This window comes from Streptomyces sp. NPDC050423 (assembly GCF_040655445.1).
Classification (GTDB): Bacteria; Actinomycetota; Actinomycetes; order Streptomycetales; family Streptomycetaceae; genus Streptomyces.
The window spans coordinates 1-81,490 of sequence record NZ_JBFAJY010000038.1 but is presented as its reverse complement, the minus strand read 5'-3'; the positions used below and the strand labels follow the sequence as shown (position 1 = coordinate 81,490).

Genomic DNA, 81,490 nt, shown 5'->3' with positions numbered 1-81,490 from the left:
GACGCCGTCAAGGACACCAGCGCCGAAGCCATCACGAAGCTCCGCGCACTCGGCCTCACACCCATCCTGCTCACCGGCGACAACCGCGCCGTGGCGGAGTCGGTGGCGGCCGAGGTCGGCATCGACGAGGTGTACGCGGAGGTCATGCCGCAGGACAAGGTCGACGTCGTCAAGCGCCTCCAGGCGGAAGGCCGTTCCGTCGCCATGGTCGGTGACGGGGTGAACGACGCGGCCGCCCTCGCCCAGGCCGACCTGGGCCTCGCGATGGGCACCGGCACGGACGCGGCGATCGAGGCGGGGGACCTGACCCTGGTCCGGGGGGACCTGCGGGCCGCCGCCGACGCGATCCGGCTGTCGCGGAAGACCCTCGGCACCATCCGTACGAACCTGTTCTGGGCCTTCGCCTACAACGTGGCCGCCCTGCCGCTGGCCGCGGCGGGTCTGCTGAACCCGATGATCGCGGGTGCGGCGATGGCGTTCTCGTCGGTGTTCGTGGTCGGCAACTCGCTGCGGCTGCGGGGGTTCCGGGCCGGGGTGTGACCGACCGCGCGTCCCCGCCCGCGGGCGGCCGGACTCAGCTCCCTCCGGGAGCCGGGCCTCCGGCCGCCCGCCCGGTACCGGGCGCGGGTACCGGACGCGATTCCGTGCCGAAGCGTTCCAGAGGCTCCGCCTCGTGGCGCCCGCATATGAGCGGCCGGCCCGGCGGATCACCCCGGATCGCCCCGGATCACTCCGGGTCGCCCCGGATCACCTCCCGGTGAGCACGAACCGTACCGGCGTCCCCGGCGTCACCCGCGCCGCCGCCGCCAGCGCGGGTTCCGGGACGACGCCCACCACCGGGTAGCCGCCCGTCGTCGGATGGTCGTTCAGGAACACCACGGGGCGGCCGTCCGGAGGGACCTGGACCGCGCCCAGCACCATCCCCTCGCTGGGCAGTTCGCCCTGCCGGGCGCGGACCAGCGCGGGGCCCTCGGTGCGCAGGCCGATGCGGTTGCTCTGCGGCGAGACGTGGTACTCCGCCGTGGTGAGCGTGCGCAGGGCGGCGGGCGTGAACCAGGTGTGGCGGGGGCCGAAGAGCACCGGGAGCACCAATTCGGCGGGCACCCCCGGCCACGGCACCGCCGCGGCGGGCGGGGTACCGGCCTGCGGGGGCGGCCCCAGTGGCAGCACGTCGCCGTCGCTCAGGGGCGCCGGGCCCAGCCCGGAGAGCAGGTCGGCGGACCGGCTGCCGAGCACCGGCTCCGGTTCCAGGCCGCCCGCGAACGCCAGGTAGCCGCGCAGCCCGTACGCCGCGGGACCGGCGTCCAGCACCGCGCCCGCCGGTACGTGCACCGCGGCACCCCACGCCACCGGCCGCCCGTCCACCGTCACCCGGCAGGGCGCACCGCCGACGACCACCCGCACCGCGCGGCTCGGGCGGACCGCGCAGCCGGTGGCGGTCGTCTCCAGCAGTGCGGCGCTGACGGGGTTGCCGGCCAGCCGGTTGGCGAGCCGGGCGGACGGCGCGTCCAGGGCGCCCGCCCGCCCCACCCCCAGGTGCGCGTGGCCGAAGCGCCCCTCGTCCTGCACGGTGGTCAGGGCCCCGGCGCGGACGACCTCGATCCCCGCGCTCACGCCCCCGCCCCCGTGCCCGCGTCGACGAAGCGGACGTGCGCGCCGGGCGTCAGCAGTGCGGGCGGTTCGCGGTCCGGGTTCCACAGGGCGGCCGGGTCCGGCGTCCGGCCGATCAGCTGCCAGCCGCCGGGGGACGGGCGCGGGTACACCCCGGTGTAGGGGCCCGCCAAGGCCACCGCACCGGCCGGGACCCGGGTCCGCGGAGTCGCCCGGCGTGGCAGGTGGAGGTGGTCGGGCAGGCCCGTCAGGTAGCCGAAGCCCGGGGCGAACCCGCAGAAGGCGACCCGGAATTCGGTCCCGGTGTGGAGGGCGGCGACCTCGGCGGCGGCGACCCCCCACGCCTCGGCGACATCGGCCAGGTCCGGGCCGTCGTACACGACGGGGATCTCCACCGGTTGCCCGGTGGCGCGTCGCAGCGGCGGTACCCGCCAGGACGCCAGCTCACGGGCGAGCCCGGCCGTGTCCCGCGCGATGCCGTCGAGCAGGACCGTCCGCGCACCGGGCACGACCTCGCGCACGCCGGGCAGTTCGCCGGCCGCGCGGCGCCGCAGCACCTCCGCGTGGAAGGCTTCCGTCTCCTCCCCGGAGCCCAGCTCGACCAGCAGCGCGTCCGCCCCCGCGGTCAGCACGACCGGCGCCGGCCCGCGGTCCTCCCCGTCCGGCGGTGGCGTACTCACGTGAACGCCCGGACCACGACGCCCGCCCCTTCCAGCGCCGCCCGCACCCGCCGGGCGATCGCCGCCGCTCCCGGGGTGTCGCCGTGGACGCACAGGGACCGCGCCACGACCGCGATCCGTCCGCCGCCGGCCGCGATCACGCTCCGGTCCACCGCGAGACCGACGCCGCGGCGCACGACCTCGTCCGCGTCGTGCACGACCGCGTCCGGCTCGGTGCGCGGCACGAGTGTGCCCCGCGAGGTGTACGCGCGGTCGGCGAAGGCCTCCTCGACCGCGGGCAGCCCCGCCTCGGCGGCCCGTACGAGCAGCCGGGAACCGGGCAGTCCGAGAACCGCCAGGTCCCCGCCCGCCAGCCGGACACCCTCGATCACCGCCGCCGCCTGCTCGTCGTCGCGGACCGCGCGGTTGTAGAGGGCGCCGTGCGGTTTGACGTACGAGACGGTGGCACCGGCCGCCTCGGCGAACACCCGCAACGCACCGATCTGGTACGCCACCTCGGCGGTCAGCTCACCGGCCGGCACGTCCATGGAGCGGCGCCCGAAGCCCGCCAGGTCGCGGTAGGAGACCTGCGCGCCGATCCGCACGCCCCGGGCGGCCGCGCTGTCGCAGACCCGGCGCATCACCGAGGGGTCCCCCGCGTGGAAGCCGCACGCCACGTTGGCGCTGGTCACGCACGCGAGGAGGGCCTCGTCGTCGGTGAGCGACCAGCGTCCGAACCCCTCGCCGAGGTCCGCGTTGAGGTCCATGGGAGCGGCGGCGGCCGGCTCGTCCCCCCGGTCCGCCGGATTCATCGGATTCGTCACGAAGCGCACGTTAGCGCGTCCGCGTACTCAGAACACGAGCCCGGGAAGCCCGCCGGCGCCTGTCGTCGGACTGCCGTCATTGCCCGCACGGCAGACGGCAGTCCGACGACAGGCCCTGGTCCCGGGCCTCAGAAGACGGACAGCTCGCTCTCCTTCACGCCCTCCAGCTCGTACCGCGTCCCCACCAGCGGCCGGCCCGCGTACAGCCGGATCAGCGTCGCCCCGTCCCCCCGGTACCGTCCGGGGGCCCGGCCCTCCCGCTCGGTCCCGATGGTCAGCTCCTCGTCGCTGTCCTCCAGCCGCGCGACCAGCAGCGGCGCCTTCCGGCGGGCGAACGGGGCCAGGAGCCGGAGCGCGTGCGTCAGCCCGGGGCCCTGGTACGCCCCTTCGAGCCCCCATGCCTCGCGCACGTCCCCCGCGTGGATCCACTCCCCCAGCGCCACCCCGTCCAGCACCCCGCCCGCCTTGGCGATGGCGGCACCGGCCTCGGCCATCCCCCGCTCCAGTTCGTCCACCACCTGCGCGTCCGTCCAGTCGGCGCGCTCGGCGATGTCGCGGTCGTTGCACTCGGGGCTGAACACGTCCGGCCCGAACCGGCTCTCCACCACCCGGTTCAGCACGGAACCGCAGTGCGCGAGGACATCCCGCACCGTCCAGCCGGGGCACGCGGTGCGCAGAGCGAAATCGCTCCTGCCGGCGGACCGCAGCAGCGGGAGGAGTTCGTCCCGCTCGGTGCGCAGGAGGAGACCGGGCAGTCCGGGATCGCGTTCGTCAGCCATGCCCCAAGCCAACCATCCCGCTCCCCGGCGGACTTGGGTATTCGGCGAACGCGCGGGGCAGTCGTCACCTCGGAGGTCGTAACCTCGCAGGCATGGACGACGACACCGCCCGGCCGCGCCGCCACGGCACCGACGACGCACTCCGCGACCGGTGGCGCGACTGCCTGGTCGCGGCCCGGCGCGGCACCGAAGGCCCCGATCCGCTGCCGTACGCCGACAACCTCCTGGCGCGCTGGGCCGAACCCCAGCGCAAGTACCACACCACCGCCCACCTGGCGGCGGTCCTGGACCGCGTCGACACGCTCGCCTCCCACGCCGCCGACGCGGACGCCGTACGGCTCGCCGCCTGGTTCCACGACGCGGTCTACCGCCCCGACCGCTCGGAGAACGAGGAGCGCAGCGCCGTCCTCGCCGAGCGCGCGCTGCCCGAGGCCGGGGTGCCCGCCGGGACCACCGCCGAGGTCGCCCGGCTGGTCCGGCTCACGGTCACGCACGATCCGGCCGGCGGCGACAGCAACGGCGAGGTGCTGTGCGACGCGGACCTGGCGATCCTGGCGTCGCCGCCGAAGGAGTACGCCGCGTACGCGGCCCAGGTGCGCGAGGAGTACGGCTTCGTCCCCGACGAGACGTTCCGGGAGGGCCGGGCGGCCGTGCTGCGGCAGCTTCTGGAGCTGCCGCGGCTGTTCCGTACGCCGTACGGGGCGGCCGAGTGGGAGCCGAGGGCCCGGCACAACCTGCTGACCGAGCTGGAGCTGCTCGCACGCTGAGCTGACGGGCCGCCGGGCCGCCGGGGCGGGAATGTAACGGGCAATCGCGCTGTTGGCACCTGTCATGCCCGACTCTGCCCCCCGCCGCTCACCTATGCCCCTGGCCGTATACATCCTCGGCCTCTCCGTCTTCGCCCTCGGCACCAGCGAGTTCATGCTCTCCGGACTGCTGCCGCCCATCGCCGACGACATGAACGTGTCGATCCCGCGCGCGGGGCTCCTCATATCCGCGTTCGCGATCGGCATGGTGGTGGGCGCCCCGCTGCTCGCCGTCGCCACGCTGCGGCTGCCGCGCCGCACCACGCTCATCGCGCTGATCTCGGTCTTCGGCCTCGGCCAGGTCGCGGGCGCGCTCGCTCCGACGTACGAGATCCTCTTCGCCTCCCGGGTGATCAGCGCCTTCGCGTGCGCCGGGTTCTGGGCCGTGGGTTCCGCCGTCGCCATCGCGATGGTCCGGGTGGACCAGCGGGCCCGCGCCATGGCCGTGATGATCGGCGGGCTGTCCATCGCCAACGTGCTGGGGGTGCCGCTGGGCGCCTTCCTCGGGGAGAGCCTCGGCTGGCGGTCGGCGTTCTGGGCGGTCGGCGTGGCCTCCGCCATCGCCCTCGTCGGGGTGGCGACGCTGATCCCCCGTATCCCCGTCCCGGACGAGAAGCCGCAGCTGAAGCGGGAGATGGGCATCTACCGCGACCGGCAGGTGTGGCTGTCCATCGCGATCACCGCGCTCGCGGCCGGTGGGGTGTTCTGCGCGTTCAGCTATCTCGCGCCGGTGCTGACGGACGTCGCCGGGCTGGACTCCGGCTGGGTACCGGCCGTGCTCGCGCTGTTCGGGGTCGGCGCGCTCATCGGTACGACGATCGGCGGCCGGGTCGCGGACGCGCACCTCTTCGGGGTGCTGCTGAGCGGTATCACCGCGTCGACGGTCTTCCTGGCCGCGCTGGCGCTGTTCGCCTCCAACCAGGTCGCGGTGATCGTGCTCTCGTTCCTGCTGGGCCTGTCGGCGTTCTACACCGCCCCGGCGCTGAACGCCCGGATGTTCAACGTGGCGGGGGCCGCCCCCACCCTGGCCGGTGCGACGACCACCGCCGCGTTCAACAGCGGCAACACCGGCGGCCCCTGGCTGGGCGGCACGGTGATCGACGCGGACTTCGGGTATGCGGCGACCGCGTGGGCGGGGGCGGCGATGACCGTACTGGCGCTGGTGACGGTGGTGTTCTCGTTGCGGCTCCAGCGCAGCCGCAACGCGTCCTCCCTGCTCGTGACGGGCGCGCCGGCCGCCAGGCCGGACGGCGTGGCGCTGGAGTCCGCGCCCTCGACGACCGTCTGAGCGCGCTCAGCCCGGTGCCGGACGGCCCTTCGGGCGGCGCAGGCCCGCCTCGGTGATCCGGCGGACCAGTTCCTTGGAGCCGATCTGCCGGGCCCCGGCCCGTACCGCGTCCTCGTACCGGGTCTCCGGCAGGTCGTAGTGGTCCCGCTCGAAGGCCCGTTCCGGGCAGCCGATGGACGCGGCGAAGCCGTGCAGCTCGTCGAACGACTCGTCGCTGACCAGATGCGACCAGAGCCGCCCGTGCCCCGGCCAGTCCGGCGGATCGACATAGACCGTCACGGGCGCAGTATCCCGCCGAGCGAGCCGACCGGGGCGACCGCCACGGCGGCCTTCGTGCAGACCCAGTGCGGGTCCGGGCCCAGTTCCGGTTCCACGTCGAGCGCGTGCGGGTCGCCCGCGTCGCAGACCGGGCACAGCGGCCAGCGGCCGTACTCCTCCAGCAGCGCGTCCTGGACGTCCTGGGCGACGAGGCCGACCACGAACTCCGCCCCTTCCGGCCACTGCTCGACCCACCAGCGCCGGTGCGTCACCGCGTCCTCGACCATCGAGACGATCTGCGCGTGCGCGACGTCTCCGGCCGCGAGGTCGGCCATGACACGTGCGCGGGCGGTGTGCAGCGCCTGCTCCAGGGGATTCAGCTCCATACCGCCATTCTCCACCTCAGCCGTTGCCCACCTGCCATCCCGGCCGCCGCCGCCAGAGGTCAGGACCAAAGGGGGGTTGACGGACATGCGCGTTGAAAATATCTTTCAAATGTGACCAATCACGTGAAGGAAAGTTTCAGCGCTGATTCGCCGCCCGCCCCGGCAGCCCTCGCCGCCAAGGTGCGCACGCTCGCGCCGTCCATGACCCGCTCGATGCAGCGGGTCGCCGAGGCGGTCGCGGGCGACCCTGCGGGCTGCGCCGCGCTGACGGTCACCGGTCTCGCGGAGCTCACCGGCACCAGCGAGGCCACCGTGGTCCGCACCGCCCGCCTCCTCGGCTACCCCGGCTACCGCGACCTGCGCCTCGCGCTCGCCGGTCTCGCCGCCCACCAGCAGTCCGGCCGGGCCCCCGCCGTCACCGCCGACATAGCGGTCGACGACCCGATCGCCGACGTGGTCGCCAAGCTCGCCTACGACGAACAGCAGACCCTCGCCGACACCGCCGCCGGGCTCGACACCGTGCAGCTCGGTGCCGCGGTGGCCGCCGCCGCCACCGCTCGCCGGATCGACATCTACGGGGTCGGCGCCTCCTCGCTCGTCGGCCAGGACCTGGCCCAGAAGCTGGCCCGGATCGGCCTGATCGCGCACGCCAACATGGACCCCCACCTCGCGGTCACCAACGCCGTGCAGCTCCGCGCCGGTGACGTGGCCATCGCGATCACCCACTCCGGTTCGACCGGTGACGTCATCGAGCCGCTGCGGGTCGCCTTCGACCGCGGCGCGACGACGATCGCGATCACCGGACGCCCCGACGGGCCGGTCACCCAGTACGCCGACCACGTACTGACCACGTCCACGGCCCGCGAGAGCGAGCTGCGCCCCGCCGCCATGTCGAGCCGTACGAGCCAGCTCCTGGTCGTCGACTGCCTGTTCATCGGAGTCGCGCAGCGTACGTACGAGACGGCGGCCCCGGCCCTCGCCGCCTCCTACGAGGCGCTGGCCCACCGCCACAACCCACGCACCCGCTGACACCCGCGTAGAGAACCCCGCACCCGCAGAGCCGTACGAGTTCGAGAAAGCAGAGCCGCTCTCCATGACCTCCATCACCGACGCCGACGCCACCGCCCCCGACGGATACGGGGAGCTGCGCGCCCAGCTCGCGACGCTCACCACCGAGGCCTTCCGCCCCGAGCTCGCCGACATCGACCAGCTGGCCACCGCGGAAATCGCCCGGATCATGAACGGCGAGGACCAGACCGTCCCCGCCGCCGTCGCCGCCCGGCTGCCCGAGATATCCGCCGCGATCGACGCCACCGCGGCGCGCATGGCCCGCGGCGGCCGGCTGATCTACGCGGGCGCCGGCACCGCGGGCCGCCTCGGTGTGCTGGACGCCAGCGAGTGCCCGCCCACCTTCAACACCGACCCGGCGGACGTCGTCGGCCTCATCGCGGGCGGCCCGTCCGCGATGATCACCGCCGTCGAGGGCGCCGAGGACAGCAAGGAGCTGGCCGCCGCCGACCTCGACGCGCTGGGCCTCACCGCCGACGACACGGTGGTCGGCATCTCCGCCTCCGGCCGTACGCCGTACGCGATCGGTGCCGTCGAGCACGCCCGTACCAAGGGCGCGCTGACCATCGGCCTGTCCTGCAACGCGGACTCCGCGCTGGGCGGCGCGGCCGAGCACCCCCTCGAAGTCGTCGTCGGCCCGGAGCTGCTCACCGGCTCCACCCGGCTCAAGGCGGGCACGGCCCAGAAGCTCGTCCTCAACATGCTCTCGACGATCACGATGATCCGGCTCGGCAAGACGTACGGAAACCTCATGGTCGACGTCCGCGCCTCCAACGAGAAGCTGCGCGCCCGCTCCCGGCGGATCGTCTCGCTGGCCACCGGAGCGTCGGACGCCGAGATCGAGGCCGCGCTCGCCGCCACCGACGGTGAGGTGAAGAACGCCATCCTCACCATCCTCGGCCAGGTCGACGGCCCCACCGCCGCCACGCTCCTGACCGCGTCGGACGGCCACCTCCGCGCCGCGCTCGCCGCCGCGCCCCGCACCGCCTAGGTCCTCTCGTTCGGATCAGGCCGGGCGCGCGGGGCCTGGCACCCGCAGCCTGGTCCGGCCTCATCCGAACGAGAGGCCCTGCCCTTCTGCCCCACCCCCCGCACAGCAAGGCACCACGCACCATGGCTACAGAAGACAAGAACCGCGCCGCTGCCGCCGCGATCCTTCCGCTCGTCGGTGGCGCCGCGAACGTCCGCTCCATCGCCCACTGCATGACCCGGCTCCGGCTCGGTCTGCACGACCGCCTCCTCGTCCAGGACGACGCGCTGAAGGCCCTCCCCGCCGTCATGGGCGTGGTCGACGACGACACGTACCAGATCGTTCTCGGTCCCGGTACGGTCGCCCGCGTCACGCCGGAGTTCGAGAAGCTCGTCGAGGAGGGCCGGGCGTCCGCGCCGGAGCCCGCCGGCGTCCCGGTCACGGCCGATGAACTCGCCGCGCAGGGCGCCGGGATGAAGGCGGCGCGGAAGGCGAAGAACGCGACGCCGTTCAAGCTCTTCCTGCGCAGGATCGCCAACATCTTCGTCCCGCTGATCCCGGCCCTGATCGGCTGCGGCATCATCGCGGGCCTGAACGGTCTGCTGGTGAACCTCGGCCGGCTGCCGTCCGTCACCCCCGCCCTGGCGGCGATGGCGTCCGGCTTCATGGCCCTGATCGCGGTCTTCGTCGGCTACAACACGGCGAAGGAGTTCGGCGGTACGCCGATCCTCGGCGGTGCGGTCGCGGCCATCATCGTCTTCCCGGGCGTCGCGAACATCGAGGCGTTCGGCCAGAAGCTCTCCCCCGGCCAGGGCGGCGTCCTCGGCGCCCTGGGCGCGGCGGTGCTCGCGGTGTACGTGGAGAAGTGGTGCCGGCGCTGGGTCCCGGAGGCGCTGGACGTCCTGGTCACCCCGACCCTGACGGTCCTGATCTCCGGACTGGTGACGATCTTCGGCCTGATGTACGTGGCGGGTGAGGTCTCCACCGCGATCGGTACGTTCGCGGACTGGCTGCTGTCCAACGGCGGTGCGGGCGCGGGCCTGGTCCTCGGCGGTTTCTTCCTCCCGCTGGTCATGCTGGGCCTGCACCAGGCGCTGATCCCGATCCACACCACGCTGATCGAGCAGCAGGGCTACACGGTCCTGCTCCCGATCCTCGCCATGGCCGGCGCGGGCCAGGTCGGTGCGGCCATCGCGGTCTACTTCCGCCTCCCCCGCAATGAGTCGATCCGCAAGACCATCAAGTCCGCCCTGCCCGCGGGCTTCCTGGGCGTCGGCGAACCCCTGATCTACGGTGTGTCGCTGCCGCTGGGCCGCCCGTTCGTCACGGCGTGCGTGGGCGGCGCGTTCGGCGGCGCGTTCGTCGGCTTCTTCAACCAGCTCGGTGACGCGGTCGGCTCCACCGCGATCGGCCCGTCCGGCTGGGCCCTGTTCCCGCTGCTGGACGGCAACCACGGCCTGGGCGCGACGATCGCGATCTACGCGGGCGGTCTGGTGGTCGGCTACCTGGCCGGCTTCGTCGCCACGTACTTCTTCGGCTTCAGCAAGGACCTGCTGACGGAGTTCAACGTGTCGCAGGAACCGGCCGCCGCCTCCCCGGTGGCCGCCGCGCCCCCGACTGGGGCAAGCGCCGGCCCGGACGCCCTGGCGAAGGAACCCGCGGGGGTCTGACGGCCACACCGCGCGGCGGCGCCCCTCGGGGCGCCGCCGTTTCGCCGTTCCGCCTCAGACCGGGAAGGCGTCCGTGGCCAGCGTGACGTCGAAAGGCGCGGGCAGGCCGAGCGGCTTGCCGAACGGCACCGCGTCGTAGCGCTTGTACGTGCCGTCCTCGTTCGGCTCCGTGAACAGGGTGCTCATGGCGCCACGCGTGTCGAACCGGTCGATCAGCAGGTACATGGGGACACCCGCGCGCGCATAGGCGCGGTACTTCTTCGTCCGGTCCTCCCGCGCGTTCCCCTTCGACGTGATCTCGACGACGAGGAGCGCTTCGGAGGCGTCCATGGGATCGCTGGCCTCGGGGTCGGCGGCATCGATCAGCTCGGCCGGCATGACGACGAGATCGGGAACGTACAGCTTGTCGAGGGGTGCCACGTGCACCCCCAAGGTCTGATAAATCTCCAGCTCGTCGGGCAGATTCACGTAGAGGCGTCGTTGCACCTTGGCGGCAATCCCGTTGTGATGCGCATGCGGCGGCGGTACCAAGACGATCCGCCCTTCGTCGATCTCGGCGCGCCACCCCTCGGGCACGTCCAGTTCCTGCCAGGTATGAAGCAGGTAGTCCCACGGGCGGCCTTCAGAGTCCTGCTGGTGCTCGACCATCGCGGCGGTCATCGCGGGTCCCTTCTCCTGAAGCCTGTCTGGGGAGCGTAGATCGACGGTTCTGCGACGCGAGGCCGCTTTCCTCAGCGTCCCACGATCGTGTGACGGGCGCACTGAACCACCCGCTCTGTTCAGCCTTCGGAGGCGACCGGCTCGGACGAGCGGACCGGCCGGACGGTGACCAGAGCGATCCCCGCACAGCACACCGCCAGCAACAGCAGTTCGGCGGGCGAGGGGGCGGGTGCGGTGTCCAGGGCCCAGTCCCCGAGCCGGACCGTGAAGGGCACGGCCAGTTGGACGGCGGCCGTGAAGACCGGGCCGCGGAGCAGGATGAGGCGGTGCTGCACGAGGTAGGCGGGGGCGTAGACGACCGCGCCGAGCACCACGATCCCGCCCGTCGCGGCGAGCGTCGGGGGGTGGGCGATCAGCGCGGGCAGCGACATCGGGAGCAGCAGACAGGTGGCCGCCGCGAGCAGCACGGGCAGGACGGCCGGCGGCGGCAGCCCGGACAGCCGGTTCCGGTAAAGGAACCCGTACACCGCGAACGCCACCGTCGCGGCCGCCACCAGCAGCAGCCCGATCGCGTCCAGGTCCCCGGCGTCCGCGCCCAGCGCCGCGTATCCGGCGGCCGCCGCGCAGGCCAGGGCGGCGCCCGCCGCCTTGCGGGCCCCGGACCGTTCGCCGAAGAACAACGCGCCGACGGCCACCGAGGCGCACGGCATCAGCGCGACGACGAGGTTCGTCAGGGAGGTGCCGACGCGGGGGATGGCGAGCAGGGTGCCCGCCGCGTACCCGGCGAAGCCGAGCAGGCCCAGCAGCCAGACGGTCCCCGGCCGGGCGGCGGCCCGCCGCAGGTCCGCCCGGCCGCTGGTGCTCGACGCGGCGACGGCGGTGAGCACCAGGCAGCACACGGCGGTACGGCCCACCGCGACGATCAGCGGATCGGTCCCGGTGACGAGGGCGCCGGAGAGCAGCCAGGTGCCGGAGAGCAGCAGGACGAGAACGGCCGGCATCAGGCGTCCTTTCCACGAACGAGGACCACGGGCGAGGACCACGGGCCGGGAGACCGCAGGCCAGGACCGCGGGCGGCGCCTCATGGCCTAGGGGCCGCCCGAACGCTACGGCAGCCACGGTGGCTCCTCCCCAGCGAGGTGGCTATGCGGACGGCGCCGAGCGCGAGGAGGGCGGCGGTGACGGTGAGCGCGGGTGAGAAGCCTTCCGTCGCGGCGTGCGGGGGGGCGTCCCGAGCATCGGGACACGGACGCGCCCGGCGACTGACCGCTCAGTGGTTGTTCAGCGGCCGGCCGGGACCTGGTTCCTGATCATCTCCAGCAGCAGGGCGTGCGTCTCCCGGTCGGCCGCCACCACCAGGCCGCCCGCGCCGGTGTGCGGCGGCCGGCCGTGAATGCCGGTCACCACGCAGCCCGCCGCTTCGCACAGGGCGATACCGGCGGCGAAGTGCACGCTGTCGCGCAGCCGACCGTCCGTGACGTACGCGGCCCGCCGCCCTGCCGCCACCCAGGCCACGGCAAGGGTGCTGGAGACGACGCGCGGCCGGAAGTGCTCCGCGAACTCCGGTGCGGCCAGCAGGCCGACCGCCCGGAAGTCCGGTGCGTTGGGGAACGGCGGGTCGAGGTTGACGTCCACCAGCCGGGACCCGGACGAGGGCGCCAACTCCTCGTCCGCACCGCCCCTTCGAAGGCGAGCGTGCTCGCCGTCGGTCCAGAACACCTCGTCGCCGAACGGGTCGGCCGCCGCTGCCGCCGTGATGGCGGACCCGTCGCGCAGGGCAACGTTCACCGCGACCACCATGGTGTTCACGGCGTAGTTCAACGTGCCGCACAAGGGGTCGACCAGCCACCGGCGTTCAGCACCCTCCGACCCGGTGCGACCGCTCTCCTCGCCCGTCACCGCGTCATCGGGCCGGGCGGTCCGCAGGACGTCGAGAATGGCCTTCTCGGCCGCGAGGTCGGCGGCCGTCGCGAAGTCACCGCCGGACTTCTCGAAGCGTTCCGGCGATGTCCCGTACATGTCCCGGACCACCGCCGATCCCGCCTGGGCCGCCCTGACAGCCAGTTGTGCGTCGCTTTCCGTGCTCATGCTCAGCATGAGGGGCAGGCTATCCGCGCCCGTTCCCGCCGCGGCCCGGCACTCCTTCGCATCCTCACCTCGGCAGCTGCCCCTCCCGGTTGACCTCCGTCACCCGCGCCCGCAGCACCAGCCCCGGCGGGGCCGCCCGGACGGCATCGGGCGGGCAGTCCCACTCCGGGCCCCCACCGGGCGGCCGCAGCTGCACGTACGGCCCGACGCGCCCCATCACCCGGCCCACCCGCCCGTCCCGCACATCCATGGCGAACGACCCCGGCTCCGGCGTACACGCCTCCGGCTCACCGCTCTCACCCGCCATGACCGGCCGCCTTCCCGTCCAGCACACTGCTCAGCCGCCGCACCGTGTCGAGGTTGCAGCGCCCCAGGTCGACGAGCACGGCAGGCCCGCTGCCCGCGCACGAGACCGGGTCCACCCGCAGCGAAGGCAACGTGATCCCGACCCCCGCGAACCCTTCTCTCAACCGCTCCACCGCCTCCTCTGCCTCCTGCACTCTTCCCGCCGTCACCCTGCGCCGCTCCGTAGTCGTCATGATCCATTCCTTCCACGCTGAGTAATGACAATGCATACCCAGCGTGGCCAATCTCTCGTTAGCCTGGAAGAGGTGCAATCCCAACAACCGCACGTGTGCCACAGGGAGTTGTCATGCCAGGTCCCAGAAAGCTCGATCCCTCCTCCTCGCCCCGCGCTCTCCTGGGCGCCGAACTCCGCCACCGAAGAGAAGAAGCCGGCCTCTCGCAGTCGGACCTGGGCGCCCCGCTCTTCCTCAGCGGCTCCTTCATCGGACAGCTGGAGTCCGGGGTGCGGCGCATGCAGATGGACCAGGCGGAGAAGTTCGACGAGATCCTGGGCGCGGACGGCTTCTTCGTACGGAACTGCGCGGCGCTCAAGGAGTCGAAGTACCCGGAACACTTCGCGGAGGCCGCCGAGGCGGAAGCCCGCGCGGAGGCCATCCGGGAGTACGCGCCCCAGCTCATCCCGGGGCTGCTGCAGACGGAGGCGTACGCGCGGGCGGTGTTCCGGGCGTACCAGCCGACGGCGGTCGAGAGCGTGATCGATGAGCTGGTGTCAGCCCGTTTGGAACGTGCGCAACTCCTCGCCGATCCAACACAGCCGATGTTGTGGGTCACACTGGACGAGTCGGTATTACGTCGAACGGTCGGCGGGCCTGCGGCCATGTCAGGAGCACTCCGCCACGTCGCCTCACTGGTCCAACAACATCGGATCATCGTGCAGGTCTTGCCCTTTTCGGCAGGGGGGCACGCGGCGATGGGTGGCGGCCTGAAGCTCATGGCTTTTGCCGATGCACCGCCGCTCGCCTACCTGGACGGACTCGGAGCAGGCCAACTCCTGGACGACCCAGGCACGGTGAGCAGATACGAACTGACCTACGATTTGGTGGTGGCCAGCGCGATCTCACCGGATACGTCCCTGGCCTTGATCGAATCGGTGGCGGAGGATTACGACCATGAAGCTCAGCGGTTCTGACTACGACCTGTTCACGGCGACCTGGAAGAAGTCCTCGCACGGCGGGGGAAGCGGTGGTGACTGCGTAGAGGTCGCCATCTGGCGCAAGTCCACCTACAGCGACGGCAGCGGCGGCAACTGCCTCGAAGTCCTCGACGGGATCGCCGAGGTCGTCCCCGTCCGTGACTCCAAGGTGACTGATGGCCCCGCGCTGATGTTCCGGGCGGATGCCTGGGCGTCGTTCGTCACCGACCTCAAGCGCGGCTGACCGGACGCCTGGTGCCGCGTGCCGGCACCGTCAGATGAACCGGTACGGAACATGCCGATGCAGGCCGCGCGGACATCGCACAGCCTGCATCGACGATCCGGTACAGGTGAATTCAGCCCCAGCCAGAATTCAACTCTGCCCCGATGCTCCACGAAGATCCAGTAAGGCGGCTGCGCCTGGCAATCGTTCGCGACCCATCGGTCCGGAATGAACCCATAAATGTCCAGATCGAGACGGTAGGAAGGTTTTCGCACCTTTACCTCTCTCGGTGACCGGCAGGGCCCCGGACGACCGACCACAGTGCGCCCGCGCGAGACCCTCGGCCGCTCGTGTGCTTTTGCTCCCTTGCGGTCACGACCTGCCGAAGGTTTGCTGGTATTTGTCCTGCACTGTGGGGACGTTCACCATGCCGAAGGGGGACAGATGGCCGAGTCGGTGTTCTGCTGGGAGGAACTGCCCGAGGCGGATCGGTTCCCGTGCTGGCGGGACATGGCATGCGACAGCCACGCACCCAACGAGGTCGATTCGGAGCAAGCCGACGACTTCCGGGCGTCGTTACGGGTGCTGGGCCTGGGGTCGGTGAGTGTGTCCGCCCTCGACTGCCCGCCTCTGCGCTCGAACCGCACCCCGAGACTGATCCGGCAGTCCGATCCGGAGCTGTACAACCTCACCTTCACCCAGCGCGGGAGTGCCGGCGCCGTCCACGCCGACCGGGAGATCCGGCTGGGCGCGGGCGATCTGATGCTGTCCAGCACCTCGCTGCCCCTGCGCACCAGGATGGCCACCGACCACGCGTCGGTGGCCATGATCGACGTGCTCTTCCCGCAGACGCTGTTACCCCTGCCCAGAGGGGCCGCGGACCGGCTGCTCACGCTGCCCTTCTCCGGGCAGACGGGGCTCGGCGTTCTCCTCGCTCAGTTCCTCACCCGCCTGACCGCCGAATCCGCCTCGTACCGGCCGGCCGACGCCGAGCGGCTCGGGGCGGTGACCATCGACCTGGCGGCAGCGCTGCTCGCCCACCACCTCGACGACACGACCCCGCCCGAGGCTCACCCCGAGGCGCTCGCCACACGTATCCACAGCTTCGTCCGTCAGAACCTGCGCGATCCCGAGCTGACTCCCCGCCAGATCGCCGCCGCCCACCACATCTCGCTGCGCACCCTGCACCGGGTCTTCCAGCGCCAGGGCGCCACGGTCACCGCCTGGATCCGTCAGCAGCGACTCGACGGTGCCCGGCGCGACCTCACCAACCCCGCGCTGGCCGCGCGCCCCATTCACGCCATCGCGACCGCGTGGGGCTTCCCTCGCGCCGCCGACTTCACCCACGTCTTCCGCGCCACGTACGGCATGCCACCCAGCGAATACCGCCACCTGGGCACGCCCCGGCGGACGTGAGAGGCGGATGAGAACCTCGGCCTCCCGCGGTGGCCTGGCGGCCGCCGTATGCGGCTCAGCGGCGTTTGCGGACCGCAGTCCGCAACGACACGGACGTCGGTCGATCCGCCTGTCAGTCACCCCGCGGGCGCCAGCGGCGAGCCTGCCGCACCGCCACAGTGCTCGCCCATATCCACATCAGAACGCCGATGGCCAGGACGGTACTCGCAGCCCATGTGGTCAGCGCACGGGTAAGGAAGGCATCGTCGGTCTCGGAGACCGGGTCCGCCAGGCCGGCCGCGACAGCGCTCCCTGCCAGCCCTGCCAGGAGGAGCGGCATGAAGACAGACCACGCGGCACTTGCACGGAACACGCGAAGTCCACCGGTCAGCACGGACAGGGGTGCGAGGGCACGCCCATGGCGCAGGAACTCCGCCATGGCACTGAGGCCTGCTGTGACTGTGAGCACAGCGACGCCGATGAGGCCGAGCAAGGTACTCCAACGCCCCTGGTCCCGGTTGGGAATTCCGGCAGTCAGCTCGTCCTCCCCCGGAGCACTGGCTCGGGCTCCGCGCGGAAGCACTTCGTGGCTCAGTCGCTTGACAGCGGCGACGGGAACGGCACCTTGGTCGCGTCGCACAAGGACGACGGAGGCCTCCTCTGTGGAGGCCGCTGCGCGGCGGGCGAGTGCACGGAGGTCGGTACGGTGGATCTCCGTCACCAGCGCGTTATGCGGGGTCCATCTGATCAGTTCCTGCAGTCTGGGATCTTGTGGTGCCCCTTTGATGCGGGCTGTGGGTGCGGGGCACTGCAGGTGCAAGACCGCCAGGGCTGGGCAGTCGCCGTAGAGCCTCATAGGGCCCGTGCCACCGGCGCCATCGGCCGGCCCCGCGAGGAGCAGGGCTTCGGTGTTGTCCGGGCGGTGGTTCAAGAACGTGGTCATGTCCGCGTCTGAGACCTTGCCCCGGGCTCCGACCGTGAGAGCACTGTTGCCGATTCGGTCAAGTGTGCGCTGCGCGTCCTCGCTCTGTGCGCCGAACAGTCCCTGCCAGGCGACCGCTTGCAGGAAAACGATCAGCGCGATCGTGATGCCGGTGACCAGCCGGGCGGTGCTGCCCGGGTAGGTGCTCGTGCGGCGCCCTGCCACGAGGGTCCCGGCCAGACCGCGTGACCGCCCCCAGCGGGTGAGGACTCGGCCGGCAGCTGCGGTGGCGACCGCCATTGCCGCCGGCAGGGTCAGCATGGTGCCTGCAATACCTGCCCAGCCGATGAGGGTGCGTTGTCCGGAGTCGGGTCCGACGAAGTCAGGGCCGCGCACCGCGAGAAGGAGCGTGACGGGGAACAGCGCGGCAACGCGGGGCAGCCAGGCAGAGACGACCGGGCTGTAGGGGCGTGTTCCCGTAGATCCCCGACGCGGGACGAGCTCGGCCGCGATGACAGCCGCCACAACCACCAAGAGGGCCATGACGAGTGCGAGTACGACCCACCAGCCGTACTGACGCAGGTACCCGGAAGACAGGACGTACCCTGTGAAGGGGATGCGAAGATCCTCGGCCATGGCCCATGCGAGAGCCGCCGCGCCGAGCAACGCGCCGCCGAGTACCGGTAGCCCTGCTTCGCCCAGGGCCACTAGGGCACGATCCGCCCGCCGGCCGCCGAGCGCGCCGACCAAGGCGGTCCTGCGGTCGCGGGTGTGAGCTCCGGTACGCACGGCGATCAGCAACAACGCCAGGCTCGGCAGGCCGAGCATGCCGGCCACGGCAGCCAGAAACATCCACTCGGATTTGTCGTCCACGCGCACTGAGCCCGGCTCAAGGCCGTCCGCGAAAAGCCCACTGGCCGCCGGTCCGAAACCGGTGACGACAGAACTCGGCGACTTGGCGCTGAGGCCATCGCGTGGGCGGACATAGGCGAGCCATTCTGTCGGCTCGTCCAGACCGGACGGCTGAATGATGCCCGCCAGTTCGCCGTAGCGGTGGTCGATGTCCTCGGCCGCACCCGCCTTCCTCAAAGCTGGTGACAGCACCGCCTGGCCGGGCGCCGGCCAGCTTTCCACTCCCGGAGGCAGCGGGGCGTCACCCGTGTGCGGGGCCAGGAACACGACGCTGAACCGTCTCTTGCCCACCAGCGAGTCGGAGCCCACCAGCCAGGTGGTGGAAGCATGACGGCCCGCGTTCTCCTGGACCACTGGGGTTCTCGCAACTCGGCTCGCTGTCTTGCCCGCATAGACCGCATGGACCGCCGCAAGACCTGCCAACGTGACAGACAGGACCGCCGTGGCAAGAAGGAGGGCGACTACGCGCACGCCACCCGCCTCCGCCCGTCGGCCGGCAACCCGCCCGACCGCCAGGAGACGCCGAGTCAGCCCGACCGTGCTCGCGTCGGCCATCACTGCGCCCCCCGGGCAGCAGACGACTCAAGGACTCCCGCCGAGAGATGCAGCGCTCGGTCGGCACGTGCGGCGATGCCTGGGTCGTGAGTGACCACCAGCAGCCCGCACGAATACTGCCGCGGCAAGTTGAACAGCAATTCCGCAGTCTTGTCCCGCGCCCCGGAGTCCAGCGCACCGGTCGGCTCGTCTGCCAGTAGCAGCGCCGGCTGGTTGATGAGGGCACGGGCCACCGCCGTACGCTGCCGCTCGCCGCCGGAGAGCTCCTGACTCGTCTGAGCCCGCGGAACCCCCAGCTCGTCGAGAAGCCGCTGCGCCCGTTCTCGTACTTCACCACCCCGGCCGTTACGGGCCAGCAGAGCAGCCAGGTACACGTTGTCCAATGGGCTGAGTTCTGGGAGAAGTTCACCGAACTGGAAGACCATCCCGATCGACTGTGCACGCAATCGGGCCAGCCGCGCGTGGCGAAGGCCGGTAACGGACGTACCGGTCACAGCCACCGTTCCGCCATCAGGCTTGACCAGACCGAGCACGCACGACAGGAGCGTGCTCTTCCCGGAGCCGCTCGGCCCGGTTACGGCGATCGACTCACCCGCTCCCAGCGACAGTGAGAGGCCGTCGAACAGAGTCCGCCCACCGATCACATAGCTGAGGCCTGCTATCTCCAGTACCGGCCGCGCTTCCGTCACGTCGTCCTGTGCCGTACCCACTTGTCCCATCCTCACCGTGCGGTGTCCCCCGACATGCGGTAGCGGTGGGGCGCTCCGGAGCGCCCCACCGCATCATGACATTCTCAGCGTCCGTCGCCGCGTCGGACCGGGGGAAGAAGGCGTCGCCGAAGTACAGCGCGGCAGCGGTGCCGAACCCGATGAAGTCGTACACCTCGATCGCGGCACCGACACCGGCCCCCGCGGCCACTCGCTTGGCCTCCGGCGTACCGGTCGGCCTCCCCCCGCTCCCGCACGAGCTCTTCCATGGCGCCCGCCCTTCGCGTCGCGGTCCGATCCGGACCGACGGTGGCACCGACCACCTGGGGTGGCCGATGGGGAACGGGGACACCTGGCCGGAGTGTTCCGCATAATGCTCCTGAATCTTGAGGATTGACTCGAATCCATCGCAGGGTGTGGCTGTCTCGCCGGTTGCGAAAGAGAAGCGGCTCCTAAGCCTCCTCGCGCTCCTCCGCCGGGGCGTGCTGGGGCATGAGGCGCAGGGCGGGGAGGCACGCCGCGGTGACGGCGAGCACCGTGATGAGGCTGACCGTCATGGCGTGGGCGGGGGCGCCGGAGTGGAAGTAGACCGTGGTGACGGTGGCGGAGCCGATGCCCGCGGCGAGCTGCTGGACGGCGCTGAGGGAGCCGCTGGCGCTGCCCGCCTCGTCGGGGTCGATGCCGCCGAGTGCGATGTCGAAGATCGTCCCGAAGCAGGCGCCCATGCCCATACCTGTGAGGAGGACGGCCGGGGTGAGGGTCCACAGGGTGAGGTCGGTGCCCTGGGTGAGGACGAGGGCGAGCATCCAGCCGCCGCCGGCGAGGGTGATCAGCATGCCGATGAGGATGAGGGTGCGGCCCAGCCGCTTGATCAGGGCCATCCCCGCACCGGCGGAGATGATGATGCCGATGGTCAGGGGCAGCAGCCCGAGGGCGGTGTCGCCGGGCGACGCTTGCAGCGCCTGCTGCATGAACAGCGACATGACGTAGACCAGTCCGCTGGTGACGGCGAAGTACAGCAGGCCGACGACCAGGCCGGACGTGAAGCCTCGGTTCCTCAGCAGTGACGGCTTGATCAGCGGGTTCGCGGCCGACTTCTGGCGGCGCGCGAACAGGACGAAGAACACCGCGCCCGCGATCAGACTGCCGATGGGCACCACGCCCCAGCCGCTGCCGGAGCCCTCGATGAGGCCGAAGAGCAGGCCGAACATCGTCAGGGCGAGCAGGGTGGCACCGGTGCCGTCGACCGTGACCGACGCGTCGCGGTCGCTGCGGGGCAGCATCCGCGCGGCCACGAACGTGCCGACGGTGCCCAGCAGGATGTTGATCAGGAAGATCGGGCGCCAGGACAGCCCCGCGACGTCCGCGTCGATGACGAATCCCGCCAGGATCGGGCCGCCGACCGTCGCCAGACCCAGCAGGGGCCCGAAGAGGCTGAACGCCTTGCGGAGCATGTCGCGCGGGAAGGTCTTGGTCATGATCGCCATGCCCTGCGGGATGAGCAGGGCACCGAAGGCTCCCTGCACCACACGGGCGACGATCATGAGTGCCGGATCGGGCGAGAGGCCGCAGACGGCGGAGGCGAGCGTGAAGCCCGTCATGCCGATCAGGAACAGCCGCCGCTGGCCGAACTTGTCGCCGAGGCGTCCGCCGATGACGAGCAGGACGCCCATGGCCAGGGCGTAGGACGAGCCGAGCCACTTGATCAGGGACTCACCCCCTCCGATGTCGTGCTCGATGGTGGGGGCGGCGATGTTGGTGACGGTGGAGTCGATCATGTCGAGCGCGTCGGCGACGAGAACCAGCGCGAGGATCAGCCACAGGGCGAACCGGGTCGGGGACGTACCGGTCGACGCGGGTGTTGACGCCGGCGTTGACGTGGATACGGGTGCGGATGCGGATGCGGACATGGCGGCCATCTCCTTCGTACGGAGTCGAGGGGTGGTGCGGAGTCGAGGCGTGCGGGGTGGGGCGCTTCAGGGCACCTCCGGCACCGCCGGCACCTCTTCACCGTAACGAACATGTTCGTGACGAACAAGTTCGTCACGAATGCGTTTGGCGCGAACTTGTTCGCCCCCTGCCCGTTCGTTACGGTGGGCCGCATGGGATCTGACACCGACCAGCCACGACGCAGCCGCCGGGAACGCCCGGCCAAACCCGCACTGTCGCGGGACGGAATCGTGGCCACGGCGGTCGGGATCATGCGGTCCGAAGGGCTGGGCAAGGTGACCATGCGCCGCCTGGCGCAGGAGCTGGACACGGGTCCGGCCTCGCTCTACGTGTACGTCGCCAACACGGCCGAGCTGCACGCGGCGATCCTCGACGAGCTGCTGGGCACACTGCATGTCGAGGACGGCGGCGACTGGCGCGAACGCCTGGAGGGACTGCTCACCTCGTACACGGACACCCTCTTCACGCACCCCGGCCTGTCGCGCGCCGCACTGGTGATCCGCCCCAGCGGCACGCACTACCTCCGGCTGGTCGAGTCACTGCTCGCCCTGCTCGACGAGGGCGGCATCCCGCCCGGCCAGGCGGCCTGGGGCGTGGACGTACTGCTTCAGTACGCGACCGCGACAGCGGCTGAGCAGGCGACGCGGGACCAGTCCACCGACACGCAGGCCGAGTGGGACTCCCTCACGGGCGCCCTGCACGGAACATCGGAGCGCACCCACCCGCACATCGCGGGCCTGGCCGCGCAGCTGGTCTCCGGCACGGCTGAGCAGCGCATGTCCTGGGGCATCGCGACCCTGATCAACGGCATCAGCACCACCCCCCTGCCCGCAGAGGACGTCTCGGCCGAGGGCGCACAGATCTGACGGTTCCGGGTCCGATTCCAGGTCCGATTCCAGGTCCGATTCCAGGTCCAGTTCCAAGGTCCGGCTCCCCGTCAGACCCCGGAGCTCACCCGTCACACCCCGGAGCTCAAGCGTCGAGATCCGAGCGCTCTTTCAGCGGAATGGGTGGAGGGATTGAATACCCACCCGCCCACCCTGACCGGCCCGTTGACCATTTGTGACCGACTTGCGACGGATGGTAGCGACGCTCTAGCGTCAGCCGAACCAAGACGGCCCCCGCCGGTGCGATAACACCGAACAGGGGCCTGACCACTTCGATCGTCAGGAGCGATCCCATGGCTGTCAGCCAGCTTAGTGCCGCCCTCCCCTCCGCGCCCGTACCGCCGCCCACGCTCGACCACCCGATGGCCAATGCCGGGTACGGCAAGCGTTCGGCGCCGGGCCAACGCCCGCGCACCGGACATGACTTCACCCACCTCCTCCCCCGCGACGCCGCCATCGCCGCGTACATCGACGGGCTGTGCGACGGTGCCGACATCTCCGTGAAGACTCTGGCCAAGGCGCTCCCGTACGGACAGTGCGCCCTGCGGACCACGCTGAACCGGCTCCAGGAGGCGGGCCACCTGCGCCGGGGCAGCGAGTGCGTCGCGACCGAGGAGGCGCTGCTCTGGGTCACGCGGACGTTCTTCTCCCGTACCTGGCGCGACGACGCGTGGTGGGATGCGTTCACTCGGGGCGACGTACCACCGGAGCAGCCCCAACGCCCCACCCGATCCCGCTCGTTCATCCTCCTCGCCGCCCTCGGCCGCACCACCCCCGCACTGAGCCTGTCCCAGGCGGACTGCCTCGCACTGGAACCACAGGTCAGCCAATGGTTCGAGCGCGGCGCCACCGAGCCGGAACTCCTGCACGCCCTGACCGAGGGCCTGCCGACCCCCGTCCACCACGCCGCCGCACTCCTCCGCCGACGCCTGCGCGACAAGCTCCCGCCCGTACGCGAGGCTTCCCCCGCCCGCCGCGTCGTCCTGCGGACCCTGGAATGCGGCGAGTGCCGCGCCCCCGGCAGCCCGGAAGCCATGCCGGGCGGCCTCTGCGGCACCTGCCGGGGCAACCCCGACCCCGCCCCCACCGCCCCCACCGGCCCCGCAGACGCCGTACCCGTCCACGGCGTACGCGCCAGGATGAGCGAGGTACGGGCGGGACTCGTCCCCCGCACGGAGCGCAACCACCGGTAAGGGGCGGCAGAGGGTGCCAGGAGACGGCAGAGTACGGCAGCGACGGCAGGGGCCGGACTGCCGGTTGCTCTCCTTACCCGTCTGATCATGGCCGGAAGACACTGGCGCCCGGCGGACTTCGGCGGGAAACAGCGGGGGAGACAAAGCGATGGCCATGAAGAGAACCGGCACCGCTCAGGGGAAGGACGTACCCCCGCCGCCCCGGTCGAGGATCGGCGGGACCCTGCTGACCGGTGGGGCGCTGCTCGTTCTTTCCGTGCTCGCCGCGCTGACCTGCTATTCCGCCTTCACCAGCTGGCTGCCCGACAGTCGCGGCCGGCTCCACGAGTACAGGACGGCCGAGACGTGCCCCGCCCGGACGGTGATACCGAGGTCTGAGGACTGTCTGCGCAAGCTCGCCTTCACCGTCGAGAGCACCCGGAACACCCCCAAGCACATCGAGGCGACCCTGCTCGGCCCGGATCCCTACCCGAGGACGGCCATATCGTTCGGCGACTCGGGGCCGGTGCTGAGCGAGCTCGAGCCGAAGGACCGGATCACCGGCACCGTCTGGCGCGGCCACGTCGTGGAGATCGCCAAGGGGGACAGCCGCCAGGTTTCCGCCGACGCGCCTCGCGACGAACCCCAGATGATCGTCGCCGCCGGGACCTTCGCGGGGCTGATGGCCGCGTTGACCCTGATGTTCGGCGGGGTGCGTCTGGTCAGACCGCGCCACCTCGGATTCCTCACCTGGAGCCCGTACGGCAAGTGGCTGCTCACCGTCACGGGGGTGAGCTGCGCCGTCGTGGGCCTGCTGACCGTGTGGACCGGCCTCCCGTGGCTGATCGTTCCCACGGTCTGCGGGACGGTCGTCGCGCTCACGGCGTGGTTCCTCCACCAGGACCTGCGAAAGGTCGGACAGGGTGAGTGACGGCCCCGCGCCGCAAAGCAGTGGCGGGCGCGGGCCCTCACCGACGACCATGGCCGCCATGAGCGATCAACCCGCACGATGGAGCCAGGCAACCGTCTACCCCGACATGTGGGCCGACCCCGACGACGACCCCCGCAACAGCGAAGGGGTCAGCCCGGCCGGCGAACTCCCCACTCTCCAGGAATTTCTGACGGACTACCGACACACCCTGCGGATGAAGTGCGAGGGCCTGGACGCGGAGCAGCTCGCCCGGCGCCCGGTTCCGCCGTCGACCATGTCACTGCTCGGTCTGATCCGGCACCTCGCAGAGGTGGAGCGGGACTGGCTCAACTGGATCAGCGACGGTGAGCCGCGCCCGAAGCTGTACGGCAAGCGGGACGCGGACTTCGACGGGGCCGTCGCGGACCAGGCCGTGGTCGACGCCGCCCACGCCGACCTGGCCCGCGAACAGGCCGCGACCGACGCCGCACTGGCCGAACACCCGGATCTGGGCACGCGCCTGGGCAAGGACGGCATCGCGGTACGGGAGCTGATGGTGCACCGGATCGAGGAGTACGCCCGCCACTGCGGCCACGCCGATCTGCTGCGCGAGTGCATCGACGGGCGGGTGGGGCAGTAAACGGCTGGGCCGCCACGGGGGGCGGCCCAGCCGACTGTCGGCACGGCACGGCACGGCACGGCACGGCACGCTAGGACGTACCGCAGCCGGGATGTTCCTGCCTGCCGTCCGGTGTCACCAGCTCCCGGGCGCCGGCGGCGGGACGACCTCCGGGCGGTCGTCGCAGGTGATCGTGTTGGGGAGCAGCCAGGGGGCCAGCCAGCCGCCGTCGTTGCCGCCGAGGTCCGTGAGGGCGAACTCCGAGCCGGTCGCGGGGAAGTTGAACGAGCCGCAGTTGTTGACGCCGACCGCGCCCACGTCGCGCGCGTCGACGTTCTCGAACGTGGCGCCGCCCGCCGCGCGGGCGCTCAGCACGGACGTACCGGTGCCGTCGACCTTGATGTCCTTGAAGTGGACGCCCTTGATGGCGTACTGGTCCTTCACGCCCCAGTCGGAGACCAGCATGATCGCGTTGTAGGTGCTGTCGAGGAAGTTGTTGCCGGTGACCCGGATGTCCGCGTCGATGCTCTTGTCGAGGGCGAAGATCCAGAGGGCACCGAGGCCGATGTTCCAGTTGAGTTCGTACGTACCGGAGCGGACCGTGGTGTTGGCCGTGAGGTTCAGCTTTCCGGCGAAGGGCTCGGCGCCGAACCGGGAGCCGATGTGCAGCGCACTGCCCTCCCGGATCGGGTCCGCGACCAGGTTGTTCGAGACCGTGTTGTCGGTGCCGCCGTAGATCGCGATGCCGTTGGCGAGGACCGGGGTCTGGACGGTGTTGTGGTCAAAGGTGTTGCGGGCGTTCGCGGTCTTCTCGGACCACATGGCGAGGCCGTCGTCGCCGGAGTTGCGTACGAAGGTGTGGGCGACGCGTGAATCGGTCACGCCCGTGTGGAGGTTGAGGGCGTCGGCGATCTGGTCGACGATGATGTTGCCGGTGATCCGCAGGTTCGACATCGGGCCGTCGAACCACATGCCGACCTTGGTGTGGCTGATGTGCAGGCCCTCGATGGTCGAGTCGCTCAGCGCCCCGCCGACGCCGTTGACCTGGTCGGTGTCGACGCGTTCGCGTACGTCGCCCTCGATGGCGAAGCCGGACAGATGGACGTTGCGGCTGCCGCCGTCCGCCGCGTCCTTGCCGTAGAAGCCGACGCCGGTGTGGACCGAGCCGTCGGGGGCCGGGCGGTCGAGCGCGACCTCGCGGCCCTTGATCTTGGTGTACCAGTTGCCCGCGCCGACGATGGTGACGTCGTCGACGACGATGTGCCGGTTGACCTGGTACGTGCCCGGCGGGATGTACACCTTGAGGTGGGTGCGCCGCGCGAAGGCGACGGCCTTGTCGATCGCGGCCGCCGAGTCGCGCCGGCCGGTCGGATCGGCCCCGAACGCGAGGACGTTGGCCGCGAGCAGCTCGATGCGCGGGAGGCCGACCAGCTCCGAGTCCAGCAGGTCGATGGCCGTCCACGCGGCCCGGCTGCCGGCCGGGACGGTGAGCCGTACGGTGTCGCCCGCGCGGTACGTACGGCCGAGCAGGAGGCGCTGCTCGTCGTAGAAGTGGCTGGGCCGGTACGGCTTGGCGATGACCGGGGCCGGGGTCGTCTCACTGGGTACGCAGGAGCACTCGGTGATCCACCAGTCGGGGTGGAGCAGCCCGGCGCCCGGATCGTTGGAGAACGGGTACTGGTTGTACAGCCAGGCGTACTGCGAGGTGAGCGTCATCGTGGAGCGCTTCTTGCCGTTCACCGCGACGTCCAGCGGTGCGGTGATCCCGCCGCCGTTCGGGGCGTCCGGGATGCTGTAGCGCACGGTGATCGCGTTGGCGGCGCGCGGCAGCGTGAACTCGACGTGCTCGCCCGGCTCCAGGCTGACCGCCTTGCGGCCGGACGCCTCGGCGGGGAGCGTGTAGGCGCTGCGGTCGGGGCCGATGACCGTGCCGTTCGTCGCGGCGTTCTCGGCCTCCTGCTCGACGAACGCCACGTCCGCGCCCCGCCCGGCCACGAGCGCCGGATCGAGGGCGGCCCGGGTCACGGCGGAGGTAGTGACAGAGGGCGCGGCGGGGGACGTGGCGGGGGCGCGCTGACCGGCCAGCGCGGGCGTGCCCGCCAGCACGCCGAGGCCGACGGCCGCCGCGGTCATCGAGGCAACCGCAGCCGCGCACAGGGCCGTTCGCCGCGGTCTTCGCGAACTCACTTCAGTACCGGTGATCTTCCGTGACATCGCAGGCCCGTTTCTCTGAGGAGGAGTGCACAACTGGGACGACAGGGGTCTTCGGGCGGGACGTTCGGGGAGGGTCGGCCGCCGTGGAGGTGAGGCGACAGTAGGACCCGTACGTCCCGGCCCACAAGACTTCTGTCACAGGATTCCGCCAGATTGCTGTTCAAGTGCACAGTCTCGTAGCATTTTTGCGCGGAGAGGGCAGCACATTGCGGGATCTCACATGGTGCCGCTCGGCGTCCCTGGCGGAGCGCCCCGAGCACGGGACAAACCCGCAGCTCAGGAGTTTCCGCAGGTCAGATTAGGTGGCGTAACTTCGGCGTAACGTCCTGGGGCGCGACGGCGGGATAGCGTGAGGCCCGCGAGGAAGTGACGCAACACCTCATGCGTGACGACCAGTCCCCGGGCCGGGAGCGGCAGCCGCTGCCCCGCGCCGAACGGGCGCGACGGATCGCGGACACGCTGCGCCAGCGGATCACCTCCGGTCTCTACGAGGACGGCATGCTGCCCGACGAACGCGCCCTCGGCCACGTCCTCGGCACCACCCGCAACACCGTCAGGGAGGCCCTCGGGCTGCTGCGCGACGAGGGGCTGATCACCCGCAGGCGCGGCATCGGCACCCGGATCGTGACGGTCGCCGTCGCGGCGGGGCTCTTCGGCCTGGGCGGACCGATGCTGAGCGTGCCCCTCCTGGTCGTCTGCGGTCTCCCGGTGCTGTCCGCGCCGGCCGCCGCGCAGGCGCAGTCCGTGGTGATCGCGAGCGTGGGCACCATCGGCTACGTGCAGCACGGCTCCGTCGACTGGACCCTGGCCGCCGTGGTCGGCGTGCCGGAACTGGTGGGGGTGATCGTGGGCTGGCGCATCGCCCGGTCGGTCCCGGACCGCCGCCTCAAGTACGCCCTCGTCGGCATGCTCCTGGCGCCGGCCCCCTATCTCGCGTTCCACTCCTGAGGCGGGATACGCGGGCTGGACGGCCTCTCGGACCGCTTCCCGGAGATGGTGTTCACGCCGTGGCCGGGGCGCGTACGAACGACGACGAGCGAGTGCGGACGAGTGCGGACGCGTACGAACGCGTACGAACGACGCCGGCCCCCGGGGAGTGATCCCCGGGGGCCGGCGTTCGTACAGCTGTGCAGGAGCTACCGATCCGTCAGGATCAGAAGTCCATGTCACCGCCCGGCATGCCGCCCGGAGCGGCCGCGGAGGCCTTCTCCGGCTTGTCGGCGATGACGGCCTCGGTGGTGAGGAAGAGCGCGGCGATGGACGCGGCGTTCTGCAGAGCGGAGCGCGTGACCTTCGCCGGGTCGATGATGCCCTCGGCGATCATGTCGACGTACTCGCCGGTCGCGGCGTTGAGGCCGTGACCGATCGGCAGGTTGCGCACCTTCTCGACGACGACTCCACCCTCAAGACCACCGTTGACGGCGATCTGCTTGAGCGGGGCCTCCAGCGCCAGCTTGACGGCGTTGGCGCCGGTCGCCTCGTCACCCGAGAGCTCCAGCTTCTCGAAGACGGCCGAGGCCTGGAGCAGAGCCACGCCACCACCGGCGACGATGCCCTCCTCGACGGCGGCCTTGGCGTTGCGCACCGCGTCCTCGATGCGGTGCTTGCGCTCCTTGAGCTCGACCTCGGTCGCGGCACCGGCCTTGATGACGGCCACGCCGCCGGCCAGCTTCGCGAGGCGCTCCTGGAGCTTCTCGCGGTCGTAGTCCGAGTCGGAGTTCTCGATCTCGGCACGGATCTGGTTGACGCGACCCTGAACCTGGTCGCTGTCACCGGAGCCGTCGACGATCGTCGTCTCGTCCTTGGTGATGACGACCTTGCGGGCACGGCCGAGCAGGTCGAGACCGGCGTTCTCCAGCTTGAGGCCGACCTCCTCGGAGATGACGGTGCCACCGGTGAGGATGGCGATGTCGCCGAGCATGGCCTTGCGGCGGTCACCGAAGCCCGGAGCCTTGACGGCGACGGACTTGAAGGTGCCACGGATCTTGTTGACGACCAGGGTCGACAGGGCCTCGCCCTCGACGTCCTCGGCGATGATCAGCAGCGGCTTGCCGGACTGCATGACCTTCTCCAGCAGCGGAAGGAGGTCCTTCACGTTGCTGATCTTCGAGTTCACGATCAGGATGTACGGGTCGTCCAGGGACGACTCCATGCGCTCCATGTCCGTGGCGAAGTACGCCGAGATGTAGCCCTTGTCGAAGCGCATACCCTCGGTGAGCTCAAGCTCCAGCCCGAAGGTCTGGGACTCCTCGACGGTGATGACGCCTTCCTTGCCGACCTTGTCCATGGCCTCGGCGATGAGCTCGCCGATCTGGGTGTCGGCGGCGGAGATGGAGGCGGTCGAAGCGATCTGCTCCTTGGTCTCCACGTCCTTGGCCTGCTCCAGGAGGGCGGCGGAGACGGCCTCGACGGCCTTCTCGATGCCCCGCTTGAGAGCCATCGGGTTCGCACCCGCGGCCACGTTGCGAAGGCCCTCGCGGACGAGCGCCTGAGCGAGAACGGTGGCGGTGGTCGTACCGTCGCCGGCGACGTCGTCCGTCTTCTTGGCGACCTCCTTGACCAGCTCCGCACCGATCTTCTCGTACGGGTCCTCCAGCTCGATCTCCTTGGCGATGGAAACACCATCGTTGGTGATCGTGGGGGCGCCCCACTTCTTCTCAAGGACGACGTTGCGGCCCTTGGGGCCGAGGGTGACCTTGACGGCGTCGGCGAGCTGGTTCATGCCGCGCTCAAGACCGCGCCGGGCCTCCTCGTCGAACGCGATGATCTTGGCCATATGAAGTGGTCCTCCCGGACAGGGGTGGATTCTCCGGACCGAGTGGCGCCCGCGACGGACGGCCTGCCGCCTGCCGGTTCCTTGCCCCGACAGACCTGCGGGCCTCACCGGCCCGGTCCAAGTTTCTGTCACTCTCACCCGGAGAGTGCTAAGCCCAATGATTAGCACTCGACCCCCGAGAGTGCAAGCGTCCCCCTCCGGAGTGTGGACAACCGGGCAGCGCGCGCGAAGGGGCTGCCGGACGCACGGAGGGCCTGCACCCCTTGGGGTACAGGCCCTCCGTGCGTGAGTAGTGTCGTTGGCCGACCGTGCCGAGCTCAGCCGACAGCGAGCTTGACCATGTCCGCCTGCGGCCCCTTCTGGCCCTGCGAGATTTCGAATTCAACTCGCTGACCCTCTTCGAGGGTGCGGTATCCGTCCATCTGGATCGCGCTGTAGTGGACGAAAACATCCGCACCACCGTCGACCGCGATGAAGCCGTACCCCTTCTCCGCGTTGAACCACTTGACGGTGCCCTGAGCCATGCCTAACTCCCCTATTACTGGCCCTTGCACAGGACCGCACTTCGCGGGCCCGGGTCAGAACTCACCCTCCGACAGGAGAGGGTGCGTGCGCCGGAACGCGTCGACCGCGGCCGAATGTATCTGCCCAACTGCCCTCTGCAACAGGTCAATCGGACGAGAATTCTGGGCAGCACCGATCGCCCGAATATGAGTAACTCATGAGATTCCAGGGCAAGTCGGGCCAGGCAAAGGCCACTTATGGCGCAAGAAGTTCAGTTACTTTGGCTGCATCTTGTCGTGGCCGGGCGCATTCACATATGCGGGGGGCACGGGCAGCAGAGGGGACTTCCCACACTCTACCGCGCTCAACCATACAGAATTGCCCCCTCCGCTTCTGTCGCGGAGGGGGCGATTCCGGTGACGCGGTGGAACGGGACCGCTCGGGTCCCGGGGGTCAGCAGCCGCCGGCGACGGCCGGGATGATCGAGACGCCCGCGCCGTCCGGGGTGACCGCTTCCAGGCCGCCCTCGAAGCGCACGTCGTCGTCGTTGACGTACACGTTCACGAAGCGGCGGAGCTTGCCCTGGTCGTCCAGGACACGGGCGGCGATGCCCGGGTGGTTCTTCTCCAGGGACTCGATGACCTGGGAGAGGGTCGCGCCCTCGGCCGGGACCTCGGCCTGGCCGCCCGTGTAGGTGCGGAGGATGGTGGGGATACGGACCTTGACGCTCATGGTGGGTGCCCTTCCTGGAGTCACGGATGGTCGGAGGCTGCGGCAGCCCCTCAGCTGGTGCCGACGGCCTGTCAGCCGGCACCGGCAGTCCCTCAGCCGGTGCCGAGGCCGGCGGCGCGGAAGGCGTCCAGACTCGGGCGGATCGTCGCCGTCGCCTGCGAGGTGGCGGCCACCGCGTCCAGCGTCTTGAGGCCGTCACCGGTGTTCAGGACGACGGTGGTGAGCGACGGGTCGAGCAGACCGGCCTCGATCAGCTTCTTCGTCACGCCGACCGTCACCCCGCCCGCGGTCTCGGCGAAGATGCCCTCGGTGCGCGCCAGCAGCTTGATCGCGTCGACGACCTGCTCGTCGTTGACGTCCTCGACGGCGCCGCCGGTACGGCGGGCGATGTCCAGGACGTACGGGCCGTCGGCCGGGTTGCCGATCGCCAGGGACTTGGCGATCGTGTTCGGCTTCTGCGGCCGCACGACGTCGTGACCCGCCTTGAAGGCGGTGGAGACCGGGGAACAGCCCTCGGCCTGGGCGCCGAAGATCCGGTACGGCTTGTCCTCGACCAGACCGAGCCTGATCAGCTCCTGGAGACCCTTGTCGATCTTCGTGAGCTGCGAGCCGGACGCGATCGGGATGACGATCTGGTCGGGCAGCCGCCAGCCGAGCTGCTCGCAGATCTCGTACGCGAGCGTCTTGGAGCCCTCGCCGTAGTACGGCCGGAGGTTGACGTTGACGAAGCCCCAGCCCTCGCCGAGCGGGTCGCCGATGAGCTCCGAGCAGAAGCGGTTGACGTCGTCGTAGTTGCCCTCGATGCCGACCAGCTCACCGCCGTACACCGCGGCCATGACGACCTTGCCCTGCTCCAGGTCGTGCGGGATGAACACACAGGACCGCAGGCCGGCGCGGGCGGCGGCGGCGCCCACCGCACCGGCGAGGTTGCCGGTGGAGGAGCAGGAGAGCGTGGTGAAACCGAAGGCGCGCGCGGCCTCGACGGCGATCGCGACGACTCGGTCCTTGAAGGAGTGCGTCGGGTTGCCGGAGTCGTCCTTGACGTACAGGCCGCCGGTGACGCCCAGCTCGCGGGCGAGGTTGTCGGCCTTGACCAGCTTGGTGAAGCCGGGGTTGAGGTTGGGCTTGTCCGCGACATCGGCGGGGACCGGCAGCAGCGGCGCGTAACGCCAGATGTTGTCGGGGCCGGCCTCGATGCGCTTCTTCAGCTCGTCCGGGGAGCCGCTCGGCAGGTCGTACGCCACTTCGAGCGGCCCGAAACAGGTCGCACAGGCGAAAAGGGGACCGAGCTCGAATCGCTCTCCGCACTCGCGGCAGGAAAGTGCCGCGGCGGGACCAAGGTCAACGGAGGATTCGGTGTTTGCTGCAACAGTCTGAACAGCCATGATGGCGAGGCCCTTTCTCCTCATCTTCCTCGTGACGCATTTCGCCACAAGACGGAATTGGCACCTTCCCCACCTGACCTCGCGGTCGGTTGGATGGTTGCCGGGACTTCAACGGGCCGTTCCCTCTGTCCCTCTGGATGAGCGCTGTGGCACTGGACCATGGATCCAGGCGTTTATCAGCGGATGGACCCCGGCATGCCACGGCCATCTGCGTTGTTCAAGACTGTAACCGAAGCACCGGACTGTTGAGATAGTCGTCCGAACCGCGAGATGGATCACATACAGGGAGTATCGACCGTGCTGGAAGAGGTCGAAGGCTGGCTGACCAGGCGTTCCTGGTCCTCCGCCGACCGCCCGCTGGAGCAGCTCCTGGCCGCCAGGGACGGCGACCCGCGCCGCGGGAGCGTGAGTGTCGTCCTGCCCGCGCTCAACGAGGCGGCGACGGTCGGGGACATCGTCCGGGTGATCCGGCGCGAGCTCATGGAGAAGGTCCGGCTGGTCGACGAACTCGTGGTGATCGACTCCGGCTCCACGGACGCCACCGCCGAGGTCGCCCGCCGGGCGGGCGCCCGGGTGATCCACCGGGACGCGATCCTGCCCCGGGTCCCGGCCGTCCCCGGCAAGGGCGAGGTGCTCTGGCGGTCACTCCTGGTGACCAGCGGTGACATCGTCTGCTTCATCGACGCGGACCTGAAGGACTTCTCGGCCGACTTCGTCTCCGGCATCGTCGGCCCGCTGCTGACCGACCCCTCGGTGCAGTTCGTCAAGGCGATGTACGACCGTCCCCTCGGGGACACCGCAGGCCAGGGCGGGCGGGTCACCGAGTTGGTGGCACGGCCGCTGCTCAATCTGCACTGGCCGCGGCTGGCCGGCTTCGTCCAGCCGCTGGGCGGCGAGTACGCCGTACGCCGCTCCCTGCTCGAACAGCTGCCGTTCCCGGTCGGTTACGGAGTGGAGCTGGGGCTGCTCGTCGACGCCCTGCACACGGTCGGCCTGGACGCGCTCGGCCAGGTCGACGTCGGCGTCAGGAAGCACCGCCACCAGGACGGCCAGGCGCTCGGCCGGATGGCGGCGGCCATCTACCGGACCGCTCAGCTACGGCTCTCCCGGGGGCATCTGGTCCGCCCAGCGCTGACCCAGTTCGAGCGCGGCGAGCACGGTTTCGTCCCGCACACGTACCCGGTGGACACCGAGGAGCGGCCGCCGATGCGCGAGATCGAGGAGTACGTCTCGCGCCGCGCGGCGTGACCGGAGCACCGCCGCACGCACGTTTGGACGGTTCGGGATCGGGCTAGGTTCCGCAGCATGGTCTCCGAGCACGTCCCTCAGCCCGCCGCCGCCCAGGTACTCGTCGCGTCCAACCGAGGTCCGGTCTCGTACGCGCTCCGCGAGGACGGCTCACTCGACGCGAAACGGGGCGGGGGCGGACTCGTCTCCGGGCTGAGCGCGGTGGACGACAAGATGTGGGTCTGCGCCGCACTCGGTGACGGCGACCGCGAGGCGGTGCGCCGCGGGGTCGGCGAGCCGGGCGTACGGATGCTCGACATCGACGCGGACGTGCACGCCGACGCGTACAACGGGATCGCGAACTCGGTGCTCTGGTTCGTCCACCACCTGCTCTACCAGACCCCCCTGGAACCCGTCTTCGACGCGGAGTTCCGCCGGCAGTGGGCGTCCTTCGAGGCCTACAACCGGGCCTTCGCGGAGGCGCTCGCCGAGGAGGCGGGCGAGGGCGCGGCGGTCCTGGTGCAGGACTACCACCTGGTGCTGGTGCCCGGAATGCTCCGCGAACTCCGCCCCGACCTGCGGATCGGCCACTTCTCCCACACCCCGTGGGCGCCCGTCGACTACTTCCGGATGCTGCCCGACGACATCGCCGAACAGGTACTGCGCGGCATCCTCGGCGCCGACCGGGCGGCCTTCCTGACCCGCCGCTGGGCGGACGCCTTCATCGGCTGCTGCACGGAGATCCTGGGCGGCACCGGCCGTACCCGCATCGGCGTGCACGGGCTCGGCGCCGACGCGGACTTCCTGCGCCGCCGCGCGCACGAGGCCGACGTGGACGAGCGGATGGCGGCGCTGCGCGAACAGGTGGGCCCCGGCCGGAAGACGATCGTGCGGGTGGACCGTACGGAGCTGTCCAAGAACATCGTCCGCGGGATGCTCGCCTACCGCGCCCTGCTCGACGAGCGGCCCGAATGGCGCGGCCGGGTCGTCCACATCGCGTTCGCCTACCCCTCGCGGCAGGACCTCGCGGTGTACCGGGAGTACACGGCCGAGGTTCAGCGGGTCGCCGACGACATCAACGCGGCGCACGGCACGGCGGACTGGACCCCGGTCGTGCTCCACGTCAAGGACGACTTCGCGCGCTCCCTCGCGGCGTACCGGCTGGCCGACGTGGCGCTCGTCAACCCCATCCGGGACGGGATGAACCTGGTCGCCAAGGAGGTCCCCGTCGTCTCCGACCACGGCTGCGCGCTGGTGCTGTCGCGGGAGGCGGGGGCGTACGAGGAGCTGGGCGACGACGCGATCACGGTGAACCCGTACGACGTGTCGGCCACCGCCGACGCGCTGCACGAGGCGCTGACGATGGAGGACGGCGAGCGCGCGGCGCGCACGGAGCGGCTGGCCGCGGCGGCCACCGCGCTGCCGCCGCAGCAGTGGTTCCTGGACCAGCTAGAGGCGCTGCGCCAGGACTGACAGGAATTCGACGACGGCTCCCGGCCCCGGCAGCAACAGGTCGGCGCGCTGGGCCAGTTCGGGCACCTCCGCCTCGCCGCTGCAGATCAGCAGGCCGGGGGTGCCGTCGGGGCCCTCGGCGCGGAGCTTCTCCACGGCGGCGTAGGCGGCCAGGTCGCCCAGGTCGTCGCCCGCGTACAGCACGGACTCGGCTCCCGTCTCACGCACGTACTGCGTCAGGGCGACGCCCTTGTCCATGCCCGAGGGGCGCAACTCCAGCACCAGGCGGCCCGGTTCGACGATCAGCCCGTGCCGGGCGGCGAGCTCGCCGAGGGGTCCGCGCAGGGCCTCGAACGCGGCCTGCGGGTCCTCGGCGCGGCGGGTGTGGACGGCGAGCGCCTGCCCCTTCTCCTCTATCCAGGTACCGCGCCAGGAGTCGAACCTGTCCAGTACGCCCGGGAGTTCGGCCCGCACGGCAGCGACTCCGGGGTGCGGGGCGGGGGCGCGGACGGTGCCGGAGACGGCGTCCCAGCGTTCGGCGCCGTAGTGGCCGAGGACGACGAGGTGGTCAAGGCCCGCGACCCCGGCGAAGCCGCCGTGGCGGACCGCGACGCCGGCCGGGCGGCCGGTGATCACGGCGATCGACGCGACCTGGGGGGCGAGTGCGGCGAGCGCCTCTACGGTGCCGGGGTGCGCGCGGGCCTGTTCGGGGTCCGGGACGATGTCGGCGAGGGTCCCGTCGAAATCGAGCGCGACGACGGCGCGGTCGGGGCGGGCGAGGAGGGCTGCGAGGCCCTCCTGTCCGGCGGGGGTCGTAGGTGTCGGCAGGGGCGGGGTGTGCGGGTGGCTGCCCATGCGTCCGAGCCTATAGCCGGTGCGGCCTGACCGGGGCCCCGTACGGCCCGACCGGGGCTCCGCCCCGAACCCCGCGCCTTGAGGCGACCGGCACCATCCAGCCCACCATCCAGCCTCGCCGGCGTTTGAGGCGCGGGGGTCCGGGGGCGGAGCCCCCGGTAAAGCCCGTCGCCGCACACCCGGGGCTCCGCCCCGAACCCCGCTCCTCAAACGCCGGAGAGGCTGGATATGGCCGCCGGAGGGGCTGGAACGGCCCTGAAAAAGGCCGGATGGCGACCGGCACCATCCAGCCCCGCCGGCGTTTGAGGCGCGGGGGCTCGGGGGCGGAGCCCCCGGTATGACCCGTCGCCGCGCACCCGGGGCTCCGCCCCGAACCCCGCTCCTCAAACGCCGGAGAGGCTGGATATGGCCGCCGGAGGGCTGGAACGGCCCTGAAAGAGGCCGGATGGCGGGCGACCGGCACCATCCAGCCTCGCCGGCGTTTGAGGCGCGGGGGCTCGGGGGCGGAGCCCCCGGTATGACCCGTCGCCGCACACCGGGGCTCAGCGGCGGTCTCGGCGGGCCGCTCGCACGCGTCGGAGCCGGTTCACCGTGACCGGGTCGGCCTCCAGGGCGCGCCGGTCGTCGAGCAGCGCGTTCAGCAGCTGGTAGTAGCGGGTCGGGGAGATGCCGAGCCGTTCCCTGATCTCCCGCTCCTTGGCCCCGGGACCCGCCCACGACTGCCGCTCGACCGCCAGCACCGCCCGGTCCCGGTCGGAGAGTCCGGGGGGCGGGGCGGCGGGCTCGTCGGGGCCGTTCGGAGGAGGGGCGGTCATATCAGCCAATATATGGCGCGGCCCGCGGACCGCTACTCCGCGCTCTCCGCCGACGCGGACTCCTGCGCTATGCGCCCCAGCACGCTCTCGGGGTTCGCGCCCGGCTCGACCGCCTCGCCGATGTTCTTCTTGATCGACTCGCTGGCCTGGGCCCAGGACGTCTTGCCGAACGGGTAGAACTGCGCGTTCGGCAGCGCGTCCAGGAACTTGTACAGCGGCTTGTACTTGGGGTCGCTCTCCATCGCGGCCGAGGCGCTGTCGGTGACCGGCAGCATGTCGTACGTGTCCGCGAAGTCGATGACGTTCTTGTCGCTGAACATGAAGTCGAAGAACTTGCCCATCTCGATCCGGTGCTCGTTCTGCTTGAAGCCCATGATCCAGTCGGCCACGCCCATCGAGCTGGTGGTGGGCCCGGAGACGGCGGGCAGCGGCACCATGCCGAGGTCGACGCCCCGCTTCTTGGCCTCCTGCATCAGCGTCGGATGGCCGTTGAGCATGCCGACGTCACCGCTGGTGAACGCCGCGAAGGCCTTCGCCCGGTTGAGGTCGCCGGGGGCGACGGGGCCGACGAGCCCCTTGTCGACGAGGTTCGACTTCAGCCACTCGAACGTCTTGATGTTCTCGGCCGAGTCGATGTTGTACGAGCCGACGTCATCGGTGTAGCCGCCACCGCCGCTGAGCAGCCACATCAGCGTCTCGGCCTGGGACTCCTCCTGGCCCAGCGGCAGCGCGAACGGGTACTTCACGCCGTGCTGCTTGAGCGCGGCAGCGTCGCCGGCGATGTCGCTCCAGGTCTTCGGGGCGTCGAGACCCGACTGGCTGAAGAGCTTCTTGTTGTAGAAGAGCAGCCGGGTGCTGGCCACGAACGGCAGCCCGTACTGGATCTGGCTGACCCGGCCCGCGTCCGCGAGGACCGGCAGGAAGTTCGCCTGGGTGCGGACGCTGAGCATCTGGTCGGCGGAGTAGAGCTTCCCGGCCTTGGCATAGTCCGCGTACGCGCCGATCTGCGCGATGTCGGGGGCCTTTCCGTCCTTCACCATCTCCGCGACCTCGCGGTCGATGTCCGTCCACGGGAGGACGGTCACCTCGACCTTGATGCCGGGGTGGGACGCCTCGAAGCTCCTGGCGACGCCGTCCCAGTACTTGTCGGACTTGTTCGCCTCGCCGGTGCCGTAATCGGCCGCGACGAGCTTCAGTGTGACGTCGCCCCCGCCGTCGCCGCCGCAGCCCGACAGCGTTGCCGTCATCCCCAGAGCGGCGACAGCCGCCGTCAGTCCCAAGTAACGCCGCTGCACAGCCCAGTCCGTCCTCGTCGGTCGCGCCATCCGTGGCGTCCACCTCTGCGTGAGGCACTCCGGATGAGCTGCGATTTTGCCCCACCTCGTCCGATGAGGTCTACACCACTCCGGTATCGCTTCGGCAACGCGGCAGCGTTGCACGGAACGCGGAGCGACTGCTAAGTAGGTCTCGGTCAACCACGGCCGGACACAAGGCCCTTAATAGTCCGGACCTTTATACCCGCACCCGTGCGGTGCCGCCGTGCCGCCCCGAATCGCCCCACTACCGCCCACGACCGCCCACACCGCAAGGAGCCGTACCGCATGTCCCGTACCGCAACAGAAATTGCCACCCAGCCCAGCTGCTGGCGGCGCGCCGCCGAGGCGGGCGCGGTGGCCGAGGGGCTGCCGCGTCCGGGCGAGCGGGTCGCCGTCACCGGGTGCGGAACCTCCTGGTTCATGGCCATCGCCTACGCGGCCCTGCGCGAGGCGGCCGGACAGGGCGAGACGGACGCGTACGCCTCGTCGGAGTTCCCGGCCGGGCGGTCCTACGACCGGGTCGTGGCGATCACCCGCTCCGGCACCACCAGCGAGGTGCTGGCACTGCTGGGCGAACTGCGCGGCAGGACCCCCACCGTCGCGCTGACCGCCGACCCGAAGACGCCGGTGATGGACGCCGCCGACACGGTGGCGGTACTGGACTGGGCCGACGAGGAGTCCGTCGTGCAGACCCGGTTCGCCACCACCGCGCTCGCCTTCCTGCGGGCCGGGCTCGAAGCCGCCGGCCCGCTCCCGGCGGGCGTGAAGACGGTCACCGAGGCGGCCGTCGACGCGGAACTGGCGGTGACCGAGCCGCTGGACGAGGCGGTGGTCTCGGCCGAGCAGTGGACGTTCCTGGGGCGCGGCTGGACCTACGGCCTGGCGCAGGAGGCCGGGCTGAAGATGCGCGAGGCGGCGGGCGCCTGGACGGAGTCGTACCCCGCGATGGAGTACCGCCACGGCCCGATCGCGATCACCGGACCGAACCGGGTGGCGTGGGTGTTCGGCGCACTGCCCGAGGGCCTCGCGGGCGAGGTCGCGCGGGTCGGCGGAACGCTGGTGGCGCACGCCACCGCCGACCCGATGGCCGACCTGATCCGGGCCCAGCGGCTCGCGGTGACGCTCGCGGAGTCGAAGGGGTACGACCCGGACCACCCGCGCAATCTGTCGCGCAGCGTGATCCTGCCGGGCTGAGGGCTCGCGGGGCGCGTTGTCGGCGCGTTGCGCCCGATTGCGGACCCGATTTTGTATGGATGCGCAACAAACAGCGATAGTGGACTAGACCTTTTGGGGTTCGTCGGGCGAAACTGTTTCCCGTGAAACACGTCATCGCCCTCGATGTGGGCGGCACTGGAATGAAGGCCGCACTGGTCGGGGCCGACGGCGCCCTGCTCTACGAGGCACGGCGCGCGACCGGAAGAGAGCGCGGCCCCGACGCCGTCGTGGAGTCGATCCTCGCCTTCGCGGCGGATCTGCGCGCGTACGGCGAGGAGCACTTCGGCGAGAGCGCCGTCGCGGCCGGTGTCGCCGTGCCCGGCATCGTCGACGCCGCGAACGGGATCGCGCTCTACTCGGCCAACCTGGGCTGGAGCGACGTCCCCATGCGCCGGCTGCTCGGCGAACGGCTCGGCGGCGTCCCCGTCGCCCTCGGCCACGACGTCAGGACCGGCGGACTCGCCGAAGGCCGGATCGGGGCGGGCCGGGGCGCGGACCGCTTCGTGTTCATCCCCCTGGGCACCGGGATCGCCGGGGCCATCGGGATCGCGGGCACCATCGAGGCCGGCGCCCACGGCTCCGCGGGCGAGATCGGCCACATCGTGATCCGGCCGGACGGCCCGGACTGCAGCTGCGGCCAGCGCGGCTGTCTGGAGACGCTGGCCTCCGCGGCCGCCGTCAGCCGGGCCTGGGCCGCCGCATCCGGCGACCCGAAGGCCGACGCCGCGGACTGCGCCAAGGCCGTGGAGTCGGGCGACCCGAAGGCCGTGGCGGTCTGGCTGAACGCCGTCGACGCCCTCGCCGCCGGACTGGTCACCGCACTCACCCTGCTCGACCCCCGCACGCTGATCATCGGTGGCGGTCTCGCCGAGGCGGGAGAAACCTTGTTCACACCACTCCGTGCGGCCGTCGAGGAACGCGTCACGTTCCAGAAGCTGCCCCACATCGTCCCGGCGGCCCTCGGGGACACCGCCGGATGCCTGGGCGCAGGGCTGCTCGCCTGGGATCTTCTCTCCACGGAGGTATCCGCCTGATGGCCGGACGCGCAGACAGCACAGTTCTCGCAGGTGCCCGGGTGGTACTCCCCACCGGCACCGTCGAGAACGGCCGGGTGACCATCGAGGGCACCCGCATCGCCGGCGGTCCGGCGGAGGGCGCCCGGACCGTCGACCTGTCCGGCCACTGGGTCGTCCCCGGCTTCGTGGACATGCACAACCACGGCGGAGGCGGCGCCTCCTTCACCTCCGGCACCGTGGACGACGTCCTCACCGGCGTCCGCACCCACCGCGAGCACGGCACCACCACCCTGGTCGCCTCCACCGTCACCGGCGAGATGGACTTCCTCGCCGAACGGGCCGGCATCCTCTCCGAACTGGTCGAACAGGGCGACCTGGCCGGCATCCACTTCGAGGGCCCCTTCATCTCGCCGTGCCGCAAGGGCGCGCACAGCGAGGGCCTGCTGCGCCACCCGGACCCGGCCGAGGTCCGCAAACTGATGGACGCCGCCCGCGGCACCGCGAAGATGTTCACGCTCGCCACCGAACTGCCCGGCGGCATCGAGTCCGTACGGCTGCTCGCCGAACACGGCGTCATCGCCGCGATCGGGCACACGGACGCCACGTACGAGCAGACCGTCGAGGCGATCGACGCGGGCGCCACCGTCGCCACGCACCTCTTCAACGCCATGCCGCCCCTGGGCCACCGCGCGCCCGGCCCGATCACCGCCCTCCTGGAGGACGAGCGGATCACGGTCGAGCTGATCAACGACGGCACCCATCTGCACCCGGCCGCCCTCCAGCTGGCCTACCACCACGCGGGCGCCCACCGCGTCGCCCTGATCACCGACGCCATGGACGCGGCCGGCTTCGGCGACGGGCAGTACCAGCTGGGCCCGCTCGCCGTCGAGGTCAAGGACGGTGTCGCCCGGCTCGTCGAGGGCGGTTCCATCGCCGGCTCCACGCTCACCCTGGACACCGCCTTCCACCGGGCCGTCACCATCGACCGCATCCCGGTCGGCGACGTGGTGCAGTCCATCTCCGCCAACCCGGCCCGTCTGCTCGGCGTGTACGACCGGGTCGGCTCGCTGGAACCGGGCAAGGACGCCGACCTGGTGATCCTGGACGCCGATTTCACGCTCAAGGGCGTCATGCGCAAGGGCGAGTGGGTCACCCAGCCGGTGCCCGCGGCAGTGTGAGTGCGGCGGGGCGGATGCCTGACGAGCGGATACGTAACGAAGAGACGGCGGTTGCACCCGCGGCCTGGGTCGGCCGCCGGCTCTTTGGCATGATCGTCCGCGAAACTGTCGGGGAAAGCGCGTTCTGCCAAGGGATCCGCGCTCAGCACGGATCGAGGTGGCGGCCGAGGTGATCCTCACGGTCACGCTGAACACGGCACTCGACCTGACGTACGGCGTTACCGCTCTCGTCCCGCACTCCAGCCACCGGGTCACCGAACTCTCCGAACGCCCCGGCGGCAAGGGCATCAACGTCGCCCGGGTACTCACCGCCCTCGGCCACGACAGCGTCGTCACCGGCTTCGCCGGGGGCGCCACCGGCTCCGTCCTGCGGGACCTGCTCGCGGCCCTCCCGCCCGGCGCCGGGAGCCTCACCGACGCACTCGTCCCGGTGGCCGGCGACACCCGCCGCACCCTGGCCGTCGCGGACCGGGCCACCGGCGACACCACCCAGTTCAACGAACCCGGCCCCCACATCACCGCCGCCGAGTGGACCGCCTTCCTCCGCTCGTACGAGGAGCTGCTCACCGGCGCCGACGCGGTCGCCCTCTGCGGCAGCCTGCCCCCCGGCATCCACGTCGGCGCCTACGCCGAACTGGTCCGGCCGGCCCGTGCCGCGGGCGTCCCGGTGCTCCTGGACACCAGCGGCGAACCGCTGCGCCGCGGCATCGCCGCCCGCCCCGACATCGTCAAGCCGAACGCCGACGAGCTCGCCCAGCTCACCGGCTCCCGCGAACCCCTGCGCGCCACCCGAGACGCCCGCCGCCGCGGTGCGCACGCGGTGATCGCCTCACTGGGCCCGGACGGCATGCTGGCGGTCACCCCCGACGGCAGCTGGCAGGCGTCCCCGCCGGCCCCCGTGAAGGGCAACCCGACCGGGGCGGGCGACTCCGCGGTGGCCGGACTGCTGTCCGGCCTCGTCGAGGGCCTGAGCTGGCCGGACCGGCTGCGACGGGCGGTGGCACTGTCGACGGCGACCGTGCTGGCCCCCACCGCCGGTGACTTCGACCGCGCGGCCTACGAGGAGCTGCTGCCGCGCGTCGCCATCGAGGAACACACACCCGGAGCGGCCTGAGCGCCGCACCCCCACCGGGCCCCCGCGGGTCCGACGAAGCAACAGAGGTCAGCATGCCGCTCGTCAGTACCGGTGAACTCGTCTCCGCCGCCCAGGCCCAGGGACGCGGGATCGCCGCCTTCAACGTCATCACCCTGGAACACGCGGAGGCCATCGCCACCGGCGCAGAGCGGGCCGGGGCCCCCGCCATCCTCCAGATCTCCGAGAACGCCGTGAAGTTCCACGGCGGCCGGCTCTCCGCCATCGCGGCGGCCGCCGCCGCCGTCGCCCGCACCTCCGCCGTCCCGCTCGCCCTCCACCTCGACCACGTCGAGTCCGTGGAGCTGCTGCACCAGGCGCACGACGAGGGCTTCGGCTCCGTCATGTTCGACGCCTCCAAGCTGAGCTACGCCGAGAACGTGCGGGCCACCGCGGAAGCCGTCGCCTGGGGCCACGAGCGCGGCATCTGGATCGAGGCCGAGCTCGGCAAGGTCGGCGGCAAGGAGGGCGAGGCCCCCCTCGACGCCCACGCCCCCGGAGTCCGCACCGACCCGGCGGAGGCCGCCGCGTACGTCGCCGCGACCGGTGTCGACGCGCTGGCCGTCGCGGTGGGCTCCTCGCACGCCATGACCGAGCGCACCGCCGCCCTGGACCACGAGCTGATCGGCCGGCTGCGCGACTCCGTCCCCGTCCCGCTGGTGCTGCACGGCTCCAGCGGTGTCCCGGACGACGAGATCCGCCAGGCCGTCGCCGCCTCCGGCATGGTCAAGATCAACGTGGGCACGGCGCTGAACACCGCGTTCACCGGGGCCGTACGGTCCTACCTGGCCGAGAACACCACGGGCGTCGACCCGCGCAAGTACATCGCCCCGGGCCGCGAGGCGATGGCCGCGACGGTCGCCGGCTTCCTGGCCCTGATGGGCTGACAGCACCACGCAGGGCGCTGCGTGCGCCGAACAGCGTTTCAGCTGCGGCCGGCGAGGTGCCGTTCGCGGTCTACTTGGTCGTGGGTCGGCCGGTTTCAGAGAATCAGCCATATGTATAGCGAGGGTAGGTGACACCTGTGCCGAGATCACCGGACAGGAGGCCCTACCCGCCCAACCAGAGCATTTCCCGGTCGCGATGAATCGACATAGATTCGGCAAGTCGACCAGAAATGTGCTCTGGCACATCAGCACCGGCTGCGGCGAGGGCACCAAGATGTGGCCTCTCCCGGATTCGGACCCAGGAGAGGCCACAAACGGTTCACCCGCAATGGGCTAACCCTTCGCAGGGGTGACTTCCAGCCAATCCAGGATCACGTCGCACTGATTGCCATCCTGGCAAGAAATACCGATCTCGTTCTCACCCTTGACCAGGTCGACGGGCGCCCAGGTGGTCTGCCAATTCTTCTCCCAGTTCGGGTCCGAGGAATGGACGAAGTCCTTGAGCCCGATCGGCTGCGAGTTCGGCTTCCCATTGACCGTCAACGTTGCGTTGGCATCCTTGCCGGGGATCGCGTAGCGCACCGTCAGACGGTACGCACCGGCCTTCTCCATCTCGGCCTGCCACGTCACGGAGGATCCGACTGCGTTGAAACCGGAAACATAGGCGCCGCCGGGTCCCTCGGCGCCCTTGACGCTCTTCTCCACGGCCGCCGTGCCGCCGAGCTTGAGCGACACCGCGTCCTGCTTCGGGAGCTCCGGAGGAGCCTCGGAAGTCTCGGACTGCTGCGGCTTCGGCGACTCCTCGACCTGGCCGGCCGCGCCCGACGAGGAGGACGTCGCGTCGTCCTTCTTCTTGTTCTTGTCGCCGTCGCCCGTCATCAGCGCGGCGCCGATGCCGATGAGCACGACCGCGACGACCGCGACCGCGCCGATCAGCAGGCCCTTGGTGTTGGGACCGCCCTTGCCGGGGTCGCCGTTGCCTCGGCCGCCCTGGTGCGGCACCTGCGAGGTGGGGGCACCGGGGTACGTCTCCGGGGCCGCGTACTGCGCGTTCGGCTGCCCGTACTGGCCCTGGGGCTGTCCGTACTGGGCGTTCTGCCCCTGCGGCGGGTAGCCGTAGGCCCCCTGCTGCGGCACCTGCTGCCCGTACTGGCGCTCCCCGACGGTCCGCACCTGGTTGTACGAGGTCCGCGGCACACCGGGCTGCGCGGCGGGACCCGGGTAGCCGTAGCCGCCCTGACCCGGCGGCTGTGCGCCGGCCGCCTGCCCGTCCTCGTAGAGGTAGCCGAACGGGTCGTCGTCCTCGGGTGTGCTCGCGCCGTTGTTCCCGGCCATCCCTGGGTCACTCCTCACCATGTCGTCGGCCACTCGCCGTATACCGTCAGCCCACGCCGACCGGCCGAGCCTACCCCGAACGGACCAGCCCAAGAATTGCCGAAGATGCGGCGGGGACCGGGGCGGGGTACGCGCACAACGCCCCGGCGAACGTCAGCCGGCCCTGCGGTGAACCTTCGAGCGGGACCGCTTCTCGACGTACATCCGCTGGTCGGCGGAGCGCAGCACTTCCTCCGCGGTCATGCCGCAGGCGGCCCAGCCGATGCCGAAACTGGCCCCGACGCGCACCGCCCGGCCGTCGACCCGAATGGGCGGAATGATGGCGTTACGCAGGCGTACGGCCAGGTCCGCGGCGTCTGCGGACCCCAGCCCGTCCGCGAGAACGACGAATTCGTCACCCCCGAGCCGGGCGACGGTGTCACCGTCGCGGACACAGATGGTGAGCCGGCGGGCGACCTCGATGAGAACCACGTCACCCGTGTGGTGGCCGAAGCGGTCGTTGATCGACTTGAAGCCGTCCAGGTCGCAGAAGAGGACCGCGAGCCCCTTCGCCCCGTCGTCCTTCCCGGTGTCGGGTGCGACGGAATGCACATGGTGGTCGTACGGGCCGACGCCCGCCCCCGCGTCGAAGCCGTCGACGGGGAAGCCGTGCACGCGGGCCTCGTCCACGTCGCCGTACGCCGCGTCCAGCGCCTGCACGTCCGTGGACGCCACCGCGTTCGGGCGCTCGCAGAGCCGGGCGCTGAGCCGGGAGCGCAGCTCCGCGCTGTTGGGCAGACCGGTGAGCGCGTCGTGCGAGGCGCGGTGCGCGAGGTTCAGCTCGTGGCGCTTGCGCTCCTCTATGTCCTCGACATGGGTGAGCAGGAAGCGCGGCCCGTCCGCGGTGTCCGCGACGACGGAGTTGCGCAGCGAGACCCAGAGGTAGGTGCCGTCCCGGCGGCCCAGCCGCAGTTCGGCACGGCCGCCCTCGGCGGAGGTACGGAGCAGGGTGCCGATGTCCTCGGGGTGGACCAGGTCGGCGAAGGAGTAGCGGCGCAGCACCGAGGCGGGGCGGCCGAGCAGCCGGCACAGGGCGTCGTTGGTGCGCAGCAGCCGGCCGTGCTGGTCGCCGCCCATCTCCGCGACGGCCATGCCGCTGGGGGCGTACTCGAAGGCCTGGCGGAAGGATTCCTCACTGGCCCGCAGCGCCTGCTGCTCCCGCTCCAGGCGGACCAGGGCGCGCTGCATGTTGGCCCGGAGCCTGGCGTTGCTGATGGCGATGGCCGCCTGGGACGCGTACATCTGGAGGGCCTCGCGGCCCCAGGCGCCGGGGCGGCGGCCGTTGCGGGGGCGGTCGACGGATATGACGCCGAGGAGGTCGAGGCCGCCGCCCGAGGCGTACATCGGGGCGTAGAGCCGGTCCTGCGGGTGCCACTCGTCCTCGAAGCGGGGCTCGGGGCCCTCGGTGTGCCACTGCGGGACGTCGTCGTCGAGGAGGACCCAGCCGTCGGTGTGCGGTATGAAACGGAGCTCGTCCCACGGCTCACCCATGACGAGCCGGCGCTCCCAGGAGGTGCGGGAGCCGACGCGGCCGGTGATCAGTGCCTCGGCGGCGTTGTTGCCCGCGAAGGCGGCGACCACGAGATCGCCGTCGGGACGGACGAGGTTGACGCAGGCAAGCTCGTAGCCGAGACCGGCGACGATTCCGTCGGCCACGGTCTGCAGTGTGTCGGCCAGGCTCCGCGCCGTGTTGAGATCGGCCACGGCCTGGTGCAGCTGCCGCATCGTCGCAAGACGGACGTACGGCTCCGACTCGGCCTCCATCGCTCGCACTCCCCGAGACCTCGACAGCACTCCAGGTTTCATATCGGCGTACTTGACGTACTTACTGCAGTGTCACGGCCACTGAATCACAGTGAGCTGTGCACCCGGTACACAGGGTCAACAAATATCGCGCTCTGTGAGCCAAGTCACAACAGATGGTAAAGGATTCCGGCCCGGCCCCACGACAGGTCCTAGGACCCGGCTGGTCCCCTGGCCCGATGCGCCGACGCCCCGCGCACGGCTAGCGTGCCCGGTGTGCTGCAGACGAAGCCCCCCTCCCCGCGTTCCCGGCCCATCCCCCATGCTGAGGGGGTGAGCAACGACGAGTTCCGAGGCGCCCTCGCCCGACTGGCCGCCGGTGTGGTGCTGATCACCGCGCAGGAGCCGCCGCTCGACGAGCACGGGCGCGGCGAGGACGTCGGCATGACCGCGACCGCGTTCATGTCGGTCTCGCTGGACCCGCCGCTGGTCATGGTGAGCCTGCGCAACGACTCACGGATGGACGACCTGCTGGCGGAACAGCCGCTGTGGGCCGTCTCGGTCCTGGCGGAGAGCCAGCGGCACATCGCCGGACGGTTCGCCATGAAGGGCCGGATCAGCGACCGGCTGCTGTTCGAGGACATCCCCTATGTACGCGGGGAGATCACCGGAGCCCCGCTGGCCGGCGGCGCGCTCGCCACCCTGGAATGCCGCACGGAACAGCGCATCGTGGCGGGTGACCACACGCTGGTGATCGGACGGGTGCTCGGCGCGCAACTGCCGAGCGGGGACGGCAGCCCGCTGGCGTACTTCCGCGGGCGCTACCGGCAGCTGGGCTGACGGGGGCGCTGGGCCGGCGGCGACCAGGTTCGGTGCGGGCGGCGGGCCGGTTCACCAGTCGCGGCCCGAGCGTCCGCGCTTGGTGTCGCCGCGCTGCTTCTTCTCGCGCAGCCTGCGCTCGTTGATGCCGCGCGGGATCTTGCGCTTGCGGCGCGGCTTGGGGGGCGGCGCCGTGGCCTCGGCCAGCAGGGCGGTGAGCCGTTCGGCCGCCGTCTCGCGGTTGCGCCACTGCGAGCGGTGCTCCGAGGACCGTACCGACACCACGCCGTTGACCAGCCGGTTCGCCAGCCGTTCCAGCGCGCGCTCCTTCCACACCTCGGGCAGCGACTCGGTCGCCGCGAGGTCGAAGCGCAGCTCCACCTGGGAGTCGCTGGTGTTGACGTGTTGCCCGCCTGGCCCTGAGGACCGCGAGAAACGCCACATGAGCTCGGCCTCCGGCAGGGAGACCGCACCGCGGATGACATAGGGCCCGGACATGACACCCATGTTCCCCGGCCCACCGGGTGTTCGTCACCTTCTTTAGCCGTGCCCTTCAGCCACGCCCCGGCCACGACGGCCGTCAGTTCGGTAAAGAAAGTAAAGAGGGAAGGAACCTCCCGGTCCCCTGCTCGCGTTATGGAGTGTGACGGTAGCTTCGTGACGACACGGAGCCCGCGCACACGACAGATGAAAGGGACTTCCCATGGCAGTAAGCCTGTCCAAGGGCGGCAACGTCTCCCTCACCAAGGAGGCCCCCGGCCTCACCGCCGTCACGGTCGGCCTCGGCTGGGACGTCCGGACCACCACCGGCACGGACTTCGACCTCGACGCCTCCGCGATCGCGGTCAACACCGCCGGGAAGGTCTTCTCCGACGGTCACTTCGTCTTCTTCAACAACAAGGCGACGCCGGACCAGACCATCGTGCACACCGGTGACAACGTCACGGGCGAGGGCGAGGGCGACGACGAGCAGATCAACGTCAACCTGGCAGGCCTGCCGGCCGACATCGACAAGATCGTCTTCCCGGTGTCGATCTACGACGCCGAGACCCGCAGCCAGAACTTCGGCCAGGTGCGGAACGCCTACATCCGCATCCTCAACCAGGCCGGCGGCGCCGAGATCGCCCGCTACGACCTGAGCGAGGACGCCGCCACCGAGACCGCCATGGTCTTCGGCGAGCTGTACCGCAACGGTGCCGAGTGGAAGTTCCGTGCCGTCGGCCAGGGCTACGCCTCCGGCCTGCGCGGCATCGCCCAGGACTTCGGCGTCACTCTCTGACGCTCCGGTCCACCCGCTTCACCGGAGCCCCCGGCCGATCGTCCTGCGGCCGGGGGCTCCCGCGTGTCCGCGTACCACCGAACGCCCTCAACGGGACGAACGACACGCGATGTTGCGCAAGTGACGGAAGTCCGCCGGATAGCGGACACAGACGCATCCCAGTCGGACAAGAACTGGTCAAAGAAATGTGAGGTAATTGTTAGTACACCGTCAATTTCGCTCATTCGGTGGCACGCTCTCCGCTCGTAACCCCCCACGGAACGAGCAACGGAGAACCCATGACCCCCCACATGAACACCCGTCGCGCCGCAGCCCTGGCCGCCGTGGCCGCGATGGTCGTCGTCGGAGTGCAGACCGGTACGGCGAACGCCAGGCCGGCCGCCCCCAACGACGGTTCCTCCGCCTCTCCCAGCGCCTCCTCGCCCGCCTTCAGCAGCGCCTCGGCGCGCACGGCGGCCATCAAGTCGGCCCAGACCGACGTCTCCTCGACCGCCGCCTCGCTCAAGCTCGGCGGCAAGGAGAAGCTGATCGTCCGTGACGTGATCAAGGACGCCAAGGGCACGGTCCACACCCGCTACGAGCGCACCTACGCCGGACTGCCCGTCATCGGCGGCGACCTCGTCACCCACACCGCGAGCAACGGCAAGCTCAAGAGCGTCACCAAGGCGACCGGCGCCAAGATATCCGTGCCGTCCACGACGGCGAAGATCAAGACGGCGGCGAGTGCCCGCAAGGTGATCTGGGCGGGCAGCGGCAAGCCCGTCCTCGCCCTCGAGTCCGTGAAGACCGGAGTACAGAAGGACGGCACGCCGAGCCGCCGCCACATCATCACGGACGCCACCACCGGCAAGACGCTGCACAGCTACGAGGCCATCGAGACGGCCGGCATCGGCAACAGCCAGTACAGCGGCAAGGTCGACCTGTCCACCACCGCCTCCGGCTCCGGCTTCGAGCTGACCGACGGCGACCGCGGCGGCCACACGACGTACGACCTGAACCAGGGCGAGAGCGGCAAGGGCGACCTGGTCACCGACGACGACAACACCTGGGGCGACGGCACCGGCAACGACCGCCAGACCGCCGCGGTCGACGCCCACTACGGCGCCGCGCAGACCTGGGACTTCTACAAGTCGGCGCTCGGCCGCGACGGCATCGCGGGCGACGGCAAGGCCGCGTACTCCCGGGTCCACTACGGCGACGCGTACGTCAACGCGTTCTGGGACGACAGCTGCTTCTGCATGACGTACGGCGACGGCGCCGACAACAAGAGCGCCCTCACCGGCCTCGACGTCGCCGGCCACGAGATGAGCCACGGGCTGACCGCGTCGACCGCCAACCTCGACTACGTCGGTGAGTCCGGCGGCCTCAACGAGGCGACCAGCGACATCTTCGGCACCGCGGTGGAGTTCTTCGCCGACAACGCCACCGACGTCGGCGACTACCTCATCGGCGAGAAGATCGACATCAACGGCGACGGCAGCCCGCTGCGCTACATGGACGAGCCCAGCAAGGACGGCGGCTCGGCCGACTACTGGGACAGCAGCGTCGGTGGCCTGGACGTGCACTACTCGTCCGGCGTCGCCAACCACTTCTTCTACCTGCTGGCCGAGGGCAGCGGCGCGAAGACCATCAACGGCGTCGACTACGACTCCCCGACCTCCGACGGCTCCACCGTCACCGGCATCGGCCGGGACAAGGCCATCCAGATCTGGTACAAGGCCCTCTCCGAGTACATGACCTCGTCCACCGACTACGCGGACGCCCGCACGGCGACCGAGAAGGCGGCGACCGACCTGTACGGGGCGGACAGCGCCGAGCTGGCCCAGGTCGACGCCGCCTGGAGCGGTGTCAACGTGAAGTAACACCCCACGCGTTGCTCCGGGAGCCGGTCAGCCGTCCGCGGCGGGCCGGCTCCCGCCGTACAGCCAGGCCTTCCAGAGATCCGTCAGGTCCTGACCGGTCGCCTTCTCGACATAGGCGGTGAAGTCCGCCGTCGTGGCGTTGCCGTGCCGGTGGGCCTTCGTCCAGCCCTTGAGCAGCGCGAAGAACCGCTCGTCGTCGTCCACCACCCCGCGGATCTTGTGGACCACCATGGCCCCGCGCCCGTACACCGGCGGGTCCGAGATGTTGGCGGCGGTCGGCGGATCGGCGGGCGGGAAGGCCCAGTTGTTGTCGTTCTCGTAGGCGTCGTCGAACGAGTCCTGGGCCGGGGTGTCCTCCTTCTCCTCCTCCCACAGCCACTCCGCGTAGGTCGCCAGACCCTCGTTGAGCCACATGTCCTGCCAGCTCGCGGGCGTGACCGAGTCACCGAACCACTGGTGCGCCATCTCGTGGACGACCAGCCCGATGGTCGGCGGCCCGTGGAAGAACGGCCGGTTCTGCGTCTCCAGCGCGTACCCGGCGTCCCCCTTGCGCTCGACGATCGCGCCCGTGGCGGAGAACGGGTACGGGCCGAAGTGCGCGGCCTCCCACTCCACCACCTCGGGAACCCGGGCCACCGTCCGCGCACTCGCCTTCGCCGACACCGGGTCCACCGCGGTGAACACCGTGATGCCGCCCGCCATGGTCGACGTCTTCGTCTCGAACCGGCCGACGGCCAGCGTCGCGAGATAGCTCGCCATCGGTTCGGCGGTGTGCCAGCGGAACGTGGTGCGGTCACCGGCCGTCCTGGGCGGACCGGCGAGCACCCCGTTGGAGACCGCCGTCAGCCCCTTGGGCACGGTGACCGCCAGATCGTAGGTCGCCTTGTCGCTCGGGTGGTTGTTGCCCGGGAACCAGGCCATCGCACCGGTCGGCTCACCCAGCGCCACCGCCCCGTCGGCGGTTGGCAGCCAGCCCTCCTCGGAGTCGTCCGGGTCCGTGATCGTCTTCGGGGAGCCGGAGTAGCGCACGACCGTGCGGAAGGTCCGGCCCCGGCGAAGGCGGTCCTGGACCTTGATGTCCGGACGCAGCGTCAGCTCGTCACCCGCCCGACTGACGGCGGCGGGACGCCCCTCCACGGTGGCCGACTCCACGGTCAGCCCGGCCAGGTCGAGGTTGAAGGAGCTGAGGTCCTGGGTGGCCCGCGCGGTGATCCCGGCGGTGCCGCGCAGCGTCTTCGCGTCCTGGCCGACATCGAGCGTGAGGTCGTAGTGCGTGACGTCGTAGCCGCCGTTGCCGAGCTTGGGGAAGTACGGATCGCGCACCCCGGAGGCACCGGGGGCGCCGTGCACGCCGCCTCCGCCGGTGCAGGCGGGGACGAGGAGCGCGAGGCCGAGGAGCAGGGCGGCGGTCCTGCCCGTGCGGGAGGTGCTTGCGGTGCCGCGTGCCGGGAAACGTGCCGGGGAGCGTGGGTCCACGGCGATGATCCTATATACGCAATGCCGGAGTGCGGGGATGTCCGGACCGGGGGTGTCCCGGACCTGAGGTGTCCCGTATCACCGGTGGTTGCGCTCCGTGCGGGGGACGAGTCCCGCCCGTACCTCGCTCATCCTGGCGCGTACGCCGTGGGCGGGTACGGCGCCTGCGGGGCCGGTGAGGGCGGTGGGGGCGGGGTCGGGGTTGCCCCGGCAGGTGCCGCAGAGGCCGCCCGGCATGGCTTCCGGGCTGCCGGGGGCGCGGCACTCGCCGCATTCGAGGGTCCGCAGGACGACGCGGTGGGCGGGGGAGGCTTCGCGTACGGGCGGGAGCTTGTCGCGCAGGCGTCGGCGGAGGAGTGCGGCGGCGTGGTGGACGGGTGTCGGCAGGCCCTCGGTCAGGGCGTGCAGGAGTTCCGGCTCGGTGGCGCCGCGCTCGAACCATTGGCTGACCTGTGGTTCCAGTGCGAGGCAGTCCGCCTGGGACAGGCTCAGTGCGGGGGTGGTGCGGCCGAGGGCGGCGAGGAGGATGAACGAGCGGGATCGGGTGGGGCGTTGGGGCTGCTCCGGTGGTACGTCGCCCCGGGTGAACGCATCCCACCACGCGTCGTCGCGCCAGGTGCGGGAGAAGAACGTCCGCGTGACCCAGAGCAGCGCCTCCTCGGTCGCGATGCACTCGCTGCCCCGGCGCAGGTGGCCCGCTTCCTGGAGGCGGTTCAGCGTGGTCCGGAGGGCGCACTGTCCGTACGGGAGCGCCTTGGCCAGGGTCTTCACGGAGATGTCGGCACCGTCGCACAACCCGTCGATGTACGCGGCGATGGCGGCGTCGCGGGGAAGCAGATGAACGAAGTCCGAGGCAGTACGGGGCCGTTGGCCCGGCGCCGAACGCTTGCCGTACCCGGCATTGGCCATCGGGTGATCGAGCGTGGGAACAGGGGCAGCACTAAGCTGGCTGACAGCCATGAGATCGGGCCTTTGCGATCGAAGTGGTCAGGCCCCCGTTAGGTGTTTCTGCACCGACGGGGGCCGTCGTGTCCCGGCTGACGCTAGAGCGCGACTACCGTCCGTGGCAAGTCGATCGCGAAAAGTCAACCCTCAAGGCAGGGAGGGTGGGTGGGTATTCAATCCCTCCACCCATTCCGCTGAAAGAGCGCTCGGATCTCGACGCTTGAGCCCCGGCCGTGAGCTGCGGAAAGCGCGACAGACTCCGCATCCGGGCAGTGCGGCGAAAGCCCCGCCACGCCTCCCGACTCGGGGGCACGGCAGGGCTTTCATCGGCGCGACGCGTACTCGACCGACGTACGCCGACCCAGCAGTCAGACGGTGCCGAACTCTCCGGCCTTGACACCCGCCACGAACGACGCGAACGCGCCGGCGGCGAAACCCAGAGCCGGGCCGCACAGATCCTTGGAGTCACGGACGGGGACCACACCGCGCGCGGGGGCGAGGTTGGTAGCAACCTCCACGCACTGGCCACCGTCGGAGCTGTAGGAGGACTTGAACCAGTGGAAAGAATCGGTTGTCACGAGGGGCCCTTTCATACCTGGCTGATCATGGCCACGGAGTCAGCCTGTGATAGCGCTTCGACCTGTAGTTGATGGTAGGACGTCAGCAGGGGCCCGACGAACCGCATGTCACGTTCCAACTGGCCCGAGTGCGCGGACTCCGCGTAGGCCATGTGCGACCTGTCCACCATGGTGACCAGCGTCACCGGCTTGTTCAGTGAACGGCGTTCACCGAGTCGGAACGGGGCCACCTGCACGATCACGTTCGGCCTGTCAGCGATCAACGCGAGATGATCCAGTTGTTCCGTCATGACTCCGGGCCCGCCCACGTGCTGCCGGATGCAGCTTTCATCGAGCACGGCATACACCTGCGGGGGCGGAGTACGGGCGAGTGACCTCTGGCGTCGGTCAAGCAGCGCAAGGCGTTCCTCTGCCTGCACTTCCGTGATCGCGCCTCGTCGTACCGCACCCGTGGTGACGGCAGCGGCGTATGCCGGAGTCTGAAACAGACCTGGCACAAGGCCCATTTCGAACAGCCGGATCTCTGTGGCCTGAGCCTCCTGCACGACGAACTCAGGGAAGCCGTTGAGTATCGCGCTGTCGCGCGTCGCCGCGCCCTGCCGGGTCAGCGCTTCACCTGTCCCGAGGGCTCGGTCAGCACTTGCCGTGAACGCGGAAGTTGGAGTTCGGGAGCCGGTTTCCACGCCTGAAATATGCGATGCGGAGTATCCCGTACGTGCAGCCAAGTCGTCCTGTGTCCACCCGCGTTCCTCGCGCAGTCTGCGCAGACGTTCCCCGAAGGCGGCGCGGGGACTCGCCGACGGATCCAACTCCTTGCGATTGGCCACCCGTTACCTCTCCATCATTCGGTCTCACGAAGGTTGAAGGTGCTGCCAGCGTAGTCCACGCTGGGCGCTCCGAGTAGCGGAAGCACTACGGAGAGGAGCGACGGTGGCTGTGCAGGATGTCCCCCAGAGCGGACCGGAACCCGCCCCCGTTCCCGCCCCCGGCACGCTCATGGTTGACACCGGTCGCAAGGACCGTGTCGGAGAGTTCCGAGGCGTCGCCGGCCCGTACTGGGCACTGCGGCCGGTATGCGGCGGGCAGGAATGGGAAGCCGAACCCGAGCACGTACGCCTCGCGGACCCCATAGAGCGGCTGCGCGCACAGAACGCGCGGTGCAATGCCCGGAGCCGGGGTGAGGTGCTGTGAGAGCCACGACCCGTCTACCCGTTCGGCTCGTCCTCGCCGTGGGAGCTGCGGCCGGGGCGGCGGCCTTCATGGACGCGGCGGCCGAAACGCTGCACGCCGTGGTCCGGCCCCCGACCGGGGACGTCCTGGCCCCGGGCACCCTCACCAACCTGCCGGCGGGTACACCGTGACCAAGACCGTGCACCGCTGCGACGCCGTGGCCCGTACGCCCTGGTCCGGGACCGTGCGCGCGTACGGGCAGCAGCGCGACCCCGAACTCTGCGAACCGCTTGCCTGCGAACTGGTCGAGGGGCACCCCGGTGATCATGCCGACCAGCTGGGAGACATGGGGCGCGGCGCCTTCGAGGTGTGGGTGCGCTGGGGCGCGGACCACGTGACCTACGTCGCCGCACCCGCGTGCGGAATGACGGACCCCACCATCGACCCCGTGCGACAAGAGGTGTGCACGCTGTACACGGAGCACCCGCCGGGTCATTCCTGGGAGATCCGAGAACGGTTCGACTGACGGCTACGCCTCGCCCCGGGGCCCGCCCCGCCACCGGGCGCCGTGTCGCCGCCGGGCGCCGTGTCGCCACCGCACCAGCGGGATCGGCGCCGCACCGGTCCCGATCCCGCTGGTGCGGGAGCGACACGCCGGGCATGACACCATCGAACCGTGCTCGACATCGGCTACTCCCTCTCCCGACGCTTCCCCGATCCCCCGCAGACCGACTACCGCCGAGCGGACGTCCACGCCCTGCGCCACGATCTGTTCTCCGGGGACGTCTACCTCGCGGACACCAAGGAGGACCGCGAAGTATCCACAGCCTGGGGATGGGTGCCGGTGCTCGACTTCGCCTGGGCCCTGTGCGACATCGTCGAGCAGGTCGACCGCGACCCGCGCGGCAACCGCTCGCACCGCCGCCAGTTCGCCGAACTCGACTTCACCGAGTCGTCCGACCGGATGCTCTTCGAGCGCCGCTTCGGCTGGGTCGACGTCGAGGCCGACTGGATGCCCGCGGAGGAAGCACCGCTCACCTTCAGCCACTCCGTGCTGCGCCGCGAGGCCCGCGACTTCCTGCACGACCTGATCGCCGACCTCGCCGACATGCACGAAGGCCTCGCCGACAACCCGGCGGTCTGGGACCTCCAGGCCCGCTTCCCCCGCCTCTGAGCGGGCCCGGAGGCCAACGGGGACCCGCTCCTCACACCTCCACCCGCACCCCGATCTGCGCCGCGAACGCCGGAGCCAGCTCCATCAGCTGCGACGGGCTGATCACCGCACCCGCCAGCCGCTCCACCCCGCGCGCGATGTCCAGCTCAGCGACCGTCCGCAGATCCACCGACTCCATCCGCACCGCACTGAAATCGGCCCGCTTCAGCACACAGTCCCGGAACTCCACCCGGTCGAGCTGCGCACCCCCGAAATCCGGCTCGGACAGCACACAGCCCTCGAACACCACGTCCTTCAGCCGCGCCTTCCGCAGATTCAGGTAGTCGATCTTCCCGCCCCGCACCAGCACCCGCTCCAGGACCGCACCGTGCATCTGCACCCCGCCCAGGCGCGCGTCCACGATCTCCACGTCCCGCAGCGACGCCCCGGCGAGATCCGTGCCCACCCCCCGTACCCCCGTGAGCACGGAATCGATGAAACGGGCCCTGACCAGCTCCGTACGGTCCAGAGCGCAGCCATCCAGCGCGCAGTCCATGAACCGGGCCCCCGGACCCGACTCGTCCGCCAGATCCACCGCGTCGAAGCGCACCCCGTCGTAATCCCCGTCCGGCTCCAGCCCGCCGCCGCCGTACGGCTCAAGCGGCGGCAGCCGCACCTCCGGACGCCGCGCCGCCGCGACACCGTCCTTGCCGGCCCTGCTCCTGCCGCTGCCCTGACCACTACCGCTGCTGCGCACCATCCCCCCATCGTGACGCACCCCACTGACAACGCCCCGCCGCCGATGTCACACCCGGGCCCCGCCGCCCGTCATGTCTCCAAAGGCACCTCCAGCGAAGGAGACCGGGACCATGCAGCGCATCCACATCATCGGCGGCGGCCTCGCCGGATTCACCGCAGCCATCACCGCAGCCGAATCCGGCGCCCCCGTGACCGTCCACGAGGCCCACCACACCCTCGGCGGACGCGCCAGGACCGCCGAAGGCCCGTACCGCACCAACGAGGGACCGCACGCCCTCTACCGCCGCGGCCCCCACTGGAGCTGGCTCGACCGGCGCAACCTCCTCGGCCCCACCACGGCCGTCCCGCCCCTCGAAGCCACCCGGCTCCGCTTCCGCCACCGCTCCGCCCTGCGCCTCACCCCGCCCCTCGCCCTGCTCCGGCTCAGCCGCCGCAGCGCCGCGCGGGCCCCCGCCGACACCGACTTCCGTACCTGGGCCACCGCACGGATCGGCGCGGAGGGCGCCCGCATCGCCGCGAACTACACCGCCGTCGCCCTCTTCCACCACGACCCCGGCAGCCTCTCCGCCGCCTTCGTCCAGGAACGGCTGCACCGCGCCGGCGCACTGCCGCCCGAGGCCCGCTACCCCGTCGGCGGCTGGGACCGGATCATCGACCGGATGGCGTCCCGCGCCTGGAACCTCGGCGTCCGCGTCGAGACCGCGAGCCGGATCGACACCGCCGCCCTCGACACCCTCGCCCGCACCGGTCCGGTCGTCGTCGCCACCTCCCTCGACGCCGCCCGCACCCTCCTCTGCGACCCCGCCCTCACCTGGGCCTCCGGCCGCACCGCGCTCATCGACCTCGCCCTGCGCACCCGCCGCGGCGACGCGTTCGCCGTGTCCGACCTGGACGCCCCCGGCTGGATCGAACGGTTCACCGCCCAGGACCGCACCCTCGCCCCGCACGGGGAACAACTCCTCCAGGGGCAGTTCCCCATCGCCCCCGACGAATCCCGGGCCACCGGAACCGCCCGCGCCGAAGAACTCCTCGACCTCGGCTACCCCGGCTGGCGCGAGCGGACCGTATGGCGTCGCGACGCCCTCGCCACCGGCCGCACCGGCGCCGTCGACCACCCCGGCACCACCTGGCGCGACCGGCCCGCCATCGACCGCGGCAACGGCGTCTACCTCGCGGGCGACCAGGTCGCCGCCCCCGGCCTGCTCAGCGAGGTCTCCTTCAACAGCGGCATCGAAGCGGCCCTCCTCGCCCTCAAGGCCACCGAGAACCGCACCGGGCCCGCCGCCTCCACGACACCGCTTGGCCTCAAGCGCACCTGAGGTCAGCGGGCGGGACCACCGAGGCCGACACCCCGGGGAGCCCACCACGCACGCCCCGGCCTACGAATTTCCCCCGCCCAGCTCCGCCAGCGCCCCGTCCGTCAGCCGGTACACCGTCCACTCGTCCTGCGGCCGCGCACCCAGCGCCTCGTAGAACGCGATCGACGGAGCGTTCCAGTTCAGCACCGACCACTCCAGCCGCTCGTAGCCGCGCTCCACACAGATCCGCGCCAGCTCCCCCAGCAACGCCTTCCCGTGCCCGCCGCCACGCCGCTCCGGGCGCACGTACAGATCCTCCAGATAGATGCCGTGCCCCCCACGCCAGGTGGAGAAGTTCAGGAACCACAACGCGAAGCCCACCACCTCACCGTCCTCGCCGGACTCGGCGATGTGCGCGAACGCCGCGGGCCGCTCACCGAACAGCGCCTCGCGCAACTGCTCCTCGGTGGCCTTCACCTCGTGCAGCGCCTTCTCGTAATCGGCCAGCTCACGGATCATCGCGTGAATGGCAGGGACATCAGCAGCGGTAGCGGTACGAATCATGAGGGCAGCGTAAGCAGCGCCGCGCCGCGTCCTACCCGCGGCCCAGCAACCACCGCGCGATCGCCGCCTGCTCCGGCGCCAGCCGCGGCGCACCGTCCTCGGCGCCCCAGCACGCGTTCTGCAGCACCCGCCCCAGCGTCCACGCCCGCGCCCGCCCCCGGTCGAGACCCAGCGCCTCCGTCAGCAGATCGAACCGCCACCCCACCGTGTCCGCGTCGAACCGGTCCACCAGCGCCGGAAGCAGCTCGAACCCCGGATCACCGGCCAGCGGCTTCGGATCGATCGCCACCCACCCCGCCTCCCGGCCCGCGGGCCCGCCCCGCCCGTCCGGGCGGTCACCCCCGGCCAGCACATTGCCGAAGTGCAGATCCCAGTGCAGCAGCCGGTCCCCCGGCTCACCCGCCACCTCCCGCACCGCCGCGGCGCAGTCCGCCAGCAGCCGCCGCTCCCCCTCGTCCACCAGCAGCCCCGCCGCCCCCGGCGCCGCCGCCAGCATCCGCGCCGCCGCCTCGCCCAGCCCCCGCAAGCCGCACCCCGCCGGAGCCCGCACCGCGGTCAGCCCCGCCAGCAGCTCCGCGACGACCCGCACCGCTTCCCGCACATCGGGCGTACCCGACAGCGGACGGTGTCCGTCCAGCCGCTCCAGCAGCATCGTCCCCGTCGCCGGGTCGTGGTCCAGCAGCTCCACCGCACCCGCCGACGCCTCGCCCCACACCCGCAGCGCGAGCGGCTCCCCCGCCGTCTCCGCGTCCACCGGCTGCAACTTCAGCGCGGCCGGACGCCCGTCCGCCACCCGCACCACGGGCAGAACCAGCGCGCACACCCCGTACAGCGCCTCGCCGTCCCGGCGCAGCCCCCACCGCTCCAGGAAGTCCGCCGCCATCCCCGGCAGCGCGGCGAGAAAGGCCCGCCCGGCCTCACCGTTGTACTTGGACTGAGTGGCGATCAGCGCATCCGGAATGTCAATCACGCCCCCGATCGTAGGAGCGTGCGTCAATCGGCTATGACCCCGAGCCACCCCGCCCCGCCCACGAGGCTCCGCTCCGCCCCCGTCACGTGGCTCCGCGGCGCCGGCTCGTGGATCCGCGGCGCCCCCGGCACCTACGTCTGGCTGGCGGCCCTCTTCGTCACCACCGTCATCGTCCACCAGATGTCACCGGACTTCGAGGAGGACTTCCTCCGACAGCGCTCCACCAACATCCACGAACTGTCCCAGAACCCCGTACGGGTCCTGATCAGCAGCGCCTTCTGGATCGACGGCGGCGAGTGGCTCCCCTACGCCGTCCTCTACACCGTCTTCCACGCCCCCGCCGAGCGCCGCCTCGGCACCCTGCGCTGGCTCGCCGTCGCCGCCGCCGCCCACATCCTCGCCACCCTCGTCAGCGAAGGGGTCCTGGCCTGGGCCATCCGGCACGGACACGCGCCCGAGAACGCCGCCAACACCCTGGACGTCGGCGTCAGTTACGCACTGGCCGGCGTCGTCGCCGTCCTCACCTACTACATCCAGCGCCCCTGGCGGTACGTGTACCTCTTCGCCGTCCTCGTCGTCTACGGCGTCCCGCTCATCACCGGCCCCACCTTCACCGACATCGGCCACATCACCGCCGCACTCATCGGCCTCGCCTGCTACCCCCTGACCCGCCACCGTCACCACCACCGTCGGCGCCGCCACCGCCACCGCCTCCGCCACCGCCTCCGCCTCCGCCTCCGCCGCGAGACGAAACCGCCGCCTGCCCAGTAACGTCCAGCCGAGCAGAACACCGCACTCCTCAGCCGGCCGGACAGCCGGCCAGTCACACGGACAGCAGGGGCAACATGAGCACCGTCAGCACAGTCAACGGCGGCATATCCTTCTGGTACGCGGATCAGGGCACCCCCATCCCCCGCGAACCCCTGCCCGGCGACGCCACCGCCGACGTCTGCATCGTCGGCGGCGGATACACCGGACTCTGGACGGCGTACTACCTCAAAAAAGCCGTCCCCTTCCTCAACATCACCGTCCTGGAAGCCAAGTTCTGCGGCTACGGCGCCTCCGGACGCAACGGTGGCTGGCTCTACAACGGCATCGCGGGCCGCGACCGCTACGCGAAGCTCCACGGCCACGAGGCGGCCGTCCGCCTCCAGCAGTCGATGAACGACACCGTCGCCGAGGTCATCCGCGTCGCCGACGAGGAGGAGATCGACGCCGACATCCACCGGGGCGGCGTCCTCGAAGTCGCCCGCACCCCGGCCCAGCTCGCCCGCCTGAAGGACTTCCACTCCGTCGAGATCGCGTTCGGCGAGACCGACCGCACCCTGCACGGCGCCCGCGAGACCGCCGAACGCGTCCGCGTCACCGGAGCCGTCGGCTCCACCTGGACCCCGCACGGCGCCCGGCTGCACCCCGCCAAACTCGTCAAGGGCCTCGCCGACGTCGTGGAGGCCCTCGGCGTCACGATCCACGAGTGGACCAACGTCACCGAGATCAAGCCCAAACACGCCATCACCCCGTACGGCACGGTCCGCGCCCCCTACGTACTGCGCTGCACCGAGGGCTTCACGGCGGGCATCAAGGGCCAGAAGCGCACCTGGCTCCCGATGAACTCCTCCATGATCGTCACCGAGCCCCTCTCCGCATCCCTCTGGGACACCATCGGCTGGAACGGCCGCGAAACCCTCGGCGACATGGCGCACGCCTACCTGTACGCCCAGCGCACCGCCGACGACCGCATCGCCCTGGGCGGCCGCGGCATCCCCTACCGCTACGGCTCGGCCACCGACAATGACGGCCGCACCCAGCCCGCCACCATCGAGGCCCTGCGCGACCTGCTCGTCCGCCTCTTCCCCACCACCGCGGGCACCCGCATCGCCCACGCCTGGTCCGGCGTCCTGGCCGTCCCCCGCGACTGGTGCGCCACCGTCACCCTGGACCGCTCCACCGGCCTGGGCTGGGCGGGCGGCTACGTCGGCTCGGGCGTCGCCACCACCAACCTCGCCGCCCGCACCCTGCGCGACCTGATCCAGCAGGACTCCGGCCAGTCCGGCCCCACCGAACTGACCACGCTGCCCTGGGTCAACCACAAGGTCCGCCGCTGGGAACCGGAACCCCTGCGCTGGCTCGGCGTCCACGGCATGTACGCCGCCTACCGCGCCGCCGACCGCCGCGAACTCACCTCACCCCGCGCGGACACGGACCCGATCGCGAAGTTCGCGGACCGGCTGGCGGGGCGGGGCTGAGCCGGTCCCCGTGAACGGGCCTTGAGCCGGTTGCTCAGCCATCTCGCGTGCTGTTCGCCGGTGATGTCCCACAGGGTGTGAACCCACGGACGGGCCGACCGCGCTGCGGGTCACCTCGTGATCAACTCCCGGATCGCCTGTTCCGACCAGTGGCCGGCGGCCCCCCGCGAGGAGGCGAAGTAGGCCGCCACGGTGCCCACATCCCAAGCCCCCGCATCGAGCAAGCCGGAGGCGAGGACCTGCACATACGCCCGAGAGGGAGGCACCGAGGTCACTTCGTCGGCATGCCAGGGGGCGGTGAAGGTGAGGACGGGCAGCCCGTCCATCTGTCCGGCGCACACCAGCGTCTCGTACCGCCCGTTCCCCAGCCGCGCGACGCCTCGCGTGAGCACTGCGCTGAGATCGAGGTCTTCGCCGGGGCTCCTGTACATCTCCTGAGCGGCGATGTCCGCGAACTGCGACGCCGAAACGAGGTGGGCGCGGGCGTAGACCCGCCCCTTTTGTCCCGGGTCGTAGAAGGCTCGCCCGCCGCCCCAGACGGGCGACTCCGTGGCGAAATAGAGAGCGCCCCTCAGTTCGACCGGAACGGATTGACTGGGCATGCGCGGGTCTCTGCACCCCGGATACGCCTTGCCGCCGCCGGGCGGCCGGCCGCCCTTGATGTAGGAGGCAAGCCGGTCGAGATGCATGTTCGATCCGTACGAGGTGTACCAGACCCGCTGCGGCGCGGACTTCCCCACGACTCCTGGCTCGATCGAATGCGCGCCAACCATGACGCCTCCGTTCCTGGCTCTGCTTCCCTCTGACTCTGCTTCCCTCTCACGCTGCTTCCCTCTCACTCTGCTTCCCCCTGGCTCTGCTTCCCAGACGGCCGGTACGTCGGCCGCTGAGCAGTTCCGCCAGGCACGCAGATACCGGTGGCGGGTGGGAAAAAGGCCTGGCCGTCCGTCCGCCCGCCCGTCGATGGCATTCAGCCGAATGGGGGAGGGGGCGCCCGGGGGAGGCGTGGTCTCCCCGTCTGGCGCTGGGCGCGGCCGAGGATGTGGTGGTTGCGGTTTGAACCGAGCAACAACGGCTGAGCGCGGGAGTTCATGTGGCGAGTGCGGTGGATCGGTCAGCAGCTGGCAGAGGCGGCGCGTGGGCGGAGTTGCGCGATGCGATCTCGACCCGGGCCGTGCTCGTCATGGTGGGGGTGCTCCTGCTCCAACTGGGCTTCGCCCTCTCCTACATGGGGGCCTTCCACGCCCCGAAACCTCACCGGATCCCGATCGTGGTGGTCGCACCGCAGGCCGTGGAGAAGGACCTGGTGGCCCGGCTCAACGCGCTGCCGGGCGACCCGTTGCTCGTCAGTTCCGTCCCGGACCGGATCCAGGCCAGGTCCCGCCTTCTTGACCGGCGCACGGACGCGGCCCTCGTCGTCGACGCGGCCGGGCGTACGGACACCCTGCTGGTCGCCTCGGCGGGTGGGACTTCGGCAGCCGACGCCGCCGCGAAGGTGGTGCAGGCGGTCGAACGGACCCAGGACCGCGAGATCGTCGTGCGCGACCTCCGTCCGCCCGCGGCGGGCGACTCGCGAGGGCTCTCGTCCTTCTACCTGGTCCTCAGCTGGACGATCGGCGGCTACCTCGCCGCGTCGGCCCTGAACATGGCGGCCGGTTCCAAACGCCCCACCCTCCGGCGCATTCTCGTGCGCCTGGCGGCGATGGTGCCTTATGCCTTCGTCTCCGGTATCGGAGGCGCGATCATCGTCGGACCCGTGCTGAACTGCCTGCCGGGCGCCTTCTGGGATCTCGTCGGCATCGGCACGCTGGTGGTGTTCGCCTCCGGAGCCGTGGGCGTGGCCCTTCAGTCGTTGGCGGGCACGGTCGGCCTGGGCCTCACCATCCTCATCTTCACCATCCTCGGCAACCCCAGCTCGGGCGGGGTGTATCCCGCATCGTTGCTGCCACCGTTCTGGCGCGCGATCGGCCAGGCCCTGCCGCCCGGCGCCGGCACGACCGTGGTGCGCAACACCGTGTACTTCGACGGCAACGCCACCACCGGCGCCCTGTGGATCCTCGGCGCCTGGGCCTTCGGCGGAATCGTCGCAGCAGTCCTGTCCGCAGCCCTGCGCGGCCGTCGCCGCAAGGAAGTCGCCGAAGGGGTGGATCGCTGAGCGGCGCCGCTCACTCATCGCTCGCGCAAGCTCCCCACGGCACCCCAGCCATCTGACGCGCCATGTCCTGAGCAACAGAAAACCCCAGGTCACGTGCCATGTGACCTGGGGTTTCGCCGAGCCCCCGCAACGACCTCAAGTCCTGGTTTCCGCAATCAGGCTGAGGTTCCTTCAAAACTTCTAAGCGGCCACGGATGAGGAAGGAGCGTCTGAGGTCATGCCGAGCATGATGCACTTGGCCTGAAGCTTGATGTCATCCGTACGCTCGAAGCCAGCCGCGGAGTGCGGCGATGCGACCGGCGCGACGATCCCGGACTGGGCGGCCGGCGTCTTGCTTACGGCAGATACCACTGGGGCGTTGACAAACAGTCCTGCGGCCATGAGCCCACCAGCGATGCCCCGCGTAGCCCTCTTCACGTGCGTATATCCCCGTTCGGAAGATCGTCATTTAACCAGGGGAGAGTACCTCCATAAGAGGGACACCGGTGGCAAGCGACGTGCCCGCCAGGACGACACCTCCGCAAGGGAGTATTCCGAGGGGCATCACGCCAACAGCGCCTCTGGCCACCAGCAACCCCATGGCGTAAATGGCACGTCAATCATTGAGCGTTTTCAGCTTTGCCTCTCCAGGGTGAGGACGGCTTTGGCGATTGACGTCATGCGGTTCGGGCTGCATCGCGATCTTCGGAAGATTCGCCAGGACTTGAGTCGTGCCATACCGCGTTCGACGGGAGCTCGGGACGTGGCCAGTGCCCGGTTGACCGTCAGTTCTGTCGGGGTCACCTGGCCGTTGGGTGGGCGTCTGCGTCCGGTGGTGACCCAGGGACCGGCGCCCGTGTAGGCGCGGTCGGCCAGGATGGGGACGCCCTGGCGTTCGCAGATCCGGATGATCCGGTGGGTGCGGGCCGCGGTCAGGTCGTGACACCGGCCGGGCAGGGCCGGTGAGATCCACAGGATCTGGCCGGCCGGGTCGGTCACGACCTGCACGTTCACGCCGTGGCGGCGGTGCTTGTGCGCGTAGTCGGCCTGGCCGTCGCCCACGCGGTCGCACTCGGCGAGCGTCCCGTCGAGCAGCACGTACTCCGGGTCGGTCTCACGCAAGACCTTCAGCAGGCCCGGGGACCGGTCGGCCAGGAGGTCGATGACGGCGGTGGTGTAGGCGTGGGCGGTGCCGACCGATATGCCGAAGGCCGCGGCGATCTGGGCCAGGGTGTCGTGCTTGCGCAGGTACACCAGAGCGACGAGGGCGCGTTGGTGCGGCGGGAGTTTGCAGCGGCGTTCACCCTCGCGGGTGACGATGAGCATGGTGACCCACTCGACCAGCGCATGAGGCAGGTCGAGTGCGGCAGGATAGGGAACCAACGAGGCACCAGCACTGATGAGTTGAGACTTCGAACATCTCCCTCAACGGCACGGGTGCCTCGTGCGTTGCGGCCTCAGCGCCGTCACCCGACCGTTCAGCCTCGGCTCGGCCGCGTGGCCCCTCGTCGGCGGCCGCGCAGGGTCTCCACGAGCGCTCCAAGAGCGGACGACTGGACCAACGCGCTGACGACAACCCCGCCGACCAAGAACCAGACGGATGCGTGCATGCCCCCGACCGCACCGACTGCCCCCGCCGCCAGCAGGGAGCACGGGGCGGTGAGAAGGAACGGCCAGATCCCGACGATGCCGGGATCGGAGACCAGTGCGGCCACCACTTCGAACACGACGGACGCCCCGACGAGGCCCAGGTAGACGGCGGAAGCAGTATTGGCAAAGGTCAGACGCAGCAGAGTACGAGAGTTCATCGATTCCCCCCAAAGGATCATGTGATCCACATGCTCCCGGCGGAACCACGGCACGGTGTGAGTACCAGTACTCAAGTCTGGTACTCACCACGCAGGTCAGGACAACTGCCTCGCGAATTGCGGGACGTGCTCCGAATCCGAGACCAGGGCCGTCAGCCGGATCGATTCAGGAAACGCGGCTCACCATGTAGGCGGTGCCTACCCCGTCTTCCTCGGGTGAGTCCGCCTGGATCGCGAGACTCGGCCCGGCCGTAGTGAAGTCGAACCCGTTCGTCATCGGCTGCGTGCAGTCGACGCGCTCAGCTGTCCTGGCGGCGCCTGAGGAGACCGTGAAGGTGACCGAACCCTCCCCTGCACACGCCACCTCCACCCGCAGGGCCGTGCCGGACTCGATGGTCTCGTCCAGGTTCTGCCCGGGCACTGCGAGGGTTCCCGCCGAGACCAACCCCTTCTCGTCCGACTCCAGGCGCTCCGCCATGCTGAGCAAGTCGCGGGCCTCCTCGTTCAGCTGCTCCCTGCCGGACCGGGAGGGCGGCTGCACTATGGGAGCCACGGTGGAACTCGCCGCCCTCTCGGGCTGCGAAGCCTTGGACGCCGGAGGCGAGTCAGAACAGGCGGATGCCATGCCGGTAATCAGCGCGACGGCAGTCAGAGCACTGCCAGTGCGGCGGGTGAAGCGGTACAAGAGGTCCCCCGAAGTGCACTCAGAAGCCAAACAGGTGTACAGAACAAGGTGATCATCCCGTGTGGACACCCGCGTCATCCCTGCGATCTGGGCATCGGCCCCAGATTGGTACACAGGTGCGGCGCGCTTCTCCCGCAAAAGGCTGTCCCATACTGGCCGCAGCCAGCCCGGGGGCGACGGCGATGCGGGGTGAGAGTGTCGTGACGGTGCAGGTACTCGAGTGCGACGACGCCCGTTGGTGCGGTGAGAGCTTGCAGCGGCGGTCACCCTCGTGGGTGACGACTGCTCCCTCAACGGTACGGGAGCCTTGTGCGTCGCGGCCCCACCCACGCCTACAGCCCCGTCACCCGACCGGTGGCCACACTGAAAAGGCTCATTGTAAAAACTTGAGCATTCAATCGTACAGAACTACGCATCTCAGCAGCAGCCCGGACTGTGTCCGACTGAAACGCCCACTACAGAAAGGCAGTTCGAGACGAGGTGGCGTTTCGGCCAGACTCGGACGTCACATGCTGACCTTGGTCACTTCATGTCATGCCCAGGGCCCTAGTTGGGCGATCCAGCGGGAGGGCGGCGCTGATGGAATTTCACATTCTCGGGCCCGTACTGCTCGGGCTGCGAGGGGATTGGCTGGACCTGGGGTCGGCGGCGTCGGGGATCCGGCGTGCGTCGGAGCACCTCGTGCCGCTGCTTCCCTCGGCGCTCCAGAGGCTCTCGGTACCCCCCATGGAGGCTGTCACGATCACCGTGACAGCGGCCGTGGCAAAGTCCAGATGTGCGGCCAGCCGAGTCCAGGCTGATGGCCACCGGAATTCCAGGTGGACGGCCGTCTGACCAGTGGCATTCCTGAGAAGCCGTTGTCCTATCGATCTTGAGTGCGGTGTGATCGAAAGTGGCTGTCGGGGCGGGTGAATCTTGCCGTGTCGTGCATGAGGACAGGGCCTCTGGTGCGGTTCGGAGTTGTCGAGACGCCGAGTACGCCAGGAGGCCCTGTTGTCTATGTTGTACGCGGTCGGGGGCGAGGATCTCAACTCGTCGGTTGTGTCGTGCGATTGTCTCGCTCACCGGTTCGGGAACGCGGCTGATCAGCCCGGCCGGAAGCCGGTGTACAGCACGGATCCGACGGATATCGAGTGGCGGGAGATCCGTCCGCTGCTGCCGGTGCCGGGGTGGCTGGAGGGCCGGGGCGGACGTCCGGAGGGCTACTGCCGCCGCCAGATGCTCGATGCTGTCTTTTACGTCCTCGACAACGGGATCAAGTGGCGGGCGATGCCGGTGGACTTCCCCGCCTGGGACCGGGTCTACGCCTTCTTCCGGCGATGGCGCGACGCCGGACTGATCGCCGAGCTCCACGACCGGCTGCGCGGGAAGGTCCGTGAGCGGGCCGGGCGGGAAGCAGAGCCGACGGCCGCGGTCATCGACTCGCAGTCCGTGAAGGCCGACGCGGTCGTCGGCGCCGGCAGCCGGGGCTACGACGGAGGCAAGAAGATCAACGGCAGGCGCCGGCATCTGATCTGCGACACGGTCGGCCTGCTGCTGATGATCAACGCGACCGCGGGCGACGTCACCGACCGCCAGGCGGCCACCGACATGCTGCCCGCCCTGCGCGAGCGGTTCCCCACGATCACCGGACTATGGGCCGACGGCGGCTACACCGGAACCCTGATCACCTGGGCCCTGACCGTCCTGCACCTGGTCGTCACCGTGATCAAACGCAGCGACGACACCTCTGGCTTCGTGGTGCTGCCGCGCAGGTGGGTGGTGGAGCGGACATTCGGCTGGCTGATGCGTTCTCGCCGGCTGGCCCGCGACTACGAGCGGCGGCCCGACACATCCGAGGCGATGATCCTGTGGTCGATGACCATGCTCATGACCCGCCGCCTCGCAGTCCCGGCGCAAGCGTGAACCGCCCCGACGGTTCCTTGACCAGCCAGCCCCGTTCCGCCATCCGAGCCGCCTTCGACCGCACCCCCTCGACCTTCGCCGGCACACGCTCCAGACCGAGCGCCGAAGCGATCTCCCCACAGGCCACCGCCGCCGCAGAGGCGGCCAGCACCCCGACGATCCGCTGATAGTCCGGCGACAGCGCCGACACCTCGACGCCCTCACCCCTGACCGGCACCACCGACCCCGGCACCCTCCCGCCCTTCGGCGTCGGCGTCGGCGTCGGCGTCGGCGCCGGGGCAATGTTCTCCGCAACCGGCACGGCCGTCTCCATAACGTCAGCACCACCGCCCGGACCAGCGAGAACCTCGACGAGAACCTCCCGCGCAGTCACGAACCGTTCCCAGAACAGCTCCGCGTCGCGCAGCTCGGCGAGAACCCGGTCCGCTTCCTCACGCAACACCTCAACCCGCTGCCGGGCACCCCGTTCCCGCTCCTCCAGCAAACCGACCACCGACGGCATCCCTGAACCTCCACGACCAGACCGACACGACGTGTCCTGTCTGCCACAGAACCCGCCACACCATGCCTGACCAGCGGAAAGTCAGCGATCAAGTACGGAAAGACAACAGCTTCTCATGGCTGATCCACGCCGTACTGCGCGCACTGTCGATCGCCGACTCCATGACCTGGGAGACCACCTGGGCGTTGATCCCGGGCTTCGCCTTGTCCGCCGTCGTCCCGGCCGTCGTCCGCAAATCCACCGTCATCTCCCTGCTCGGCGACGACCGCCCCGCGTCCTCGCCATCGCCGCCGGCCTCGGCGCGGCCTCCTCCTCGTGCTCCTACGCCGCCGTGGCGCCGGCCCGGTCGCTGTTCCGTAAGGGCGCGAACTTCACTGCGTCGATGGCTTTCGAGATCGCCTCGACCAATCCGGTCGTCGAACTTGGCGTAACTCCGGCGCTGCTGATGGGCCGGCAGCTCACCGCGGTGGAGTTCGTGGGCGGCCCGTTGCTGGGCCATCCAGTCCGGATGCGTGGTGTGTCTTCAGGCGCAGTCGCTCGGCCGCGGGAAGTGGTAGGCCGAGCCGAGTCGGTAGTCGCCGCGCTTGTGGACGGTGAGCCGGGTCCAGTCGCCGGCACGCTCGATGCATGCGCCCGGTGCGCTGAGCCAAGGAGAGTAGGCGATCCGTACGGTCGCGGTGCCGGCCGAGGGCATCCGTACGATCAGCTCGGCGTCGTTACCGCCCAGCTCGGTCGCGGGGGCAGATACCAGTGGGACGGCGTCCTGTACCCGGTAGATAGCCCACCCGTTGTCCCGCCATACGGGCTTGAGCCAGCCTGGCGGGTTCCTGACGAGGGTGTTCTCGGCGGTTGCGGAACCATCGGGTCGGCCGGCCGGCAGGACAACCAGACCCACCGCCCAACGATCCAGCCAGGCGCGGTACTTCTCGGCCGAGAAGGTGCCGTCGTAGAAGAGACGGCCGCGCTCGACGTCAAGCTGACGGTTCCAGCCGCGTGCCATGTTGATGTGCGGGGCGAGTAGGTACGCCTCGCGGTGGTTGCGGGCGGGAACGACTTCCACGCGGGTCCGGTCCGCTCGCAGCCGGTCGAGCGCGGTGATCACACCGTCAGCATGGCAGGCACAGGACGGTACGGAGTTCGAGGTCACCAAGTCGTCGTGGGTGTTGCTGACCACCCAGCCGGTACAGGAAGCCAAGGCGGCCGCGAGCAAGACGTGGGGCAACGCCTGGCGCGGCGCGCGGACCGGCATGCGGGACAGTAGTGCGGCGAGCAGGACCGGAGGTCCCGCGAAGGCTGCCAGCCGGTCGACGTTGGCCCCTATCGGCGACGCGACCGAGAAGGCCACAACAACGCCCACGGCGTAGACGATCGCTGCGTACCGCACCAACTGCCAGCCCCGTGGGGCAGCCCACCACAGGACCGCGCAGAGGATCAGCGGCATCCACACCTTGTGCAGGGGCATGGGCTGTTCGCCATGGAAGGGGAAGAGCAACGTGACCGCACCGGTCAGCAGAAGAAGCGGAACGATCAGTACGGCTGCCTTCATCCACTGCCGGTCCAGCAGATACGCGGCGCCGGCCACCACGAGGAAGGCTCCCGCGACCGGACTCGCGAGCGTGCTGAGACCCGCCAGCACGCCGCCGGCCACGCGCGCCGCACTCCGATCCGAGGAGAGGAGCGTGAGCAGTGACAGCAAGCCCAGGGCCGCGCCCAGCGCGAACGTGGTCCGCCCGGATGCCACGTTGCACCACAGCGCGAGCGCCCCCAGCAGCGCCGGCCACTCTGCACACCGGACCTTCGCCCGGACGAACAGGGCGGCCATGACCCATGTCCCGGCCAGTCCGGCGGCCACGGAGACCGTTCTGACGCCGAAAAGCGCCATCGCCGCGGGGGCGAGGACGCTGTAGTTGAAGATGTGTATACCGCCGTACCACGACAGGTTGTACGCCGAGCCGGGATGGCGTGCCATGAACTGGGCCCAGGCCAATTGAGCGGCCAGGTCGCCCCCTCCGCCGGCGAGGAGCTCGGCCCACCACACGTAGAAGGGAAGCGCGACCGCGGTTACGACGAGCGGCACACGCCACCTTGAAGCCGGGGAGCCGGCCGCGGCAGAGCTGAGGGGAGTTGCCGGGTGGCCGGCATCCGGTTCCGGATTGTCTGTTCCCAGCCCGGAGGCGACGTCCTCGGCTGCGCGTCCGGTTGCCAATTCGGACCTGGAACTTCCCTCAGGCCTGATACCGAGCGCCAGTTCACTTTTTGACGCTTCGTCTCCCATGTGCACCGGCATGAGACTAATAGCGCTTCGTCACCCAGAGCGACTACTGCCCTTGCCGGGCGCGTCGATGGGTGAGGCTCGCGGCCTCGAGAGCGAGCTCGGCAGGCCTGCAGCAGTGCATCGCCCTCATAGAGCGATGCCGGCGTGGAACGCGGCAGGCGCACCGTGCTGAAGTCACGCGGCCTTCGGCCGTGGCCTCCGCTCGGACCGGGGCGGCTTGGCTGCCTGCCGCGGGGATGCAGATGTTCCTGCGCCGCGTGCTGCCCGTGGTATCGAGGTAGGCCCGGACCGGACACGTGTCTGCCGTGCAGCCGGTGCCGGTCGGCAGGCTCACCGGATCGGCCCCGAAGAGCCGCGCGCCGGCACCGCCGTGCAACCGAGCGGTGAAGTTCTACATCCCCTGGAGTGCCCGGTCCATGAACGTCTTCTCCCCGACGTCGTCGGGGCGGTTGCCGGCGGTCACCAGTATCCCCGGGCCACCGGACCGTTCACTGAAACAGGCCCATGCGAGCACGCCCTCGTTCGAGCCGTCGCTGACCACCGATGAAGGCCCCGAAAGTATCTGGAACCGCAGATACCGGCCTACTTCGGGCGGCTGTCCTCACCGCCTTCGGCGGCCTTGCAGATCGGCGGGTCAGCGCGGCACGGTGGTTGGGAACGAGCGCAGCAGGGGGCCAATGTCCTGCCCTGCCCTGCCGGTATCAGCGAGGCAGATGCGCGACCCCTTCGGCTACCGCGGCCTCAGTCTGTGGCCGGCCAGTTGCGTAGCCGACCACTGTCACGTGAAGCGGATCACTACGCGCCAGGCCGACCTGGACTCGGCCCCGGCTGCCCACCCCGCGCACGACCCGGCGCATTTGGCGGGCTTGGGCCGCGGCTGGGCTGGGCTGAACGGTTCCCGCAGTTCCTCACGGGGATCGGGGGCCAGGACGTCCACTTCATCCGCTCGTTCAAGGTCGGCGCACCCACTCTGCCGTGTTGCCCCTGGCCGACGGCCGGGGTTCTCTCCACTCGGCGGCACCCTCCCGTCATGCTGTTCTCTCACCTCCAGACGGTCTACAGTCCTGTAGACCGTCTACGTGATTGTCGTCGCCCGGTTGTTCCAGCCCGGCTGCCCCCTGCCCGTATTCAGTGAGAGGCCACCATGGCCGTATCCGTCTTCGCCGCGTCTCCACTCGCGGTGAACCTCCTCGATGCCCAGTCGCTGCTGGCGGCCTTCGGCGTCCTGGGCGTCGCGGTGGTGCTGTTCGCCGAGACCGGGCTGCTGGTCGGTTTCTTCCTGCCCGGCGACTCCCTGCTCTTCACCGCAGGCTTGCTGTGCGCGGGCACCGCGGACAAGGCTGCGACGCTGTCCCTGCCCTGGGTCCTCGTCGCCGCGGCAGGCGGTGCGCTGGCCGGAGCCCAGTGCGGGTACCTCCTCGGGCGCCGGGCGGGCGGAGCGGCCCTCTCCCGTAGTAGTTCCAAGCGCCTGCACGAGGGCGCCGAGCGCGCCGAGGAACTACTGAAGCGGTATGGCCACGCCAAAGCGATCGTGCTGGCCCGTTTCGTCCCGGTTGTGCGCACGGTCCTGAACCCGCTCGCCGGCGCGTTGAACGTTCCGGTCCGGGTCTTCACCGTCTGGCAGGTCGCCGGCGGCCTGGTCTGGACGGTCGGCCTGGTCCTGGCCGGATACGCCCTCGGCTCCTCCATTCCCAACGTCGACCGCTATCTGCTGCCGATCATCGCCCTGATCGTCATTGTGTCCCTGCTGCCGCTGGCAGCCGGGCTACTCCGTTCCCGGCGGGCGGCGAAGCGCCGCGATGAGACGCCTTGACGAATCTCGCGTACGACGGTTCGGCCAACGACGGATCCATCTGCCTCAGGGCTGTCGACCTCGCTCTCCGCGCGCCCAGCTGGGTCGATAACCCGATCACCGGTTGGTCGGCGTACAGGCTGGGAGTGTTCGCACTGGCGATGCTCGTCGCGTGGCGGCAGGGCCACGTCGCCTTGACCGCAGCGGGTCTGATAGCGGCCTCCCGGGTGTGGGTGGGCGGGCACTACCCGCACGGCGTCCGTCTCGGCGCCCGGCTGAAGGACGGCGCGCTGTGTCCACTGTTGGCCGCGGCGTGACCCGTCGCCAAACGCCCGCACGCCTGTGCGGCTGGGCGGCCCTGACCGCCGCGGCGGCCTTTGCCCTCCTCACCGTGGCGGTGCTCCACGCGCCGCACGAGATGCTGCCCGGCGACGCGGCGCTGCATCACTGGTCCCTGACGCACCGACCCGGTGCCGCGGTTGCCATTTCCCGCGCGGTCACCGCTACCGGCACCGGAGTCATCCCCTTCACCGCGGTCATCCTGGCGGGCCTGTCCGTGGGCGGCACCACAAGGCGGCGCGTCATCACGGCCGCCGCACTGGCGCTTTGCCTCGGCTCCGCGCAGGCGCTGCGCTACGCGGTCATGACGCTGGTCGCACGACCCAGGCCACCTCTCGCCGACTGGGCGACGCAGGCCTCGGGGTGGTCCTTCCCGTCAGGCCATGCCACGACCGGCGCGATGACTGCGGGGCTCCTGATCGCCGCCCTCTTCCTGCGGGGTCCGCGCATTCCGCGTCCGGCCGCCGTCCTGATCGGCGTCTGGGGCGCGGCCGTCGGACTGACGCGGGTCTACCTCGGCGTGCACTGGTTCAGCGACGTCATCAGCGGCTGGCTCTTCGCCGCCGCATGGCTGGCGCCGGCCGCCTGTGCGTACCTGCTGTGCAGGCGGGGGACGGTACGGTGACACGTTGCCGCGTCCTCGTCGTGGAGGACGACCACGCCCTGCGCGACGTACTCCTGCGTGGCCTGCGGGACGAGGGTTTCGACGCGGTGCCCGCCCAGGACGGTGCGAGCGCAATGCGCCTGGCCGCCCAAGGCTTCGACGCGGTCGTGTTGGACGTCGGACTGCCGGATGCGGACGGCCGTGACGTGTGCCAAGCGCTGCGGGCCAACGGATACTTCGCCCCCGTCGTGTTTCTCACGGCCCACCACACCATCGTCGACCGGCTCACCGGGTTCTCCGCGGGTGGTGACGACTACCTGGCCAAGCCGTTCCACCTCGCTGAGCTTGCCGCCCGCCTGCGGGCGGCCCTCAGAAGGGCGGGCCCCAAGGCTCCGGCCGTGGCAGGGGACCTGGTGCTCGACCCGGTGGGCTTCACGTGCACCGTCGCTGGGCAACCCGTTGACCTCACCCCGACCGAGTTCCGGCTGCTGGCCGCCCTCATCGCCTCGGCCGGGGGCCTCGTACAGCGCCGGGCGCTGGTCCGGGCGGGCTGGCCGGAGGGGGCGCGGGTCACCGACAACACCCTCGACCAGTACCTGAGCCGCCTGCGCCGCAAACTCCGTATTGCGGGCAGCGCACTGACAATCACGACCAGCCGCGGAATGGGGCACCGACTCTCGTGACGATCCTCCGGCGCCGGACCGGGCCCCGCACCTTGCGCGGGCGGCTCGCCCTGGTTGCCGTATTCGCCGCGGCGCTCGTGGTGCTGGCACTGACCGTTGCCTTCAACGGCGTAGTCCGCCAGCGGCTCCAGCAGCAGGCCGACGACCACCTCCGTACCCGGGCCGCCGCTGTCGCTGCGACCGTGGACACCACGGGCACCTCGGCCCGCGTCGTGGAAGTCCCGCACGACGACCTGCTCGACACCGACGTGTGGATCTACGCCGGGTCCCAGCGGATCGAAGCGCCTCCCGCTGCCGTTGACGGGCCGCTTGCCCGTGCCGCCGACGCCCTCGCCGCCGGCGGCGGCAGCCGCTGCGTCACCCTGGACGGCGACGAACCGATACGGCTGTGCACCCAGCCCGTCCCCGGCCCCGGGCTTTCCCGGGCCGCCGTGGTCACGGCACTCGGTCTCGCCCCCTACCGCAGCTCCGCGGACACCGTGTTGCACTCGTCCCTCACGCTGGACGCGGCCATGCTCGCCTGCACCTACGTCCTGACCCGCCTCGCCGTGGGCCGCGCACTGCGACCCGTACAGACCATGACCGACCAGGCCACCACATGGAGCGCGCCGGCCGCCGACGGCCGCTTCGGCCACAGCACCCGGCCGGCTGAACTCGCACGGCTGGGAGCCTCCTTGGACGCACTGCTGGACCGTATCCGGGCGGGGCTGCGCCACGAACAGCAGCTGACCAGGGAGCTGTCACACGAACTACGCAACCCGCTCGCCCGGATCATCGCCGAACTCGACTGGTGGCGCAGCCGCCCCCGCTCCGCGGACGAGACGGAACTCGCCTGCGCGGCGATCGCCGACGCCGCACAGTCGATGCGGACGATCTGCGACACCCTGCTTGACGACGCCTGTGGTGCGGCCACTGTGCTGCCCGGCACCGCCGAGATACTGCCCGCCCTGCTCCGCCTCGTAGACCGTTCCTCCGCACCCGGGATGATCGAGGTCACGGTCATGGACCAGGGCCTGACGACGGGCGTACCGGCCGCCCTGCTCGAACGTACAGTGAGCCCGCTGCTGGACAACGCCCTGCGTTACGCCCACTCCAGCGTCTGGATCGTGGCCCGTAGGCAGGAGGGGAGTGTGGTCGTCGAGGTGACCGACGACGGCCCGGGCGTACCGCCGTCCTTCACCCCGGACCTCTTCCGTCCGGGACGGCGTGCCGAGCCCGGCGACGGACACAGCGGAGCGGGCCTGGGGCTGCCGCTCGCTCAACGCCTCGCCCGCTCCGCCGACGGAGACGTGACACATGACGAACACCTCAGCCCCGGGACCCGGTTCGTCGTCACACTGCCGGCCGGCTGACCTGCTCCCGCTCGGTCACATCGCGACGCGACACGGCCAGGAACACCACCAGAGCGAGGATCACGACAAGGAACAGCACACTCGTCATCACTGTCCCCAGGGCCAGGCCGCCCTCGTCGGCCGGCTGCGACAGGTAGTCACCGACCGACGCGCCCAGCGGCCGGGTGAGGACGTAGACCGTCCAGAAGCTCAGCACCGCGCCCAGCCCCATGGCGTAGCGCGCCAGGGCGACCGCCGCGATCGCCAGGCCGAACAGCAGGGCTGCCACCCAGTACCCCAGGGACAGTTGCTCCGCCAGCAGGTCACCGACGGCCGTACCCAGAGCGAAGGTGAGCAGCACCGCCACCCAGTAGAACGCCTCGCGGCGCGCCGAGTCGACGCGGCGGATGGACAGAGTCCCCTCGCTCGTGAACCAGATGAGGAATGCGGCCGTCAGCGCCACTGCGAACACGGCGGTCGTGGTCTGTAGCGGCACACCCAGGTTGTCTGTGAGGTTGTCGGTGATCAGAGTGCCCACGATGCTGACCAGCACGACGACCAGCCAGTAGATCGCGGGCCGGTAGGCGCTGGTGCGCAATTGCGCGATCAGGGCCACGATCAGAAGGACGCTCATTACCAGGGAGGTGCCGGTCAGCCCCATGCCCAGCTGACCGTCGAGGAAGTCCGCCGCGGTCTCGCCCACCGTGGTGCACAGCACCTTGATCACCCAGAAGTACGCCGTGATCTCGGGGACCTTGTTCCAGGGCACCCGGGCCGTGCCACTGTCGGAGGCAGGGGGATACTGCGTCTCATATGTCATGCCGCCAGACGTTGCCAGGCCCAACCTGAACACATCCTGAGCGCGTATACCCCCGGCACACTCATGCGGCCCGGCAAGACCGCTGCGCTGACGCCCCCCCAAGGCCGCACGACAAGGCACGGCTCGTAGGGATGAACAACAACCAGACTGCCGTCCGCCCACCACCATCGTCGCGTCCGGCCACCGCAGCTGCACGCCATTTGCACGATTGGCCACCGGTCGGCCACCAGGGGACGCCCGGCGGAGCCGCTGGGGCTGGCACATCGACAGGATTAAGGTAACGAAATGAGAAAAACCCCAGGTCACTGACTATGTGACCTGGGGTTCCACCGAGCCCCCTATCGGATTCGAACCGATGACCTACGCATTACAAGTGCGTTGCTCTGGCCAACTGAGCTAAGGAGGCACCGCGCACGCCGAAGGCACGCGCGCGAGCCCTCACTCTACACAGCGCCCCTCTGGCCCATCCACGACGTTTCACCCCTGCTCACGGGGTACGGATCGCAGCCCGTCCAGGGTGAGGTCAAGGAGGCGTTCGGCCTGTTCCCGCTGCTCGGGGCCGCCCGAGGAGAGGGCGATTCCGGCGAGGGCTGCGAACATGTCCGTCGCGCTGATGTCGGACCGGATCACACCGGCCGCGGTACCGGCGTCCATGAGGGACGACAGGGCCTCCTGGATCATCCGGTGGCTGTCGGCGTAGGGGTTGACACCGGAGGCGACGACGGCGCGGAGCGCCTCGGCCATGCCGCGTTTGGCGGTGGCGTAGTCGATGAAGCCGCGCGTCCAGGCCCGCAGCGCCTCGCCTGGTTCCATGGCCGCCAGGAGCGCGGGGACGGAGTCGCACAGGCGGGACACCTCGTTGCGGTACGCCGCCTCGATCAGGGCCTCCCGGGTGGGGAAGTTGCGGTAGAGGGTGCCGGTCCCCACGCCCGCCTCCCGGGCGACGCGCTCGAAGTGCGCGTCCAGCCCCTCCTCCGTGAACACGCGTACCGCCGCGGCCAGGATCTTGTCCCGGTTGCGTTGTGCGTCGGCCCTCAGCGGGCGTTCTGCGGCTGGGGTCATCAGCGGCTCTCCCTCACTCTCCACTTGCCAAGTGGCGGCGCCTCCACTTAACGTGAAGAAAGTGGCGGCGCCTCCACTTTCACTGTAGGGCAATGACCAGGGCGACGGCCCCAGCCTGCCCTCACCCCACTTTCTCCGGAAGGACAGCCGATCATGTCGGGAATCGAAGGCAAGGTCGTGGCCATCACCGGCGCCGGCAGCGGCATCGGTGAAGCGACAGCACTCCTGCTCGCCGCCCGCGGTGCGAAGGTCGTGCTCGGAGCACGCCGCCCCGAGCGCCTGGCGGCCCTGGCCGCCCGTATCGAGGAAGCCGGCGGAGAAGCCGCCTGGGCCCGCACGGATGTGAAGAGGCGCGCGGACCTGACCGCCCTCGTCGCTCTGGCACGCGAACGGTTCGGCAAGCTCGACGTCCTCGTCAGCAATGCCGGGGTGGGCCCGATCTCCCCTCTCGACGACCTCCGCGTCGAGGAATGGGAGGAGATGATCGACGTCAACCTCAAGGGCGTGCTGTACGGGATCGCCGCCGCACTGCCCGTGTTCCGGGAGCAGGGCTTCGGCCACTTCGTCAACACGGTGTCCACCGCGGGGCTGCGCATCGTCCCCCTCCAGGCGGTCTACGCCGGCACGAAGAACGCGGTCCGCACCATCTCCGAGGGGCTGCGCCAGGAGGCCGGCGACAGCCTGCGCGTCACCGTCGTCTCACCGGGCTTCGTCCGTACGGAGTTCGCGGACTCCGTGCCCGACCCCGGGGTCAGGGCCCAAGTCGCCGACAGGATGGAGAAGATCGCGATCCCGCCGGAGGCGGTGGCCCGTGCGATCGCCTTCGCCGTCGAGCAGCCGGACGGCGTCGACGTGGGCGACATCGTCGTCCGCCCCACCGCTCAGGACTAGGGCGTGTTTCGAAAGTCCCGCCTGCCCGAGGGGCCTCCCGCCCGGATCCCGCCTGATCATGCAGGGGGATATTCATGGCCCAAGAACTACTGACAGATTCGAAATGGCCGGGTAGCGTCGCTGAAGGTTCACTCAAGTGGACCAGACCACTCCCTTACAACGGATCGTCCGGCACGTTCCTGCCGGTGAAGGAGAAGCATCAGCATGGCCAGTGTCACGTTCGACAAGGCGTCCCGCGTATACCCCGGCTCCACGAAGCCCGCGGTTGATCAGCTCGAGATCGACATCGCGGACGGCGAGTTCCTCGTCCTCGTCGGTCCCTCCGGTTGTGGCAAGTCGACCTCCCTGCGCATGCTCGCGGGTCTCGAGGACGTCAACGGCGGCGCGATCCGCATCGGTGACCGCGACGTCACGCACCTGCCGCCGAAGGACCGGGACATCGCGATGGTGTTCCAGAACTACGCGCTCTACCCGCACATGTCCGTCGCGGACAACATGGGCTTCGCGCTGAAGATCGCCGGTATCAACAAGACCGAGATCCGGGCGAAGGTCGAAGAGGCCGCCAAGATGCTGGACCTCTCCGACTACCTCGACCGCAAGCCGAAGGCGCTCTCCGGTGGTCAGCGTCAGCGTGTCGCGATGGGCCGCGCCATCGTCCGTGAGCCGCAGGTCTTCCTCATGGACGAGCCGCTGTCGAACCTCGACGCCAAGCTCCGCGTCTCCACCCGTACACAGATCGCCTCGCTCCAGCGCCGCCTGGGCATCACGACCGTGTACGTCACCCACGACCAGGTCGAGGCCCTGACCATGGGTGACCGCGTCGCGGTCCTCAAGGACGGTCTGCTCCAGCAGGTCGACTCGCCGCGCAACATGTACGACAAGCCGGCGAACCTCTTCGTGGCCGGCTTCATCGGCTCCCCGGCGATGAACCTCATCGAGGTCCCGATCACCGACGGTGGCGTGAAGTTCGGCAACAGCGTCGTCCCGGTCTCCCGTGCCGCGCTCACCGCCGCCGCGGACCGCGGCGACACGACCGTCACGGTCGGCATCCGCCCCGAGCACTTCGACATCGTCGAGCACGGCGGCGCCGCCGCGAAGTCCCTCACCAAGGACTCCGCCGACGCCCCGGCCGGCCTGGCCGTCTCGGTCAACGTCGTCGAGGAGCTCGGCGCCGACGGCTTCGTCTACGGCTCCGCCCAGGTCGGCGAGCAGGACAAGGACCTCGTCGTCCGCGTCGGCGGCCGCGCGGTCCCGGAGAAGGGCACCAAGCTGCACGTCGTGCCCCGCCCGGACGAGCTGCACGTCTTCGCGAGCTCGACCGGTGAGCGTCTCACCGACTGATTTCGCACCGCCCGCTGCACGACGTCGGCCCCGCACGTTCTCCGTGCGGGGCCGACGCGCGTTCAGGGGGTTTGGGCGGCGGACGTCAAATTCCCCGGCACAACGGTCATTTCGCTCCAGTTCGTCAACACGGGATTCGAAAAACACTCTCGAACCATCCCTCGCGAGAGTGACACAATGTCGCCAAATCATCACTGCCCGCTACGCTCACTGCGTGACCCACTCCGCGCGCCGCATCGGCCGAACTCTCGCTCTCGTACTGCCTGTCGTCATGGTCCTGTCCGGGACCCTCGCGGTCACCCGCGTGCCGTGGGCAGCGCACAACTCCGACTCCCAGGTACTGACCGCGTCGGCCCAGACCCTCTCCAAGCGGGCCAAGCCGCGCACCACGCAGGACATTCTGCGCGACAAGCTCCTCCTGGAGCTCCAGGAGAAGGACCCCGCCGCCGCGTTGACGGATCTTCAGCGTGCCGTCGAGGGGCGTCCGTCGCTCGCGAGGCACTGCATGTCGATCGCGAAGGCCCTGGGCAAGGCAGCGGTCGAGCAGTACGGTCCGACGCGGGCGCACCGGTTCTCGCGTCCCGTCTGCGACACGTCGTTCGCCTCGGGTGTCGCGCAGTTCAGCTGACCGGACCCGCGCGGGGCACGGCATATCGTGCCTGACATGCATACGTTTCCGACGCAGGCCGTGATCCTGGCAGGTGGCCAGGGGTCACGGCTGCGCCCGTACACCGATGACCGCCCCAAGCCGATGGTCGAGATCCCGGGTACCGGGACTCCGATCATCGGCCATCAGCTTTCCTGGCTGGCCGCCGAGGGCGTGACCGATGCCGTGGTGTCGTGCGGGCATCTGGCCGAGGTGCTGCAGGAGTGGCTGGACGCGGCGGTGCTGCCGCTGCGGGTCACGACGGTGGTGGAGTCCGAACCGCTGGGTCGCGGCGGCGGGCTGAAGTACGCGGCGGCCCGGCTGCCCGATCCGGAGCAGCCCTGGTACGCGACCAATGGTGACATCTGGACGCGGTTCTCGTTGCGTGAGATGGCCGCGTTCCACGCGGAGCGCGATGCGACCGCGACGCTGGCGCTGGCCCGTCCCCGGATTCCGTGGGGCGCGGTGGAGACGGACGCGTTCGGGCACATCACCGACTTCATCGAGTCTCCGCCGTCGCCCTATCTGATCAATGCGGGGGTGTACGTGTTCTCCCCGGCGTTCACGGCGATGTTGCCGGACCGCGGTGATCATGAGCGCACGACGTTCCCGCGGCTGGCGCGGGAGCGCAGGCTGGCCGGGTATCCGTTGCCGCACGGGGCCTACTGGCGCGCCATCGACACCGCCAAGGACCTGACGGAGGCGGCGAAGGAGCTGGACGGGCGGTAGGAGCCGCCCGGTCGCCCCGGGGGCCGTCGTCCGCCCTCCCCTCCCGGAGGCGTCCTCCCCCTCCCCTGATTCGCCCACCGCACACGCACGCGAGAGGGGCGGGCACCGGATCCGACGACCGCGGTCGGCCAGCCGCAGCCGGGCCGCCGGGCGGGACGTGAGGTGGGCGACGCACTCCTCCAGCGA

At 70.5% G+C, this 81,490-nt stretch carries 82 protein-coding genes, 1 tRNA gene, 1 pseudogene and 1 riboswitch; of the genes and pseudogenes, 43 read left to right on the top strand and 41 right to left on the bottom strand.

The window, feature by feature from the left end:
* On the top strand, nucleotides 1-540 hold a 540-nt coding region (locus AB0I52_RS25595; RefSeq protein WP_363076291.1), incomplete at its 5' end, for an HAD-IC family P-type ATPase.
* A gap of 207 nt (nucleotides 541-747) precedes the next feature.
* On the opposite strand, the gene AB0I52_RS25590 is transcribed toward AB0I52_RS25595, so the two are convergent.
* From AB0I52_RS25590 to AB0I52_RS25575, 4 genes are all read right to left on the bottom strand, one after another.
* Nucleotides 748-1,614 carry a biotin-dependent carboxyltransferase family protein gene (locus AB0I52_RS25590; protein WP_363076289.1) on the bottom strand — a complete coding sequence of 289 codons (867 nt, stop codon included), beginning with the start codon at nucleotides 1,612-1,614 and terminating at the stop codon, nucleotides 748-750.
* Nucleotides 1,611-2,243: a 5-oxoprolinase subunit PxpB gene (pxpB, locus tag AB0I52_RS25585; RefSeq protein WP_363076303.1), complete on the bottom strand. Its 633-nt coding sequence runs from the start codon at nucleotides 2,241-2,243 to the stop codon at nucleotides 1,611-1,613. The genes AB0I52_RS25590 and pxpB overlap by 4 nt, the downstream gene beginning before the upstream one ends.
* Nucleotides 2,244-2,287: 44 nt before the next feature.
* Entirely contained in the window at nucleotides 2,288-3,037 is a 750-nt protein-coding gene (locus AB0I52_RS25580) for a 5-oxoprolinase subunit PxpA (protein ID WP_363076301.1), read from the bottom strand.
* Between the two features lie 185 nt (nucleotides 3,038-3,222).
* The gene (locus tag AB0I52_RS25575; protein ID WP_363076287.1) at nucleotides 3,223-3,873 is read right to left on the bottom strand and encodes a maleylpyruvate isomerase family mycothiol-dependent enzyme; all 651 of its coding nucleotides are present in this window, start codon (nucleotides 3,871-3,873) and stop codon (nucleotides 3,223-3,225) included.
* A gap of 92 nt (nucleotides 3,874-3,965) precedes the next feature.
* On the opposite strand from AB0I52_RS25575, the gene AB0I52_RS25570 reads away from it, so the two are divergent.
* Nucleotides 3,966-4,640 (top strand): hypothetical protein, encoded by a 675-nt coding sequence (locus AB0I52_RS25570; protein WP_363076285.1) that lies wholly within the window; start codon nucleotides 3,966-3,968, stop codon nucleotides 4,638-4,640.
* Between the two features lie 94 nt (nucleotides 4,641-4,734).
* Complete coding sequence (locus AB0I52_RS25565) at nucleotides 4,735-5,967, top strand: Cmx/CmrA family chloramphenicol efflux MFS transporter (protein WP_363076283.1); 1,233 nt, start codon at nucleotides 4,735-4,737, stop codon at nucleotides 5,965-5,967.
* Nucleotides 5,968-5,973: 6 nt separating this feature from the next.
* On the opposite strand, the gene AB0I52_RS25560 is transcribed toward AB0I52_RS25565, so the two are convergent.
* Both AB0I52_RS25560 and AB0I52_RS25555 read right to left on the bottom strand, forming a co-directional pair.
* Nucleotides 5,974-6,246 carry a DUF4031 domain-containing protein gene (locus AB0I52_RS25560; RefSeq protein WP_363076281.1) on the bottom strand — a complete coding sequence of 91 codons (273 nt, stop codon included), beginning with the start codon at nucleotides 6,244-6,246 and terminating at the stop codon, nucleotides 5,974-5,976.
* Nucleotides 6,243-6,611, bottom strand: a complete 369-nt coding sequence (locus AB0I52_RS25555) for a hypothetical protein (protein ID WP_363076279.1) — start codon at nucleotides 6,609-6,611, stop codon at nucleotides 6,243-6,245. The genes AB0I52_RS25560 and AB0I52_RS25555 overlap by 4 nt, the downstream gene beginning before the upstream one ends.
* A gap of 111 nt (nucleotides 6,612-6,722) precedes the next feature.
* On the opposite strand from AB0I52_RS25555, the gene AB0I52_RS25550 reads away from it, so the two are divergent.
* From AB0I52_RS25550 to AB0I52_RS25540, 3 genes are all read left to right on the top strand, one after another.
* Nucleotides 6,723-7,640 (top strand): MurR/RpiR family transcriptional regulator, encoded by a 918-nt coding sequence (locus AB0I52_RS25550; RefSeq protein WP_363076277.1) that lies wholly within the window; start codon nucleotides 6,723-6,725, stop codon nucleotides 7,638-7,640.
* 64 nt (nucleotides 7,641-7,704) lie between these two features.
* The gene (murQ, locus tag AB0I52_RS25545; protein WP_363076275.1) at nucleotides 7,705-8,670 is read left to right on the top strand and encodes an N-acetylmuramic acid 6-phosphate etherase; all 966 of its coding nucleotides are present in this window, start codon (nucleotides 7,705-7,707) and stop codon (nucleotides 8,668-8,670) included.
* 122 nt (nucleotides 8,671-8,792) lie between these two features.
* Entirely contained in the window at nucleotides 8,793-10,319 is a 1,527-nt protein-coding gene (locus AB0I52_RS25540; RefSeq protein WP_363076273.1) for a PTS transporter subunit EIIC, read from the top strand.
* A 54-nt stretch (nucleotides 10,320-10,373) separates the two neighbouring features.
* Here AB0I52_RS25540 and AB0I52_RS25535 read toward each other — a convergent pair whose 3' ends face one another.
* The 5 genes from AB0I52_RS25535 to AB0I52_RS25515 form a co-directional block, all read right to left on the bottom strand.
* On the bottom strand, nucleotides 10,374-10,979 hold the full coding sequence (locus tag AB0I52_RS25535; protein ID WP_363076271.1) for a Uma2 family endonuclease: 606 nt from the start codon (nucleotides 10,977-10,979) through the stop codon (nucleotides 10,374-10,376).
* 119 nt (nucleotides 10,980-11,098) lie between these two features.
* On the bottom strand, nucleotides 11,099-11,980 hold the full coding sequence (locus AB0I52_RS25530) for an EamA family transporter (protein ID WP_363076269.1): 882 nt from the start codon (nucleotides 11,978-11,980) through the stop codon (nucleotides 11,099-11,101).
* A gap of 280 nt (nucleotides 11,981-12,260) precedes the next feature.
* Nucleotides 12,261-13,076, bottom strand: a complete 816-nt coding sequence (locus AB0I52_RS25525) for an inositol monophosphatase family protein (protein WP_363076267.1) — start codon at nucleotides 13,074-13,076, stop codon at nucleotides 12,261-12,263.
* A gap of 55 nt (nucleotides 13,077-13,131) precedes the next feature.
* Nucleotides 13,132-13,374 (bottom strand): hypothetical protein, encoded by a 243-nt coding sequence (locus AB0I52_RS25520; RefSeq protein ID WP_363076265.1) that lies wholly within the window; start codon nucleotides 13,372-13,374, stop codon nucleotides 13,132-13,134.
* Complete coding sequence (locus tag AB0I52_RS25515) at nucleotides 13,364-13,606, bottom strand: hypothetical protein (protein WP_363076263.1); 243 nt, start codon at nucleotides 13,604-13,606, stop codon at nucleotides 13,364-13,366. The genes AB0I52_RS25520 and AB0I52_RS25515 overlap by 11 nt, the downstream gene beginning before the upstream one ends.
* Before the next feature lie 113 nt (nucleotides 13,607-13,719).
* Between AB0I52_RS25515 and AB0I52_RS25510 the strand changes: the two genes are divergently transcribed.
* From AB0I52_RS25510 to AB0I52_RS25500, 3 genes are all read left to right on the top strand, one after another.
* On the top strand, nucleotides 13,720-14,562 hold the full coding sequence (locus AB0I52_RS25510) for a helix-turn-helix transcriptional regulator (protein ID WP_363076261.1): 843 nt from the start codon (nucleotides 13,720-13,722) through the stop codon (nucleotides 14,560-14,562).
* On the top strand, nucleotides 14,543-14,809 hold the full coding sequence (locus tag AB0I52_RS25505; protein WP_363076259.1) for a DUF397 domain-containing protein: 267 nt from the start codon (nucleotides 14,543-14,545) through the stop codon (nucleotides 14,807-14,809). Before AB0I52_RS25510 ends, AB0I52_RS25505 begins: the two co-directional genes overlap by 20 nt.
* A 423-nt stretch (nucleotides 14,810-15,232) precedes the next feature.
* Complete coding sequence (locus AB0I52_RS25500) at nucleotides 15,233-16,204, top strand: helix-turn-helix domain-containing protein (RefSeq protein WP_363076257.1); 972 nt, start codon at nucleotides 15,233-15,235, stop codon at nucleotides 16,202-16,204.
* Between the two features lie 112 nt (nucleotides 16,205-16,316).
* Here the strand turns inward: AB0I52_RS25500 and AB0I52_RS25495 are convergent, their stop codons facing one another.
* From AB0I52_RS25495 to AB0I52_RS25485, 3 genes are all read right to left on the bottom strand, one after another.
* Nucleotides 16,317-18,572 carry an ABC transporter permease gene (locus tag AB0I52_RS25495; RefSeq protein ID WP_363076255.1) on the bottom strand — a complete coding sequence of 752 codons (2,256 nt, stop codon included), beginning with the start codon at nucleotides 18,570-18,572 and terminating at the stop codon, nucleotides 16,317-16,319.
* Nucleotides 18,572-19,282: an ABC transporter ATP-binding protein gene (locus AB0I52_RS25490; protein WP_363076253.1), complete on the bottom strand. Its 711-nt coding sequence runs from the start codon at nucleotides 19,280-19,282 to the stop codon at nucleotides 18,572-18,574. Before AB0I52_RS25490 ends, AB0I52_RS25495 begins: the two co-directional genes overlap by 1 nt.
* 449 nt (nucleotides 19,283-19,731) lie before the next feature.
* Nucleotides 19,732-21,189 carry an MFS transporter gene (locus AB0I52_RS25485; protein ID WP_363076251.1) on the bottom strand — a complete coding sequence of 486 codons (1,458 nt, stop codon included), beginning with the start codon at nucleotides 21,187-21,189 and terminating at the stop codon, nucleotides 19,732-19,734.
* Nucleotides 21,190-21,381: 192 nt separating this feature from the next.
* Here AB0I52_RS25485 and AB0I52_RS25480 point away from each other — a divergent pair, with 192 nt between their 5' ends.
* From AB0I52_RS25480 to AB0I52_RS25465, 4 genes are all read left to right on the top strand, one after another.
* Complete coding sequence (locus AB0I52_RS25480; protein WP_363076249.1) at nucleotides 21,382-22,095, top strand: TetR/AcrR family transcriptional regulator; 714 nt, start codon at nucleotides 21,382-21,384, stop codon at nucleotides 22,093-22,095.
* Nucleotides 22,096-22,478: 383 nt separating this feature from the next.
* Nucleotides 22,479-23,309, top strand: coding sequence for a hypothetical protein (locus tag AB0I52_RS25475; RefSeq protein WP_363076299.1), 831 nt, complete (start codon nucleotides 22,479-22,481; stop codon nucleotides 23,307-23,309).
* Nucleotides 23,310-23,457: 148 nt separating this feature from the next.
* Nucleotides 23,458-24,219 carry a hypothetical protein gene (locus tag AB0I52_RS25470; protein ID WP_363076247.1) on the top strand — a complete coding sequence of 254 codons (762 nt, stop codon included), beginning with the start codon at nucleotides 23,458-23,460 and terminating at the stop codon, nucleotides 24,217-24,219.
* Between the two features lie 58 nt (nucleotides 24,220-24,277).
* Entirely contained in the window at nucleotides 24,278-24,838 is a 561-nt protein-coding gene (locus tag AB0I52_RS25465) for a DinB family protein (RefSeq protein WP_363076245.1), read from the top strand.
* A gap of 114 nt (nucleotides 24,839-24,952) precedes the next feature.
* On the opposite strand, the gene AB0I52_RS25460 is transcribed toward AB0I52_RS25465, so the two are convergent.
* Nucleotides 24,953-27,031, bottom strand: a complete 2,079-nt coding sequence (locus tag AB0I52_RS25460; RefSeq protein WP_363076243.1) for a glycosyl hydrolase family 28-related protein — start codon at nucleotides 27,029-27,031, stop codon at nucleotides 24,953-24,955.
* Nucleotides 27,032-27,412: 381 nt separating this feature from the next.
* On the opposite strand from AB0I52_RS25460, the gene AB0I52_RS25455 reads away from it, so the two are divergent.
* Nucleotides 27,413-27,979, top strand: coding sequence for a TSUP family transporter (locus AB0I52_RS25455; RefSeq protein ID WP_363076241.1), 567 nt, complete (start codon nucleotides 27,413-27,415; stop codon nucleotides 27,977-27,979).
* Between the two features lie 205 nt (nucleotides 27,980-28,184).
* On the opposite strand, the gene groL is transcribed toward AB0I52_RS25455, so the two are convergent.
* From groL to thrC, 4 genes are all read right to left on the bottom strand, one after another.
* Nucleotides 28,185-29,807: a chaperonin GroEL gene (groL, locus tag AB0I52_RS25450; protein WP_250968409.1), complete on the bottom strand. Its 1,623-nt coding sequence runs from the start codon at nucleotides 29,805-29,807 to the stop codon at nucleotides 28,185-28,187.
* A 317-nt stretch (nucleotides 29,808-30,124) separates the two neighbouring features.
* Complete coding sequence (locus tag AB0I52_RS25445; protein ID WP_003967346.1) at nucleotides 30,125-30,331, bottom strand: cold-shock protein; 207 nt, start codon at nucleotides 30,329-30,331, stop codon at nucleotides 30,125-30,127.
* Between the two features lie 433 nt (nucleotides 30,332-30,764).
* Complete coding sequence (locus AB0I52_RS25440) at nucleotides 30,765-31,043, bottom strand: MoaD/ThiS family protein (protein ID WP_362965434.1); 279 nt, start codon at nucleotides 31,041-31,043, stop codon at nucleotides 30,765-30,767.
* Between the two features lie 92 nt (nucleotides 31,044-31,135).
* Nucleotides 31,136-32,428: a threonine synthase gene (gene thrC / locus AB0I52_RS25435; protein WP_363076239.1), complete on the bottom strand. Its 1,293-nt coding sequence runs from the start codon at nucleotides 32,426-32,428 to the stop codon at nucleotides 31,136-31,138.
* A 17-nt stretch (nucleotides 32,429-32,445) separates the two neighbouring features.
* Nucleotides 32,446-32,572, bottom strand: a riboswitch (SAM riboswitch).
* Nucleotides 32,573-32,725: 153 nt separating this feature from the next.
* On the opposite strand from thrC, the gene AB0I52_RS25430 reads away from it, so the two are divergent.
* Nucleotides 32,726-33,676, top strand: coding sequence for a glucosyl-3-phosphoglycerate synthase (locus tag AB0I52_RS25430; RefSeq protein ID WP_363076237.1), 951 nt, complete (start codon nucleotides 32,726-32,728; stop codon nucleotides 33,674-33,676).
* A gap of 57 nt (nucleotides 33,677-33,733) precedes the next feature.
* Nucleotides 33,734-35,128 carry a trehalose-6-phosphate synthase gene (locus AB0I52_RS25425; RefSeq protein ID WP_363076235.1) on the top strand — a complete coding sequence of 465 codons (1,395 nt, stop codon included), beginning with the start codon at nucleotides 33,734-33,736 and terminating at the stop codon, nucleotides 35,126-35,128.
* Here the strand turns inward: AB0I52_RS25425 and otsB are convergent.
* From otsB to AB0I52_RS25410, 3 genes are all read right to left on the bottom strand, one after another.
* Nucleotides 35,105-35,962, bottom strand: a complete 858-nt coding sequence (otsB, locus tag AB0I52_RS25420; RefSeq protein ID WP_363076233.1) for a trehalose-phosphatase — start codon at nucleotides 35,960-35,962, stop codon at nucleotides 35,105-35,107. The two genes, AB0I52_RS25425 and otsB, sit on opposite strands and share 24 nt — an antisense overlap.
* A 542-nt stretch (nucleotides 35,963-36,504) precedes the next feature.
* Nucleotides 36,505-36,777: a DUF3263 domain-containing protein gene (locus AB0I52_RS25415; RefSeq protein ID WP_363076231.1), complete on the bottom strand. Its 273-nt coding sequence runs from the start codon at nucleotides 36,775-36,777 to the stop codon at nucleotides 36,505-36,507.
* A gap of 32 nt (nucleotides 36,778-36,809) precedes the next feature.
* Entirely contained in the window at nucleotides 36,810-38,024 is a 1,215-nt protein-coding gene (locus tag AB0I52_RS25410; protein ID WP_363076229.1) for an extracellular solute-binding protein, read from the bottom strand.
* Between the two features lie 354 nt (nucleotides 38,025-38,378).
* Here AB0I52_RS25410 and AB0I52_RS25405 point away from each other — a divergent pair, with 354 nt between their 5' ends.
* The 5 genes from AB0I52_RS25405 to AB0I52_RS25385 all read left to right on the top strand — a co-directional run bounded on the left by AB0I52_RS25405 (nucleotide 38,379) and on the right by AB0I52_RS25385 (nucleotide 43,521).
* Nucleotides 38,379-39,287 (top strand): sugar isomerase, encoded by a 909-nt coding sequence (locus tag AB0I52_RS25405; protein ID WP_363076227.1) that lies wholly within the window; start codon nucleotides 38,379-38,381, stop codon nucleotides 39,285-39,287.
* Nucleotides 39,288-39,409: 122 nt separating this feature from the next.
* Complete coding sequence (locus AB0I52_RS25400) at nucleotides 39,410-40,342, top strand: ROK family protein (RefSeq protein WP_363076225.1); 933 nt, start codon at nucleotides 39,410-39,412, stop codon at nucleotides 40,340-40,342.
* Nucleotides 40,342-41,502, top strand: coding sequence for an N-acetylglucosamine-6-phosphate deacetylase (gene nagA / locus AB0I52_RS25395; RefSeq protein ID WP_363076223.1), 1,161 nt, complete (start codon nucleotides 40,342-40,344; stop codon nucleotides 41,500-41,502). Before AB0I52_RS25400 ends, nagA begins: the two co-directional genes overlap by 1 nt.
* 169 nt (nucleotides 41,503-41,671) lie before the next feature.
* The gene (locus AB0I52_RS25390) at nucleotides 41,672-42,616 is read left to right on the top strand and encodes a 1-phosphofructokinase family hexose kinase (protein ID WP_363076297.1); all 945 of its coding nucleotides are present in this window, start codon (nucleotides 41,672-41,674) and stop codon (nucleotides 42,614-42,616) included.
* A 53-nt stretch (nucleotides 42,617-42,669) separates the two neighbouring features.
* The gene (locus AB0I52_RS25385) at nucleotides 42,670-43,521 is read left to right on the top strand and encodes a class II fructose-bisphosphate aldolase (protein WP_363076221.1); all 852 of its coding nucleotides are present in this window, start codon (nucleotides 42,670-42,672) and stop codon (nucleotides 43,519-43,521) included.
* Between the two features lie 333 nt (nucleotides 43,522-43,854).
* On the opposite strand, the gene AB0I52_RS25380 is transcribed toward AB0I52_RS25385, so the two are convergent.
* Both AB0I52_RS25380 and cdgB read right to left on the bottom strand, forming a co-directional pair.
* Nucleotides 43,855-44,856, bottom strand: a complete 1,002-nt coding sequence (locus AB0I52_RS25380) for a CBM35 domain-containing protein (protein ID WP_363076219.1) — start codon at nucleotides 44,854-44,856, stop codon at nucleotides 43,855-43,857.
* A gap of 153 nt (nucleotides 44,857-45,009) precedes the next feature.
* A complete protein-coding gene (cdgB, locus tag AB0I52_RS25375) occupies nucleotides 45,010-46,659 on the bottom strand; it encodes a diguanylate cyclase CdgB (protein WP_363076217.1) in 1,650 nt (549 codons plus the stop codon).
* Between the two features lie 312 nt (nucleotides 46,660-46,971).
* Between cdgB and AB0I52_RS25370 the strand changes: the two genes are divergently transcribed.
* On the top strand, nucleotides 46,972-47,478 hold the full coding sequence (locus AB0I52_RS25370; RefSeq protein WP_363076215.1) for a flavin reductase family protein: 507 nt from the start codon (nucleotides 46,972-46,974) through the stop codon (nucleotides 47,476-47,478).
* A gap of 51 nt (nucleotides 47,479-47,529) precedes the next feature.
* Here AB0I52_RS25370 and arfB read toward each other — a convergent pair whose 3' ends face one another.
* Nucleotides 47,530-47,964, bottom strand: coding sequence for an alternative ribosome rescue aminoacyl-tRNA hydrolase ArfB (gene arfB, locus AB0I52_RS25365; protein ID WP_363076213.1), 435 nt, complete (start codon nucleotides 47,962-47,964; stop codon nucleotides 47,530-47,532).
* Nucleotides 47,965-48,160: 196 nt separating this feature from the next.
* Between arfB and AB0I52_RS25360 the strand changes: the two genes are divergently transcribed.
* Together AB0I52_RS25360 and AB0I52_RS25355 are read left to right on the top strand one after the other, a co-directional pair.
* Entirely contained in the window at nucleotides 48,161-48,736 is a 576-nt protein-coding gene (locus AB0I52_RS25360; RefSeq protein WP_207318258.1) for a TerD family protein, read from the top strand.
* Between the two features lie 278 nt (nucleotides 48,737-49,014).
* Nucleotides 49,015-50,598: a M4 family metallopeptidase gene (locus tag AB0I52_RS25355; protein ID WP_363076211.1), complete on the top strand. Its 1,584-nt coding sequence runs from the start codon at nucleotides 49,015-49,017 to the stop codon at nucleotides 50,596-50,598.
* A 27-nt stretch (nucleotides 50,599-50,625) separates the two neighbouring features.
* On the opposite strand, the gene AB0I52_RS25350 is transcribed toward AB0I52_RS25355, so the two are convergent.
* The 4 genes from AB0I52_RS25350 to AB0I52_RS25335 all read right to left on the bottom strand — a co-directional run bounded on the left by AB0I52_RS25350 (nucleotide 50,626) and on the right by AB0I52_RS25335 (nucleotide 54,424).
* On the bottom strand, nucleotides 50,626-51,999 hold the full coding sequence (locus tag AB0I52_RS25350) for a M1 family metallopeptidase (protein ID WP_363076295.1): 1,374 nt from the start codon (nucleotides 51,997-51,999) through the stop codon (nucleotides 50,626-50,628).
* Nucleotides 52,000-52,152: 153 nt separating this feature from the next.
* The gene (locus tag AB0I52_RS25345) at nucleotides 52,153-52,983 is read right to left on the bottom strand and encodes a hypothetical protein (protein ID WP_363076209.1); all 831 of its coding nucleotides are present in this window, start codon (nucleotides 52,981-52,983) and stop codon (nucleotides 52,153-52,155) included.
* A 404-nt stretch (nucleotides 52,984-53,387) separates the two neighbouring features.
* Nucleotides 53,388-53,597, bottom strand: a complete 210-nt coding sequence (locus AB0I52_RS25340) for a DUF397 domain-containing protein (RefSeq protein WP_362959482.1) — start codon at nucleotides 53,595-53,597, stop codon at nucleotides 53,388-53,390.
* Between the two features lie 11 nt (nucleotides 53,598-53,608).
* The gene (locus AB0I52_RS25335; protein ID WP_363076207.1) at nucleotides 53,609-54,424 is read right to left on the bottom strand and encodes a helix-turn-helix transcriptional regulator; all 816 of its coding nucleotides are present in this window, start codon (nucleotides 54,422-54,424) and stop codon (nucleotides 53,609-53,611) included.
* A gap of 169 nt (nucleotides 54,425-54,593) precedes the next feature.
* Between AB0I52_RS25335 and AB0I52_RS25330 the strand changes: the two genes are divergently transcribed.
* From AB0I52_RS25330 to AB0I52_RS25315, 4 genes are all read left to right on the top strand, one after another.
* Nucleotides 54,594-54,788 carry a hypothetical protein gene (locus tag AB0I52_RS25330; protein ID WP_363076293.1) on the top strand — a complete coding sequence of 65 codons (195 nt, stop codon included), beginning with the start codon at nucleotides 54,594-54,596 and terminating at the stop codon, nucleotides 54,786-54,788.
* On the top strand, nucleotides 54,785-54,958 hold the full coding sequence (locus AB0I52_RS25325; RefSeq protein WP_363076205.1) for a hypothetical protein: 174 nt from the start codon (nucleotides 54,785-54,787) through the stop codon (nucleotides 54,956-54,958). Before AB0I52_RS25330 ends, AB0I52_RS25325 begins: the two co-directional genes overlap by 4 nt.
* The gene (locus AB0I52_RS25320) at nucleotides 54,955-55,293 is read left to right on the top strand and encodes a hypothetical protein (protein ID WP_363076203.1); all 339 of its coding nucleotides are present in this window, start codon (nucleotides 54,955-54,957) and stop codon (nucleotides 55,291-55,293) included. Before AB0I52_RS25325 ends, AB0I52_RS25320 begins: the two co-directional genes overlap by 4 nt.
* A gap of 150 nt (nucleotides 55,294-55,443) precedes the next feature.
* Nucleotides 55,444-55,941: a hypothetical protein gene (locus AB0I52_RS25315; protein ID WP_363076201.1), complete on the top strand. Its 498-nt coding sequence runs from the start codon at nucleotides 55,444-55,446 to the stop codon at nucleotides 55,939-55,941.
* Between the two features lie 31 nt (nucleotides 55,942-55,972).
* Here AB0I52_RS25315 and AB0I52_RS25310 read toward each other — a convergent pair whose 3' ends face one another.
* A complete protein-coding gene (locus tag AB0I52_RS25310; protein WP_363076199.1) occupies nucleotides 55,973-56,680 on the bottom strand; it encodes a pentapeptide repeat-containing protein in 708 nt (235 codons plus the stop codon).
* 109 nt (nucleotides 56,681-56,789) lie between these two features.
* On the opposite strand from AB0I52_RS25310, the gene AB0I52_RS25305 reads away from it, so the two are divergent.
* Nucleotides 56,790-57,998, top strand: coding sequence for an NAD(P)-binding protein (locus AB0I52_RS25305; RefSeq protein WP_363076197.1), 1,209 nt, complete (start codon nucleotides 56,790-56,792; stop codon nucleotides 57,996-57,998).
* 60 nt (nucleotides 57,999-58,058) lie between these two features.
* Here AB0I52_RS25305 and AB0I52_RS25300 read toward each other — a convergent pair whose 3' ends face one another.
* Nucleotides 58,059-58,541 carry a GNAT family N-acetyltransferase gene (locus AB0I52_RS25300; RefSeq protein WP_363076195.1) on the bottom strand — a complete coding sequence of 161 codons (483 nt, stop codon included), beginning with the start codon at nucleotides 58,539-58,541 and terminating at the stop codon, nucleotides 58,059-58,061.
* Nucleotides 58,542-58,572: 31 nt separating this feature from the next.
* Complete coding sequence (locus tag AB0I52_RS25295; protein WP_363076193.1) at nucleotides 58,573-59,511, bottom strand: aminoglycoside phosphotransferase family protein; 939 nt, start codon at nucleotides 59,509-59,511, stop codon at nucleotides 58,573-58,575.
* Nucleotides 59,512-59,544: 33 nt separating this feature from the next.
* On the opposite strand from AB0I52_RS25295, the gene AB0I52_RS25290 reads away from it, so the two are divergent.
* The gene (locus tag AB0I52_RS25290) at nucleotides 59,545-60,282 is read left to right on the top strand and encodes a rhomboid-like protein (RefSeq protein ID WP_363076191.1); all 738 of its coding nucleotides are present in this window, start codon (nucleotides 59,545-59,547) and stop codon (nucleotides 60,280-60,282) included.
* A gap of 74 nt (nucleotides 60,283-60,356) precedes the next feature.
* Nucleotides 60,357-61,757 carry an FAD-dependent oxidoreductase gene (locus tag AB0I52_RS25285; protein ID WP_363076189.1) on the top strand — a complete coding sequence of 467 codons (1,401 nt, stop codon included), beginning with the start codon at nucleotides 60,357-60,359 and terminating at the stop codon, nucleotides 61,755-61,757.
* Nucleotides 61,758-61,867: 110 nt separating this feature from the next.
* On the opposite strand, the gene AB0I52_RS25280 is transcribed toward AB0I52_RS25285, so the two are convergent.
* Nucleotides 61,868-62,446 (bottom strand): histone deacetylase, encoded by a 579-nt coding sequence (locus AB0I52_RS25280; protein WP_363076187.1) that lies wholly within the window; start codon nucleotides 62,444-62,446, stop codon nucleotides 61,868-61,870.
* Nucleotides 62,447-62,862: 416 nt separating this feature from the next.
* Between AB0I52_RS25280 and AB0I52_RS25275 the strand changes: the two genes are divergently transcribed.
* Nucleotides 62,863-63,912, top strand: coding sequence for a DUF3533 domain-containing protein (locus AB0I52_RS25275; RefSeq protein ID WP_363076185.1), 1,050 nt, complete (start codon nucleotides 62,863-62,865; stop codon nucleotides 63,910-63,912).
* Nucleotides 63,913-64,524: 612 nt separating this feature from the next.
* Here the strand turns inward: AB0I52_RS25275 and AB0I52_RS25270 are convergent.
* From AB0I52_RS25270 to AB0I52_RS25260, 3 genes are all read right to left on the bottom strand, one after another.
* Entirely contained in the window at nucleotides 64,525-65,274 is a 750-nt protein-coding gene (locus AB0I52_RS25270) for a transposase family protein (RefSeq protein WP_363076183.1), read from the bottom strand.
* Nucleotides 65,275-65,369: 95 nt separating this feature from the next.
* The gene (locus AB0I52_RS25265) at nucleotides 65,370-65,699 is read right to left on the bottom strand and encodes a hypothetical protein (protein WP_363076181.1); all 330 of its coding nucleotides are present in this window, start codon (nucleotides 65,697-65,699) and stop codon (nucleotides 65,370-65,372) included.
* 166 nt (nucleotides 65,700-65,865) lie between these two features.
* Complete coding sequence (locus AB0I52_RS25260) at nucleotides 65,866-66,252, bottom strand: hypothetical protein (RefSeq protein WP_363076179.1); 387 nt, start codon at nucleotides 66,250-66,252, stop codon at nucleotides 65,866-65,868.
* Between the two features lie 1,236 nt (nucleotides 66,253-67,488).
* Between AB0I52_RS25260 and AB0I52_RS25255 the strand changes: the two genes are divergently transcribed.
* Nucleotides 67,489-68,289 carry an IS5 family transposase gene (locus AB0I52_RS25255; RefSeq protein ID WP_363076177.1) on the top strand — a complete coding sequence of 267 codons (801 nt, stop codon included), beginning with the start codon at nucleotides 67,489-67,491 and terminating at the stop codon, nucleotides 68,287-68,289.
* Here AB0I52_RS25255 and AB0I52_RS25250 read toward each other — a convergent pair.
* Nucleotides 68,252-68,791 carry a hypothetical protein gene (locus AB0I52_RS25250; protein ID WP_363076175.1) on the bottom strand — a complete coding sequence of 180 codons (540 nt, stop codon included), beginning with the start codon at nucleotides 68,789-68,791 and terminating at the stop codon, nucleotides 68,252-68,254. The two genes, AB0I52_RS25255 and AB0I52_RS25250, sit on opposite strands and share 38 nt — an antisense overlap.
* 122 nt (nucleotides 68,792-68,913) lie before the next feature.
* Between AB0I52_RS25250 and AB0I52_RS25245 the strand changes: the two are divergent.
* A pseudogene (locus AB0I52_RS25245) lies at nucleotides 68,914-69,284 on the top strand (permease); the annotation flags it as partial.
* A 30-nt stretch (nucleotides 69,285-69,314) separates the two neighbouring features.
* On the opposite strand, the gene AB0I52_RS25240 reads toward AB0I52_RS25245, so the two are convergent.
* Nucleotides 69,315-70,868, bottom strand: coding sequence for a hypothetical protein (locus AB0I52_RS25240; RefSeq protein ID WP_363076173.1), 1,554 nt, complete (start codon nucleotides 70,866-70,868; stop codon nucleotides 69,315-69,317).
* Between the two features lie 1,342 nt (nucleotides 70,869-72,210).
* Between AB0I52_RS25240 and AB0I52_RS25235 the strand changes: the two genes are divergently transcribed.
* The 5 genes from AB0I52_RS25235 to AB0I52_RS25215 are packed head-to-tail and all read left to right on the top strand — an operon-like array spanning nucleotide 72,211 to nucleotide 75,836.
* The gene (locus tag AB0I52_RS25235; RefSeq protein ID WP_363076171.1) at nucleotides 72,211-72,879 is read left to right on the top strand and encodes a DedA family protein; all 669 of its coding nucleotides are present in this window, start codon (nucleotides 72,211-72,213) and stop codon (nucleotides 72,877-72,879) included.
* Nucleotides 72,876-73,175, top strand: coding sequence for a hypothetical protein (locus AB0I52_RS25230; RefSeq protein ID WP_363076169.1), 300 nt, complete (start codon nucleotides 72,876-72,878; stop codon nucleotides 73,173-73,175). The genes AB0I52_RS25235 and AB0I52_RS25230 overlap by 4 nt, the downstream gene beginning before the upstream one ends.
* Nucleotides 73,172-73,822: a phosphatase PAP2 family protein gene (locus AB0I52_RS25225; RefSeq protein WP_363076167.1), complete on the top strand. Its 651-nt coding sequence runs from the start codon at nucleotides 73,172-73,174 to the stop codon at nucleotides 73,820-73,822. The genes AB0I52_RS25230 and AB0I52_RS25225 overlap by 4 nt, the downstream gene beginning before the upstream one ends.
* Nucleotides 73,819-74,484: a response regulator transcription factor gene (locus tag AB0I52_RS25220; protein ID WP_363076165.1), complete on the top strand. Its 666-nt coding sequence runs from the start codon at nucleotides 73,819-73,821 to the stop codon at nucleotides 74,482-74,484. The genes AB0I52_RS25225 and AB0I52_RS25220 overlap by 4 nt, the downstream gene beginning before the upstream one ends.
* The gene (locus tag AB0I52_RS25215) at nucleotides 74,481-75,836 is read left to right on the top strand and encodes a HAMP domain-containing sensor histidine kinase (protein WP_363076163.1); all 1,356 of its coding nucleotides are present in this window, start codon (nucleotides 74,481-74,483) and stop codon (nucleotides 75,834-75,836) included. Before AB0I52_RS25220 ends, AB0I52_RS25215 begins: the two co-directional genes overlap by 4 nt.
* Here AB0I52_RS25215 and AB0I52_RS25210 read toward each other — a convergent pair.
* The 3 genes from AB0I52_RS25210 to AB0I52_RS25200 all read right to left on the bottom strand — a co-directional run bounded on the left by AB0I52_RS25210 (nucleotide 75,817) and on the right by AB0I52_RS25200 (nucleotide 77,697).
* The gene (locus tag AB0I52_RS25210; protein WP_363076161.1) at nucleotides 75,817-76,635 is read right to left on the bottom strand and encodes a hypothetical protein; all 819 of its coding nucleotides are present in this window, start codon (nucleotides 76,633-76,635) and stop codon (nucleotides 75,817-75,819) included. The two genes, AB0I52_RS25215 and AB0I52_RS25210, sit on opposite strands and share 20 nt — an antisense overlap.
* Before the next feature lie 332 nt (nucleotides 76,636-76,967).
* Nucleotides 76,968-77,041, bottom strand: a tRNA-Thr gene (locus AB0I52_RS25205).
* A gap of 71 nt (nucleotides 77,042-77,112) precedes the next feature.
* Nucleotides 77,113-77,697: a TetR family transcriptional regulator gene (locus AB0I52_RS25200; RefSeq protein ID WP_363076159.1), complete on the bottom strand. Its 585-nt coding sequence runs from the start codon at nucleotides 77,695-77,697 to the stop codon at nucleotides 77,113-77,115.
* A gap of 153 nt (nucleotides 77,698-77,850) precedes the next feature.
* On the opposite strand from AB0I52_RS25200, the gene AB0I52_RS25195 reads away from it, so the two are divergent.
* From AB0I52_RS25195 to AB0I52_RS25180, 4 genes are all read left to right on the top strand, one after another.
* Nucleotides 77,851-78,588 carry an SDR family oxidoreductase gene (locus AB0I52_RS25195; RefSeq protein ID WP_363076157.1) on the top strand — a complete coding sequence of 246 codons (738 nt, stop codon included), beginning with the start codon at nucleotides 77,851-77,853 and terminating at the stop codon, nucleotides 78,586-78,588.
* Nucleotides 78,589-78,792: 204 nt separating this feature from the next.
* The gene (gene ugpC, locus AB0I52_RS25190) at nucleotides 78,793-79,929 is read left to right on the top strand and encodes a sn-glycerol-3-phosphate ABC transporter ATP-binding protein UgpC (RefSeq protein WP_363076155.1); all 1,137 of its coding nucleotides are present in this window, start codon (nucleotides 78,793-78,795) and stop codon (nucleotides 79,927-79,929) included.
* Nucleotides 79,930-80,143: 214 nt separating this feature from the next.
* On the top strand, nucleotides 80,144-80,557 hold the full coding sequence (locus tag AB0I52_RS25185; protein WP_363076153.1) for a hypothetical protein: 414 nt from the start codon (nucleotides 80,144-80,146) through the stop codon (nucleotides 80,555-80,557).
* Between the two features lie 36 nt (nucleotides 80,558-80,593).
* Nucleotides 80,594-81,304 (top strand): nucleotidyltransferase family protein, encoded by a 711-nt coding sequence (locus AB0I52_RS25180; RefSeq protein ID WP_362959562.1) that lies wholly within the window; start codon nucleotides 80,594-80,596, stop codon nucleotides 81,302-81,304.
* Nucleotides 81,305-81,490 lie beyond the last annotated feature (186 nt).

What these genes read in the sequence shown, in the direction of transcription:
- AB0I52_RS25580 (WP_363076301.1), bottom strand. Translation starts at nt 3,037, where the DNA reads ATGGACCTCAACGCGGACCTCGGCGAGGGGTTCGGACGCTGGTCGCTC.
- AB0I52_RS25575 (WP_363076287.1), bottom strand. Translation starts at nt 3,873, where the DNA reads ATGGCTGACGAACGCGATCCCGGACTGCCCGGTCTCCTCCTGCGCACC.
- AB0I52_RS25570 (WP_363076285.1), top strand. Translation starts at nt 3,966, where the DNA reads ATGGACGACGACACCGCCCGGCCGCGCCGCCACGGCACCGACGACGCA.
- AB0I52_RS25565 (WP_363076283.1), top strand. Translation starts at nt 4,735, where the DNA reads ATGCCCCTGGCCGTATACATCCTCGGCCTCTCCGTCTTCGCCCTCGGC.
- AB0I52_RS25555 (WP_363076279.1), bottom strand. Translation starts at nt 6,611, where the DNA reads ATGGAGCTGAATCCCCTGGAGCAGGCGCTGCACACCGCCCGCGCACGT.
- murQ (WP_363076275.1), top strand. Translation starts at nt 7,705, where the DNA reads ATGACCTCCATCACCGACGCCGACGCCACCGCCCCCGACGGATACGGG.
- AB0I52_RS25540 (WP_363076273.1), top strand. Translation starts at nt 8,793, where the DNA reads ATGGCTACAGAAGACAAGAACCGCGCCGCTGCCGCCGCGATCCTTCCG.
- AB0I52_RS25535 (WP_363076271.1), bottom strand. Translation starts at nt 10,979, where the DNA reads ATGACCGCCGCGATGGTCGAGCACCAGCAGGACTCTGAAGGCCGCCCG.
- AB0I52_RS25530 (WP_363076269.1), bottom strand. Translation starts at nt 11,980, where the DNA reads ATGCCGGCCGTTCTCGTCCTGCTGCTCTCCGGCACCTGGCTGCTCTCC.
- AB0I52_RS25525 (WP_363076267.1), bottom strand. Translation starts at nt 13,076, where the DNA reads ATGCTGAGCATGAGCACGGAAAGCGACGCACAACTGGCTGTCAGGGCG.
- AB0I52_RS25520 (WP_363076265.1), bottom strand. Translation starts at nt 13,374, where the DNA reads ATGGCGGGTGAGAGCGGTGAGCCGGAGGCGTGTACGCCGGAGCCGGGG.
- AB0I52_RS25515 (WP_363076263.1), bottom strand. Translation starts at nt 13,606, where the DNA reads ATGACGACTACGGAGCGGCGCAGGGTGACGGCGGGAAGAGTGCAGGAG.
- AB0I52_RS25510 (WP_363076261.1), top strand. Translation starts at nt 13,720, where the DNA reads ATGCCAGGTCCCAGAAAGCTCGATCCCTCCTCCTCGCCCCGCGCTCTC.
- AB0I52_RS25505 (WP_363076259.1), top strand. Translation starts at nt 14,543, where the DNA reads ATGAAGCTCAGCGGTTCTGACTACGACCTGTTCACGGCGACCTGGAAG.
- AB0I52_RS25500 (WP_363076257.1), top strand. Translation starts at nt 15,233, where the DNA reads ATGGCCGAGTCGGTGTTCTGCTGGGAGGAACTGCCCGAGGCGGATCGG.
- AB0I52_RS25495 (WP_363076255.1), bottom strand. Translation starts at nt 18,572, where the DNA reads ATGGCCGACGCGAGCACGGTCGGGCTGACTCGGCGTCTCCTGGCGGTC.
- AB0I52_RS25485 (WP_363076251.1), bottom strand. Translation starts at nt 21,189, where the DNA reads ATGTCCGCATCCGCATCCGCACCCGTATCCACGTCAACGCCGGCGTCA.
- AB0I52_RS25480 (WP_363076249.1), top strand. Translation starts at nt 21,382, where the DNA reads ATGGGATCTGACACCGACCAGCCACGACGCAGCCGCCGGGAACGCCCG.
- AB0I52_RS25475 (WP_363076299.1), top strand. Translation starts at nt 22,479, where the DNA reads ATGGCCAATGCCGGGTACGGCAAGCGTTCGGCGCCGGGCCAACGCCCG.
- AB0I52_RS25470 (WP_363076247.1), top strand. Translation starts at nt 23,458, where the DNA reads ATGGCCATGAAGAGAACCGGCACCGCTCAGGGGAAGGACGTACCCCCG.
- AB0I52_RS25465 (WP_363076245.1), top strand. Translation starts at nt 24,278, where the DNA reads ATGAGCGATCAACCCGCACGATGGAGCCAGGCAACCGTCTACCCCGAC.
- AB0I52_RS25460 (WP_363076243.1), bottom strand. Translation starts at nt 27,031, where the DNA reads ATGTCACGGAAGATCACCGGTACTGAAGTGAGTTCGCGAAGACCGCGG.
- AB0I52_RS25455 (WP_363076241.1), top strand. Translation starts at nt 27,413, where the DNA reads ATGCGTGACGACCAGTCCCCGGGCCGGGAGCGGCAGCCGCTGCCCCGC.
- groL (WP_250968409.1), bottom strand. Translation starts at nt 29,807, where the DNA reads ATGGCCAAGATCATCGCGTTCGACGAGGAGGCCCGGCGCGGTCTTGAG.
- AB0I52_RS25445 (WP_003967346.1), bottom strand. Translation starts at nt 30,331, where the DNA reads ATGGCTCAGGGCACCGTCAAGTGGTTCAACGCGGAGAAGGGGTACGGC.
- AB0I52_RS25440 (WP_362965434.1), bottom strand. Translation starts at nt 31,043, where the DNA reads ATGAGCGTCAAGGTCCGTATCCCCACCATCCTCCGCACCTACACGGGC.
- thrC (WP_363076239.1), bottom strand. Translation starts at nt 32,428, where the DNA reads ATGGCTGTTCAGACTGTTGCAGCAAACACCGAATCCTCCGTTGACCTT.
- AB0I52_RS25425 (WP_363076235.1), top strand. Translation starts at nt 33,734, where the DNA reads ATGGTCTCCGAGCACGTCCCTCAGCCCGCCGCCGCCCAGGTACTCGTC.
- otsB (WP_363076233.1), bottom strand. Translation starts at nt 35,962, where the DNA reads ATGGGCAGCCACCCGCACACCCCGCCCCTGCCGACACCTACGACCCCC.
- AB0I52_RS25415 (WP_363076231.1), bottom strand. Translation starts at nt 36,777, where the DNA reads ATGACCGCCCCTCCTCCGAACGGCCCCGACGAGCCCGCCGCCCCGCCC.
- AB0I52_RS25410 (WP_363076229.1), bottom strand. Translation starts at nt 38,024, where the DNA reads ATGACGGCAACGCTGTCGGGCTGCGGCGGCGACGGCGGGGGCGACGTC.
- AB0I52_RS25405 (WP_363076227.1), top strand. Translation starts at nt 38,379, where the DNA reads ATGTCCCGTACCGCAACAGAAATTGCCACCCAGCCCAGCTGCTGGCGG.
- nagA (WP_363076223.1), top strand. Translation starts at nt 40,342, where the DNA reads ATGGCCGGACGCGCAGACAGCACAGTTCTCGCAGGTGCCCGGGTGGTA.
- AB0I52_RS25385 (WP_363076221.1), top strand. Translation starts at nt 42,670, where the DNA reads ATGCCGCTCGTCAGTACCGGTGAACTCGTCTCCGCCGCCCAGGCCCAG.
- AB0I52_RS25380 (WP_363076219.1), bottom strand. Translation starts at nt 44,856, where the DNA reads ATGGCCGGGAACAACGGCGCGAGCACACCCGAGGACGACGACCCGTTC.
- cdgB (WP_363076217.1), bottom strand. Translation starts at nt 46,659, where the DNA reads ATGGAGGCCGAGTCGGAGCCGTACGTCCGTCTTGCGACGATGCGGCAG.
- arfB (WP_363076213.1), bottom strand. Translation starts at nt 47,964, where the DNA reads ATGGGTGTCATGTCCGGGCCCTATGTCATCCGCGGTGCGGTCTCCCTG.
- AB0I52_RS25360 (WP_207318258.1), top strand. Translation starts at nt 48,161, where the DNA reads ATGGCAGTAAGCCTGTCCAAGGGCGGCAACGTCTCCCTCACCAAGGAG.
- AB0I52_RS25355 (WP_363076211.1), top strand. Translation starts at nt 49,015, where the DNA reads ATGACCCCCCACATGAACACCCGTCGCGCCGCAGCCCTGGCCGCCGTG.
- AB0I52_RS25345 (WP_363076209.1), bottom strand. Translation starts at nt 52,983, where the DNA reads ATGGCCAATGCCGGGTACGGCAAGCGTTCGGCGCCGGGCCAACGGCCC.
- AB0I52_RS25330 (WP_363076293.1), top strand. Translation starts at nt 54,594, where the DNA reads ATGGTTGACACCGGTCGCAAGGACCGTGTCGGAGAGTTCCGAGGCGTC.
- AB0I52_RS25310 (WP_363076199.1), bottom strand. Translation starts at nt 56,680, where the DNA reads ATGGTGCGCAGCAGCGGTAGTGGTCAGGGCAGCGGCAGGAGCAGGGCC.
- AB0I52_RS25305 (WP_363076197.1), top strand. Translation starts at nt 56,790, where the DNA reads ATGCAGCGCATCCACATCATCGGCGGCGGCCTCGCCGGATTCACCGCA.
- AB0I52_RS25300 (WP_363076195.1), bottom strand. Translation starts at nt 58,541, where the DNA reads ATGATTCGTACCGCTACCGCTGCTGATGTCCCTGCCATTCACGCGATG.
- AB0I52_RS25290 (WP_363076191.1), top strand. Translation starts at nt 59,545, where the DNA reads ATGACCCCGAGCCACCCCGCCCCGCCCACGAGGCTCCGCTCCGCCCCC.
- AB0I52_RS25285 (WP_363076189.1), top strand. Translation starts at nt 60,357, where the DNA reads ATGAGCACCGTCAGCACAGTCAACGGCGGCATATCCTTCTGGTACGCG.
- AB0I52_RS25280 (WP_363076187.1), bottom strand. Translation starts at nt 62,446, where the DNA reads ATGCATCTCGACCGGCTTGCCTCCTACATCAAGGGCGGCCGGCCGCCC.
- AB0I52_RS25265 (WP_363076181.1), bottom strand. Translation starts at nt 65,699, where the DNA reads ATGAACTCTCGTACTCTGCTGCGTCTGACCTTTGCCAATACTGCTTCC.
- AB0I52_RS25250 (WP_363076175.1), bottom strand. Translation starts at nt 68,791, where the DNA reads ATGCCGTCGGTGGTCGGTTTGCTGGAGGAGCGGGAACGGGGTGCCCGG.
- AB0I52_RS25235 (WP_363076171.1), top strand. Translation starts at nt 72,211, where the DNA reads ATGGCCGTATCCGTCTTCGCCGCGTCTCCACTCGCGGTGAACCTCCTC.
- AB0I52_RS25210 (WP_363076161.1), bottom strand. Translation starts at nt 76,635, where the DNA reads ATGACATATGAGACGCAGTATCCCCCTGCCTCCGACAGTGGCACGGCC.
- AB0I52_RS25200 (WP_363076159.1), bottom strand. Translation starts at nt 77,697, where the DNA reads ATGACCCCAGCCGCAGAACGCCCGCTGAGGGCCGACGCACAACGCAAC.
- AB0I52_RS25195 (WP_363076157.1), top strand. Translation starts at nt 77,851, where the DNA reads ATGTCGGGAATCGAAGGCAAGGTCGTGGCCATCACCGGCGCCGGCAGC.
- ugpC (WP_363076155.1), top strand. Translation starts at nt 78,793, where the DNA reads ATGGCCAGTGTCACGTTCGACAAGGCGTCCCGCGTATACCCCGGCTCC.
- AB0I52_RS25180 (WP_362959562.1), top strand. Translation starts at nt 80,594, where the DNA reads ATGCATACGTTTCCGACGCAGGCCGTGATCCTGGCAGGTGGCCAGGGG.